This is a genomic window from Pseudomonas quasicaspiana, assembly GCF_021147825.1.
GTDB classification, from domain to species: Bacteria; Pseudomonadota; Gammaproteobacteria; order Pseudomonadales; family Pseudomonadaceae; genus Aquipseudomonas; species Aquipseudomonas quasicaspiana.
In genome coordinates, this window is sequence record NZ_JAGTPI010000013.1 from 1 (window position 1) to 110,328 (window position 110,328).

Annotated in this window: 101 protein-coding genes and 3 tRNA genes; 67 read left to right on the forward strand and 37 right to left on the reverse strand. The window is 57.8% G+C overall.

Annotation, left to right across the window (positions count from 1 at the left end; all coding sequences use genetic code 11):
• Positions 1-490 precede the first annotated feature (490 nt).
• The 3 genes from KDX30_RS10535 to KDX30_RS10545 all read right to left on the reverse strand — a co-directional run bounded on the left by KDX30_RS10535 (position 491) and on the right by KDX30_RS10545 (position 3,718).
• Positions 491-1,345 carry a pirin family protein gene (locus KDX30_RS10535; RefSeq protein ID WP_231675702.1) on the reverse strand — a complete coding sequence of 285 codons (855 nt, stop codon included), beginning with the start codon at positions 1,343-1,345 and terminating at the stop codon, positions 491-493.
• A gap of 269 nt (positions 1,346-1,614) precedes the next feature.
• Positions 1,615-2,427, reverse strand: coding sequence for an MlaA family lipoprotein (locus KDX30_RS10540; protein ID WP_027898474.1), 813 nt, complete (start codon positions 2,425-2,427; stop codon positions 1,615-1,617).
• Positions 2,420-3,718: a serine/threonine protein kinase gene (locus tag KDX30_RS10545; RefSeq protein WP_027898475.1), complete on the reverse strand. Its 1,299-nt coding sequence runs from the start codon at positions 3,716-3,718 to the stop codon at positions 2,420-2,422. The genes KDX30_RS10540 and KDX30_RS10545 overlap by 8 nt, the downstream gene beginning before the upstream one ends.
• A 1,182-nt stretch (positions 3,719-4,900) precedes the next feature.
• Between KDX30_RS10545 and KDX30_RS10550 the strand changes: the two genes are divergently transcribed.
• From KDX30_RS10550 to KDX30_RS10560, 3 genes are all read left to right on the forward strand, one after another.
• Entirely contained in the window at positions 4,901-5,749 is an 849-nt protein-coding gene (locus tag KDX30_RS10550) for a glycine betaine ABC transporter substrate-binding protein (RefSeq protein WP_231675703.1), read from the forward strand.
• Between the two features lie 466 nt (positions 5,750-6,215).
• Entirely contained in the window at positions 6,216-6,527 is a 312-nt protein-coding gene (locus KDX30_RS10555; protein WP_002552552.1) for a DUF485 domain-containing protein, read from the forward strand.
• The gene (locus KDX30_RS10560) at positions 6,524-8,182 is read left to right on the forward strand and encodes a cation acetate symporter (protein WP_027899412.1); all 1,659 of its coding nucleotides are present in this window, start codon (positions 6,524-6,526) and stop codon (positions 8,180-8,182) included. The genes KDX30_RS10555 and KDX30_RS10560 overlap by 4 nt, the downstream gene beginning before the upstream one ends.
• Positions 8,183-8,578: 396 nt before the next feature.
• On the opposite strand, the gene KDX30_RS10565 is transcribed toward KDX30_RS10560, so the two are convergent.
• Entirely contained in the window at positions 8,579-8,737 is a 159-nt protein-coding gene (locus KDX30_RS10565) for a DUF3309 family protein (protein WP_080238018.1), read from the reverse strand.
• Positions 8,738-8,969: 232 nt separating this feature from the next.
• On the opposite strand from KDX30_RS10565, the gene KDX30_RS10570 reads away from it, so the two are divergent.
• The 4 genes from KDX30_RS10570 to csrA all read left to right on the forward strand — a co-directional run bounded on the left by KDX30_RS10570 (position 8,970) and on the right by csrA (position 11,210).
• Positions 8,970-9,341: a DUF2784 domain-containing protein gene (locus KDX30_RS10570; RefSeq protein WP_231675704.1), complete on the forward strand. Its 372-nt coding sequence runs from the start codon at positions 8,970-8,972 to the stop codon at positions 9,339-9,341.
• Positions 9,342-9,458: 117 nt separating this feature from the next.
• The gene (locus tag KDX30_RS10575; protein WP_231675705.1) at positions 9,459-10,274 is read left to right on the forward strand and encodes an SDR family oxidoreductase; all 816 of its coding nucleotides are present in this window, start codon (positions 9,459-9,461) and stop codon (positions 10,272-10,274) included.
• A 238-nt stretch (positions 10,275-10,512) separates the two neighbouring features.
• Positions 10,513-10,845: a YnfA family protein gene (locus KDX30_RS10580; RefSeq protein WP_027899416.1), complete on the forward strand. Its 333-nt coding sequence runs from the start codon at positions 10,513-10,515 to the stop codon at positions 10,843-10,845.
• 149 nt (positions 10,846-10,994) lie between these two features.
• The gene (csrA, locus tag KDX30_RS10585; protein WP_231675706.1) at positions 10,995-11,210 is read left to right on the forward strand and encodes a carbon storage regulator CsrA; all 216 of its coding nucleotides are present in this window, start codon (positions 10,995-10,997) and stop codon (positions 11,208-11,210) included.
• Here csrA and KDX30_RS10590 read toward each other — a convergent pair whose 3' ends face one another.
• From KDX30_RS10590 to mnmC, 8 genes are all read right to left on the reverse strand, one after another.
• A complete protein-coding gene (locus KDX30_RS10590; protein WP_027899418.1) occupies positions 11,211-11,438 on the reverse strand; it encodes a YheU family protein in 228 nt (75 codons plus the stop codon).
• Positions 11,439-11,657: 219 nt separating this feature from the next.
• On the reverse strand, positions 11,658-12,860 hold the full coding sequence (locus KDX30_RS10595; protein ID WP_027899419.1) for an osmoprotectant NAGGN system M42 family peptidase: 1,203 nt from the start codon (positions 12,858-12,860) through the stop codon (positions 11,658-11,660).
• Positions 12,861-12,955: 95 nt separating this feature from the next.
• On the reverse strand, positions 12,956-14,704 hold the full coding sequence (ngg, locus tag KDX30_RS10600; RefSeq protein ID WP_099269588.1) for an N-acetylglutaminylglutamine synthetase: 1,749 nt from the start codon (positions 14,702-14,704) through the stop codon (positions 12,956-12,958).
• 4 nt (positions 14,705-14,708) lie between these two features.
• Positions 14,709-16,481 (reverse strand): N-acetylglutaminylglutamine amidotransferase, encoded by a 1,773-nt coding sequence (locus tag KDX30_RS10605; protein WP_231675707.1) that lies wholly within the window; start codon positions 16,479-16,481, stop codon positions 14,709-14,711.
• Positions 16,482-16,751: 270 nt separating this feature from the next.
• A complete protein-coding gene (locus KDX30_RS10610) occupies positions 16,752-17,825 on the reverse strand; it encodes a lipocalin-like domain-containing protein (RefSeq protein WP_231675708.1) in 1,074 nt (357 codons plus the stop codon).
• On the reverse strand, positions 17,815-20,295 hold the full coding sequence (locus tag KDX30_RS10615) for an ABC transporter permease (RefSeq protein WP_231675709.1): 2,481 nt from the start codon (positions 20,293-20,295) through the stop codon (positions 17,815-17,817). Before KDX30_RS10615 ends, KDX30_RS10610 begins: the two co-directional genes overlap by 11 nt.
• Position 20,296: 1 nt before the next feature.
• A complete protein-coding gene (locus tag KDX30_RS10620) occupies positions 20,297-20,965 on the reverse strand; it encodes an ABC transporter ATP-binding protein (protein WP_231675710.1) in 669 nt (222 codons plus the stop codon).
• Between the two features lie 822 nt (positions 20,966-21,787).
• Positions 21,788-23,764, reverse strand: coding sequence for a bifunctional tRNA (5-methylaminomethyl-2-thiouridine)(34)-methyltransferase MnmD/FAD-dependent 5-carboxymethylaminomethyl-2-thiouridine(34) oxidoreductase MnmC (gene mnmC / locus KDX30_RS10625; RefSeq protein WP_231675711.1), 1,977 nt, complete (start codon positions 23,762-23,764; stop codon positions 21,788-21,790).
• A 176-nt stretch (positions 23,765-23,940) separates the two neighbouring features.
• Here mnmC and KDX30_RS10630 point away from each other — a divergent pair, with 176 nt between their 5' ends.
• Both KDX30_RS10630 and pap read left to right on the forward strand, forming a co-directional pair.
• Positions 23,941-28,674 carry an NEL domain-containing protein gene (locus KDX30_RS10630; protein WP_231675712.1) on the forward strand — a complete coding sequence of 1,578 codons (4,734 nt, stop codon included), beginning with the start codon at positions 23,941-23,943 and terminating at the stop codon, positions 28,672-28,674.
• Positions 28,675-28,892: 218 nt separating this feature from the next.
• Entirely contained in the window at positions 28,893-30,389 is a 1,497-nt protein-coding gene (gene pap / locus KDX30_RS10635) for a polyphosphate:AMP phosphotransferase (RefSeq protein WP_231675713.1), read from the forward strand.
• A gap of 110 nt (positions 30,390-30,499) precedes the next feature.
• Here the strand turns inward: pap and KDX30_RS10640 are convergent, their stop codons facing one another.
• From KDX30_RS10640 to KDX30_RS10650, 3 genes are all read right to left on the reverse strand, one after another.
• On the reverse strand, positions 30,500-30,697 hold the full coding sequence (locus KDX30_RS10640; protein ID WP_231675714.1) for a hypothetical protein: 198 nt from the start codon (positions 30,695-30,697) through the stop codon (positions 30,500-30,502).
• A 194-nt stretch (positions 30,698-30,891) separates the two neighbouring features.
• Positions 30,892-31,293: a YbaN family protein gene (locus KDX30_RS10645; protein WP_027900057.1), complete on the reverse strand. Its 402-nt coding sequence runs from the start codon at positions 31,291-31,293 to the stop codon at positions 30,892-30,894.
• Positions 31,294-31,303: 10 nt separating this feature from the next.
• Positions 31,304-31,891 carry a UPF0149 family protein gene (locus KDX30_RS10650; protein ID WP_027900056.1) on the reverse strand — a complete coding sequence of 196 codons (588 nt, stop codon included), beginning with the start codon at positions 31,889-31,891 and terminating at the stop codon, positions 31,304-31,306.
• A gap of 187 nt (positions 31,892-32,078) precedes the next feature.
• On the opposite strand from KDX30_RS10650, the gene recQ reads away from it, so the two are divergent.
• The 4 genes from recQ (at position 32,079) to KDX30_RS10670 (ending at position 37,691) form a co-directional block, all read left to right on the forward strand.
• A complete protein-coding gene (gene recQ / locus KDX30_RS10655) occupies positions 32,079-34,208 on the forward strand; it encodes a DNA helicase RecQ (RefSeq protein WP_099269596.1) in 2,130 nt (709 codons plus the stop codon).
• A gap of 296 nt (positions 34,209-34,504) precedes the next feature.
• Complete coding sequence (locus tag KDX30_RS10660; RefSeq protein WP_027900054.1) at positions 34,505-34,939, forward strand: MarR family transcriptional regulator; 435 nt, start codon at positions 34,505-34,507, stop codon at positions 34,937-34,939.
• A 104-nt stretch (positions 34,940-35,043) separates the two neighbouring features.
• Positions 35,044-37,206: a FimV/HubP family polar landmark protein gene (locus KDX30_RS10665; protein WP_231675715.1), complete on the forward strand. Its 2,163-nt coding sequence runs from the start codon at positions 35,044-35,046 to the stop codon at positions 37,204-37,206.
• A gap of 188 nt (positions 37,207-37,394) precedes the next feature.
• A complete protein-coding gene (locus tag KDX30_RS10670) occupies positions 37,395-37,691 on the forward strand; it encodes a SelT/SelW/SelH family protein (RefSeq protein ID WP_027900052.1) in 297 nt (98 codons plus the stop codon).
• On the opposite strand, the gene KDX30_RS10675 is transcribed toward KDX30_RS10670, so the two are convergent.
• Complete coding sequence (locus KDX30_RS10675) at positions 37,685-38,566, reverse strand: DMT family transporter (RefSeq protein WP_231675716.1); 882 nt, start codon at positions 38,564-38,566, stop codon at positions 37,685-37,687. The two genes, KDX30_RS10670 and KDX30_RS10675, sit on opposite strands and share 7 nt — an antisense overlap.
• Positions 38,567-38,953: 387 nt before the next feature.
• Here KDX30_RS10675 and KDX30_RS10680 point away from each other — a divergent pair, with 387 nt between their 5' ends.
• Complete coding sequence (locus KDX30_RS10680) at positions 38,954-39,781, forward strand: UDP-2,3-diacylglucosamine diphosphatase (protein ID WP_027900050.1); 828 nt, start codon at positions 38,954-38,956, stop codon at positions 39,779-39,781.
• Here KDX30_RS10680 and KDX30_RS10685 read toward each other — a convergent pair.
• Positions 39,778-40,089: a DUF962 domain-containing protein gene (locus KDX30_RS10685; protein ID WP_027900049.1), complete on the reverse strand. Its 312-nt coding sequence runs from the start codon at positions 40,087-40,089 to the stop codon at positions 39,778-39,780. The two genes, KDX30_RS10680 and KDX30_RS10685, sit on opposite strands and share 4 nt — an antisense overlap.
• An 80-nt stretch (positions 40,090-40,169) precedes the next feature.
• Positions 40,170-41,624, reverse strand: a complete 1,455-nt coding sequence (locus tag KDX30_RS10690) for a TrkH family potassium uptake protein (RefSeq protein ID WP_027900048.1) — start codon at positions 41,622-41,624, stop codon at positions 40,170-40,172.
• A gap of 162 nt (positions 41,625-41,786) precedes the next feature.
• On the opposite strand from KDX30_RS10690, the gene KDX30_RS10695 reads away from it, so the two are divergent.
• Positions 41,787-42,347, forward strand: coding sequence for a nitroreductase family protein (locus KDX30_RS10695; protein ID WP_027900047.1), 561 nt, complete (start codon positions 41,787-41,789; stop codon positions 42,345-42,347).
• A gap of 167 nt (positions 42,348-42,514) precedes the next feature.
• Here the strand turns inward: KDX30_RS10695 and KDX30_RS10700 are convergent, their stop codons facing one another.
• From KDX30_RS10700 to KDX30_RS10725, 6 genes are all read right to left on the reverse strand, one after another.
• A complete protein-coding gene (locus KDX30_RS10700; RefSeq protein WP_231675717.1) occupies positions 42,515-43,852 on the reverse strand; it encodes a sensor histidine kinase in 1,338 nt (445 codons plus the stop codon).
• 65 nt (positions 43,853-43,917) lie between these two features.
• Positions 43,918-44,355 (reverse strand): LTXXQ domain protein, encoded by a 438-nt coding sequence (locus KDX30_RS10705; RefSeq protein ID WP_027900045.1) that lies wholly within the window; start codon positions 44,353-44,355, stop codon positions 43,918-43,920.
• A 206-nt stretch (positions 44,356-44,561) separates the two neighbouring features.
• Entirely contained in the window at positions 44,562-45,239 is a 678-nt protein-coding gene (locus KDX30_RS10710; protein ID WP_099269602.1) for a response regulator transcription factor, read from the reverse strand.
• 7 nt (positions 45,240-45,246) lie between these two features.
• Positions 45,247-45,654: a translation initiation factor 2 gene (locus KDX30_RS10715; protein ID WP_027898171.1), complete on the reverse strand. Its 408-nt coding sequence runs from the start codon at positions 45,652-45,654 to the stop codon at positions 45,247-45,249.
• Positions 45,655-45,832: 178 nt separating this feature from the next.
• Positions 45,833-46,132, reverse strand: coding sequence for a YciI family protein (locus tag KDX30_RS10720; RefSeq protein WP_099269603.1), 300 nt, complete (start codon positions 46,130-46,132; stop codon positions 45,833-45,835).
• Position 46,133: 1 nt separating this feature from the next.
• Entirely contained in the window at positions 46,134-46,736 is a 603-nt protein-coding gene (locus KDX30_RS10725) for a septation protein A (protein ID WP_027898169.1), read from the reverse strand.
• A 66-nt stretch (positions 46,737-46,802) separates the two neighbouring features.
• Here KDX30_RS10725 and KDX30_RS10730 point away from each other — a divergent pair, with 66 nt between their 5' ends.
• The 14 genes from KDX30_RS10730 (at position 46,803) to KDX30_RS10795 (ending at position 58,963) form a co-directional block, all read left to right on the forward strand.
• Complete coding sequence (locus tag KDX30_RS10730) at positions 46,803-47,666, forward strand: PHP domain-containing protein (RefSeq protein WP_027898168.1); 864 nt, start codon at positions 46,803-46,805, stop codon at positions 47,664-47,666.
• 13 nt (positions 47,667-47,679) lie between these two features.
• Positions 47,680-48,309: an L-threonylcarbamoyladenylate synthase gene (locus tag KDX30_RS10735; RefSeq protein ID WP_027898167.1), complete on the forward strand. Its 630-nt coding sequence runs from the start codon at positions 47,680-47,682 to the stop codon at positions 48,307-48,309.
• A 119-nt stretch (positions 48,310-48,428) separates the two neighbouring features.
• A complete protein-coding gene (locus tag KDX30_RS10740) occupies positions 48,429-49,127 on the forward strand; it encodes a segregation and condensation protein A (RefSeq protein ID WP_176560658.1) in 699 nt (232 codons plus the stop codon).
• Between the two features lie 10 nt (positions 49,128-49,137).
• Positions 49,138-49,905: an SMC-Scp complex subunit ScpB gene (scpB, locus tag KDX30_RS10745; RefSeq protein WP_231675718.1), complete on the forward strand. Its 768-nt coding sequence runs from the start codon at positions 49,138-49,140 to the stop codon at positions 49,903-49,905.
• A gap of 102 nt (positions 49,906-50,007) precedes the next feature.
• Positions 50,008-50,199 (forward strand): DUF1289 domain-containing protein, encoded by a 192-nt coding sequence (locus KDX30_RS10750; protein WP_027898767.1) that lies wholly within the window; start codon positions 50,008-50,010, stop codon positions 50,197-50,199.
• 197 nt (positions 50,200-50,396) lie between these two features.
• Complete coding sequence (rluB, locus tag KDX30_RS10755) at positions 50,397-51,653, forward strand: 23S rRNA pseudouridine(2605) synthase RluB (protein ID WP_099269606.1); 1,257 nt, start codon at positions 50,397-50,399, stop codon at positions 51,651-51,653.
• A 156-nt stretch (positions 51,654-51,809) separates the two neighbouring features.
• Positions 51,810-54,026, forward strand: coding sequence for a DNA internalization-related competence protein ComEC/Rec2 (locus tag KDX30_RS10760; RefSeq protein ID WP_231675719.1), 2,217 nt, complete (start codon positions 51,810-51,812; stop codon positions 54,024-54,026).
• An 81-nt stretch (positions 54,027-54,107) separates the two neighbouring features.
• Positions 54,108-54,782, forward strand: coding sequence for a MotA/TolQ/ExbB proton channel family protein (locus KDX30_RS10765; RefSeq protein ID WP_027898764.1), 675 nt, complete (start codon positions 54,108-54,110; stop codon positions 54,780-54,782).
• Entirely contained in the window at positions 54,779-55,210 is a 432-nt protein-coding gene (locus KDX30_RS10770; RefSeq protein ID WP_027898763.1) for an ExbD/TolR family protein, read from the forward strand. The genes KDX30_RS10765 and KDX30_RS10770 overlap by 4 nt, the downstream gene beginning before the upstream one ends.
• Entirely contained in the window at positions 55,210-56,205 is a 996-nt protein-coding gene (lpxK, locus tag KDX30_RS10775; protein ID WP_231665717.1) for a tetraacyldisaccharide 4'-kinase, read from the forward strand. Before KDX30_RS10770 ends, lpxK begins: the two co-directional genes overlap by 1 nt.
• 17 nt (positions 56,206-56,222) lie before the next feature.
• Entirely contained in the window at positions 56,223-56,408 is a 186-nt protein-coding gene (locus KDX30_RS10780) for a Trm112 family protein (protein WP_027898761.1), read from the forward strand.
• Entirely contained in the window at positions 56,405-57,169 is a 765-nt protein-coding gene (kdsB, locus tag KDX30_RS10785; protein WP_099269609.1) for a 3-deoxy-manno-octulosonate cytidylyltransferase, read from the forward strand. Before KDX30_RS10780 ends, kdsB begins: the two co-directional genes overlap by 4 nt.
• Positions 57,166-58,185, forward strand: a complete 1,020-nt coding sequence (gene murB / locus KDX30_RS10790; protein ID WP_231675720.1) for a UDP-N-acetylmuramate dehydrogenase — start codon at positions 57,166-57,168, stop codon at positions 58,183-58,185. The genes kdsB and murB overlap by 4 nt, the downstream gene beginning before the upstream one ends.
• Positions 58,186-58,369: 184 nt before the next feature.
• Entirely contained in the window at positions 58,370-58,963 is a 594-nt protein-coding gene (locus KDX30_RS10795) for a nucleotidyltransferase family protein (protein ID WP_231675721.1), read from the forward strand.
• A 185-nt stretch (positions 58,964-59,148) separates the two neighbouring features.
• Here KDX30_RS10795 and rne read toward each other — a convergent pair whose 3' ends face one another.
• Entirely contained in the window at positions 59,149-62,418 is a 3,270-nt protein-coding gene (gene rne, locus KDX30_RS10800) for a ribonuclease E (protein ID WP_406643822.1), read from the reverse strand.
• 714 nt (positions 62,419-63,132) lie between these two features.
• Between rne and rluC the strand changes: the two genes are divergently transcribed.
• Genes rluC through KDX30_RS10815 form a run of 3 tightly spaced genes read left to right on the forward strand, consistent with a single transcriptional unit; the run spans position 63,133 to position 65,789 of the window.
• Complete coding sequence (rluC, locus tag KDX30_RS10805; protein WP_231665720.1) at positions 63,133-64,089, forward strand: 23S rRNA pseudouridine(955/2504/2580) synthase RluC; 957 nt, start codon at positions 63,133-63,135, stop codon at positions 64,087-64,089.
• Complete coding sequence (locus KDX30_RS10810) at positions 64,079-64,780, forward strand: HAD-IA family hydrolase (RefSeq protein ID WP_231675723.1); 702 nt, start codon at positions 64,079-64,081, stop codon at positions 64,778-64,780. The genes rluC and KDX30_RS10810 overlap by 11 nt, the downstream gene beginning before the upstream one ends.
• A 4-nt stretch (positions 64,781-64,784) precedes the next feature.
• Positions 64,785-65,789 carry a S49 family peptidase gene (locus tag KDX30_RS10815; protein ID WP_231675724.1) on the forward strand — a complete coding sequence of 335 codons (1,005 nt, stop codon included), beginning with the start codon at positions 64,785-64,787 and terminating at the stop codon, positions 65,787-65,789.
• A gap of 426 nt (positions 65,790-66,215) precedes the next feature.
• Here the strand turns inward: KDX30_RS10815 and KDX30_RS10820 are convergent, their stop codons facing one another.
• The gene (locus KDX30_RS10820; protein ID WP_231675725.1) at positions 66,216-66,794 is read right to left on the reverse strand and encodes a Maf family protein; all 579 of its coding nucleotides are present in this window, start codon (positions 66,792-66,794) and stop codon (positions 66,216-66,218) included.
• Between the two features lie 105 nt (positions 66,795-66,899).
• Here KDX30_RS10820 and KDX30_RS10825 point away from each other — a divergent pair, with 105 nt between their 5' ends.
• From KDX30_RS10825 to KDX30_RS10970, 30 genes are all read left to right on the forward strand, one after another.
• Positions 66,900-67,427, forward strand: coding sequence for a YceD family protein (locus KDX30_RS10825; protein WP_027901079.1), 528 nt, complete (start codon positions 66,900-66,902; stop codon positions 67,425-67,427).
• Between the two features lie 13 nt (positions 67,428-67,440).
• Entirely contained in the window at positions 67,441-67,623 is a 183-nt protein-coding gene (rpmF, locus tag KDX30_RS10830; RefSeq protein ID WP_002552688.1) for a 50S ribosomal protein L32, read from the forward strand.
• Positions 67,624-67,627: 4 nt separating this feature from the next.
• A complete protein-coding gene (plsX, locus tag KDX30_RS10835) occupies positions 67,628-68,635 on the forward strand; it encodes a phosphate acyltransferase PlsX (RefSeq protein ID WP_231675726.1) in 1,008 nt (335 codons plus the stop codon).
• Positions 68,636-68,792: 157 nt separating this feature from the next.
• A complete protein-coding gene (fabD, locus tag KDX30_RS10840) occupies positions 68,793-69,731 on the forward strand; it encodes an ACP S-malonyltransferase (protein WP_231675727.1) in 939 nt (312 codons plus the stop codon).
• 14 nt (positions 69,732-69,745) lie between these two features.
• The gene (gene fabG, locus KDX30_RS10845; protein WP_027901082.1) at positions 69,746-70,486 is read left to right on the forward strand and encodes a 3-oxoacyl-ACP reductase FabG; all 741 of its coding nucleotides are present in this window, start codon (positions 69,746-69,748) and stop codon (positions 70,484-70,486) included.
• 186 nt (positions 70,487-70,672) lie between these two features.
• Complete coding sequence (gene acpP, locus KDX30_RS10850; protein ID WP_087265500.1) at positions 70,673-70,909, forward strand: acyl carrier protein; 237 nt, start codon at positions 70,673-70,675, stop codon at positions 70,907-70,909.
• Between the two features lie 109 nt (positions 70,910-71,018).
• On the forward strand, positions 71,019-72,263 hold the full coding sequence (fabF, locus tag KDX30_RS10855; RefSeq protein WP_231672651.1) for a beta-ketoacyl-ACP synthase II: 1,245 nt from the start codon (positions 71,019-71,021) through the stop codon (positions 72,261-72,263).
• Positions 72,263-73,081, forward strand: a complete 819-nt coding sequence (gene pabC, locus KDX30_RS10860) for an aminodeoxychorismate lyase (RefSeq protein WP_231675728.1) — start codon at positions 72,263-72,265, stop codon at positions 73,079-73,081. The genes fabF and pabC overlap by 1 nt, the downstream gene beginning before the upstream one ends.
• Positions 73,081-74,238, forward strand: coding sequence for an endolytic transglycosylase MltG (gene mltG, locus KDX30_RS10865; protein WP_231675729.1), 1,158 nt, complete (start codon positions 73,081-73,083; stop codon positions 74,236-74,238). The genes pabC and mltG overlap by 1 nt, the downstream gene beginning before the upstream one ends.
• A 19-nt stretch (positions 74,239-74,257) precedes the next feature.
• The gene (gene tmk / locus KDX30_RS10870; protein WP_231675730.1) at positions 74,258-74,890 is read left to right on the forward strand and encodes a dTMP kinase; all 633 of its coding nucleotides are present in this window, start codon (positions 74,258-74,260) and stop codon (positions 74,888-74,890) included.
• Positions 74,883-75,869 carry a DNA polymerase III subunit delta' gene (locus KDX30_RS10875; protein WP_231675731.1) on the forward strand — a complete coding sequence of 329 codons (987 nt, stop codon included), beginning with the start codon at positions 74,883-74,885 and terminating at the stop codon, positions 75,867-75,869. Before tmk ends, KDX30_RS10875 begins: the two co-directional genes overlap by 8 nt.
• A gap of 64 nt (positions 75,870-75,933) precedes the next feature.
• Complete coding sequence (locus KDX30_RS10880; RefSeq protein WP_027901089.1) at positions 75,934-76,290, forward strand: PilZ domain-containing protein; 357 nt, start codon at positions 75,934-75,936, stop codon at positions 76,288-76,290.
• A gap of 12 nt (positions 76,291-76,302) precedes the next feature.
• Positions 76,303-77,088, forward strand: coding sequence for a TatD family hydrolase (locus tag KDX30_RS10885; RefSeq protein ID WP_027901090.1), 786 nt, complete (start codon positions 76,303-76,305; stop codon positions 77,086-77,088).
• Between the two features lie 506 nt (positions 77,089-77,594).
• On the forward strand, positions 77,595-78,257 hold the full coding sequence (locus tag KDX30_RS10890) for a TetR/AcrR family transcriptional regulator (RefSeq protein WP_122398130.1): 663 nt from the start codon (positions 77,595-77,597) through the stop codon (positions 78,255-78,257).
• 140 nt (positions 78,258-78,397) lie between these two features.
• Positions 78,398-79,003: a DUF4823 domain-containing protein gene (locus KDX30_RS10895; protein WP_027901092.1), complete on the forward strand. Its 606-nt coding sequence runs from the start codon at positions 78,398-78,400 to the stop codon at positions 79,001-79,003.
• Between the two features lie 9 nt (positions 79,004-79,012).
• Positions 79,013-79,573: a DUF1285 domain-containing protein gene (locus KDX30_RS10900; protein ID WP_122398131.1), complete on the forward strand. Its 561-nt coding sequence runs from the start codon at positions 79,013-79,015 to the stop codon at positions 79,571-79,573.
• 79 nt (positions 79,574-79,652) lie between these two features.
• A complete protein-coding gene (locus KDX30_RS10905; protein ID WP_099269628.1) occupies positions 79,653-80,663 on the forward strand; it encodes an aspartate-semialdehyde dehydrogenase in 1,011 nt (336 codons plus the stop codon).
• A gap of 115 nt (positions 80,664-80,778) precedes the next feature.
• Entirely contained in the window at positions 80,779-83,640 is a 2,862-nt protein-coding gene (locus KDX30_RS10910) for a FimV/HubP family polar landmark protein (protein WP_231675732.1), read from the forward strand.
• 156 nt (positions 83,641-83,796) lie between these two features.
• Positions 83,797-84,621 (forward strand): tRNA pseudouridine(38-40) synthase TruA, encoded by an 825-nt coding sequence (truA, locus tag KDX30_RS10915; RefSeq protein WP_122398133.1) that lies wholly within the window; start codon positions 83,797-83,799, stop codon positions 84,619-84,621.
• Between the two features lie 61 nt (positions 84,622-84,682).
• Positions 84,683-85,303 carry a phosphoribosylanthranilate isomerase gene (locus KDX30_RS10920; RefSeq protein ID WP_027901097.1) on the forward strand — a complete coding sequence of 207 codons (621 nt, stop codon included), beginning with the start codon at positions 84,683-84,685 and terminating at the stop codon, positions 85,301-85,303.
• Between the two features lie 278 nt (positions 85,304-85,581).
• A complete protein-coding gene (gene accD, locus KDX30_RS10925) occupies positions 85,582-86,502 on the forward strand; it encodes an acetyl-CoA carboxylase, carboxyltransferase subunit beta (protein ID WP_231675733.1) in 921 nt (306 codons plus the stop codon).
• Positions 86,499-87,806 (forward strand): bifunctional tetrahydrofolate synthase/dihydrofolate synthase, encoded by a 1,308-nt coding sequence (gene folC / locus KDX30_RS10930; RefSeq protein ID WP_231675734.1) that lies wholly within the window; start codon positions 86,499-86,501, stop codon positions 87,804-87,806. Before accD ends, folC begins: the two co-directional genes overlap by 4 nt.
• On the forward strand, positions 87,790-88,467 hold the full coding sequence (locus KDX30_RS10935) for an SPOR domain-containing protein (RefSeq protein WP_231675735.1): 678 nt from the start codon (positions 87,790-87,792) through the stop codon (positions 88,465-88,467). The genes folC and KDX30_RS10935 overlap by 17 nt, the downstream gene beginning before the upstream one ends.
• Positions 88,468-88,564: 97 nt before the next feature.
• Entirely contained in the window at positions 88,565-89,152 is a 588-nt protein-coding gene (locus tag KDX30_RS10940) for a CvpA family protein (RefSeq protein ID WP_099269634.1), read from the forward strand.
• A gap of 12 nt (positions 89,153-89,164) precedes the next feature.
• Positions 89,165-90,673, forward strand: a complete 1,509-nt coding sequence (gene purF, locus KDX30_RS10945; RefSeq protein WP_027901102.1) for an amidophosphoribosyltransferase — start codon at positions 89,165-89,167, stop codon at positions 90,671-90,673.
• An 18-nt stretch (positions 90,674-90,691) separates the two neighbouring features.
• Positions 90,692-91,903, forward strand: a complete 1,212-nt coding sequence (locus KDX30_RS10950; RefSeq protein ID WP_231675736.1) for an O-succinylhomoserine sulfhydrylase — start codon at positions 90,692-90,694, stop codon at positions 91,901-91,903.
• Positions 91,904-91,914: 11 nt separating this feature from the next.
• Complete coding sequence (locus KDX30_RS10955; protein ID WP_122398137.1) at positions 91,915-92,676, forward strand: SDR family oxidoreductase; 762 nt, start codon at positions 91,915-91,917, stop codon at positions 92,674-92,676.
• A gap of 176 nt (positions 92,677-92,852) precedes the next feature.
• Positions 92,853-92,928 (forward strand) — tRNA-Val (locus KDX30_RS10960).
• 68 nt (positions 92,929-92,996) lie between these two features.
• Positions 92,997-93,073: transfer RNA gene (locus KDX30_RS10965), tRNA-Asp, on the forward strand.
• A 128-nt stretch (positions 93,074-93,201) separates the two neighbouring features.
• Positions 93,202-93,278: transfer RNA gene (locus tag KDX30_RS10970), tRNA-Asp, on the forward strand.
• A 372-nt stretch (positions 93,279-93,650) separates the two neighbouring features.
• Here KDX30_RS10970 and KDX30_RS10975 read toward each other — a convergent pair.
• Together KDX30_RS10975 and KDX30_RS10980 are read right to left on the reverse strand one after the other, a co-directional pair.
• On the reverse strand, positions 93,651-94,301 hold the full coding sequence (locus KDX30_RS10975) for a DsbA family protein (RefSeq protein WP_306475055.1): 651 nt from the start codon (positions 94,299-94,301) through the stop codon (positions 93,651-93,653).
• A complete protein-coding gene (locus KDX30_RS10980; protein WP_231675738.1) occupies positions 94,295-95,173 on the reverse strand; it encodes an MBL fold metallo-hydrolase in 879 nt (292 codons plus the stop codon). Before KDX30_RS10980 ends, KDX30_RS10975 begins: the two co-directional genes overlap by 7 nt.
• 105 nt (positions 95,174-95,278) lie before the next feature.
• Here KDX30_RS10980 and KDX30_RS10985 point away from each other — a divergent pair, with 105 nt between their 5' ends.
• From KDX30_RS10985 to KDX30_RS11000, 4 genes are all read left to right on the forward strand, one after another.
• On the forward strand, positions 95,279-96,181 hold the full coding sequence (locus tag KDX30_RS10985; protein WP_122708363.1) for a LysR family transcriptional regulator: 903 nt from the start codon (positions 95,279-95,281) through the stop codon (positions 96,179-96,181).
• 123 nt (positions 96,182-96,304) lie between these two features.
• A complete protein-coding gene (locus KDX30_RS10990; protein ID WP_231675739.1) occupies positions 96,305-97,276 on the forward strand; it encodes a T6SS immunity protein Tli4 family protein in 972 nt (323 codons plus the stop codon).
• 99 nt (positions 97,277-97,375) lie between these two features.
• Complete coding sequence (locus tag KDX30_RS10995) at positions 97,376-97,648, forward strand: colicin immunity domain-containing protein (RefSeq protein WP_099269638.1); 273 nt, start codon at positions 97,376-97,378, stop codon at positions 97,646-97,648.
• 111 nt (positions 97,649-97,759) lie between these two features.
• Positions 97,760-98,137: a hypothetical protein gene (locus KDX30_RS11000; protein ID WP_231675740.1), complete on the forward strand. Its 378-nt coding sequence runs from the start codon at positions 97,760-97,762 to the stop codon at positions 98,135-98,137.
• A gap of 140 nt (positions 98,138-98,277) precedes the next feature.
• Here the strand turns inward: KDX30_RS11000 and KDX30_RS11005 are convergent, their stop codons facing one another.
• The 9 genes from KDX30_RS11005 to dapA all read right to left on the reverse strand — a co-directional run bounded on the left by KDX30_RS11005 (position 98,278) and on the right by dapA (position 108,985).
• Positions 98,278-99,900: a methyl-accepting chemotaxis protein gene (locus tag KDX30_RS11005; RefSeq protein ID WP_231675741.1), complete on the reverse strand. Its 1,623-nt coding sequence runs from the start codon at positions 99,898-99,900 to the stop codon at positions 98,278-98,280.
• Between the two features lie 429 nt (positions 99,901-100,329).
• On the reverse strand, positions 100,330-101,097 hold the full coding sequence (locus tag KDX30_RS11010) for a DeoR/GlpR family DNA-binding transcription regulator (protein WP_027899515.1): 768 nt from the start codon (positions 101,095-101,097) through the stop codon (positions 100,330-100,332).
• A gap of 79 nt (positions 101,098-101,176) precedes the next feature.
• Positions 101,177-101,860, reverse strand: a complete 684-nt coding sequence (locus KDX30_RS11015; RefSeq protein WP_231675742.1) for an SDR family NAD(P)-dependent oxidoreductase — start codon at positions 101,858-101,860, stop codon at positions 101,177-101,179.
• A 175-nt stretch (positions 101,861-102,035) separates the two neighbouring features.
• Positions 102,036-103,160 carry a sialidase family protein gene (locus tag KDX30_RS11020; protein WP_231675743.1) on the reverse strand — a complete coding sequence of 375 codons (1,125 nt, stop codon included), beginning with the start codon at positions 103,158-103,160 and terminating at the stop codon, positions 102,036-102,038.
• Positions 103,147-104,577: a sodium:solute symporter family protein gene (locus tag KDX30_RS11025; RefSeq protein ID WP_027899518.1), complete on the reverse strand. Its 1,431-nt coding sequence runs from the start codon at positions 104,575-104,577 to the stop codon at positions 103,147-103,149. The genes KDX30_RS11020 and KDX30_RS11025 overlap by 14 nt, the downstream gene beginning before the upstream one ends.
• Before the next feature lie 75 nt (positions 104,578-104,652).
• The gene (gene pdxA, locus KDX30_RS11030) at positions 104,653-105,675 is read right to left on the reverse strand and encodes a 4-hydroxythreonine-4-phosphate dehydrogenase PdxA (protein WP_231675744.1); all 1,023 of its coding nucleotides are present in this window, start codon (positions 105,673-105,675) and stop codon (positions 104,653-104,655) included.
• A complete protein-coding gene (locus tag KDX30_RS11035; RefSeq protein WP_231675745.1) occupies positions 105,668-106,930 on the reverse strand; it encodes a four-carbon acid sugar kinase family protein in 1,263 nt (420 codons plus the stop codon). Before KDX30_RS11035 ends, pdxA begins: the two co-directional genes overlap by 8 nt.
• On the reverse strand, positions 106,927-108,096 hold the full coding sequence (locus KDX30_RS11040) for an iron-containing alcohol dehydrogenase (protein ID WP_319946083.1): 1,170 nt from the start codon (positions 108,094-108,096) through the stop codon (positions 106,927-106,929). The genes KDX30_RS11035 and KDX30_RS11040 overlap by 4 nt, the downstream gene beginning before the upstream one ends.
• 16 nt (positions 108,097-108,112) lie before the next feature.
• On the reverse strand, positions 108,113-108,985 hold the full coding sequence (gene dapA, locus KDX30_RS11045; protein ID WP_231675747.1) for a 4-hydroxy-tetrahydrodipicolinate synthase: 873 nt from the start codon (positions 108,983-108,985) through the stop codon (positions 108,113-108,115).
• Between the two features lie 261 nt (positions 108,986-109,246).
• Between dapA and KDX30_RS11050 the strand changes: the two genes are divergently transcribed.
• Complete coding sequence (locus tag KDX30_RS11050; RefSeq protein WP_231675748.1) at positions 109,247-110,047, forward strand: DUF2242 domain-containing protein; 801 nt, start codon at positions 109,247-109,249, stop codon at positions 110,045-110,047.
• The last annotated feature ends 281 nt before the right edge of the window (positions 110,048-110,328 follow it).

Here is a 110,328-nt window from a genome sequence, read left to right on the forward strand (position 1 = left end):
TTTGGGATGGCATAAATCCTGTGGGAGCGAGGCTTGCCCGCGATAAGAGCACCGCGGATATCAGGTCTATCGCGTACAGCCTTATCGCGGGCAAGCCTCGCTCCCACAGTTGATCCCATACCTCCCGAAGGAGTGGGGTTGCCCCCGATGGTTTCAGAGTTTGGCCGCCATGACGCTATCGTTCAGGGCGAACAGTTAAAGCGCTTTTTGCGGATTGAGTGAGTCGTGGGACCGGCTTTAGCCGGTAGGGCTGACTATCTGGCGACACAGATGCGGCGGCTGCGCTGGCCTCTTTTAGAAATGGTGCAGTGTTTGGGATGGCATAAATCCTGTGGGAGCGAGGCTTGCCCGCGATAAGAGCACCGCGGATATCAGGTCTATCGCGTACAGCCTTATCGCGGGCAAGCCTCGCTCCGACAATTGATCGCATACCCGTTGCACAAGTGGGTTTGCCACGGAGAGTGTCGTTTTTCGACAGCCCAAAACAGCATCAAGCCGTCAAGCGATCATCCCGAAAATCGCGCAATGCCTGCTCTATCTCTTCCCGGGTGTTCATCACAAACGGTCCGTATTGCACGATCGGCTCACGCAGCGGTTTGCCTGCGATCAACAACACTCGGGCACCGTTTGCGGTGTTCAGTTGCAATTCGCCTTCCTCGGACAAACGCACCATTCGGCTGGTACTGACTGTCTGCGGCTGGCCTGCAACTTCCAGGCTGCCTTCGTAGACGTACAGCAGCACCCGGTGCCCATCAGGAACACGCGGACTGATGCTGCTGCCCGCGGGCATGTGGAAGTCGAAATACTGCGGCTCGGTGTCTGGACGCTGCACAGCACCGGCCTGCTGGATCTCGCCGTCATCGAACTGCCCGGCGATCACCACCACCTCAACACCATTGCTGGTGGTCAGGCGCGGAATGTTCTCCGGCTGAATATCCTGATAACTCGCGTCGCTCAGCTTTGTCTTGCCCGGCAGGTTCAGCCACAGCTGGAAGCCACGCATGGCGCCTTCTTCCTGCTCCGGCATTTCGCTGTGGATAACGCCTCGTGCTGCGGTCATCCACTGCACACCGCCGCCCTGTAGCAAGCCGACGTTGCCCATGTGATCTTCATGGCGCATACGGCCTTCAAGCATGTAGGTGACTGTCTCGAAACCCCGATGCGGGTGCGGTGGGAAGCCTGCGATGTAGTCGTCAGGCTTGTCGGAACCGAACTCGTCCAGCATCAGAAACGGATCGAACTGCTCAACACCCTGTCCTCCGAAGACGCGGGTCAGCTTTACACCGGCACCGTCTGACGCGGGTTGACCGGCTTGAATGGACAATACTTTACGGAATTGGCTCATGGGGTTCTCCTCATCAATAGCGACCATGCTATGCCTGTTTGATCGATTGATGGGTGAGGATTTTGCGGGTGATTGATCGGGTTTGTAGATGGAAGTGATGACCGTGGGAGCGAATTTATTCGCGAAGACTATTTTTCAGCCGCTATAACAGTGGTGGATGTACCTGCCTATTCGCGAATAAATTCGCTCCCACAGGTTTACCTCCAATCGCTCATAAAAAAACGGCCAGCCCGATTACTCTGGCTGGCCGTTTCTTTATCGCCGTTGTATTACTCGGCGATCTGCAGCTTGCGGGCTTCGGTGTAGACGTAACGCACTTTCTCGTATTCGAACGGTGAGTTCATCTGGCCGTAGCGGAAGCTGGTGCTGTAGCGGCGATCAATGGCGCGAAGCAGGAGGAGCTCCGGGTGATCGCTGCTGACCTGAGCCACGTTGAGGAAGTTGATCTGCGATTCGGCCGTGAAGTCGAACAGCAGGCCGCCGGTGTCACGCAGGTTGGAGGGGCCAAGGAGCGGCAGCACCAGGTAGGGGCCGGCTGGTACGCCGTAGAAGCCCAGTGTCTGACCGAAGTCCTCGCTCTGGCGTGGCAGCCCCATCATGGTGGCCGGGTCCCAGAGGCCGACAACTCCGATGGTGGTGTTAACCAGCAGGCGGCCGGTTGTTTCCAGCGAGCGCTGGCCTTTGAACTGGAACAGGCTGTTCAGCAGATTAGGGATTTCACCCAGGTTGGAGAAAAAGTTACTGACGCCGGTACGCACGAAACCTGGGGTTACGTAGCGGTAGCCATTGACCACCGGCAGGAACACCCACTCGTCGAAGCGGTAGTTAAAGTGGTAGACGCGACGGTTCCACGACTCCAACGGGTCATAGACTTCCAGCGCCGTCAAAGTGGCGCGTTCGAATTCCCGTTGGTCCAGGCCCGGGTTGAACTGCAATGACTTGAGTGGCTGGGTAAAGCCGTCGGCATCGTCCTGACGAAGCACAGTGGCCGGATGTTCAGCAATGTTGCTGTTGACGGCGTCGGCAGCCTGGACGGTTCCTGCGCAGAGCAGGGCAGCGAGGAGTAAAAGACGTTTAGCCACGGAAGAACTCCAGCATGGCGTCGCTGTTGACGCGGTAATTGATGTTGCCGCAATGGCCGCCGTAAGGGTAAACGGTCAGGCGATCGCCGAAGGTCTTGCGCAGAAAGCCCAGGTCGCCAGAGCCTAGGATCACGTCGTCAGCGTTGTGCATGACGGCGATCTTCGAGCTGCTGTGCAGGTAATCCTTCAGCGCATACAGGCTGACCTGATCCACCAGTTGCAGCAGGCTGCCACCGTCGGTGCGGGCGCGCCACATCGGGATGACTTGCTCAGTCAGGTAGCAATCGAAGTCGCATTGCAGCGCGCGACGCAGGAACGGCGACAGGCTGGTGCCTTCGGTGATCGGAAACTTCGGCGGCGTGATCAGACCGCGACGGTTGATCAGGTCGGACGTAAAGGCGATATCAGCCGACGAGAAGCGGAACGAGGTGCCGATCAGCATCGCCATCTGTTCATTGGTCAGGTGTTGCTTGGACTGTTGGAAGTCGTACAGCAAAGCATCGTTGAGATCGATGTAGCCTTTCTGACGGAAGTAACGGGTCAGTTTGGCCAGTACCAACTCATAGAAAGTGGTGCTGTTATCGATGCCCTTTACGTTGGTCTGCACCAGTTTGTCGAGGTTGGAGATCGAGGTGTAGAGGTTGACCGGCGGATTGAGCAGCAGGACTTTCTTGAAGTTGAAGCTGCGGCGGGTCTCATCCAGACGGCTGACGAACGCGGCATTCAGCGCGCCGAGGCTGTAGCCCGTCAGATAGAAGTCGGTGATTTTCAGCTCGGTTTGTTGTGCTCGCACCGCCTGCATTACGCGGTACAAGTCTTCGGCGTCTTCGGTAGAAATGCCCGGTGTCGCGAAACGTGAGGCAGCGCTCATGAAGTCGTAGCTGGTTGGCGACGACAGCTGTACGACGTGATAACCCGCGCCGTAGTAAAGCTTCTTCAGGAATTCGTTGATGGTGCTGTTATACGGTGCGCCAGTACCTGCGATCAGGAAGATCAGCGGCGCAGCATGATCCTGCTTCGCCAGGCGGTAACGTAGTTTTTTCACTGCCCAGAAATTGTCTGGCAGCGTGAACTCGCGCTCCGGACGCAGATTCAGGGTGTAGTCGTCCTGGTCGATGTCATCGTCGGCGGGCAACTCTGGACGCATGTCAGGAGGCGTGGTGGCAATGGTCGCTTCAAAAGGGTTCTTTAAAGGAAAGCCATACGTGGCGGGGTCGACATCGACCGCCATAGCGGACGCACTCAAACAGAGGCCGCCAACAATGGCAGCGAAGCGCAGGAAACGGAGCATGACTAGATCCCTTGGGAAAGAAGTGCTGATGAGATACGCGGGCTATGACCATCGGTGTAGTGCCAAAGTGCCCTACTCGCAAGCGAACCTTTGTAAATAGATCGAGACAATACACGTTCTCTGGCGTCAAGAGAGCAGTGGTGTGGTTTTTTATAGCGGGAAGGGATGGAATCAAACCCTGTAGGAGCTCACCGAGGTTACAAATAGGGTTATTCAAACAGGGACAGGCCGCGCGCGACAAACCCCAGACAGCATAAAGGGGAGCCGAGGCTCCCCTTTAAATGGTTTTACGTGCTCTTTTTTTATTGTTTTAGGGTGGCCTGTTGTTGTTTTTGGTGACCGATCCCTTTAATGCGTTCTTGTTCGATCCCCATCCGGGATCAAGAGCAAACGTATTTTTTTGAGCGCTGACTCACTCCGACCTTGCGATCCAACCAGTTCGGGAGCTACCTGAGGGTAGTTTTATTGTTCTCTGCCCGGTTGCGAGAGCCCTAAGGCGCCTCAGTGAAGCTGATCCACTCCAAAAAAATCTGTTAGCTGCGTCTCTGTGCCTTTGTTCTTATTATGTCAGAGCCGATACGTCTTGTTCTTATTAGGTATGCCGCATTTTTATTCTTGTTATGCCAGAGATATAGCAGAAGCTGTGCCAACTTTTTTAACTCTTTTAAAATCAATGAGTTATGTTTTTGGTGGGTAAAGAGAGGTGCTAGGGAGGGGGCGATATGTTCCCGTGTTACACGCTGTTACAGCGGTTGCCGGACTGGCGGTAACACTCCTGTCATCAACGTGCGTTACCCGGTAGCGCTCGTTGTCACGTGGGGTGGGGTAAGCCGATGCGGTATACCGGCCCTGACCAATTGCTGGTTCTTCGAAAGCGGCAGTACAGGTGAATGCTATTCGACATGCAATTTCCGGACGGAGGCGACCGCTTTTTACGACAAGGTTGTCGCTGATGGCACGCCGATGTCGTTTCTCCGTGTCTTGATGTCGCTGACAGAGCATGTCGGATTGCCTTGGGGGTTGATGATCAACGGGCGATACGATGCTGGCCATCATTCGCCGAGTCATTGAGGCGTGAAAAAGTGCGCGGTGCTCCAAGGCTGGGCGCGGACTGCGGTCTTTATAAAAACGTTAACGATGCCTGACCCTCTTGTCGGGCGCGAGACTACCGGGGAAGTAACGATGAAGATGCGAAAAATCCTGGGCGTGAGTGCCGCTCTGGCGCTTGCTGTCAGTTCCACGCTGGCACATGCCAAAGAAGTGAGTATCGGTTACGTAGACGGTTGGTCCGACAGCGTTGCGACCACCAACGTCGCTGCTGTAGTGATCAAACAGAAGCTGGGTTATGACGTGAAGCTGCAAGCGGTCGCGGCCGGGATCATGTGGCAGGGCGTTGCGACTGGCAAGCTGGACATGATGCTGTCAGCCTGGCTGCCGGTCACTCATGGCGAGTATCTGGCGAAGAACAAAGACAACGTCGTGAACTATGGCGCCAACTTCAAGGACGCCAAGATCGGCCTGATCGTGCCTGAGTACGTGAAAGCCAACAGCATTGAAGATCTCAAGACCGATGCTTCCTTCAAGAAGAAGATTGTCGGTATTGATGCAGGCTCGGGCGTTATGATCAAAACCGATCAGGCAATCAAGGATTACGGGCTGGACGGCTACAAGCTACAGGCCAGTTCCGGCGCCGGGATGATTGCCGAGCTGACGCGTGCTGAGAACAAGAAGGAGTCCATCGCAGTGACCGGCTGGGTGCCGCACTGGATGTTTGCCAAGTGGAAGCTCAAATTCCTCGAAGACCCGAAGGGCGTCTACGGTGCTGCTGAAACCGTTGATAGCGTCGGCAGCAAAGAGCTGGCGACCAAGGCACCGGAAGTCGTCGAGTTTCTGAAGAAGTTCCAGTGGAAGTCCAAGGATGAAATCGGTGAGGTCATGCTGGCCATCCAGGACGGCGCGAAGCCTGAAGCAGCGGCTGAAGCCTGGGTTGCCAAGAACCCTGAGCGCGTGAAGGAGTGGACGGGTAAATAAACGGCCACGTCTGACGCAGCACCCCGAGCCGCCCGGTTAACGACCGGGCGGTTTTTTATTGGCAGGTTTTTGTGTCTGGTGAAGATGCTGGGGTGCATGATCTGGGCTGTATCCGGGCTATAAACAACACATTGTGTATGCCTTATAACTGCGTCTCACGTATCGCGGGCAAGCCTCGCTCCCACCTGGACCGCGCTAATCCTCAGGACCGACTTTAGCCGGGAAGGCGATACTTCAGGCGACCCATTTTCGGTGATTGTCCTGGCCTCTTTACGGCTAACAGCCGGCCCCACGATATTGCGCCAATATTCGAGATTGCATCACACCCGCTCGCTTCGACAGATTTAATGCACAACCCCCAATCTACGACTAATGTCGCTCTAATACTAAGGTCGTCTGGAGAGCTTGCCAGACCGGACTAAAGTGCAATACGTGACATCTCATCTGTGCTGCGAGGACAAAAACAATGAACGACAGCATTTACCTCTCGATTCAAAACAGCCCCCGTTTCAAGGAGCTGGTATCCAAAAGGGAGCGGTTCGCCTGGATTCTTTCAGCGATCATGCTCGGGCTTTATGCCGCTTTCATCCTTTTGATTGCTTACGGACCACATATTCTGGGCGCGAAACTTAGCCCGACATCGACCATTACCTGGGGAATGCCGATCGGGGTCGGCCTGATCTTGTCTGCTTTTGTGCTGACAGCCATCTATGTTCGCCGTGCCAACGGTGAATTCGATGACCTGAACAACGCCATCCTGAAGGAGGCACAGCAATGATCGGGCGTCTATCAGCAGCATTCGGCCTGGCCGCTTTTGCACCGTCCCTCTGGGCGGCAGATGCGTTGACCGGCGCTGTGCAGAAACAGCCACTGAACATCTCCGCGATCGTCATGTTCGTGGTGTTCGTCGCCTTCACCCTGTACATCACTTATTGGGCCTCGAAAAAGAACAAGACAGCATCGGACTACTATTCAGCGGGCGGCAAAATCACCGGCTTTCAGAACGGCCTGGCGATTGCGGGTGACTACATGTCGGCGGCGTCCTTTTTGGGGATTTCCGCGCTGGTGTACACCTCGGGTTATGACGGTCTGATCTACTCGATCGGCTTTCTCGTGGGCTGGCCGATCATTCTGTTCCTGATCGCCGAGCGCCTGCGTAACCTGGGTAAATACACCTTTGCTGACGTGGCGTCCTATCGCCTCAAGCAGAAAGAGATTCGCACCCTGTCTGCCTGCGGTTCGCTGGTGGTGGTTGCGTTCTACCTGATCGCGCAGATGGTCGGTGCCGGTAAGTTGATCCAGTTGCTGTTCGGCCTGGACTACACCGTTGCGGTCATTCTGGTCGGTATCCTGATGTGCCTGTATGTGCTGTTCGGCGGCATGCTGGCAACCACCTGGGTACAAATCATCAAAGCGGTAATGCTGCTCTCCGGTGCGTCGTTCATGGCGCTGATGGTGATGAAGCACGTCAACTTCGACTTCAACATGCTGTTCTCCGAGGCGGTCAAGGTTCACCCTAAAGGTGAAGCGATCATGAGCCCGGGCGGTCTGGTGAAAGATCCGATCTCGGCGTTCTCTCTGGGCCTGGCGCTGATGTTCGGTACCGCAGGTCTGCCGCACATCCTGATGCGCTTCTTCACCGTGAGTGATGCCAAGGAAGCCCGTAAGTCCGTGCTCTACGCCACTGGCTTCATCGGTTACTTCTACATCCTGACCTTCATCATCGGCTTCGGCGCGATCCTGCTGGTCAGCACCAACCCGGCGTTCAAAGATGCAGCAGGCGCTTTGTTGGGTGGTAACAACATGGCAGCGGTGCACCTTGCGGATGCGGTCGGTGGCAGTCTGTTCCTGGGCTTCATTTCGGCAGTAGCGTTTGCGACCATTCTGGCAGTGGTTGCCGGTCTGACCCTGGCGGGTGCTTCGGCGGTGTCTCACGACCTTTATGCCAGCGTGATCAAGGCTGGCAAGGCCAACGAGAAGGACGAAATCCGTGTCTCGAAGATGACTACTATTGCTCTGGCAGTCGTGGCAATCCTCTTGGGCATCGCGTTCGAAAGCCAGAACATCGCGTTCATGGTGGGCCTGGCGTTCTCCATCGCAGCCAGCTGTAACTTCCCGGTTCTGCTGCTTTCCATGTACTGGAAAAACCTGACCACCCGTGGCGCCATGATTGGTGGCTGGATGGGCTTGATCAGCGCCGTGGTGCTGATGGTTCTGGGTCCAACCATCTGGGTGCAGATCCTGCATCACGAGAAAGCCATCTTCCCTTACGAATACCCGGCGCTGTTCTCCATCGCCATCGCATTCGTGGGTATCTGGTTCTTCTCGATTACCGACAAGTCGAAAGCGGCAGAGGGCGAGCGCGCCTTGTTCTATCCGCAGTTCGTACGCTCGCAGACTGGCCTGGGTGCCAGCGGTGCGGTCTCGCACTAAACAGTAGTAAGTGCTCTACAAGAAGCAGCCTTCGGGCTGCTTTTTTATTGCCGCGAGAATTTTCACCTGAACACGAATTCTGTGCTCACAGGATAGCGGTGCAGCAAATACTGAACCTGTAGGAGCTGCCGAAGGCTGCGATGGCGGCATGTCAGGGTAAATGCTTCGCAGCCTTCGGCAGCTCCTACAGAAAACGCATTCCAGATCAGGTAGTTGAATTTTTTATAGAAGTCATCGGAGTTTACGGCGGTCGCGATGTTGGATTGTCAGACACTTTGCCATCAAGTGGTTAGATGAAAAGGGGATTTGATAGTTAAGCGCTGGAAGCTATTAGTTGTCAGGCCAATAAAAAGCCCCGCTATTTAGCGGGGCTGTTTTACTGCTGGCGTGGGAACGTTATATCCGTCCCAGCAACACCAGAATCAGCAGAATCACCAGAACGGTACCGATGATGCCCGATGGACCATAGCCCCAGCTGCGGGAGTGCGGGAATACTGGCAGACCGCCGATCAACAGCAGGATCAGGACGATGATAAGAATAGTGCCGATGCCCATGATGAATTCCTTCCTTAGTTCTTGGTAGATGGCTAGAACAGTTCAAGCTTCCGCCCAATGGCATAAAGTTTGTGCTGCTTGAATGATCCGACTGTAGGCGTCCAGAAAAAGTCCATCGGAAAGGTGAGAAAGTTTACATTTTGAAAAATGTTTATAGTTGCCTCAATTACGTTGAACTTTAAACCCCTACAACTGTTTTCATTTTCGTCTGCTGGCGCTGAGGATATTTTTCATGCTCTATCGTCTGGGAGCTGATGCTGTACTGGTCGTCCATCTGTTGTTCATCGTCTTCGTGCTGTTTGGCGGGGTGCTGGTTTTACGCTGGCGATGGGTGATGGTGTTGCATATACCCGCGATGCTCTGGGGAGCCGTGGTGGAGTTTTTTCACCTTTACTGCCCACTGACACCCCTGGAAAACGCGCTTCGGGTTCGCGCTGGTGGTGTGGGTTACGAGGCAGGCTTCATCGAACACTATCTGGTCGCGTTGATTTACCCCGCAGGCCTGACTCCGCAGATCCAGCTGTGGCTGGGTGCGATAGTGGTGGTGAGTAACCTTGCGGTGTATGGCTGGCTCGTCATTCGCTTATGGCGCAAGCCCGCGTAGGTCGTGGGTTTGCCCGTGTCATTCAGCGCCTTGATGGTGGGTCGAAGCGACGATTTCCGTGGTTACACTGAGTTCACGTTGAAAAAAACATGAGCCCCTAACCACAAGGCGTTTGCTATGCACAATCGCATCATGATCACCGGGGCAGGTTCCGGCCTGGGTCGCGAAATCGCTTTACGCTGGGCCCGGGAAAGCTGGCGTCTGGCACTGTCTGACGTCAACGATGCCGGTTTGCAGGAAACCCTCAGGCAGGTGCGCGAGGCCGGTGGCGATGGCTTCGTGCAGCGCTGCGATGTGCGTGACTACAGTCAACTGACCGCATTGGCCCAAACGTGCGAAGAGAAGTTTGGCGGTGTCGACATCATCGTCAACAACGCGGGTGTGGCGTCGGGTGGTTTTTTCAAAGAGCTGTCCCTTGAAGACTGGGACTGGCAGATCGCGATCAACCTTATGGGCGTCGTCAAAGGCTGTAAGGCTTTCCTGCCGATGCTGGAAGCGAGCAAGGGCAAGATCATCAATATCGCGTCCATGGCTGCCCTCATGCAGGGTCCCGCGATGAGCAATTACAACGTCGCCAAAGCCGGAGTGGTGGCCTTATCGGAAAGTCTGCTGGTGGAATTGCGTCAGCAGGAAGTCGGTGTCCACGTGGTGTGTCCGTCGTTTTTCCAGACCAATCTGCTGGATTCTTTCCGTGGACCGACGCCAGCCATGAAAGCTCAAGTTGGCAAGTTGCTGGAAAGCTCGCCGATCACGGCAGCGGAGATCGCTGACTATATCTACGAGCACGTCGCGCAAGGCGAATTCATGATCCTGCCCCACGAGCAGGGGCGTATGGCCTGGCAGCTGAAACAGAAGAGCCCACAGGCGCTGTACGACGAGATGGCGAGCATGTGCGAGAAAATGCGGGCGAAGGCGCGGCAGGCCAGGGAGTAAACTACCAGCTATGAATTTGATCTATGTGGGAGCCGGGCTTGCCCGCGATAAGGCTGGACGCAATTCAGGATAGATCGAGGTGCTTTTATCGCGGGCAAGGCCAGCTCCCACATGACCGCGTCCCGGTTCAACCGGCGTGGTGTTCATAAGTGCTCTCTTTGGACTGCATGCCTTTCGTTACAGCCCCGGTTTTCTGATACGGTTGCCGCCATCATTTCAACTGTTGATGAGATTCTCCGTGCTCAATTACCTGTGGTTTTTTCTGGCGGCTTTGTTTGAGATCGCGGGTTGCTATGCGTTCTGGATGTGGCTGCGGCAGGGCAAGAGTGCGCTTTGGGTGATTCCCGCGCTGATCAGTCTGACGTTATTTGCCGTGTTGCTGACCCGTGTCGAGGCGGCGTATGCCGGTCGGGCGTATGCGGCTTATGGCGGGATCTACGTTGTCGCTTCCATTGCCTGGCTGGGGCTTATCGAGCGGGTCAGACCATTGTCATCGGACTGGCTGGGCGCGGCACTTTGTGTGATTGGCGCGAGCATCATTCTGTTCGGTCCGCGCTGGTCAGCGCAGTAAATTTCCTACGTCGGTCGCAGTTATGTAAGACATTTCCTTCGACCAATTCCGGCGGAGACGAAGGACATTACTGAATTTTACCTGGCCAATTGATGACCGTAGACAGGCCATGCACTCTGCCCTCTGGTAAACAATAAGAGAGCAGGGACATGCTGGTAATAATGCGCGACGCAGGAGAAGTGTTTTCTATCGGTGATGACATCACCATCCATATTCTGGCCATTCACGGCAATCAGATACGACTTGGGGTCGAAGCGCCCAGGCACGTCAAAGTGCACCGGGCAGAGGTTTACAAACGTATCGCTCAAAGGCTTTCACAGCAGGCGGCAAAAGCCACCCGGGCGGTTCCAGGCGCTAAGTCCTGATCAGTCAAAAAACTCCTTGGGCACGTCATGCTTGAGCATGAGCTGGCACTGTTGGCTTTCCAGATCGAAAAAAATCACCGCCTGGCCTTTGCTCAATGCATGCCGGACGCGCAGTACGCGAGTTTCCAGCGGCGTTTCGTCACCATTGTCGGTGCCGTCACGCGTGACGAAGTCCTCTATCAGGCGGGTGAGGGTATCGGCTTCGAGTTGGTCGTAAGGAATCAGCATGGGCGTTCTCGCATCAATTCCCGGCGATGATAGTGCCGATGTGTGGAAAAAGCAGGTGGAATAATCGCGGCTTATCCCCGCCAGTAAATTTGAAACGCGATTCCCTTGTGGGAGCGTGGCTTGCCCGCGATAAGGCTAGCGCGATAGGGAGGTATACCGCGTTATCGTTTATCGCGAGCAAGCTCGGCTCCTACAGGACATATTTCAAGCCGAAGATTGCTACTCCACCTCTTCCTTATGCTGCCCAAGCAGGCTGTCGACACTCGGCACGCGGGTATCGGTTTCCATCTGTGTGTCGTGTTCGATCTGATGGCTGAAGCGCTCCAGCGAAGATTGCGCGGGCTGTGCGTCGCTGGCGAAAACCGGCGGGCTGAGCATGTAAGCGCCCAGCAGACGGCTCAGTGCCGCGAGGCTGTCGATGTGAGTGCGCTCGTAACCATGAGTGGCATCACAACCAAACGCGAGCAATGCGGTACGAATGTCGTGGCCTGCGGTGACCGCCGAATGGGCATCGCTGAAGTAATAGCGGAACATGTCGCGACGTACCGGGAGTTCATTCTCACTGCCCAGACGCAGCAGATGGCGGGACAGGTGATAGTCGTAAGGGCCACCGGAATCCTGCATTGCGACACTCACGGCGTGTTCGCTGGAATGTTGACCGGGAGCAACCGGAGCGATATCGATGCCGACGAACTCACTGACATCCCAAGGCAGTACACCTGCAGCACCGGTGCCGGTTTCCTCGGTGATGGTGAACAGTGGGTGGCAATCGATCTGAGGCTCGGCGCCGCTGTCGACGATGGCCTTGAGTGCCGCCAGTAGCGCGGCGACCCCGGCTTTATCATCCAGATGTCGAGCGCTGATATGGCCGCTTTCAGTGAACTCGGGCAGCGGGTCAAAGGCGACGAAGTCACCGATGCCAACGCCCAGGGATTCGCAATCGGCCTTGGTGGTGCTGTAAGCATCGAGGCGCAGCTCGACGTGATCCCAACTGATGGGCATTTCATCAACTGCAGTGTTGAACGCATGACCGGACGCCATCAACGGCAGCACGCTGCCGCGAATCACGCCGTGATCAGTGAATACGCTGACGCGGCTGCCTTCGGCGAAGCGGCTCGACCAACAGCCAATCGGCGCCAGTGACAGGCGACCGTTTTCTTTCACCTCTCGCACGGCGGCGCCAATGGTGTCCAGATGCGCAGAGACTGCACGGTCAGGGCTGTTCTGTTTGCCCTTCAGCGTGGCGCGAATCGTGCCGCGACGGGTCAGTTCGAACGGTATGCCCAACTCTTCAAGACGCTCGGCGACATAGCGCACGATGGTGTCGGTGAAGCCTGTCGGGCTTGGGATCGCGAGCATTTCCAACAGGACTTTCTGCAGGTAGTTCAGATCCGGTTCGGGGATATTTTTTGCAGTGGTCATTTGAGCTCCTTCGGAGCAGCTGCAAGTTATTAGCCGCAAGCTACAAGCTGGACCGGGTCCGCTTTTGGCTTGCAGCTTGAGGCTTGAGGCTGCTCTCAGCTATGTGCAGGCAAACTGTGCGGAAACAGCAGATCAACAAACTTTTCTGCCGTGGGTTGCGGTTCATGGTTGGCCAGGCCAACCCGTTCATTGGCCTCGATAAATACATACTCGGGCTGATCAGCGGCAGGGACCATCAGGTCGAGGCCTACTACCGGAATGTCCAAAGCGCGGGCTGCGCGGATAGCCGCGTCGCTCAGCACCGGGTGCAGAATCGACGTGACATCTTCAAGGCAGCCACCGGTGTGCAGGTTGGCAGTGCGGCGAACGGCCAGGCGCTCGTCCATCGGCAATATGCTGTCAAACTCATAACCTGCGTCACGTACCGTGCGCTCGGTTTCTTCATCCACGGGAATCTTGCTTTCACCACTGGTTGCGGCGGCACGGCGACGGCTCTGGGCTTCAATCAATTGCCCGATGGTATGGCGGCCATCGCCGACCACTTCTGCCGGGCGGCGAATAGCGGCAGCCACCACCTCGAATCCGATCACGACAATGCGCAGATCAAGGCCTTCGTGAAAGCTTTCCAGAATTACCCGCGTATCGAACTGTCTGGCGCGCTCGATGGCTCCGCGCATTTCTTCGGGGGTGCGCAAGTTGACCGCGACGCCCTGGCCTTGTTCGCCATCCAGTGGTTTGACGACGATCTGTTTATGTTCTTCAAGAAACGCCAGATCCGCGTCTTCGTCACCAGCCCGTTGCTGAGCTGGCAGCTTCAAACCTGCCGCTTTCAGGGCTTTGTGGGTTAGGCTTTTGTCCTGGCACAGGGTCATGCTTACAGCACTGGTCAGATCGCTCAGCGATTCCCGGCAGCGAATCCGGCGGCCGCCATAAGCCAGCGTGAACAACCCAGCTTCAGCATCATCAACCTGCACTTCAATACCGCGCCGATGAGCTTCTTCGACGATGATCCGTGCATAAGGATTAAAGTCCGCCTGCGGACCCGGGCCGAGGAACAGCACTTCATTGATACCGTTTTTGCGCTTGATGGCGAAAGTCGGCAAGTTACGGAAGCCGAGCTTGGCATACAAAGCCTTGGCTTGATGATTGTCATGCAGCACCGACAGGTCCAGATAACTCAGGCCACGGCTCATGAAGTGCTCAACCAGATGTCGAACCAACACTTCGCCAACCCCGGGTCGGGTGCATTGCGGGTCTACCGCCAGGCACCAGAGGCTGCTGCCGTTTTCCGGATCGTGGAACGCCTTGTGGTGATTGAGGCCCATGACGCTGCCGATCACCGCGTTAGTCGTTTCGTCTTCCGCTAGCCAGTACACCGGACCGCCCTGATGACGCGGGGTCAGCAGTTCGGGGTCAATGGGCAACATGCCGCGAGCGATGTACAGGTTGTTGATCGCCTGCCAGTCAGTACTGTTCTGGGCGCGACGAATCCGGAAGCCACGAAATACGCGCTGCGCCGGGCGGTAATCGCTGAACCACAGGCGCAGTGTGTCCGACGGATCGAGAAACAGCTGCTGTGGTGATTGAGCCAGTACTTGCTGCGGCGCAGCGACGTACAACGCGATGTCGCGTTCTCCGGGTTTTTCATTGAGCAGTTCATTGGCAAGCGTCGCCGGATCGGGGTAGGTGTGACCGATCAGCAGTCGCCCCCAGCCGCAGTGCAGCGCAAGCGGCTTGGCTTCAGTGTCGCTGCCGTCTTCAGCGAATCGCGCCTGAAGACGTTCATAGGAGGGCGACTGACCGCGCAGCAGGCGCTGGCTGTACGTCGTCGAATGCTGTTTCATTTAATCAGAGTCCTTGTTCGCTGAGCCACAGGTTCAGCGCCGCCAACTGCCACAACTTCGAGCCGCGCAGAGGAGTCAGTTGACCTTCCGGGTTGGTCAACAGTTTGTCGATCATGGCTGGGTTGAAAAGGCCGCGATCCTGGCTGGGGTCGACCAGCAGGTCGCGTACCCAACCCAATGTGGCCCCTTCCAGATGCTTGAGGCCCGGAACCGGGAAGTAGCCTTTTTTACGGTCGATCACTTCCGAAGGAATGACCAGACGCGCAGCTTCTTTCAGTACCTGCTTGCCACCATCGGGCAGCTTGAATTTGCCGGGAATACGCGCCGACAGTTCAACAAGGCGGTAGTCGAGGAACGGTGTACGCGCTTCCAGACCCCAGGCCATGGTCATGTTGTCAACGCGCTTGACCGGGTCATCAACCAGCATGATCGTGCTGTCCAGACGTAACGCCTTATCTACCGCCGCATCAGCACCTGGCTGAGCGAAATGCTCACGGACGAAATCGCCCGCTGCGTCATTGGCAGTCAGCCATTTAGGCTGGACGGTGGCGGCGTACTCGTCGTAGCTGCGGTCAACAAAGGCATCACGATAGGCAGCGACCGGGTCGGCGGCGCCATCGACTTGCGGATACCAGTGATAACCGGCGAACAATTCGTCTGCACCCTGGCCGCTTTGCACCACTTTGCAATGCTTGGCGACTTCCCGGGACAGCAGGTAAAACGCGATGCAGTCGTGGCTGACCATCGGTTCGCTCATGGCGCGGAACGCCGCAGGCAATTGCTCGATGATCTCGTGTTCCTGAATACGCAGTTGATGGTGATTGGTGCCGTAATGCTTGGCGATCAGGTCGGAGTACTGGAATTCGTCACCACGTTCACCGCCTGCATCTTCAAAACCGATGGAGAAGGTCGACAGGTTTTCGACGCCGACTTCCCGCAGCAATCCAACCAGCATGCTCGAATCCACACCGCCCGAAAGCAGTACGCCCACATCTACTGCGGCACGTTGACGAATCGCCACGGCTTCGCGGGTGCTGTCGAGCACACGATCACGCCAGTCTTCCAGAGTGAGGTTAGCCTCGTCAGCGTGCGGCCCGTAAGGCAGACGCCACCAGACTTTCTGCTCGGTCTTGCCGTGGGCGTCAATGCGCATCCAGCTGGCCGGTGCGAGCTTTTCGACACCGGCAAGCAGCGTGCGCGGGGCAGGGACTACGGCGTGGAAGTTCAGGTATTGATTGAGCGCTACCGGGTCGAGCATGCCGCTGATGTCTCCGCCTTTCAGCAGTGCAGGCAGCGTTGATGCGAAGCGCAGGCGCTTGTCGGTACGCGAAAAGTACAGCGGCTTGACGCCGAGACGGTCACGAGCGATGAACAATTCCTGCTTGTCGCGATTCCAGATTGCGAAGGCGAACATGCCGTTCAGCTTGGGCAGCAGATCAACGCCCCAGGCGTGATAGCCCTTGAGCAACACTTCGGTGTCGCCGTCGGAATGGAACTGATAACCCAGGCCTTGCAGCTCGGTACGCAGTTCCGGGTAGTTGTACACCGCACCGTTGAAGGCCATGGACAAACCAAGGTGGCTGTCGATCATCGGCTGCGCCGAGCCGTCCGACAGGTCCATGATTTTCAGGCGGCGATGACCAAGGGCAATCGGCCCCTGGCTATGAAACCCCCACGCATCCGGGCCGCGAGGCGCCAGCTCATGGGTAATGCGTTCAACAGCGGCCAGATCCGCTGGTTGATGGTCGAAACGTAGTTCACCTGCTAATCCGCACATAAGTCCTTACCGGTTTTCCGTTGGGGAAGGTGGCTGAGAAAATGCAGCCACCCATGAACTGACCCATGGGAAACGGGGGAGTTTTAGATCAATCGGTTATAAGCAGGTGTTGGCTACCTGAATATCCGAAGGTGCCGAGCTCATGTGAGGCTCATACAAACTGGTAGGAGCGAACTTGTTCTCGAGGGGGCGATGTGCCTGAATCACCGCGTGAAGCCTCTCGCGAACAAGTTCGCTCCTACCGGTTCTGGCCCGCTTGAGAGCGAGGGTTCAATACCCCGTCATCTCCAGATACCCCACGCCCTTATGGCTGCCACTCAAGGTAATCGGGCCTTCCCAGTAGGGAATCTGCAGGTCCATCCAGGCCTTGGGGTTCAGTGCTTCGGTGGTGATTTCCAGACCCTTGCCGGGAATTTTTACCGACCAGCGGGTCGGCATGTCGTGGCCTGCAACACGTGTATTGGCCAATGGAGAAAGGCTGATGTCCTTGGCCGTCAGCAACTGGGTGCTGCCGTCAGCGTCGATCCATGTGCCGGTCAGATAGGGCTCACCCTGTTTTTGCCGCATGCGATACAGCATCAACTCTTCGCCGCTGTCCAGATGCACTGAGAACCAGTCCCAGCCGGTCTGGTTAGCAGTCAGCGGCTGGCTGCTCCATTCACGGTCCAGCCAGGCCGGGCCGCTGACTTGATAGCGTTTGCCTTCAATGGTCAGTTCACCCTCGGCCTTGAAGTAGGGCTGGCTGTAATAGTAAGAGGCCTGGCCCTGTTCGGATTTCTGGCTGAAACCCTGTGTACCTTGCAGCACTAGCGGTTTGCTGGAGGTCAGGTGAAGTTGATAAGCGAACTGCGGACCTTTCGCCTGCAATTGCATGTCGGTCAATGGGTCTGTTTCAGTCGAATCACTGTGCAGCTTCCAGTCGTCTATCCACGCGGAAAATGGCGCAAGGTTTACACCCGCTTGCTGAATGCCACCTCGGGCATAACGCTCCGCTGCATAGTGTTGCGTGGCCGATGTCACGGCGGCATGGCCCATCCAGATCGTGCCGTCGTTCCACCCGGAACCCTGACTGCCAGCCCGTAGCGCATTGCGGAACAGCGTCCATTGCACGCCGAAACTCTGCCCTTGCTCGTCTTTCAGATTGGCAGTGATATACCACCACTCGATGCGGAATCCCGGATGCGGGCCGTGATCCTCCGGAAAAGTGAACTCACGGCCCGGTGTGACTGGAGTGAACTGTTCGGCCTGATTACCCATCCCGGCGAAACCCTGCTCGGGTTCTTCTGATTGTTCGCAGCCAGCAAGGGTCAGCAGAACCATCAGGAGCAGGCAGTTAATTTTCATTGGCAAACGTCCTCAGCAGGTCGGCAGGGCGAGTGCGGGATAACTTCAACAACGGCCATGCGGAGGCAAGCAGGGTGGCAAGCAGTGCCAACGCGGCCAATTGCAGGAGCTGCATCGGGAAGATATGCAGCGGCAAGCGCCAGCCGAAGGCCTGCACATTGATCACTGCATCCAGACACCACGCCAGCAGCAAGCCCAGCGGCAACGCCAGAATCAGCGTCAGCACCGCCAGCAACCAGGTCTGGCCAAGGTTGAGTAGCATCAAATTTCGTCGCGAGACGCCCAGCGCCCACAACGGCGCCAGTTGGCCCAGGCGGCTTTGACTCTGGGTCAGCAGGCTGATGAACAGCGCGATGCCCGCCACCGCCAGCGTCAGGCTGTTGAGGGCGGCCGTGGCGGCGAAGGTGCGCTCGAAAACCTGCGTAGACCAGCCTTTGAGCTGGCTCTGATCGATGATGTGATTATCGTCGAGTGCGAAGCGCTGTTGCAGTTCACTCACCAGCGCGGGCACTGCGGCCGGATTGATGCGCAGATTGAAGCGGTTGGCAGCCAGTTGCGGCCAGTGGCGCAGCAAGTGTTCGGCGTTGACCAGCAAGTGGCCTTTGGGATTGCCGTAGTCGGCGTAGATACCCACAATACGCAGCGTCCATTGGCCGTCAGGGGCAGGGATTGCCAGGCTTTCGCCGACGCTCAGTTTGAGGCGGCGGGCCAGTTGTTCGCTGATCATGACGCTATCACTCTGCACCAGTTGATCCCACGGATCACCACTGGCGGCCTCCAGTAGCGGCCAGTGTTCACGATAGGTTGAATGATCCACCACCCCGAACAGGTCCGCAGGCCAGCCTTGCAGTTGGATCGACACTTGTCGGTTCGGCAGCACAGCGCTGACCTTGGGCTGTTGCACAAGCCAGGCCTGTATTTCAGGGGCTTGGGCAGCATTTTGCGGCGTGACGTACAACTCGGCGGTCAGCCGTTGTTCCAGCCAGTTGCCGAAGGTTTGCCGAAACCCGGACGTCATGCTCCCCGCGCCTATATTGGCCGCCAGTGCCAGTAATAGAGCCATCAATGCCAGGCTCAGCGCGGGTAATTGCTGACGGCAATCAGCCAGAAACCATTGGCCCAGCACCGAACGGCTGCGTCCCAGCAAAGCGTTGAGCAGACCATTGAGGAGCACCGGTAAACCCAGCGCCGCAGCCAGCAGCAGACCGCCCGTCAATACGAAACCTGCGGCGAGGCTGTCGCCGAGCAGCAGCGCGGCCAGTGCAGTAATTGCCGCGCCGCCCGCAACCCAGGCCTGTCGGCGCAACCAGCGACTGTGAGCCTGATGCCAGGCTTGTGGATTGGCCAGCGCCAGCAAGGGCAGGCGCGCCGCGCGAAGCAGACTGTTCGCCCCGGCCAGCAAGGCACCCAGTACACTCAAGCCAAGGCCGCCCAGCCACCAGATCGGGCTCAGGCTCAGTTGTCCCGCGACTTCAGCCCCATACAAACCGCGCAGACTGGCAGCCACATCGGGCAGCAGCAGGCTCGCCAACAGATAACCACTGGCAATCCCTAGCAGCCCGCCGAGCAGGGCCAAAACCCCCAACTCCATACCCAGCGCTGCAATCAGCATTCTGGCGCTGACCCCGCAGGCGCGCAGGTTACGTAACAGTCCACGGCGCTGCTCCAGCGCCAGGCCGATGGCCGCATGCACAATGAACAGACCGACGATGAAGGCCAGCACGCCCAGAGCATTCAGGTTCAGATGGAAACTTTCGGTGAGGCGCGTCAGATTGTTCTCTTCGCCGCTTTTCTTCAGTTGAAGCAGGCCGTTCAATTCAGCTGGCAAAGGCGGATTGCTCGCGGCGAAGCCTTTGGGCAGCAGTAGACGTGACACTTGATTGGGCATCTGCAGCAGTGGCTGAGCGAAGCCGATATCCGTGAGCAGCACGCCGGGCGCCATGTCGACTCGACTGTGCAACGGAGGCAGGAGCAGGCCGTTACTGGTCAGCGGTTGTTGCCCTTCATGGAGGCCCAGCGCTTGCAGTGTCTGGGTAGCGATCCAGGTCTGACCGGGTGGCGTGAGGAAATCGACGATCCCGCTAAGATCAAGCGTCTGTCCAGCCACCGCTGTCCCGCTGGGTAATGACACCGGTTCAATGCCCATCAGTTGCACACGGCGATCTTCAAGCCCTTGAAGAGAGATCCTGCCCTGTACCACGGGCGATACTGGCCAGCCCTCACGGCGCAGGCTGATAAACACGTCTTGCGAGAACGGCCCGTTGTTGGCGGTGGTCAGACTGTTTTGCGGTTCGCCGCCGATCAATTGGCTGGCCTGGGCATAGCTTTGCCGGGCCTGACTGTTGAGTGCCTGAACGCCGGTCAGTAGCGCCGTTGCCAGCCAAAGTCCTGTCAGTACACTGAAAAACTGCACCGGGTGACGTCGCCAGTGGCTGAGCAGCGCGCGCAGTGTCCAGTAGAAAACCCGCACTTCAGCGATCGCTCTCTGTTGCCAGACGGCCGTGATGCAAGATCACTTTCTGAGCCAGTCGCTCGGCCACCCGAGGGCTGTGGGTGACCATCAACAGGCTGGTGGAGCTGTCGGTCAGCAGGTCCAGCAGCAATTGCAGGACTTCATCGCTGGTGGCTTCATCGAGGTTGCCGGTGGGCTCATCGGCCAGCAGCAGGCCGGGCCGCGATGCCAGCGCCCGGCCAATGGCAACCCGCTGTTGCTGGCCGCCGGACAGTTGTTCCGGATAACACTTGAGCAAGTCCCCAAGACCCAGTCGTTCCACCAGTTGCGCCTGCCATTGCGGCTCATAACGCCCGGCCAGTCGCGCCTGAAATGCCAGGTTGTCCTCAACCTTGAGGCTGCCGATCAGGTTGAATTGCTGGAACACCAGGCCGATTTCGGTACGGCGCCAGTTGGCGAGTTGTGATTCGCTCATAAGATCCAGCCGCTGCCCGGCAATCTCGATCTGCCCCTCGTCGGCCTGATCAAGGCCAGCCACCAGATGCAGCAGCGTGCTTTTGCCGCTTCCGGATTCGCCCATCAAGGCGAGACTGCTGCCTTTCTGCAGAGATAAATCCACTCCACGCAAAACTGCCAGTGGACCTTGGGCGGTGGCGTAGCTCTTGAAGACGTTTTTTACTTCAAGCATCGGGGGCTCGATTGGCGGGTTTGTAGGGGGAGGATAGCAATATTGTGTACATATCCGTTGATGAGGTAATGGCATCTATTGGTTGCGCTTTTACAGCGCGTCACTTTTGAACAGCGCAAAAGTAACCAAAACGCTCTTGCCCCACCACTGGGTGCCTCGCTGGTGCTCGGCATGCCCGTAATTCGACATTGCTGCGTGGGGCCGCCGCCACCGGCCATCCATGGCCTGAGGCGGCTAAACCGGCATCCCTGCCGGTTGCCCCACACAGCAATGTCGAATTCCGGCCGGCGTGGTTTAACGGGGCGCTTAAGATCAAAATCAAAAGCGCGGCGGCCTGAGAGCCGACCTGTTTTCTTGGGTTTGCCGACATTCTGTAGGAGCTGCCGAAGGCTGCGAAGCGATGTGTCAGACGACGTCTGTGTTGGCTGTGCTGACGTCTCGCGAACAAGTTCGCTCCTACCGGCCCCCCCGTGTATTCGCTTTGCTTTTGATCTGCTTTTGATTTTAGGCGCCCCGTTAAACCACGCTGGCCGAACGCAGATCCTGAACCGTGGGCAACCCGGCAGGACGCCGGGTTAGCCGCATTGGGCCATGGATGGCCCGTTGCGGCGGCCCACGGTTCAGGATCTGCGGGCGGGTACACCGAGCGACAGCGAGGTGCCGAGTGGTGGGGCAAGAGCGTTTTGCTTACTTTTGTCTGGGCCGGCTTCCGGATGTTCAAAAGTGAGGCGCTGTAAAAGCGCAACCAATATCAGCCGTCACCCGAACAATGGATATGCACGCAAAAATCACTGCATATCTCCGAAGACCCGAAGACCCACATCACTTCCCCCGAATCAACTCCCGCAACATAAACCGATTCGGATGACACGCCTCAGCCACACTGCGGGGCAGTGGCAGCGGCTCATTATCAAGCCAGGCAGCAAGCAACTCGGCGCACAGTGGCGCGGTAATCAGACCGCGTGAGCCATGACCGCTATTGATGTACAAACCATCCAGCCAAGGGCAGGGCGTTTCGGGAATCTGCCGAGCGTCCTTGCCAAGGGCAGCATAGGCCTGGACGAACGCGTCCTTGTCCGCCAACGGCCCGATGATCGGCAGATAATCCGGGCTGGTGCAGCGAAACGCCGCCCGACCCTGCAACTGTTGCGTCGGCAAATGAGCGACATCGAGACGCTCACTCAGGTCCGCCGAGATTTCCTGCAACAGCTGCAGGTTGCCCAGATGATCGGCGGTGCTGGGACTCAAATCCTCATTAGTGAAATCAAAACTGGCCCCCAGCGTATGTTCACCCAGCCGTGCCGGAGCAACGTAGCCCTCGGCGCACACCACCGTGTTCAGCGCTTTACTGGCCTCGGTCTGCGCCAGGCGCGTGATCTGTCCGCGAATACGCTTGAGCGGTAGTGCCGCACTCAAAGGGAATTGCTTGATATCGGCGGCACCCGCAAGAACCACGACCTCGGCCTGATCCAGCAACACGTCGCCATCCCAGGCTTGCCACTGGCCGGATTCACGACGCAGCTCGACGGCGTTGTGATGCAGTTGCACGCGAACATTTGGATGACCGACATGCGCATGACACAACGCAGGGGGATGCACCCAGCCCCCTTCAGGAAAGAACAGGCCGCCGTTCTCTAGCTGCACACCGCTGCGGGCTTCGGCGGCCGGCTTGTCCAGAAGATGCAGCAGCTCTTCAGGAAATGCGGCCGCCAGTTGTGCCTGACGTTGTGCTTCCTTGTCGTTGAAGGCCAGTTGCAGAACGCCGCAAGCATCCCAGTCGACGCCCCTTTGCAGGCGTTCGAGAATACGGCGGGTATAACCAAAACCACTGAGTATCAGTTGCGATAACGCTGTGCCGTGGGCGGACAGTTTCAGATAAAGAACACCCTGCGGGTTACCCGACGCTTCCTGCGCGAGGTCGTTGTGACGCTCTATCAACGTCACTTGCCAGCCTCTTGCCGCAAGGCTTGCAGCGGTGGTGCAACCTGCCATTCCGCCGCCAATGACCATGGCCTTGCGTTCGCCATTGAGTGGCGCGGGGCGAGCGAACCAGGGTTTTATCGCTGGCGCTGGCGTGGCATCTTCCGGCCAGCCAAGGAAGGTGCCGCGCAACACTTCCCACTTGTGTCCAATGCCCGGCACGCGCTTCATTTTGAAGCCCGCAGCGTTCAGGGCGCGACGGACCCAGCCGGTACTGGTGAAGGTGCTGATGGTCGAATCCGGTGCGGCCAGTCTGGCCAGCTGGGCGAACAGCTCGGGCGTCCACATCTCCGGATTTTTTGCCGGGGCGAAGCCATCCAGAAACCATGCATCAATCTGCCCATCCAGTTGCGGCAGCATGTCCAGTACATCGCCGATCAGCAGGGTTAGCGTGACCCGCCCGCCGTCGAACACCAGACGCTGAAAACCTTCATGCACCGCCACATATTGCTCCAGCAGCGGGCCTGAAAAAGGCGACAGTTCCGGCCAGAGGTTCAACGCGCGATGGAGGTCTGACTGGCTGAGGGGGAATTTCTCGACGCTGACAAAATGCAGTCTCGCAGAAGCTGGTGCGCACTCGGCGAACAACTGCCAGGCGCAGAGAAAATTCAGTCCGGTACCAAAACCCGTCTCGCCAATCACCAACCGATCGTCTTGCGGCAATGCGCTAAAACGATCGCGCAGGTCGTTTTGCACCAGAAATACGTGTCGGGTTTCTTCCAGGCCTGCTCCCGTCGCAAAGTAGACGTCGGAAAACTCCCGGGAATGGGGGTTGCCCTGTTCGTCCCAGTCGATCTGGGCATGGCGGGTGATGGTCACAGTCTGGCTCGGTTTGTGTGCGGGGGCGTGCATCTTAGCGTAGCAAGCACCGGACCTGTAGGCGCTGGGCTATATCGCGCTGAATGAAGCAAAAAACTCATGCCGGTATTAACTATCTACCGCCTGAGGCACGACCAAACCTGATCACGTGCAGACTCTTTTATAGGAGTCATGCAATGAGCAAACCTGTAATCCAGCCTCACCATCACCACATCAAAAACACCCTGCCATCCTGGTACGTCTATGCAACCGCGCAATCGCGTCAGCGATTGCATCGCGACATGCTGCGCAGCCATCACCTGCGCAGCCAGGTGCAGAAGGCTCTGGGCAGCATGCAAGACCTTATGGCGTTCGCCAGGCCGTTGTTATCGAGGGCGCTGACACAGGCATTCGGGCCTGGGCTGGATGTCGACCGTGACCATTTTCGCCATGTCCGCTTCGCCGATACCTGGGTGCCACTGCCCAGTGAGTTGGTGGAGCGCAGCTTTACCGTGCAGTCTTTATTGGAGGCTGCGCTGCAGAATTTTCACAAGGAGGAAGTTGATGAGGTCACCGCCGACTCGGTGATTTATCACGGCAAGCCTGATCTTGCGAACTTCGCGTCGGGCAGCAGTTACCCTCACGCTTTGAGGGTGTCGCCCGCGAAGTTCATGGCGTTATGTCGCACCCTCGATATTGGTGGCCAATATCAGAATCATCTCAAGACTGTATTGGCGCCGGCTTCAAACACGCTGGCGACGGGGGCGTTGAGCACCACACAGATCAAGGATGTGCTGTGTCATCAGGCGCGCAATGCTTTTTACGTCCAGGCACACCTTGCCTATATGCAAGGGAGCGAGGTGCTGTCCGGCGACGCTTACCGCTCGGTCCTGGCGGCCAGCGGGCACTGGGCGGATCAGGGACAGACGCAGGCCGTGGATATCCAGCATCTGACACTGCTCGGTTTTGCTGTGCGCGACGTTCTGGTTTTCCAGGCTCGCAGCCTCAGCGGCTGTGTGGTGTATGTGCCGGGCGATCCTACTGCACCCCTCAAGGAATACGAGTCACTGGATCAGTTCGCGAAAGAGCTGCGTGCAAAGCTGAGAAAAGCTGGATACCAACGCTATTTCGCCGGTTTTATCGCGCAACGCCGCAGGGCCGAGTTTCTCACCACGCTTGGCGCGTGTCTGACACCGATGCGCGACCGTCGTGTGCCCGGGGATACGGGGCTTATACCCAGAATGTGGAGGGTGCCTGAGCTCGATGAGCATGCCGACCTGAAGCTGATCGCCGAGCCCCTTCCTTATCCACTGCTGGAGTATTTGTATTTTCAGCGAATGTTGCGCATCAAGGACGATGCCAGGGCATTGGCTGTGCCCACCGGCGATGAGGATGAAGCCTCACGCCGCGCACGGCTGGCTCACTGCCTGGCAATCGGCATGAACGTGGCCAATCTGGCGGCTTTATTTGTGCCGGTTCTGGGCGAGGTCATGATGGTGGTGGCGGGTGCGCAATTGCTGGTCGACACCTTTGAGGGCGTGGAAGCATGGATGGTTGGCAATATGGACCAGGCGCTTGAACATCTGGCCAGTGTTGCGGAAAACCTGGCGATGCTCGCGGTCTTTGCCGCCGCAGGTAAAGCAGCGTCTTCAGGTGAACTGCCAGCGATCAAGGACTCCTCGTTTGTAGGCAAAATGATACCTGTCAGGCTGGAAAATGGTCAGGCGCGACTGTGGTCAGCCGACCTCGAGCCCTTCGCTGTCGATGTCATCCTGCCGCAAGGTATCAAGCCCAGTGCCGAGGGTGTCTTCGAGCATCAGGGGGTTAAATACATAGGGCTGCAAGGGCGGTTCTACCGGGTAGAGCTGGACACTGCGCTGAATAAATGGCGAATCAGAGCGCCTCGCGGTAAGCGTTTTTCTCCAAAACTGGAGCACAACGGCGCAGGCGCCTGGCGGCATGAAGGTGAAAACCCGTTGCTGTGGGATTTGAAAACCTCGTTCCGGCGTCTGGGCTATTCGGTGGCGGATTTGTCCGCGCAAGCCACTGAAGATGTTTTGAGCGTAACGGGCACTGATCAGGCGTTGCTCACCACGTTGCATCTTGAGGGACAGCCACCGCCCGGAGCGTTGACGGACGTCATTGAACGTTTCGCGCTGAACGAGCGTGTGATGCAGATGAATGTCGAGCACCCGGAGTTGCTGTTCGAGCGCCTCAATCAGATGCGCGAAGCCAGCAATGACCCCATGGTGCAGCTCATCAAAAGGGATTTTCCGGGCATGACCAGCGCAGCCGCTGGCGAGTTGCTGCTTGAAGCCAGCGCCGAGCAGTTGGCGGCCCTGCGTACGACGCAATCTATCCCTGTCGAGATGACGGGGAGGGCACGCGGTTACCTGCAGCAAACCCGGATCAACCAGGCCCTTGAAGGCTTCTTTCTGCAATCGCGCTCGGGCAGCCCTGACACGCTGAAACTGTCCTTGCAGGGTTTGCAACAACTGCCGGGATGGCCCGAAGACCTGCGGATTGAAATCAGGGACGGTGCGTTCGGCGGGCCTTTGCTGGACGGCATAGGCGAGCGTTCGACTACCCGGCGAAGGATTTTGATCAAGCAAGGCAATCGCTACCTGCCTTGTGATGTCGCAGGTAAAGAACTCGCACCTCAAGCTGAATTCTTCGCGTCTGTCATCAAGGCTTTGCCCGCCGAAGTACCGCGTGCCATCGGCATCACTGATGCCGTTACGCTGCGTAGACGCATTGTCAGCGACGCCGTCGGACAACGCAGGCGGGTTGCGAAGACGCTTGGCCTTAAGGAAATTACCCCCGGTTTTCGTGGCCCGACACGTCTGGCGGATCGGCGTCTGGGTTATGAGTTGAGCGGGCGGGGCGCGGCGCTGCCCGATTTGCCAGTTGAGTTTGTTGAGTTGATAACGGCGATGAGCATCCTGTATCCGGAAGCGCCCGATCTGGCAACTCATGTGCAAAATCTGATGTTGCGGGGCTGGGACATCCCGCAATTGGTGGAAATGACCCGGGCCAGATTGCAGTCTTGGGAAATGTTGCGCAGTGCGCTGGAAGGTTGGGTAAACCCAAGTGGTCCCGGCCCTTCAATCAGCAACGAGCGATTGGCTGTTCGCCGGGTCGTCGCTGATGCGTTAGGTCGTACCTGGCGATTCAGTGACCTGATATCGCCTATGCACTCCAGGAACCTCTTGCTGGAGAACCTCGACCTTGCCGGGTTTTCCGATCTGCCCGACCTGCCTGCCCACTATGCACAGGTTCACCATCTGACGCTGAATAACATCACGGGTGCAGCCGAGGATATCAACCGCTTCCTGGGACGTTTTCCTGCGGTGAACCGGCTTGAAATACTCGGCCGTGGCTTGACTGAAATACCCGAAGGCGTGGCCGGAATGGGGGATCTGGTTCATCTGTCCCTCGAAGGCATGGGGCTGACGATCGATCAGCAATCCATGAATCTGTTCATGAGGATGCGAGCCCTGGACGACCTGGATCTGACCGGTAACGTAATTGGGGAAATCATAGACGTCGGTCGCCTGCATGTGTCGACACTCTGGCTCAACGAAACGGGATTGACCCAGTGGCCTTCATGGATCGACAGCCTTCCCCTGCATACGCTGGATATCAGTGACAACCAGATCGTGCACCTGCCTGACTACATCCTCGATAACAGCATGGGGCAGCCGTCGCAGATGACGATCCATGCTTATGGCAACCCTATCGATCATGAGGAACTGCGCAGGTTCTGGGTCAATGATCACGGCTTCGACATGACTTATCGCCTTGAATACGACTTCCCGGAGGAGATTCGTGATCTGGTGGTGGATACCACCTCCAGTGATGACGAAGCCTCGTCGGATGACGATGTCGATTGGCATACACACAATGCCGGTCATACGCCCCTGGCGCCGCCGGTACCAGTGGCGGATATCTGGCTGGTCGAAGGACGCACTGAACTTAATTCAAGACTCAACATTGCCTGGCAAACGGTGGAAGAGGCGGCGGATGCGCCCAACCTGCTGTTATTGCTGCAGCGCCTTCAAGAGGCTCCGGATTTTCAGCGCTTTCACGAAGAACTGGCTAATGACGTGATGAGGGTGCTCGAGGCCGCAGGGGAGGACCCTGCGCTGCGCGCTGAGCTGGAAGTCATGGCCAATGATCGGCTGTTCGGCGCTGATCAGACCTGTGAGGACGGCGCGAGGCTTATTTTCAGCGATATTCAGGTTGCAGTTTATGCCCGGAGGGAGTTGCAAGGCGTGTCCGGGGCGCGGCATACCGAAGTGCTGTTTCGGGTTATGCGTGGCCTGTTTCGCCTTAACGAGGTGCAGGCCATTGCTGATCTGGAAATCGCCAGCAGGGAAAGTCGCGGCATTCATGTTGATCATGCCGAAGTCCGTATGGCGTATCGAATCGGTCTGGCTGGCGATTTGAACTTGCCAGGGCAGCCATTGAGCATGGCCTGGGCCCGACTGGCTTCGGTGGATCGTCAGGCGATTCTCGCGGCACGGCGCCTGGTGCTGGAGCGCGAAATGGGTGACGGGTTTGTGAACTACGCGCTGGCTGATCGTCGCTGGACCGAGCGCTTGCGCGCCGAGCATCAAACCGATCTGGTGCGGGTGACTGCGTCCATCAGAGAGCAAATGGATGCCCTTGAGGAGCACCCTCCCATTGATATTGCCGAAGATCTACGTCGGCGCAGTGAGGTCAACGCACGTCTGGTCGCTGCCCACGTGACGAACGATCTGGAAGCCTTGGCACGGGAAAATCTTGAGCTTGAACAACTGATAGCCAATCCGCCGATTGATAACGATGAATACGACCGACAGGGCCGAGCCCTGATTGCGAGTCTGGAGGCTGCCGAAAGAGCCTTGCTGGAACAGCTGACCCATAACATGCGCCAGCAATGGTTCTGATTCATTGATCCACCTCCGGCAACTTTGCCGGGGATGGATTAGTCTCAGGCTTGTCAGCTATTACAGATATCGTTGCTGTGTGAGCCGGGCTTGCCCGCGATACAGGCGGTGCGGTCTATCTAGACAACCGCGTCATCGTTCATCGCGAGCAAGCTCGGCTCCCACAGAGTATCGCCGTATCAGATGTTTACAGGGTCCAGGCCAGAGAGGAGTCATGCATGTTCGAATCCGCTGAAATCGGTCACGCCATCGCCAAGGAAACTTATGACGCTGAAGTGCCCGCCTTGCGTGAAGCGTTACTGGAGGCGCAATACGATCTCCATGAGCAGGGCAAACGTCAGATCATCGTCCTGATCAATGGCATTGAAGGCGCGGGCAAGGGCGAGACGGTCAAGCTGTTGAATGAATGGATGGACCCGCGTTTCATCGAAGTGCGCACCTTCGATCAGCAAACCGATGAAGAGCTGGCGCATCCCACCGCCTGGCGCTATTGGCGGCAATTGCCAGCCAAAGGCCGTATGGGCGTTTTCTTCGGCAACTGGTACAGCCAGATGCTCCAGGGGCGGGTTCATGGGTTGTTCAAGGATGCGGTGCTGGATCAGGCAATCAATGGCTCCGAACGTCTTGAAAAAATGCTCACCGACGAAGGCGCGTTGATTTTCAAATTCTGGTTTCATCTGTCGAAGAAACAGATGAAATCGCGCCTCAAGCAGCTCAAGGATGACCCGCTGCATAGCTGGCGCATCAGCCCGCTGGACTGGCAACAATCGAAAACCTACGACAAGTTTGTTCGATACGGCGAGCGCGTTTTGCGGCGTACCAGCCGCGAGTACGCGCCGTGGCATGTCATTGAAGGCGTTGATCCGTATTACCGTAGCCTGACCGTGGGCAGATTGTTGCTTGAGGGTATGCAGGCAGCGCTGAACGCTCCCGAGCCCAACGCTCAACCGTTGAGCGTTGGACCTCTGGCGCATAACCACGACGACGTGACCCTGCTGGGTAGCCTCGACATGAGTTTGAGCCTGGATAAGGACGATTACGAAGAGCAGTTGATTACTGAACAGGCGCGTCTTTCGGGCAATATTCGTGACAAGCGCATGCGTAAGCATGCCTTGGTTGCTGTGTTCGAAGGCAATGACGCGGCGGGAAAGGGCGGTGCTATCCGGCGTGTCGCTGCGGCACTCGATCCACGTCAATACAGTATCGTGCCGATTGCGGCACCCAGTGAAGACGAGCGCGCCCAGCCCTATCTCTGGCGCTTCTGGCGGCAGATTCCGGCGCGGGGCAAATTTACCGTTTTCGACCGCTCCTGGTACGGTCGGGTGCTGGTGGAACGGGTTGAGGGTTTCTGCAGCGAGGCCGACTGGTTACGGGCCTATGGCGAGATCAATGACTTCGAAGAGCAATTGACCGATGCCGGGATTGTGGTGGTCAAGTTCTGGCTCGCTATCGACGACAAAACCCAGCTGGAGCGATTCAAGGCCCGGGAAAAGATCCCGTTCAAACGACACAAAATCACCGACGAAGACTGGCGCAACCGCGAAAAGTGGCCGCAGTACCGTGAGGCGGTGGGGGACATGGTGGACCGCACCAGCACTGAAATCGCGCCGTGGACACTGGTTGAAGCCAATGACAAACGCTGGGCGCGAGTGAAGGTGTTGCGCACACTGAATGAGGCGCTGGAAGCGGCGTTCGCCCGGGACAAGAAGAAGTAGGGCGCGCCGGGCTATCTGTTGGAGCCGAGCTTGCTCAGCTCCAACAAGTAGTGCGTCATCTAAAACCTGTCAGCCCTTGCAGGCTCCGAAACAGGCGTCCCTAGCCACGGTTATCCTTGAAGGGTCTGTGATTCATCGCTCCGGTAACGGGCCACTTCAACTGCGGGCAGGTAACCGCTTTCGACGACATCCATGTGCTGCCTGTCGGGGAAGCTGCTTTGAATCAAATCGGCCAACGGCATGGTCTGCCCTTGAGCACTGGCTACCGCCAACACGACAGCACCATAGAGCGGGGTCAAATCGCGCATGAATACTTCTCCCTAAGTAAGTCTGTTCTTGTTTGCCAAAAAACTGACGATCTATGCGTTTAAAACCGTATCAGGTTTGTAACATCACAGCTAAGAACAACTTTAGGAGTCGCCAAGACGTTTTTCTCATAACGCTTATACCGAAAAAAAACGCATGAGATCTGTCGGGTATCAAAGGGTTGGCTGGGCGTGAATCAAGGCTTGTGCAGTGTCTTCTGCCGCAGGATATAAATCGTGACTAATACCGCACAGGTCACCATAAATACCCTTGCCCAAATGTTGGGCACGAGATAACAGGAAAACCCGATGCTGATCCACATCGTGACAATCGCGTAGACCTTGCCCTTGAGTGGAATACCGTTGCCTTCCAGATAGCCACGAATCCACGGGCCCAGTCGTTTGTGATTGACCAGCCAGTTATAAAAGCGTGGAGAGCTGCGAGCAAAGCAGGCGGCGGCAAGCAGTAGAAAAGGCGTGGTGGGCATGATCGGCAGGAAAATACCGATCACCCCCAACGTCACGCTTATCCAGCCAACGCCAAGAAAGGCATACCGCACGAACCGATTAGGGCTCGTGCGTGGTGAGGCTTGCGCCATAGGCGCAGACTCAGTGGTGGCGGGGCTTGAGAATTGCCGGTTTCTCGTCCGGTGCCTGGCACAGCAAGTACAGCGCTGTCAGCGCTTCCGGGATCTGCACGATCATGTCGTCCATCAGATTGGCATCTGCGGCGATATCGGAGAACTCAGGCTGCTCATCGAACAGACCCGAACCGACCATGATGGGCAACAGCATTTCGCTGACTTCTTCCTCGGCAGTTTCGAACCAGGCGCTTTCGCGCAGGAACACGCCTTCCATGAAACCGATGCACCAGCCGCGCAGATCTGAATCGTCCGGCTCGTCGCCCAGATCCAGATCGCATGGCAGTTCGAATTCTTCGTCTGAAGCCAGTTGGCGAGCAATGTGCGCCTGCAACTGGATCAGCGTACCTTCGATCTCTTCACGCTGCGCGTCATCGGCGTAATGGGGTGGCTCGGAGAACAGCGCATCGATCCACTCGCGCTCAGGCACGCTCTCAGCACAGATCGAAAGGGCGGTCAGGTAGCCATGAGCGGCCACGTAGTCCAGTGCCTCGTCATGCAGTTCATCTGCATCGAGGAAGACTTGGAGGCGGTTTAGTTGCTCAGCGAAGGACATTGACAGGCTACCTTGAAAATAAACGATGCTGAATTCTAGGCCCTGAGCGTCCCGGGCGCCAGCGCGGAGGCAGACGCATTACGCTATAGCTTAATTTCGACCGCTTATATCCATGCCACCCCTTGCCTGTGACACGTCGGGTATACTGCCGCGCTTTAGCAGTGCAGCAGGACATTCTGGGGTTTTTATGCTCGAACAGGCGCAACGCGTACTTAAAGACATCTTCGGTTATGACAGCTTCCGTGGTCGCCAGGGTGCCATTATTGAACGCGTGGCCAGCGGCGGTGATGCGCTGGTATTGATGCCCACTGGCGGTGGCAAGTCGCTGTGCTTTCAGGTGCCCGGCCTGCTGCGTGACGGCCTGGCGGTAGTGGTATCACCCTTGATCGCCCTGATGGACGATCAGGTCGCGACCCTAGAAGAGCTGGGCGTTTCGGCGGCGGCGCTGAACTCGACCTTGAGCGCGGACCAGCAGCGCGAACTGGCCAACCGGATTCGTCTGGGCGAAATCAAGATGCTGTATCTGGCCCCGGAGCGTCTCGTCCAGCCGCGCATGTTGGCTTTTCTGCAGAATCTGCAGATTGCCCTGTTCGCCATCGATGAAGCTCACTGTGTATCCCAGTGGGGTCATGACTTCCGCCCTGAATACCTGCAGCTGGGTCAGTTGGCTGAACTGTTCCCCGATGTGCCGCGTATTGCCCTGACCGCTACGGCAGACAAGCGTACCCGTGAGGAAATCGTTACCCGGCTGCATTTGCAGAACGCCGAACGTTTCCTGTCCAGCTTTGACCGGCCGAATATTTTTTATCGCATCGTGCCCAAGGAGTCGCCGCGCAAGCAGCTGTTGGCGTTTTTGTCCGAGCGGCGCAGCGATGCCGGTATCGTCTATTGCCTGTCGCGCAAAAAAGTCGACGAAGTCGCCGCGTTCCTGTGTGAAAACGGTTATCCGGCGCTGCCTTATCATGCCGGTTTGCCTTCAGAAACCCGAGCCGCGAACCAGAAGCGCTTCCTTAATGAGGAAGGCCTGATCATGGTTGCGACCATCGCGTTCGGCATGGGCATCGACAAACCCAACGTGCGGTTTGTTGCGCACATGGACTTGCCCAAGTCGCTTGAGGCGTATTACCAGGAAACCGGTCGGGCGGGGCGTGATGGTCTGCCTGCCGATGCGTGGATGGCCTACGGCCTGCAAGACGTGCTGATGCTCAAGCAGATGTTGCAGAACTCCGAGGGCGACGAACGGCACAAACGTCTGGAGCATCACAAGCTGGATGCCATGCTGGCGCTGTGCGAAGAGACCCGTTGCCGCCGTCAGACGCTGTTGGCCTATTTCGACGAAGACATGCCTCAGCCCTGCGGTCATTGCGACAACTGTGTTGATGGCGTTCAGACCTGGGATGCCACCGAGCCTGCGCGTCAGGCGTTATCGGCGATCTATCGCACCGGCCAGCGTTATGGCGTGGGTCATCTGGTCGATGTATTGCTGGGTAAATCCACTGAGAAGGTACAGAGCTTCGGCCATCAACACCTTTCGGTGTTTGGCGTCGGCAAGGCGCGCGCCGAGGGCGAGTGGCGTTCGTTGTTCCGCCAGCTGGTTGCCCGTGGGCTGGCTGATATTGATCTGGAAGGCTACGGCGGCCTGCGCTTGAGCGACACCTGTCGTCCTTTGTTGCGGGGCGAAGTGACGCTGGAGCTGCGTCGCGATCTGAAACCGCAGACCACCGCGAAAAGCAGCTCCGGCAGCCCGGCCAGTCAACTGGTGCGCGGCGAAGAGCGCGAACAGTGGGAAGCGTTGCGTGCCCTGCGTCGCAAGCTGGCCGAAGAGCATGGCGTGCCGCCTTACGTTATTTTCCCGGATTCGACGTTGCTGGAAATGCTGCGCAGCAAACCGGAAACCATGTCTGACATGGCCCAGGTCAGCGGCGTCGGTGCACGCAAACTGGAGCGTTACGGCGAGGCCTTCCTTGAAGTGCTGGGCGGTGCTGCCGAAGCGCCGAAAGTTGTGGCTGATGTGCGCCACGAACTCATCAGTCTGGCCCGTGCCGGTATGACCCCGGCGCAGATTGCCGGCCAGTTGCAGTGCACCGAGAAGAACGTCTACAGCATGTTGGCTGAAGCCATCGGCAAGCAGCAGCTTTCGCTGGAGCAGGCACTGGATTTGCCGGAAGACCTGCTTGGCGAAATTCAGGATGCATTTCTCGACGGCGAGGGCGAGTTACCTCCCGTGGCCGCCATCGCCGAACAGTTCACCGGGCGCGTGCCTGAGGGTGTTCTGTATTGTGTACGCGCTGCGCTGCAGGCTGAGTTCGAGGTTTGATGCAACCCGGCTTTATCGCTTGAGCTGGAACACTATTCCGGTGGGGGCGAATTGATTCGCGAAGGGGCCGGTACATTCGCAGCGTATGTATCGCCTGAAACACCGACTTCCCGAATAAATTCGGTCTCACAAGTTTCGCGTCGTATATCAGATTGGCAGGCTGAGCTGGGTATCTCCCACATAGCACTACCCTGCAGGTCGCACATCTCCAATTCATCTACTTACAACCCCTCACTTGCCTCAATCCTGACGCCATGGTTAGCTGACTAATAATTAGTATCGACCACGAGTTTTCTATGCCAATGACAGATGAACATCGCTTCGGTATGCAACTGGCTCATATGTCCCGAGGCTGGCGTGCTGAGCTGGATCGACGCCTTGCCGATCTTGGGCTGTCTCAGGCGCGCTGGTTGGTGCTGCTGCATCTCGCCCGTTTTCAGGAGCCGCCAACGCAGCGCGAACTGGCGCAGAGTGTGGGTGTTGAAGGTCCGACACTCGCACGTTTGCTCGACAGCCTTGAAGCGCAGAGTCTGGTTCAGCGCCATGCAGTAGCTGAAGATCGCCGGGCGAAGAAAATCGTCCTGTGCGACACCGCCTGGCCTTTGATCCAGAAGATCGAAGCCATCGCCACGGCATTGCGGGTCGAGCTGTTTGCGGGTATCGATGAAGAGGAGCTGCGGGTTTGCATGCGCGTTCATACGCGTATCCTCGCGAACCTCGAAAGATCCTGAGGCACACACGCTGCTTCTCGCTCATACTTGCAGCCAAGACATTGAAGTCCACGCCATATATTGAATATGCAAAGAAGCCTTTTCAGGTTTCGATAAGGGTTCGTATGCGCAACAGCTCTCAGGCGGCTACACGATCAGGTTTTGCCAGGACCGCTTTACGTCGCGGCTTCATAGTCGCGGCTTTATCTTCGGCATCGATGTTGTACTCGACGTTGGCATCCGCATTGGGCATGGGCGATATCACCCTGCACTCGGCCCTCAATCAGCCGCTGAATGCTGAAATCGAATTGGTGGAAACCGCAGGCCTGAGTGCCGATGACATCGTCGCAAGACTGGCCTCGCCGGAAGAATTTGCCCGCGCGGGAGTCGACCGGGTGTTCTTCTTCAATGATTTTCGTTTCACGCCGGTCATCCGCGGTAATCGCGGCGTGATTCGCGTGGTATCAAGCAAACCGGTCACCGAGCCTTACTTGCAATTCCTGGTACAAGTCATACGGCCAGGCGGCGATATGCTGCATGAATACACGTTGCTGCTGGACCCGGCGACGTCTGAGCAGGGGCGTGCTGCGGTGGCGGGAAGGCCCCGGGCGTCCGCGACACCAGGCGCCGAGCAGTCACGAATGCCGGTTGCACCACCCGTGGCACTGGAAGGGAAGCGCTACTCGGTGGTGGGCGGAGATACGCTCAACTCCATCGCACGACGCATGCAGGGATCGGGCGGCAGTGCTTCGGCAGGACGACTTGCTGACGGTATCAAGGCGCTCAATCCTCAGGCCTTTCCTAACGGCGACAGCACGGCGCTGAAGGTCGGACAGAGTTTGTTGCTGCCTGATGCAGCAGTTTTGCCCAACAGTAATCCTGCGCCCGCATCAACAGCAGCAGCTCCGCAACCAACAGCCCAGGCCCAGCGTGGCGCTGAACAGCTCGCCGTTTCAGCCATCGAAAATCAGCTGCTGACCAAGACCGTGGATGACCTGCGCGTTCAATTGGAGGGCATGCAGGCGTCCATTGATGGCAAGGACAAGCAGATAGTCAGCTTGCAGACCGAGTTGGCGGAGAGTCGTGGCGCCACGGCACAGCCTGCTCCGGCAGTACCCGCACCGGTCGATACGCCTGCCGCAGCGCCGACTGCCAGTCCACAGTCGCAGGAGGGTTCCTTGTTGACCTCGCCGCTGTTGGTGGGTGCTCTGGCGATTCTGCTCTTGCTGCTCGTGCTTGCCTGGTCAGTGCAACGTAACCGGCGCAAGCAATCCATGCCCAAGCCAGCCGTCGTCGATCCAACCTTGAGTAACCCGGCCCGTGAGCCGGTTGTCCCGACTTACGACACGCCAGCCGCAGCCGCCAGAGTGCCAACGCCTGTTGTCACGGCTCCGGCGCCTTCACGCCCGGCCCCGGCCCGTGCGGCCGCAGGCAGTACCGATGCGCTGGATGGCGTCAGTATCTACATTGCTTATGGGCGGTTTGCCGAGGCCATGGGGATTTTGCGCGATGCCTTGGTCAAGCAGCCCGAGCGTACGGATATTCGTGTACGCATTCTCGAGTTGCTGGCAGAGCAGGGGGACTCAGCAGGTTTTGCTCAGGAAGAACTGCTTGCTCTGGAGAATGGTGTGGACGCTGAACAGGTTCAGCAAATTCGATCACGTTATCCACAGCTCAAGCCCGCCGAGGAAGCTTCCAGTGTCACTCCGGTGGTACGTGCCGCAGCGCCCGTAGCGGCAGCAGTTGTTGCGGCCGAAGTTGCTAAAGAAGTCGCGAACGAAGAGCCCGCTCAGCTTGATGAGAATGCCGCCTCAGCGGTCCATCCTGAACCTGGGTTCGATGATTTTCAGTTGAACCTGGATGACTTGTCGATGGATGCCGACTGGGATTTGGTGGACCCATTCGACAAGCCGGTGGCTGTGCGAGCTGAAGCACCGACAGAGGAGGTTACGGTTCACGAGCCCGAATTCTCGTCGAATCTCACCGAGCTGCCCGGCGTGGAGGAAATTCCGGATGATCGTTTCCTCAGTGATTTCCCTGAAGAAGAGGGGATCATCGAGTCAAACAGTGACGCTCTCGACGACTCATTCCTGGATGGCTTCATGGATGAGTCCGGCGAGTTCGACCTGCTTGATCTTGAAGAGGTCCCTCTGAGCAAGGTCAATCAGGCTCAAGTGCTGATCGATGAAGGCGATATCGAGGGCGCTCGCGAGCTGCTGCAGCAAGTGATTGATGAGTCTGATGACGAACACCAACAGACGGCTCGTGATCTCCTGGCCGGTTTGTAGGAGCCATCCCAGTGTTAATGGCTCCAAGCTGTCGAGAAGCAGACAGTGATGCTGCTGGAGCGAGGCTTGCCCGCGAACCGGGCGACTCGGTACGTCAGACACACCGCATTATCGTTCTTCGCGGGCAAGCCTCGCTCCAACAGAACCGCTGTTAATTCAATTTGTAGTTAGTCCCTGAGATTCTTTCCATGTCTACCGTGAAGCCTGAAATCGTCATCACCTACTGCACGCAATGCCAGTGGCTATTGCGCGCAGCATGGCTGGCTCAGGAGTTGCTCAGTACCTTTTCCGATGACCTGGGCAAGGTCTCACTGCAACCCGGGACTGGCGGTGTATTCATCATCACCTGTGACGGCGTGCAGTTATGGGAGCGAAAGGCCGATGGTGGATTCCCCGAGGCAAAGGTACTCAAGCAGCGGGTTCGTGATCAGATTGATCCTCAGCGTGATCTGGGGCACAACGACAAGACCACGCAGGGTCAGTGAGTCGTGGCTGCCTGAGGTTTTGTTTTACTGCTCATCAAGCCTGAAACCACAATGGCGATGATGATCAGTGCACCTCCCAGCAGCATGCTCAGGGTGGGAATTTCGGCAAATAGCAGCCAGGCGAAGGTGATGCCGTAAACCGGCTCCATCGCAAAAACCACCGCTGCAGTCCGCGCCTTGATCACTCCCAGACTGGCCACGAACAGGCTGTGAGCCAGGCCGGTGCAGAACACCCCCAGTAGACCTATCCACAGCCAGTCCAGCGCAGGAACACTGCCCAATACAGGCGCGGCCATCGGCAGCAGGCAAGCTGCAACGATCAGGTTCTGATACAGCGCAGCCTGCACCGGCGGGACGTTTTTCGAACTGACGCGATTGACCAGCGAAAGCAACGAAAAAGTCAGTCCGGAAAAAACTGCCCATAACAGACCGCTGGTGGCCTCACTGGCCAGATTGAATTCGGGTGTGACCAGCACCAGTCCGATACTGACCAGCACCACCAGAATGATTTCATTGCTGCGGATGCGTTCACGGAACAGTAGCCCTTCGAGTATCACCGTGAAGGCCGGGAAGCTGGCAAAGCCCAAAGTGGCGACGGCGACGCCGGCAACTTTCACCGCGATGAAAAAACTCACCCAGTGCGCGGCCAGCAACACGCCTGCAAGTAATAGCCGCGCCCAATCGGCGCGCTGCAAGGTTTTCCATGCAGTATTGCTGGCAAAGCGGGCAAAGAACGCCAGGGCTATAACGGCGAAGATTCCGCGACCGAAGACAATGACGGAAGGTGAAGCGCTGGCCAGTTTGCCGAAGACGCCAGTCAGGCCAAACATCAATGCGCCGATATGCAAGGCGCCCAGGGCGGAGCGGGGAGTCATGCTGATCCTTAGTCACTGCAATGCAGGTGGTCTGGAAAACGCACTGTCCAGCACCGAACGGGGTGTTGTCAGTAGTCGTTATGTCTGGTTGTTAACCAAATCCTGTGGGAGCGAATTCATTCGCGAAAGCGGTATTTCAGGCGATAAATTTTTGTCAGGAGTGCCTGCCTGTTCGCGAATGAATTCGCTCCCACTGGGCACCAGAGCATCCTGAAGATAGCCGTAATCCCGAACGGGTGTATGGTCGCCTCGCAGCAGTCTACCAGCGCCCGCCCTGAAGCATTCAGTCCAACTATTCCTGTGCATTGTCATGACATTGCCACAACCCGGTCACATTCGATTAACCGGCACCGGGCACTCTCATGCAAACCCAGCAGGAGATGGTTCATGACCAGTGCTCAGCTTGCCAAACCCAGCCGTAAGCAACGCGTTCGCACTTTGTGGATTTCCGATGTGCATTTGGGCACGCGGGATTGCCAGGCGGAACACCTGACTCACTTCCTCAAAGGCTATCAGGCTGACAAGGTCTATCTGGTCGGCGATATCATCGACGGCTGGAAGCTGCGGGGCGGCATGTATTGGCCACAGGCTCACACAAATGTGATCCGCCGCTTGCTGACCATGAGCAAACGCGGCACCGAGGTGATCTATGTCACCGGCAACCACGATGAGTTTTTGCGCCGCTATTCGAAACTGATTCTTGGCAATATCCATCTGGTGGATGAAGCCGAGCATGTCACTGCTGACGGGCGTCGTTTTCTGGTTATCCACGGCGACCAGTTTGACGTAATCACCCGCTATCACCGCTGGCTGGCGTTTCTGGGCGACTCGGCCTATGAATTCACCCTGACACTCAACCGCTGGCTGAACCACTGGCGGGCGAAGTATGGCTACGGTTACTGGTCTTTATCGGCTTATCTAAAGCACAAGGTGAAGACTGCCGTCAGTTTCATCAGTGACTTTGAAGAAGCCATCGCCCATGAGTGCGTCAAGCGCGGCCTGGATGGCGTGGTATGTGGGCATATCCACCATGCCGAGATGCGCAGGGTCGGTGGAGTGGAATACCTGAACTGCGGTGACTGGGTCGAATCCTGTACGGCGTTGATCGAGCATCTGGACGGCACTATTGAGCTGTTTCGGCTCGCGGATGCTCATCTCAAGCACAAGGAACCGCTTGCTGAGGAAGCGCTTGAGGCCAGCGAGCCGGTGGTCTAGAACGGTACCTTGCCCGTCAGCATGTCTCGGTACATCACAAAATCGCCCAGCAGACTGTAAAGCGGATGCTTGAACGTGGCAGGGCGGTTTTTCTCGAAGAAGAAATGGCCAACCCAGGCGAAGCCATATCCCGCCAGCGGCACGAGCCAGATCAGGCTCCAACTGCCGCTGCCAATCACAAACGCCAGCAGGAAAATAACCAGACTGGTGCCCACGAAGTGCAGACGACGGCAGGCGCTGTCGCGGTGTTCCTGCAGATAGTAAGGGTAGAAATCGGCGAAGCGGGTAAACGACTTGGTGGTTTCCATGGCTGGAGTTCCTGATCGTTGGCGCTATTGGGTTTAATGTCAGCTGGCTTTGCGTCAGTTGACATTAAACGCCATTACGATCAGTGACGCCAGAATGCCGGAATGCACAGCACCAGCACGGTAATGATCTCAAGACGTCCCAGCAGCATGCCTCCTGACAGAATCCACTTCGCCGCGTCTGGCAGGGTGGCGAAGTTACCTGCCGGGCCGATGGTCTCACCCAGGCCAGGACCTACGCCGGACACGGTACTTGCAGCGCCGGTCAGTGCCGTCATCCAGTCGAGCCCCAGCAGCGACAGCAACAGGGCGATGCCGCAGATCGTGATGGTGAAGAAGAACGAGAACGTCAGGATCGAACGGACGATTTCGTCGTCCAGGCGGTGGCCGTTATACGTCTGCTTGAGCACTGCACGCGGGTGGATCAACTGATTGAGGTTGGCCTTGAGCAGAATGTAGGCTACCTGAAAGCGGAATATTTTCACGCCGCCAGCGGTGGAGCCGGAGCAGCCACCGATAAAGCCCAGGTAGAAAAAAAACATCAGCGCGAAGTTGCCCCACAGGCTGTAATCGCCGAGGGCGAAACCGGTGGTGGTTACGACGGATGTCACGTTCAGGGCCACGTGACGGAGTGCGTCGTACCATGGCAGATCAGTGGTCGCCCAGTACCACGCGCCCAGTACAAGCCAGGTAACCAGCAACAAACCCAACAGCCCGCGAACCTGTTCATCACGAAACAGGGCGCCGCGGTTACCCCGCAGGGTTGCCACATACAAGGTGAACGGCAGGCTACCGAGGATCATCACCACAATGGCGACCCAATGCACGGCAGGTTCCGGCCATTTGGCCAGGGACAGGTCAGAGGTGGAAAATCCGCCCGTCGAGATGGCAGACATGGCGTGGTTGATCGCATCGAACAGGCTCATGCCCGCCGCCCAGAAGGCCAGGCTGCCCAGCGCGGTAATGCTGACGTAGGCCAGTACGATAAACTTGGCCACCATGTGCGAGCGGGGCATGACCTTTTCCGAGCGGTCGGAAGATTCGGTCTGGAACAGGCGCATGCCACCGATACGCAGCAGGGGCAGAATGGCTACCGCCATACCGATAAAGCCGATCCCGCCGAGCCAGTGAAGCATCGAGCGCCAGATGAGGATGCCCGGTGACATGGTGTCCAGGCCGCTGAGCACGGTAGAACCGGTCGCGGTAATGCCGGACATGCTTTCAAAGAACGAGTCTGTGTAACTGATGTGCTGGGTGAGCAGAAACGGCAGGGCGGCGAACACGCAGACGACGATCCAGCTGGATACCGTCAGCAAGTACATGTCTCGCGGACGCAGATGCACGTGTTCCGGTCGTCCCGGAGTGATCAACGCAAGACCGGCCATGAACGTCAGCAGACTGGCCCACAGGAAGGATCGCAGGTCTTCAAAGCGATCGTAGATCACCAGGGTCACCATGGGCACGACCATGGCGATGGCCAGGGTGATCAGGAATATGCCGATAATGAAACCGATGATGCGAAGGGTCGGCAACGCCATGCAGTCACTCTGACTAGTTCGGGGAAAGGCGCCATTCTACCTGCGGCCCACGGCAAGTAAACCGTGGCCTGTACGCCGCAGTGTGTAAGTAATTGCCTCGGCAGTTCGTTATCCGGGTGCACAGGCTCTAGAATGGCCCATCATTTTTCAAGGAGGTAGCCCATGGAGGCGCTCGACGTATTGCTCAATCGTGTCTCGGTCCCGCGATTGATCGACCCGGCCCCGGATGCAGCCCAGCGCGAAATACTGTTCAGTGCCGCCATGCGCGCGCCGGATCACGGCCAGCTGCGGCCATTCCGTTTTATCACCGTGGAAGGCGCAGCCCGTGAGCGTATGGGGGACTTGCTTGCCCAGGCGCTGCAGGCCAGCGGATCGGAAGTGACCCCGCAAGCATTGGACAAGGCACGTCTTGGCCCATTACGCGCGCCGCTGGTGGTGGTTGTCGTTGCCCGTCTGCAGGATCACTACAAGGTGCCGAAGGCTGAGCAACTGATTACTGCGGGCTGTGCGGCCCATAGCGTGTTGCTGGCGTCCTACGCGCTGGGCGTCGGGGCGGTGTGGCGTACCGGCGAGTTGTCGTATTCGCCACTCGTCGCCAAAGGTTTCGGCCTGGCGGATGACGAAGAAGTGATCGCCTTCCTGTATCTGGGCACGCCACAGAACCCGCCACGGGTTGCTGCGAAAGTGGATGTGGTAGATTTTGTGAGTGAGTGGCAGGGTTAGGGCTGAGTTTGTAATGGACTGAAAACGTTATCCCTGTGGGAGCGAATTCATTCGCGAAGAGGCCAGTACATTCGATGCAATTTCGTCGGCTGTAACATTGCCTTCGCGAATGAATTCGCTCCCACACAGTCTGCACAGATCCGGGTTTTCCACACGCCCCCGTTCTATTACTGCCCCGAACCCACCGGCTCCGCTGGCAAATCAATAGTCGCCAGAAACCCGCCCTCGGGATGATTACCCAGAATCAATTCCCCGCCATGACGTTGCGCGGCACGACGAGCAATTGCCAGTCCCAGGCCGTGCCCCGGTGCGGCCTGGCCGGGGGCGCGGTAAAACGGCTCGCCCAGTTGCGTCAGGTGCTCAGCCGCTACGCCAGGTCCATGATCGCGCACACTCAGCTGTAGCCGGTCGCCGACCCGTTTTGCCTGAATGTCTATCGGCTTGCCAGCCGGGTTGAAGCGCAAAGCGTTACGCAACAGATTGTCAGTGGCCCGCTCAATCATGTCAGGCCAGCCCTGCAGATGCAGATTGGGCTCAACGCTCACGGCGATTTGTTGATCGTTACCGTCCAGATTTGCATCGTTCTTGAGGCGCAGAAGCAATGCGTTGAGATCAATAGGCTCAGCGCTGCTCAGTTGCGCATCAAGGCGTGCCAGAGCGAGGATTTCGCTGATCAGCGCTTCCAGACGATCACATTCGCGGCTGAGGCGCGGCCAGAGCTTTTCCCGTTCGGCCGGTTCCGCCCGTTCTGCCAGCGCCAGTGCGATACGCAAACGGGCCAGTGGCGAGCGCAATTCATGGGACACATCGCGCAGCAACTGGCGCTGACTGCCGATCAGACTCTGCAGCCGCGCGCCCATGCGATTGAAGTCAGTGGCCAACACGCCGAATTCATCCCGGCGATTCGCCAGTTGCGCGAGGCTGTTTTGTTGATAAGTGGTTTGCCCAAGATCATGCACCGCGCCGCGCAAACGGCTGAGGGGGCGAGTGATGGACAAGGTCACCAGCAGGCTGAACAAGGTCAGCACCACCAGGGCAATACCCAGCGCGCTGAGCGGCCACATCAGGCTGTCGCGGTGCCACGCATCCAGCTCCGGGTGAGGGATGCGATAGATGAACAGGTAGGTTTCGCCGGTTTTTTCGCTGGTGTATTCCGTCGTCAGGCGACGCCACGGAAGCGGTCCTGGATTATCGCCCTGACGGGCTTCAAGTGCCGCAGCACGAGGTGAGAGAGTACCCCGTACCACCGGATCGCCAACATCGTTGAGGACCTGAACATCTATGTGCTTTTTGCGTTTGAGGCTTTGCAGGTAGTCCTGTGCGGCGTCCGCACCCTGGTTTTCATACTGCTCGGTCCACTTTTGCGGCAGATGACTCAGCAGCGGGTGACGGCTGAGGATCCACGCGTCTTGATTAAGCATGTGGCCGAGCAGGATCGACAGCCCTGCAACCAGGGCAATGGCCAGCCAGAAGCTAGCCAGAATTCGCCAGAACAATGAACGCACGGGACAACCTCAAATAGGAAAACCCGGCACGCTTGGGGAGTGCCGGGTTCAGGTGTATCAGTAGCTTACTGGGCTTTTTGCGCTTTTTGCGCCTTCCACGCTTCGAATTCAGCGCGTTCGGCCATTTTTGCTGCGCGCTCTTTCTGCATCTCGTCGAATTCCTTCTGCTGGTCAGGCTTGAGCAGCGCACGGATATCGCTATCGGTTTTGGTGCGCTTGGCGTCCAGTTCGTCTTTCATGGCTTTCTGGTCAGCGGGCGACAGCTTGGCCAGATACTTTTCAGTGATGTCCTTGCGGTCGTGCATTCGCTCGCCCATCAGTTTGCCGATCTGTTGGCGCTGTTCGGGGGTCAGGTCCAGCTTGCCGAAGGGGCCGCGGTCATGGTGCATGCCAGCACGTGGACCGTCAGGGCCTGGACCGAAACCAGGGCCATCGCCAGGTGCAGCCATTGCAACGGTAGGCAGGGCAGCAGCGAACATCAAAGCGATCAGAGTCTTGCGCATGGTGTATCTCCTTGTCTCGAATCCGGCTCGTTGCCGGTTGAGGCCAGTTTAGGGAGATCAAGGTCAAGAGCGGTCAGGCTACTGTAAAGCCTTGGTAAAGAGGGAGGGGAGCAGTTATCAGTTTCAAGCTACAAGCTTCAAGAGGTACAGCTCATGTGCTCCATGCTCTTCTTGCAGCTTGCAGCTTGCAGCTTGCAGCTTGGTCGTCAGACCGCGTAGTAATAACCCCGGCTACGCAACGCCACTATTCGCGGACGGCCGTCAGGATGCGGGCCGATTTTCTTGCGCAGGTTACTCACGTGCATGTCCAGGCTACGGTCATAAAGGGTCAGTTTGCGCCCCAGCGCCAGTTGCGCCAGTTCCTGCTTGTCCAGTGGTTCACCCGGTTGGCGCAGCAAAGCTTCGAGCAAACGGCTTTCCGACATGGTCAGGACCAGTTCCTGATCGTTGATGATCGCCACGCCGCGCACCGGGCTGAAGCTCAGGTCGCCGAGTTCAAGCTGGGTCGACACGGCCGTCGGATGGCTGCGACGCAGCACGGCGCGCAGGCGAGCGGTCAGTTCGCGAGGGTCGCAGGGTTTGGCCAGGTAGTCATCGGCGCCCAGTTCCAGTCCCAGAATCCGGTCCAGCGGCTCACCACGGGCCGAGAGCATCAATACCGGCAGATCAGGGTGATCGTTGCGCAATTGCTTGAGTAATTCCAGGCCGCTGCCGTCCGGAAGCATGACGTCCAGAACCACCGCCGCTGGCGCGGATTCGGCGAGGGCGCGACGGGCACTTTGGCCGTCATGGCAGGCACGAACCAGAAAACCTTCCTGGCTCAACCAGCTACTCAGAAGCTCACACAGCTCCTGATCATCATCAATAAGTAACAGCTCGCTCATGTCTCACTCAATTTAGCCACTGTCGACGCTGCTTACGTCCACCGCGGGCAAAGATACCGCACAGGAGGGCTATCAGCGCAACACCCCCTCCGGTGACGAACCATTGTTGCTGTTCACTCAGGATACGTTGCGGTTCAGCCGATTGTGCTTCTTTGAGCTGCAACTTGAGCCTTTGGTTCTCTTGACGCAGACGAGTGAGCTGGGCGCTCTCGCGGGCGGCGTCGGCGTTCTGTACCTGTTTGAGAAGATCTTCGCGCTGGCGCTCACTTTCCTTGAGGCGCTGCTGGAGATCACTGATCTGAGCAGCAGTGGTCGGCAGCGGCAACGCATAGGAGTTACCTGAACCACTTGTTTCCTCGGCCTGGGCCGCCGTGGCACCCATTACCAATACAGCAATCAGCAGACATGCCCGCATCTGAACTCCTGTTTCCGCGTCCGTGTTTTCGACGACCGCATTTCTGGGCGGCAGTATTTTTATAGAACATTCAGCAGGTTGTCGGCAGGGCGTTGAGAATGATTAGCGTCAGAGGGGGAGAATCTGTAATCGCTGCCCTGGGCTGGCAGCGATTACGACACGATGCAGGCGGGAATGCTTAAGGCAGCACTTTCTTGAAAGGCTTCACGACGACATTGGCGTACACGCCAGCTATTACGAAAGGATCCGCCTCGGCCCAGCTTTTTGCCGCGCTCAGGGATTCGAACTCGGCAACGATCAGGCTACCGGAGAAGCCTGCTGCGCCAGGGTCGTTGCTGTCCACCGCCGGGTTGGGGCCTGCCAGAATCAGACGGCCTTCATCTTTGAGCGCATTGAGGCGATCCAGATGGGCAGGACGTACGCTCAGGCGTTTTTCCAGGGAGTTTTCGACGTCTGTGGCAATGATTGCGTAGAGCATGTCAGTCCTCGGTTTTTGTCGTTGGCGGCGGGGAAGCCGGGTCTTGCATGTGTTTGGCAAGGTACAGGCCCTGAGCGATCAGGAACACCAGGGTCATGCCCAGGCTGCCGAATACTTTGAAGTCCACCCAGAATTCCTGATAAGTGAACGCCACATAAAGGTTGGCCGCACCGCAGAACAGGAAGAAGATGATCCAGGCGATGTTCAGTCTGGTCCAGATTGGCTTCGGCAGACTCAGCGCGTGACCCATGATGCGCTGGATCAACGGGCGGTCGCCGATGAAGTGGCTACCGGCAAATGCCAGCGCGAACAGCCAGTTCACCACCGGGGCTTTCCATTTGAGAAAAGTCTCGCTGTGGAAGGCCAGGGTCAGGCTACCGAACACCAGACAGGCAACCAGTGTCAGCCACTGGCTTTTTTCCAGCTTGCCCTGTTTGAAAAACAGAATGCCGTAGACCACCACCGAACTGATGATCAACATGGCGGTCGCACTGAAAATACCGCCCAGCGTGTAAGTGTTGCCGAGGATTTCGACAGCACGAGGCTCTATTTTGTAGACGATGAAAAACAGCAGCAGCGGGATGAAGTCGATGAATTGTTTCACAATGGCAGCCAGAAGCAGGATGTGACGGCATAATAACAAACATCAATGACAGCGAAAGCGCTACCTATGAATGTTGACTTGCACTGCCACAGCACCGCCTCCGATGGCGCACTTGCGCCTACGGCTCTGGTTGCCCGTGCTTACGAGAATGGCGTGCGCGTCCTTTCCCTGACGGATCACGACACCCTCGAAGGCCTGGAAGAAGCCCGTACTGCGGCGCTTTCACTGGGTATGCAACTGGTAAACGGGGTTGAGCTTTCCTGCACCTGGGGCGGTGCGACCATCCATATTCTGGGCTACGGCTTTGCGATGGATGCACCGGCTCTGGTGGCGGCTATTGCTCGTTTGCATGACGGCCGCTGGTTGCGGGCCGAAGAAATCAGTCGCAAATTGGCGATCAAAGGTATGCCCGGGGCGCTGGAAGGTGCTCGGGCCATCCAGCAGGAGCTCGGCGACAGCGGCAATGCACCGGCTCGTCCGCACTTCGCGGACTTCATGGTGCGCGCCGGTTTCGTCAAGGACCGCGCCGAGGCTTTTCGTAAATGGCTGGGGGCGGGCAAACTGGGCGATGTGAAACAACATTGGCCTACGCTGGAAGAAACCGTCGGCACCTTGCGGGAATCCGGGGCCTGGGTCAGTCTTGCGCACCCCGTGCATTATGATTTCACCCGTAGTAAGCGTCGTAAGCTGGTCGCCGCGTTTATTGAAGCGGGCGGTCATGCGATTGAAGTAGTCAATGGCCTGCAACCTGCCGAACAGGTTGGAACCCTGGCCATTCTGGCGCGTGAATTTGGCCTGCTGGTGTCTGCCGGCAGTGACTTCCATGCTCCTGGTGGCTGGTCCGAGATAGGCACCTATCGTCCTGTGCCCGAAGACCTGCCGCCCCTTTGGTCCCGGTTCAAACATGATCAGTCTACTGCTGCCTTCTGAACAGGAAGATACCGTGAGTCAATTTTTCCAGGTCCACCCGGAGAACCCGCAAGCGCGCCTGATCAAACAGGCCGTGGAAATTATCAAAGCGGGCGGTTTGGTGATCTATCCCACTGATTCGTCATACGCATTGGGCTGCCAGCTCGGCGATAAAAGCGCCATCGAGCGCATTCGCCGTCTTCGGCAACTGGACGACAAGCACAACTTCACGTTGATGTGCTGTGATCTGTCCCAGCTGGGGCTGTTCGCGAAAGTCGATACCGGTGCCTTTCGGGCGCTCAAGGCCCATACGCCGGGCCCGTACACGTTCATCCTCAACGCCACCCGCGAAGTGCCGAGGCTGATTCTGCACCCGAAGCGCCGGACCATCGGCCTGCGGGTACCGAAGCACCCCATCGCTCAGGCGTTGCTGGAAGAGCTGGGCGAGCCGCTGATGAGTGTCAGCCTCATCCTGCCGGGGGAAAGCGTGCCGATGAGCGATCCCTATGAAATGCGCCAGACCCTTGAGCGTCAGGTCGATCTGATCATCGATGGCGGCATGGGCGGTATTTCTGCCTCGACAGTGATCAATCTGACCGGTGACGAGCCTGAAGTGGTCCGTGTCGGTTGCGGCGACCCTTCACCTTTCGGTGTCGAGGTTTAATGACCAGCGTAGAAGCCGTCGACAGTCAGGCCGACGCTCAGCAGGAACTGCCGTTCGCCATGGTCTACGGCCAGGCGGTCATGCAGATGCCGATGGATCTGTACATTCCGCCGGATGCGCTGGAAGTCTTTCTGGAGGCGTTCGAAGGGCCGCTGGACTTGCTGCTGTACCTGATCCGCAAGCAAAACATCGACATCCTTGATATCCCGGTGGCCGAAATCACCAAGCAGTACATGGGCTACGTCGAGCTGATGAAGACGGTGCGCCTGGAACTGGCTGCCGAATACCTGGTGATGGCCGCCATGCTGGCCGAGATCAAGTCGCGCATGCTGCTGCCGCGTTCTGCCGAGGCAGAGCAGGAGGAAGATGACCCGCGCGCCGAGCTGATCCGTCGTCTGCAGGAATACGAGCGTTTCAAGGTGGCCGCCGAAGGTATCGACCAGTTGAACCGTGTCGGTCGTGACGTCGTCGTGCCCAAACTTGATGCGCCTGAAGCGCGGGCCCGCAAGCTGTTGCCGGAAGTCAGCCTCGAAGAGTTATTGATGTCCATGGCGGAAGTGCTGCGCCGTGGCGACATGTTTGAAAGCCACCAGGTCAGCCGCGAAGCGCTTTCCACCCGTGAGCGCATGAGTGATGTGCTGGAACGACTCAAAGGTGGCGGCTTTGTGCCGTTTGCCGAGCTGTTTACTGCCGAAGAGGGGCGCCTGGGTGTCGTCGTGACTTTTATGGCCGTTCTGGAACTGGTCAAGGAGTCACTGGTGGAGTTGGTACAGAACGAACCGTTTGCAGTCATCCATGTGCGGGCGCGAGCCGAATAAGAGCTGATCAATGAATCTCAACGAACCCCGCGAGCTGGCTCCGCTGCTCGAAGCTTTTCTGTTGGCCTCGGGTAAGCCGCAATCGCTGGAGCGTCTCTACGAGTTGTTCGAAGAGGGCGAGCGCCCTGAGCCGCCGGTGTTCAAGAAAGCCCTGCACTTGCTGGGTAAATCCTGCGAGGGCAGGGCTTTCGAGCTCAAGGAAGTGGCCTCCGGTTATCGCCTGCAGATTCGCGAAAAGTTTTCCCCTTGGGTCGGTCGTCTCTGGGAAGAGCGTCCGCAGCGCTATTCCCGAGCCATGCTGGAAACCATGGCGTTGATTGCCTACCGTCAACCGATCACTCGGGGTGAAATCGAGGATGTGCGCGGCGTGGCAGTCAACAGCCATATTGTGAAGACCCTGCTGGAGCGCGAGTGGATCAGGGTGGTCGGTTATCGCGAAGTCCCGGGCAAGCCTGCGATGTTTGCCACCACCAAGGCGTTTCTTGATCACTTCAACCTGAAAAATCTCGACGACCTGCCGCCGCTGGCTGATCTGCGTGAGCTGGAGCCGGACCCGGTTCTGGATTTCGAAGACGCTCCGGTGCCTGCGCATCTGCAAGCTCTTGCGGACGCCAGCGCCGATCCTGACGCCGAGCCTGAGCCGCCGAGGGACGAAACCAGCTTCCGCAGCTTATTGGTCGAACTCGACTCGATGGAGCAGGGTCTGAAGATCGACTTTGATGATTTGCTGCCGGATGAGGCGGATAAAAAGCCAGAGGACGATACCGATCCCCTGTAGGAGCTGCCGAAGGCTGCGAAGCAGTGAGTCAGACAAACCGCTTTCGCAGCCTTCGGCAGCTCCTGCAGGTCAAACAGCGTTCATTCATGCAGGGCACGACTCATGAGCGACACCAAGAACCCCTGCATCAGCCTTTGTAAATTCGACGCCGATATCTGCATCGGCTGTGGCCGCAGCAAGAAAGAAATCAAGGCCTGGAAGAAGATGGACAAGGACGAGCGCCGTGACGTGCTGAAAGAAGCTGCCGTTCGCATGAAGGCTTTTAAAGGTGCCGGTCGGCGGAAAAAGAAGTAAGGCGCAAATTTTCGTCTAGCGTCTAATGCGCAAAGCGTTATGTGAGCGTATCATTCGCGACCTTTTGGCGATTCTGCCCGTGATGAGTTTAGCGCCAGAAGTTTTTCAGTATTACGCCTCGTGGCTATCCACAGCCCAGGCAACAGGTTGCGCCGGTCCTCGGCGTCCCCTGAATCGACACACCGGGAGGTGCCCAGATGAGTGAACAAGACAAGCAGGACAGCCAGGAAATCGGACCCGCAGGCGAAAAGCTGCAGAAGGTTCTGGCACGTATTGGCGTAGGCTCGCGTCGCGACGTTGAAGCCTGGATCAGCCAGGGCCGTATCAAGGTCAATGGCAAGGACGCGACCCTCGGTCAACGCGTCGATCTGCACGATGCGATTACCGTTGACGGCCGCGTCATCAAACGCGAAGAGGCCGCCGAAACGGTGCGCCGCGTCATCATGTACAACAAACCGGACGGTGAAATCTGTACCCGTGACGACCCTGAAGGTCGCCCGACGGTGTTCGATCGCCTGCCGCGTCCAAAAGAAGGCCGCTGGGTCAACATCGGTCGTCTGGACATCAACACCACCGGTCTGCTGATGTTCACCACCGATGGTGAACTGGCCAACCGCCTGATGCACCCGTCCTTCGAAATGGACCGTGAATACGCTGTGCGTGTACGTGGCGAAGTGGACGATGACATGATCGCGCGGCTCAAGGCTGGCGTTGTTCTTGAAGACGGTCCGGCTCGTTTCACCGACATCCAGCAAGCGCCGGGCGGTGAAGGCTTCAACCACTGGTATCACTGCGTGGTGATGGAAGGCCGTAACCGTGAAGTACGTCGTCTCTGGGAATCCCAGGGCCTGGTGGTCAGCCGTCTGAAGCGTGTGCGCTACGGACCTGTGTTCCTCAATTCCGACCTGCCGATGGGTCGCTGGCGCGAAATGAGTCAGTACGAGGTGGACATCCTCAGCGCTGAAGTGGGCCTCACGCCCGTGGCTCAGCCGCAGATGAACGCCAAGACCAAGGACAAGATGGAGCGCTTGCAGCGTCAGTCGTCTCGTCCGTTGGGCAAAGGCGAGCGCGTGCGCACCCTGCGTCCGGCCAAGGACGGTGCTCCGACTGGCGAGCGTGCTCCACGTCAGCCGCAAGTGACCGGCAGTGACCGTGATCGCGCCCAGCGTCCAGCCGCACCGCGTACGGATTCCGGCCGTGGTCAGCGCAACGACCCTAACAAGTCGGCGCCACGCACGCCACGTCCAGCCAATGGTCGCAGTGATACTCGCAACGACAATAGCCGTGGCACGCCAGTGGCTGAGCGTCCAAGTGACATGAACAAGCGTCCGGCCAAGCCGTCGCCGAAACGCCCGGGCATCACCCTGGTCGATGACGCGCCGTCCGGCAAGCGCCGTGGCCCGGCATCGGGTTCGGGTCAGCGCCCGGGTTTCGGTCGTCGCAAGCCGCAGTAAACCTCAGCAGTCAGAAGAAACGCCCCTCGCAAGACGGGCGTTTTTTTTCGCCCCCGACATATGCCGCCTAAGACCTTGTGACACTTGATCCCGACGTATTCACCTGGCTGAGCTAAGCCGTAAAGGGACCTTCGACGTTATCGGGATGAGCTTCTTATGCGCACAGGGATGTTCGCGCTGGCCTTGGGTTTGTTGGCTTTACGCTTCTTGCCGGCATTGCCCCCGGTCTGGGTGTTGCTGTGCATGCCAGTGCTGGCCTTGATGCTGTTGCCCTTTCGCACGTACCCGGTGGCTTTCTTTTTATTCGGATTCACCTGGGCATGCGTTTCGGCTCAATGGGCACTGGATGATCGTCTTTCACCACGGCTGGACGGCCAGACCGTGTGGTTACAAGGCAAGGTCGTCGGTTTACCTGCCGTTGCCGAAGGCGTAGTGCGCTTTGAGCTGGAAGACCTGCAATCTCGACGCTTTAAATTGCCGGAGCGCGTGCGTGTGGCCTGGTATGTCGGCCCGGAAATTCGCAGTGGCGAGCGCTGGCGTCTGGCGGTCAAGCTCAAGCGCCCCGGAGGATTGGCCAATCCACATGCTTTTGATTACGAGGCCTGGCTGCTGGCCCAGCGTATCGGCGCTACAGGCACAGTCGCCGATGGGCAGCAGCTGGCATCTGCCCGTTCAGGCTGGCGGGATGTGATACGCCAGCGTTTGCTGGCGGTTGATGCGCAGGGTCGTGAAGGCGGTCTGGCCGCGCTGGTTCTGGGTGATGGCTCGGGACTCAGCGCGGTCGACTGGCAGATCCTGCAAGACACCGGCACCGTGCATCTTCTGGTCATATCCGGGCAGCACGTGGGCTTGCTGGCAGGTGTGATGTACGCGCTGATCGCAGGCCTGGCACGTTGGGGATTATGGCCGCGCGCGCTGCCTTGGTTGCCATGGGCGTGCGGACTGGCGTTCATTGCCGCGCTGGGGTACGGCTTGCTCGCGGGCTTTGAAGTGCCGGTACGCCGGGCGTGCGTGATGGTCGGCATGGTCTTGCTTTGGCGGTTGCGTTTTCGGCATCTCGGGGCTGTCTTGCCGCTGCTGCTGTCGCTGAATGCCGTGCTGGTGTTCGAGCCGTTGGCCAGTTTGCAGCCGGGTTTCTGGCTGTCCTTTATCGCTGTCGCAATCCTGATTCTGATATTTGGCGGGCGGCTGGGTGCCTGGAGTTGGCTGCAAAGCTGGACCCGCGCCCAGTGGTTGATCGCCATTGGTTTGTTGCCGGTGTTGCTGGCGCTGAATCTGCCCATCAGTTTGAGTGGTCCGTTTGCCAATCTTGTCGCGGTGCCTTGGGTGAGTTTTCTGATCCTCCCGCCTGCGCTGCTCGGGACCTTGCTGCTGCCGGTTCCTTATCTGGGTGAAGGGCTGTTGTGGCTGGCGGGTGGTGCGCTGGAATGGTTGTTCAGATTTCTCGGGTGGGTCGCCGAGTGGTTGCCCGCCTGGGTGCCGACTGCCATGCCGCTATGGGCCTGGGTATTGAGTCTGCTGGGCGGTGTGTTGTTGCTGTTGCCCAGCGGCGTGCCGTTACGAGGGCTTGGTTGGCCGATGTTGCTGCTTTGCGTGTCCCCGCCCTTGAAAAACGTGCCTCATGGTCAAGTCGACGTCCTGCATCTAGACGTGGGGCAGGGATTGGCGATTCTCTTGCGCACCCGACATCACGCGCTCCTGTACGACGCCGGGCCGCGCTTTGGTGAGTTTGATATAGGTCAACGGGTGGTGTTGCCCGCCATCCGCAAGAGCGGCGTGCGCCAGCTTGATGTGATGCTGATCAGCCATGCCGACGCCGACCATGCCGGTGGTGCGCAGGCGGTTCATCAAGGCTTGCCGGTCAAGCGGGTGCTGGGGGGCGAGCTGGAAAGACTGCCGCCGTCGCTGAAAGCGCAACTCTGCGTCAATGACGAACGCTGGGAGTGGGACGGTGTGGTGTTTTCAACCTGGCGCTGGAGTGATGCCCGAGAGGGGAATCAGGCTTCGTGTGTGTTAATGGTCGATGCCCGGGGCGAACGTTTGTTGCTGACAGGGGATATTGATGCCGAAGCCGAACAGGCCCTGATCGACACTGGTCTTGATGTACGTGCCAACTGGTTGCAAGCGCCGCACCACGGCAGCCGAACCTCCTCCTCGAAAAGCTTTCTGCGTGCGGTCGCTCCTGATGGTGTGTTGATCTCCCGAGGGCGCAATAATGCCTTCGGGCACCCGCATCCGCTGGTCATGGCGCGCTATCAATGGTTCGGTATTCCCACCTGGGACAGCGCCGACCTGGGTGCCATCAGCCTGCAACTCGGTACGTTCGACAAACCCCGTTCACAGCGGGCCGAGAGGCGATTCTGGCGTGACTGACGCAAGGATATCGATCGCAGGCTTCGGTGAGTCGCCGACCCTATGTTAGAGTGGCGCCAATTTTTCGAGGGAGTCGTCACTGTGTGGGAACTGGTCAAATCTGGCGGCTGGATGATGCTGCCGATCATTCTGAGTTCCATTGCTGCGGTCGGCATTATCATCGAGCGCCTCTGGACCCTTCGTGCTAGCCGCATTACCCCGCCGCATCTGGTAGGGCAAGTCTGGCAATGGATTCAGGACAAGAAACTCGACAAGGAAAAACTCAAGCAACTGCGTGCAGATTCCCCTCTGGGTGAAATCCTTGCTGCAGGCCTGGCCAATTCACGGCATGGCCGCGAAATCATGAAAGAGTGCATTGAAGAGGCCGCCGCACGGGTCATTCATGATCTGGAGCGCTACCTCAGTGCGCTTGGCTCCATCGCTGCCATGGCCCCTTTGCTGGGCCTGCTGGGTACGGTGTTGGGCATGATCGACATCTTTGGTTCGTTCAACGCCACCGGCAATACAGCCAATGCCTCGGTACTGGCTGGCGGTATTTCCAAAGCGCTGATCTGTACGGCGTCGGGCCTGATCGTCGCGATACCTGCGATCTTCTTCCACCGTTACCTGCAAAGCCGGGTCGACGAGCTGGTGGTCGGCATGGAACAGGAAGCTATCAAGCTGGTGGAAGTGGTGCAGGGCGATCGCGAAGTCGACCTGAACGATCCGAAAATTGACCTCAAGTCGCAGGCCCGGGGCGAGGGTCGTAAAAAGTGAAGTTTCGTCGTCGCAAGGCCAGAGAGAACATCGACATCAACCTCGTATCGTTGATCGATGTGGTGTTCATTCTGCTGCTGTTCTTCATCGTGACCACTACCTTCACTCGCGAAACCCAGTTGCGCGTCGACCTGCCGCAAGCGGTGACCGGCGCTCCGGAAACCGATGCCGATCTCAAGCATCTGGACATCACCATCAACGCTGACGGCGTCTTTTCGGTGAACAACCAGTTGCTACCAAAAAACGACCTGCAGACCCTGATCGATGCGCTTCAGCGTGAATCTGCCGGTGATACCAGTCTGCCGCTGTCGATCAGTGCCGATGGTAAAACCCCGCATCAGTCGGTGATCACCGCCATGGACGCTGCAGGCAAGCTGGGTTTCAGCCACCTGCGCATGACCACGGTCGAAGCTGCACCCGCTAACTGATGGCCTTTTCTGATCGTTTGCTCGACGCCTGGTACAAAGGCCATCCGGCGCTGACGCTGTTGCGTCCGCTGGAGAGCCTTTATCGGCGAGTCGTGCAGGGCAAGCGTGAGCGTTTTCTGGCGGGGCAGGGTGAGGTATACAAGGCCCCTGTGCCTGTCGTGGTCGTCGGTAATATCACTATTGGCGGCACCGGCAAGACCCCGTTGATCCTGTGGATGATCGAGCATTGTCACCGCCGCGGCTTGCGGGTCGGCGTGGTCAGCCGTGGCTATGGTGCCAAACCGCCGAGCCTGCCGTGGCGCGTGACCGCAGAGCAAAGCGCTGCAGAGGCGGGGGATGAGCCCCTGCTGATCGTGCAGCGCAGCGGCGTACCGTTGATGATTGATCCGGATCGCAGTCGTGCGGTGCAAGCACTGCTCGACAGTGAGCCGCTGGACCTGATTCTTTCCGATGACGGCTTGCAGCATTATCGGCTGGCGCGGGATCTTGAGCTGGTGCTGATCGATGCTGCCCGTGGGCTGGGTAACCGACGATGTCTGCCCGCTGGTCCGCTGCGCGAACCTGTGGAACGTCTCCAGAGCGTCGATGCCTTGCTCTACAACGGAGCCAGTGCTGATCGTGACGACGGCTATGCCTTTCAGCTGCAACCGTCGGCGCTGGTCAATCTGCGCAGCGGCGAGCGCCAAGAGCTGGATTTCTTCCCGGCCGGGCAGGCGATTCACGCCGTGGCCGGTATCGGTAATCCCCAGCGTTTCTTCAATACCCTTGAAGGGCTACACTGGCGACCGGTCACCCACGCGTTTGCCGACCATGCTGTTTTCAGTGCTCAGGCGCTGACCTTTTCCCCGGCGCTGCCTGTTGTCATGACCGAGAAGGATGCCGTGAAATGCCGGTCCTTCGCGGCGGACGACTGGTGGTACCTGGCTGTGGATGCCGTGCCATCGGATGCTTTTGTCAGCTGGTTCGATTCGCAGTTGTTACGTCTTTTGCCATGATTCGCTCAGGATTTCTTATGGACACCAAATTACTCGACATCCTCGCTTGCCCTGTCTGCAAGGGGCCGCTGAAACTCAGTGCCGATAAAACCGAGCTGATCAGCAAAGGCGCAGGCCTGGCTTTTCCGATTCGCGACGGCATTCCGGTGATGCTGGAAAGTGAAGCGCGCACGCTGTCCACCGACGAGCGTCTGGACAAATGACCGCAGTGTTCACCGTTGTCATCCCGGCGCGTTTCGGGTCCAGCCGTTTTCCTGGCAAACCGCTCAAAGAGATTGCTGGCAAGCCGATGATCCAGCATGTCTGGGAACAGGCACGTAAAAGCAGCGCGGCGCGGGTTGTGGTCGCCACTGACGATGCGCGTATCGTTGAGGCCTGCAAGGCTTTTGGTGCGGAAGTACTGTTGACCCGTGAGGATCACAACTCCGGCACTGACCGCCTGGCGGAAGTCGCCACGCAATTGGGCCTGGAAGCGGACGCCATCGTGGTCAACGTCCAGGGTGATGAACCGATGATCCCGCCTGCGGTGATTGATCAGGTCGCTGCCAATCTTGCGGCTCACCCTGAAGCGCGCATGTCCACCCTGGCAGAGCCTATTGATGACGTGGCGGCGCTGTTCAACCCGAACGTCGTAAAAGTGGTGTCCGATATCAATGGTCTGGCGCTGACCTTCAGTCGCGCGCCGTTGCCTTGGGCGCGGGATGCCTTGGCCAGAGATCGAGAGCAATTGCCTGCGGGCGTACCGTATCGTCGGCATATCGGTATCTACGCTTATCGTGCAGGTTTCCTGCATGATTTCGTCAGTTGGGGCCCTTGCTGGCTCGAAGACACGGAAAATCTCGAGCAGCTGCGTGCGCTTTGGCACGGCATACGAATTCACGTTGCCGACGCCCTGGAAGCCCCGCCAGCCGGTGTTGATACCCCTGAAGACCTTGAGCGCGTGCGCCGCCTGCTGGAGGTTTGACGTTGCAATTGCAGTCCGCTGTTTCACTCAAGCCGTTCAACACCTTTGGCGTTGATGTCACGGCGCAGCTGTTTGCCGAAGCCCATAACGACGACGATGTGCGCCAGGCTCTGGCCTACAGCGTGGAGCATGACCTGCCATTGATGGTCATCGGCGGTGGCAGCAACTTGCTGCTGACCGGTGACGTTCAGGCACTGGTACTGCGCATGGCCAGCCGTGGAATCCGGATCGTCCGGGAAGATTGCAAGCACGCGGTCATTGAGGCCGAAGCAGGCGAACCTTGGCATCCGTTCGTGCAGTCGTGCCTGGATTTGGGGCTCGCGGGGCTGGAAAATCTCAGTCTCATTCCCGGTACGGTCGGTGCTGCGCCCATGCAGAACATCGGTGCTTATGGGGTCGAGATCAAGGACGTGTTTCACAGCCTGACTGCGCTTGACCGACAGACTGGCGAGCTGCGCGAATTCTCTCTTGAGGAATGTGCGTTCGGTTATCGCGACAGCCTGTTCAAGCATGAAACCGGCCGCTGGCTGATTCTGCGTGTTCGCTTCACTCTAAATCTCAGTGCGGAGTTGCATCTAGGCTACGGTCCTGTGCGCCAACGCCTGGAAGAGCAGGGCATTCAGCAACCGACGCCTCGCGACGTTAGCAACGCTATTTGTGCCATTCGCAGTGAAAAGCTGCCGGATCCAGCGGTACTGGGTAACGCGGGCAGTTTCTTCAAGAATCCGCTGGTGCCTGCCGCATTGGCTGAACAGATCCGCATCAAGCACCCCGCGCTGGTGGGTTATCCACAACCTGACGGTCAGGTGAAGCTCGCAGCAGGCTGGCTTATAGAGCAGGCTGGCTGGAAGGGCTACCGCGAAGGCGATGCTGGCGTGCATCGTTTGCAATCGCTGGTGCTGGTCAATTACGGTCAGGCCACGGGCTTGCAGTTGCATGCTTTGGCCGAGCGTATTCAGGCGGACATTGCCAAGCGCTTCGGTGTGGAGCTTGAAATGGAACCTAATCTTTATTGAGCTGAATTAAAAAAGATGGTTGTAGGAGCGCACGAGCAACGCGAGGCCGCGATGGCGGTGTGTCAGACAGGACGCCATCGCGGCCTCGCGTTGCTCGTGCGCTCCTACAGAATCTAGGTCTGCGCACGCAAAAACTACTGTAAGTGTTGTGTAGTCATCACCTATACCCTGGAAGGGAGTAACCATGACCAACACTGTGTGCGCCATCGTGCTCGCTGCCGGAGAGGGTCGTCGGTTTCAAGCCATTGCCGGAAAAGGTCAGAGCAAGCTGCTGGCTCGCTGCATTGGTCGTGACGGAGTCGTGCGTCCGGTGCTGGAACAGACCCTCGTCAACCTGCAAGGGGTTGTCGACAAGACCCTGGTGATTACCCGACCTGATTGCCTAAAGGTCATCGCACTTGCCCATCAATACAACTGCGAGCTGTCCATGCTGGCTTCAGCGGGTATGGGCGACAGCATCGCTGCAGCGGTGGCTGCGCAGCCTGATCATCGTGCCTGGTTGATCGTTCTGGGTGACATGCCGTTCATCCTGCCTCAGACCCTGCATAGCATCGTTGTCTCAATGGAGGACGGTCAGATTTCTGTGCCTGTGGTAAACGGCGAGCGGGGTCATCCGGTGGGTTTTGGTCGTCGATATGGTCCGGCGCTGATGGAGTTGAGTGGCGATCAGGGCGCACGACGGCTGTTCAAGGATGGCTGCGTTCAGCAGGTAGAGGTCGATGATCCGGGTGTGCTCTGGGATGTAGATGTGCCGGAGCGGTTGGTGTTTGTTCGTTGATGGATCATCTACAGGTTGATCTCAACCCTGTAGGAGCGCGCTTGCCCGCGATGCGGTGTCTCAGCGAAAAATGTTACCTGACCTGACGCCATCGCAGCCTTCGGCAGCTCCTACTCCTACAGATCACGCTTCCACAAAAAAGCCCCACCTGCTTTCACAGGTGGGGCTTTTTACTCAGTCAAGGATCAAACGAGAGGTTTAGGCTCGTTGCTTTCTTCCTTGGCTTCGTGGTGCTGCGTGAATGTCTGATCCGCCGAGTGCGAGTTCTCGTCAGCGACTGGAGCAGGCTCTACTGCTTCAGTTGCGGGTTGAACTGCTTCGACTTCGTCAGCTACAGGAGCTGCAGCGGTGTTGGCTGCGGCTTCTTCAGCTTCCTTCTTCAGGCGCTCTTCTTCACGCTTGCGACGACGCACCTCACGTGGGTCGTTTGGCGCACGGCCGTTGCTGCTCACCGGCAGTGCAGGGGCCTCTGGGGCAACAGCCACAGCGGCTTCTGCGGTAGGTGCAGTTGCGACGACTTCCGGAGCAGCGTAAGCCGCAGGCTCTTCAGCCACGACTGGCGCAGGAGTTGGCAGCTCAGCCGATTCAGTGGCCGGAGCCTCTTCACGGGCTGGCGCGAGCTCTTCAACCTGCGGTGCAGGTGTGGTCGGCTCTGGCGTTGGTGTGAACGGTACAACACGTTCAGCGTGTGGCGCTTCGAACATTTCTGTCTGTGCTGCCAGGGCTGGTGCTTCTGCGATCACTTGCGGAGCTGCTTCAACGACCTGCTGCACTTCTACGTCCGGAGCGGTTTCAGCTTTCGGCGCATTGTCAGCCACCGGTGCTTCTACAGCAGGCGTTTCAACGGCCGGCGCTTCGAACGCTGGAGTCTGGATCGAAGGGGTTTCGATCACAGCTTCCGGTACGAACGAGGAGTCAGCTGAGTCAACGGTCGCAGTCGCGCGCTCGGCCTGACGGTTAGCTTCGGCTTCGGCGGGGGCGCTGATGACGCTGCTGCCAACGGCTGCGGTCGCTGCGGTGATAGCCAGACCTGCTGCCACTTCAGTGTTGCCCGATTCGCTGCCTTCTTCCTCAGAGCCTTCCGAACCTTCGATCACATTGCCGTTTGCATCACGCTGACGCTCACGACGGTTGCTGCGACGACGCTGACCACGGGAGCGGCGGCGAGGGCGATCGCCTTCTGCACCGTCCTGATGATCTTCGGTTGCCAATTCTTCGTTGGTCAGCACTTCGTCTTCGCTGACCTCGGTAACGGCCTGCTCGGCACGAGGCTGGCGTTCTTCACGAGGAGCGCGTGGTTGACGCTCTTCACGTGGAGCGCGCTCAGGACGCTCTTCGCGAGGCGCTGCATCGGCTGCCGGAGCGGCATCCAGCGGCTCGCGCAGTTCACGAACACGCTCTTCACGAGGCTTGCGGTCTTCACGAGGTGTACGTGCTGCACGAGGCGCACGCTCTTCACGTGGGGCACGGGCCGGACGCTCTTCGCGTGGTGCTGCGCTGGTTTCTTCAACAACGGCTTCGCGTGGAGCGCGCGGTGCGCGTTCTTCACGAGGCGCGCGTTCCTCACGCGGTGCACGCTCTTCGCGTGGAGCGCGTTCGGCACGTTCTTCACGTGGCTTGCGTTCTTCATCGCGACGGTTGTTGCGGCCACGGCTCTGTTGACGACCGTTGCGGCGCTCTTCGTTGCGGGCAGGGCGCTCGGCAGCCGGTTTTTCAACCACAATCGGGGCAACTGGCTCTTCCTTGGTGGCGAACAGGCTCACCAGGGATTTGACCAGGCCTTTGAACAGGCTTGGCTCGTGAGCGACCGGAGCCGGTGCGGCGGGAACGGCTTCAACCGGAACCGGAGCGTTGGCACGCGGCGGAGCGGTTTTAACGGCGGCTTCCTGGCGAACCAGAGTGCGTGTTGCAGCAGCTGGCTGAACTTCTTCAACTTCAGCAGCAGCGGCAGCGATTTCGTAGCTGGACTGCAGGGTGTGAGCTTCCGGGCTGTCATCACGCAGGCGCTGAACTTCGAAGTGCGGCGTTTCGAGGTGATCGTTCGGCAGGATGATGATGCGGGCACGGGTGCGCAGTTCGATCTTGGTGATCGAGTTGCGTTTTTCGTTGAGCAGGAAAGCCGCAACCGGAATCGGCACTTGAGCGCGGACTTCGGCAGTGCGGTCTTTCAGGGCTTCTTCTTCGATCAGACGCAGGATGGCCAGCGACAGCGATTCAACGTCACGGATGATGCCGGTGCCGTTGCAGCGCGGGCAGACGATACCGCTGCTTTCGCCCAGAGACGGACGCAGGCGCTGACGAGACATTTCCAGCAGGCCGAAGCGCGAGATACGACCGACCTGAACGCGGGCTCGGTCGGCTTCCAGGCTTTCGCGGACTTTTTCTTCCACTGCGCGCTGGTTCTTTGCCGGTGTCATGTCGATGAAGTCGATGACGATCAGGCCGCCGATGTCACGCAGACGCAATTGACGGGCGATTTCTTCAGCCGCTTCAAGGTTGGTCTGCAGGGCGGTTTCTTCGATGTCGCTGCCTTTGGTGGCGCGCGCCGAGTTGATGTCGATGGACACCAGGGCTTCGGTCGGATCGATAACGATGGAGCCGCCGGAAGGCAATTCAACGACGCGCTGGAAGGCGGTCTCGATCTGGCTTTCGATCTGGAAACGGTTGAACAGCGGAACGCTGTCTTCGTACAACTTGATCTTGCTGGCGTACTGCGGCATCACCTGACGGATAAAGGTCAGTGCTTCTTCCTGGGCTTCGATGCTGTCGATCAGCACTTCGCCGATGTCCTGGCGCAGGTAGTCGCGGATGGCGCGGATGATGACGTTGCTTTCCTGGTAGATCAGGAATGGAGCAGCGCGATCCAGCGAAGCCTCTTTGATAGCGGTCCAGAGTTGCAGCAGGTAGTCGAGGTCCCACTGCATTTCTTCGCTGCTGCGGCCCAGGCCGGCAGTGCGAACGATCAGACCCATGTCGGCTGGAGCGATAAGGCCGTTCAGCGCTTCGCGCAGTTCGTTGCGCTCTTCGCCTTCGATGCGACGGGAAATACCGCCTGCACGCGGGTTGTTCGGCATCAGGACCAGATAACGACCGGCCAGGCTGATGAAGGTGGTCAGGGCTGCGCCTTTGTTGCCGCGCTCTTCCTTCTCGACCTGAACGATGACTTCCTGGCCTTCGCTCAGGACGTCCTTGATGTTGACGCGGCCTTCAGGGGCTTTCTTGAAGTACTCGCGGGAGATTTCTTTCAGAGGCAGGAAGCCGTGGCGCTCAGAGCCGAAATCGACAAAGGCAGCCTCAAGGCTGGGTTCGATGCGAGTGATCCGGCCTTTATAGATATTGGCCTTTTTCTGCTCGCGGGCACCGGACTCGATGTCCAGGTCATATAAGCGCTGGCCGTCTACCAGTGCAACGCGCAACTCTTCGGGTTGAGTTGCGTTAATCAGCATTCTTTTCATGTAGTACCGTCGGTTTCCGGGCTGCCGGAAACGGCGTTCGGCACACACGACTTCTCACGGTCGGTGTCAGGGCACGTCAGGAGTGGTTGGACACTCCAGTGTCTAGCGAGATTACCGGCCAACGGGGCCGGAGTCGCGACGACGTTTCCTGCTTGCTGTGGTGACAAAAGACACCCTTTCAGCAAAAGCTTTGTCAGGAGGAGGAATCGACCATCGGTAGCGGACGAGATGAAGCGTCTAAAACAAGCCTTGTGCTACACAGTCCGATGGTTGTGCGTCTCCACCCTACACGTATCCCTGATAATTCGGGTGCTGCCGCGCGCAGAATCCGCAACGGGTTGGCATTTACCGCAGCCTTCCAGAGGGAAGGTTGCGCATCATGGCTTAAGGCGTTTGTTTCCGAAGCATTCGCCCGGACCGTCTGTAAACGACTGCACTTTGTGAACTGGCCGTGATTTATTAGCTCTGAAGGCGAGTGATAACTCTGCGATCTGGCGTGTATCAGGCCTCATGTCACCTGCGCTTGTAACGTTTGCAGCCCATCCGTTGTCACCGAAAGCCCCGTAGGACGGCCTCGCGTCCTCGTGAATTGCGTAGGGCAGGGTCGGTCATAAACCGTTTGTCCGCTGTCCAGGCCGCTTTTGGCGGCGTTCGCGACTATAGCAGCAATCATTAAGTGCTTCAAATCCATAAAAAATTGTTATGATTTGCGCCATGACGAATATCACCCCTCCAACCCCCGGCGTCCAGCTGGTAGAGGTTGCGCCGGAATATGCCGGTCAACGTATCGATAACTTTCTTGTCACTTTCCTCAAAGGCGTGCCCAAGACCTTGATCTATCGCATTTTGCGCAAAGGCGAAGTGCGGGTGAACAAGGGGCGGATCAAGCCCGAGTACAAGTTGCAGGCAGGCGACATCATCCGGGTTCCGCCAGTGCGCGTGCCTGAGCGCGACGCGCCTGTGCCTGTAGCTCAGGGTTTGTTGCAGCGTCTCGAAGCGGCGATTGTCTATGAAGACAAGGCGCTGATCGTGCTCAACAAGCCAGCGGGTATCGCTGTGCATGGCGGCAGTGGACTGAACTTCGGCGTCATCGAAGCTTTCCGTCAGATGCGCCCGGATGCCAAGGAACTCGAACTGGTACACCGTCTGGATCGCGACACTTCCGGGCTGTTGATGATTGCCAAGAAGCGCAGCATGTTGCGCCACCTGCATGAGGCCTTGCGCGGCGACGGTGTCGACAAGCGCTACATGGCACTGGTACGCGGTCGCTGGGATACCGCTCAAAAGCGTGTCAGCGCGCCATTGCTCAAGAGCAATCTGCGTTCCGGTGAGCGCATGGTCGAAGTCAACGACGAAGGCAAGGAGGCGCTGACAATTTTCAAAGTGCTGCGCCGCTTCGGTGATTTCGCCACCATGGTCGAAGCCAAGCCGGTGACCGGTCGTACGCACCAGATCCGGGTGCACACGCTGCACGCCGGGCACGCCATTGCTGGTGATACCAAATACGGCGACGAAGACTTCAGTCGCGAGATTCGCGATCTGGGCGGCAAGCGCCTGTTCTTGCACGCTTATATGCTGACCGTGCCGCTGCAGGATGGTGGCGAGCTTAAATTGCAGGCCCCCGTTGATGAAATGTGGGCCAAGACAGTGGAGCGTTTGAGTGCGACCTGATTCTGAATCTTCGAAGTATGATTTATTGATTTTCGATTGGGATGGCACGCTGGCCGACTCTATCGGCCGCATCGTTGCCGCTATGCGCGCTGCGGCTGTCGAGACTGGCAGGCCGGAGCGTGACGAGCATTCCATCAAGGGCATTATCGGTCTGGGTTTGCCCGAAGCGATTCGCACGCTTTATCCGGATATCACAGCCAATGACCTGATCGATTTCCGTCAGCATTACGCCGACAGTTACATGGCCATGGACAACGACGTAGCTTCGCCTTTGTTCGAAGCTGTGCGCGAATCCATTGAAGGCTGGCGCGCCGAGGGTTACAAACTGGCCGTGGCCACCGGCAAGGCGCGTCGAGGTCTTGATCGCGTGCTGAAGGCTCATGACTGGCTCGACTATTTCGACATCACCCGAGCGGCGGATGAAACCGCCAGCAAGCCTGATCCGCTGATGCTGAATGAAATTCTTCAGCATTGCGGCGTTAAGCCGGGACGGGCGTTGATGGTGGGTGATTCCTCTTTCGATCTGCTGATGGCGCGTAATGCGGGTATGGATTCTGTGGCAGTGGGCTATGGCGCGCAGTCGCTGGATTCATTGCGTACTTATGAGCCGCAGTTGGCTATCGAGCATTTTTCCGAGCTGCGCACCTGGTTGGGTGATCGCAGCCATCAGTCTTCATTGTTGGGGTCGTAAATAAATGTCGGACGAATGGAAAGCACCGGTTTCCCGTGACGAGGACGAAGTCGCAGACAGCAAGGCTGATGCGAAGAGCTGGAAATTGCTGGAAAAAACCCTGTTGGCGGGGATTCAGGAACAGCGTCGTTCGCGCCGCTGGGGGATTTTCTTCAAATGCCTGACCTTCCTTTATCTGATCGGGGCACTGTTTCTGTTTACGCCTTTGGGTGATTTCGAGAAAAGCGCTTCTGGCAGCGGTCATCACACCGCGCTGATCCAGATCGAAGGCATGATCGCTGACAAGGAGCCTGCCAGCGCCGACAACATCGTCGGCAGCCTGCGCGCAGCGTTCGAAGACCCGAAAACCAAGGGCGTGATTCTGCGCATCAACAGCCCTGGCGGCAGCCCTGTGCAATCGGGCTATGTCGCTGATGAAATCCGTCGCCTGCGCGCCGAGAAGCCGGAGATCAAGGTCTATGCCGTGATCACTGACCTGGGTGCCTCGGGTGCTTACTACATCGCCAGCGCGGCTGACCAGATCTACGCCGACAAGGCCAGTCTGGTGGGTTCTATCGGCGTAACCGCAGCAGGCTTCGGCTTTGTCGGCGCCATGGAAAAACTGGGTGTTGATCGCCGGACCTACACGTCAGGCGAGCACAAGTCGTTCCTGGACCCGTTCCAGCCGCAAAAAGCAGACGAAACCGCATTCTGGCAAAGCGTGCTGGACACCACCCACCGCCAGTTCATCGCCAGCGTAAAACAGGGCCGAGGCGACCGCCTCAAGGACAAAGATCATCCTGAACTGTTCTCCGGGCTGGTCTGGACGGGCGAGCAGGCCCTGCCGCTGGGCCTGATCGACGGCCTGGGCAGCTCCAGCTACGTCGCACGTGAAGTAATCGGCGAAAAAGAAATGGTCGACTTCACCGTTCAGGAATCCCCGTTCGATCGCTTCTCGAAAAAACTGGGCGCCAGTGTCGCTGACCAAATCGCAATGTGGGCCGGCTTCAAAGGGCCGACGCTTCGCTGATTGCGAATCGCAGCCAACAAACACCCGACCATTGGTCGGGTTTTTTTATTCGCGAAGGTCGAACACCGCTGAATACAAGTAGATCGGTAAGCTCGCGCATTCAGGTCGGCTGTCAGGCCGCTATGCTTTTGATTTTGATCTGAGGCGCCCCGTTAAACCACGCCGGCCGAACGCAGATTCTGAATCGTGGGTAACCCGGCAGGACGCCGGGTTAGCCGCATTGGGCCATGGATGGCCCGTTGCGGCGGCCCACGGTTCAGGATCTGTGTTCGGGTATGCCGAGCGAGAGCGAGGCACCAAGTGGTGGGGCAAGAGCGTTTTGCTTACTTTTGCGCTCCTTTCAAAAGTGAGGCGCTGTAAAAGCGCAACCAATATCAGCCATGCCTGCGGTAACGGATATGTACACAACATTCACTACACAAATAATCAGAGCACCTGCACACCTTCCTTTATAAGCATATCCACCAACCGAATCAGCGGCAGACCAACCAGACTCGTGGCATCACTGCCCTCAGTACTCCGAAACAGACTGACACCCAACCCCTCAGCCTTGAAACTGCCCGCACAGTCATACGGCTGCTCCGCACGCAAATAACGCTCAATACTGACTTGATCCAGCGTACGCATATGCACCGTAAACGGCACATGATCAACCTTGCAGCCACCTGTCGAACTATTAAACAACGCAAGGCCAGTCAGAAACGTCACACTGGAACCACTGGCCGCACCCAACTGCTCCCTAGCGCGCTCAAAAGTGTGAGGCTTGCCAAGAATCCTGCCGTCCAGCACAGCCACCTGATCCGAACCAATAATCAAATGGCCAGGAAATGCGGCCGCAAGGGCCCGGGCCTTCTCCTCGGCAAGGCGACGAACCAACTCAATCGGCCCCTCATTGGGTAGGTGGCTTTCATCGATATCAGGCGAGGCACAGACGAACGGCAGCCGCAGTCTGGCGAGCAATTCCCGGCGATAAGGTGAGCTGGAAGCAAGAAGCAAAGGCAACATGCGGTTCTCCAAAAAGTGAAAACTGATTCTAATCAGTCTCGTGCAGGATTATTGGCCTGAATTTCCTTTGACATGCCTTGGGGTCGTCCCTAGAATGCTGCGCCTATGTTGAATGACCCGATTCCACCTCACGTTGACCCGCGCAAATTGGCTGATCGTGGCACTACCCTTCAAGGTGAAGTGCTGCTGGCTGATTTGGAGAGACTCTGCGACCCGCTTTCCGACACTGTCGGTTCGGTGCAGGCCAAATTCATTTTTGAGCGTGACGAACGTCGCTCCGTGGTTATCCACAGTGCAATTGACGTCGAAGTCAAAATGGTTTGCCAGCGTTGTCTTGAGCTGGTCACCCTGCCGATTCACAGCGAGTGCAGTTACGCTGTGGTGAAGGAGGGTGCGAATACCCAGTCGTTACCGAAAGGTTATGACGTGCTGGAACTGGGCGAAGATCCATTGGATCTGCTGGCATTGATCGAGGAGGAGCTTTTGCTCGCCTTGCCCATTGTGCCTGCTCATCATCCGGAAGAATGCCAGCAGCCGGCGGGTCTCGATGAGCCCGAACCGAGCGTGGACGAGGTAACGCGGTCCAACCCGTTCAGTGTATTGGCGCAGTTAAAGCGTGACCCAAACGTTTAGGAGTTAATCAATTATGGCTGTTCAGCAGAACAAAAAATCCCGCTCTGCCCGTGACATGCGTCGTTCCCACGACGCTCTTGAGGCAAGCACTCTGTCGGTAGAAAAGACCACTGGTGAAATTCACCTGCGTCACCACGTTTCGCCGGAAGGTGTTTACCGTGGTCGTAAAGTGATCGACAAGGGCGCTGACGAGTAATTTCTTGTCCGCTCCGATCATCGCGATCGACGCAATGGGCGGGGACTTCGGTCCCCGCAACATTGTTCAGGCCAGCCTTGCGTGCCTGTCTGCTACGCCCTCGCTCCATCTGATCCTTGTGGGTCAAGCCCCCCTTATTGAAGAACTCATGGCCCGCCATTCTGGTGTGGATCGCTCACGTCTGCGCGTTGTGAACGCCAGCGAAGTGATCACCATGGATGAACGGCCGTCTCAGGCGTTGCGTGGCAAGCCTGACTCTTCGATGCGCGTGGCTCTGGATCTGGTGGCGAGCGGGCAGGCTCAGGCGTGCGTCAGTGCCGGGAATACCGGTGCATTGATGGCGCTTTCGCGCTTTGTCCTGAAAACCCTGCCAGGTATTGATCGCCCGGCCATGGTTGCGGCGATTCCTACCCAGCGTGGCTATTGTCAGTTGCTGGATCTTGGGGCGAATGTCGATTGCAGTGCAGAAAACCTTTATCAGTTTGCCGTGATGGGGTCCGTGGCGGCAGAAGCGCTAGGTGTGGTGCGGCCAAAAGTCGCGCTGCTCAATGTCGGTACCGAAGACATCAAGGGTAATCAGCAGGTCAAGCTGGCTGCGAGTCTGCTGCAGGCTGCGCCTGGCTTGAACTACACAGGTTTTGTCGAAGGTGACGGGTTGTATCGCGGCGAGGTCGATGTGGTGGTCTGTGACGGTTTTGTCGGCAATATCGTGCTCAAGTCCAGCGAAGGGCTGGCGAGCATGATTGCTGCACGAATTGAAACCTTGTTCAGGCAGAATCTGCTGTCGAGGACGGTCGGCGCGCTGGCAATGCCTCTGCTCAAGCGTCTCCAGGCTGATCTTGCGCCTGCGCGGCATAATGGGGCTAGCTTTCTCGGGTTGCAGGGCATTGTGGTTAAAAGCCATGGTTCTGCCAGTGTGCAGGGCTTTCAGAGTGCGATTCAGCGTGCGCTGATCGAGATTCAGGAAAACCTGCCGCAACGCTTGCACGGACGCCTTGGCGAGCTGTTATAGGCTTTCCATAGCGACGTTTGCAGTGCGCGTCCGCTAGAATGTGACGCTGCTGACTGGCCGGTCATCAAAACCGGCAAGTGACTGTAATTAGAATTTCTCGCGCTCGGTCCAGAAGGCCGGGCGTTTATTTCGACGACCATAATCAGGGGCTTGTTTAATGTCTGCATCCCTCGCATTCGTCTTTCCGGGTCAAGGATCGCAATCGCTCGGCATGCTCGCCGATCAAGGCGCGCACCATCCGTTGATCCTCGATACTTTCGCGCAGGCCTCCGATGCCTTGGGTTATGACCTCTGGGCGCTGACTCAGGAAGGTCCGGTCGAGTCGCTCAATCAGACCGACAAGACCCAGCCGGCAATTCTCACTGCGTCGATTGCCCTGTGGCATGTATGGCTGGCTGAGGGCGGTGCTGTTCCTGCGTTTGTCGCCGGTCACAGCCTGGGTGAATACAGCGCGCTGGTCGCGGCACAAAGCCTGAGCCTGGCTGATGCGGTCAAACTGGTCGAGCGTCGTGGTCAGTTGATGCAGGAAGCGGTTCCCGCCGGTCAGGGCGGCATGGCTGCCATTCTCGGTCTGGACGATGCCGATGTCATCGCTGCCTGCGCCGAAGCGGCCCAGGGCGAAGTGGTCAGCGCGGTCAATTTCAACTCGCCGGGTCAGGTCGTCATCGCCGGTTCAGCCGAGGCTGTGAAGCGCGCCATGGAGCTGTGCAAGGCCCGTGGTGCCAAGCGCGCGCTGCCATTGCCAGTCAGCGTTCCGTCGCACTGCGAGCTGATGCGTCCAGCGGCCGAGCGTTTTGCCGAGTCGATTGAAGCGATCGAGTGGCAGGCGCCACAGATTCCACTGGTGCAGAACGTCAGCGCCAGTGTCGTGACCGATCTCGCCACGCTGAAAACCGATTTGCTGCAACAGTTGTACAAGCCGGTCCGTTGGGTCGAGTCGATCCAGGTGCTGGCTGCAAATGGCGCTACCCAGCTGGTTGAGTGTGGTCCCGGCAAAGTGCTTGCCGGCCTGAACAAGCGTTGCGCCGAAGGCGTGACGACCTACAACCTGGATACCCCAGACGCCTACGCCGCCGCCCGCGCGGCACTGGCCTGATTAGGAGAGCTTGCATGAGCCTGCAAGGTAAAGTTGCACTGGTGACTGGTGCCAGTCGTGGTATTGGTCAAGCCATTGCCCTGGAATTGGGTCGTAATGGTGCTGTAGTGGTCGGGACAGCGACTTCCGAGTCGGGTGCCGAGCGCATCAGCGCGACGTTCAAGGAAAACGGCATCGAAGGTTTTGGCCTGATGCTGGACGTCTGCAGCGCCGAGTCCGTGGACTCCGTGCTGTCGCAGATTCAGGAGCGCGTTGGCGCACCGTTGATTCTGGTCAATAATGCCGGCATCACCCGTGACAACCTGATGATGCGCATGAAAGACGACGAGTGGAATGATGTCGTCAACACCAACCTGAACAGCCTTTTCCGGTTGTCCAAGGGCGTTTTGCGTGGCATGACCAAGGCGCGGTGGGGTCGAATTATCAGTATTGGTTCTGTTGTGGGTGCCATGGGCAACGCAGGCCAAGTAAACTATGCCGCCGCGAAAGCGGGTCTGGAAGGTTTCAGTCGCGCTCTGGCGCGTGAAGTGGGTTCGCGTGCGGTAACCGTGAACTCGGTAACTCCTGGTTTTATCGACACCGATATGACCCGCGAGCTGCCTCAGACGCAACGAGATTCCCTGACGGCGCAGATTCCTCTGGGTCGCCTGGGGCAGGCAGAAGAGATTGCGCATGTTGTCGCTTTTCTTGCCTCGGAAGGTGCAGGCTACGTTACCGGGGCTACAATCCCCGTTAACGGCGGCATGTATATGTGATCGCCCGTTTTAAAAAAATGTAATACGGGCTGTCTAAAATCCGTTATAAAGCTGAAATCTTTTAATGGGCAGAGGGGTGATGGGCGTATCGGGAATTGCGTTAAGCTTGAAATTCGCAAATCCTCTTCTATACACTTACCCATCGGCCAGCTGCCTGAATTTGTCTACTAGGAGTTAAAACACGGTATGAGCACCATCGAAGAGCGCGTCAAGAAAATCGTTGCTGAGCAACTTGGCGTCAAATCTGAGGAAGTGGTTAACACTGCTTCTTTCGTTGAAGACCTGGGTGCCGACTCCCTTGACACCGTTGAGCTGGTAATGGCTCTGGAAGAGGAATTCGAGACCGAAATCCCTGACGAAGAAGCCGAGAAGATCACCACTGTTCAAGCTGCTATCGATTACGTTACTGCCCACCAGGCGTAACATTTAGTAATCGTTGCTGGGTCATGGGAAAACCGCACTGCCTTACCGGCGTGCGGTTTTTTCTTTAAAACGATGTCCTGTGTAGTCAATGAAAGAAAAGGAGAGTCCTGTGTCGCGTAGACGCGTCGTGGTCACCGGTATGGGTATGCTGTCGCCATTGGGTACGGATGTGCCGAGCAGTTGGCAGGGCATTCTGGCTGGTCGCAGTGGCATTAACCTTATCGAACACACAGACCTTTCGGCTTACACGACCCGCTTTGGCGGTTCGATCAAGGGCTTCAACGTCGAAGAGTATCTGGCGCCCAAAGAGGCTCGCAGGCTCGATCTATTCATCCAGTACGGTCTCGCTGCCAGCTTTCAGGCTGTGCGTAATTCCGGCCTGGAAGTCACCGATGCAAACCGTGAACGCATTGGCGTTGCCATGGGTTCTGGAATCGGTGGTCTGACCAATATCGAAAACAACAGCCGTTCTCTGCACGAGCAGGGGCCAGGGCGTATTTCGCCGTTTTTCGTGCCGGGTTCCATCATCAACATGATTTCCGGTTTCCTGTCGATCCATCTGGGCGCACAGGGACCTAACTATGCCATTGCGACTGCCTGCACCACGGGCACTCATTGCATTGGCATGGCTGCACGCAACATTGCCTACGGCGAAGCCGATGTGATGATTGCGGGTGGCGCTGAAATGGCGGCCTGTGGGCTGGGCATGGGCGGCTTTGGTGCTTCCCGCGCGCTGTCGACCCGCAATGACGATCCAACCCGCGCCAGCCGTCCCTGGGACAAAGGCCGTGACGGTTTTGTCCTGTCCGACGGCTCCGGTGCGCTGGTGCTTGAAGAGCTTGAGCATGCCAAGGCGCGTGGTGCGACTATTTATGCCGAGCTGATCGGCTTTGGCATGAGCGGCGATGCATACCACATGACTTCGCCGCCAGACGACGGCGCCGGTGCTGCCCGTTGCATCCGCAATGCGCTGAACGACGCCAAGGTCAACCCTGAGCAGGTTCAGTACATCAATGCCCACGGCACCTCGACCATGGCGGGCGACCTTGCCGAAGCCAATGCAATCAAGAGTGTGTTTGGCAATCACGCCTATAAGCTGGCGGTCAGCTCCACCAAATCCATGACCGGTCACTTGCTGGGCGCGGCCGGTGCTGTTGAAGCCATCTTCAGTGTGCTGGCGATCAACGGTCAGGTGGCACCGCCGACCATCAACCTGGACGAGCCGGGTGAAGGTTGTGATCTGGACTTCGTGCCGCACGAGGCACGTAGCATGCCCATCGACGTGGTGGTCTCCAACTCCTTTGGTTTTGGTGGAACCAACGGCTCACTGGTGTTCCGCCGGTTCGCCGAGTGATGCCAGGCTGGGTCGATGGACGTCCAGCCGACACGCTTTCTGTCAAAAATAGAGGGCTGGCTTATGGCGATGGGCTATTTGAAACCATCGCGGTAAGGGCAGGGCAGCCATCGCTGCTGGATCAGCATATGCAGCGCTTGCAACGAGGCTGTGATCGTCTGGGCATTGCTGCTGATCTGGTTTTGATTCGTGACGAGCTGCTGGCCTTTGCCCGGCAACTCGACGAAGGGGTCATGAAGCTGATCCTTGCCCGAGGCGACAGCCAGCGCGGCTATGCCCCTGATCCCCATTCTCACCCTGTAAGAATTCTTCAAGGTAGTCCGCTGCCTGCCTATCCCGCTGCTCATGCGGAGCAGGGCATTTACTTGTTCCCCTGCGTCACACGTCTGGCCGAGCAGCCCTTGCTGGCAGGTTTGAAGCATTTGAATCGTCTCGAACAAGTGCTTGCCCGTTCGGAATGGCAGGGCTCCGAGTTTGCCGAAGGGCTGATGCGTGATCTCTCCGGTCGTGTTATTGAAGGGGTTTACAGCAATCTGTTTATGGTCCGCGATGACGTGTTGCTCACGGCTGACCTGAGTCGCAGCGGCGTCGCGGGTGTCATGCGCGGTGCGTTGCTGGAGCAGGCCCCGGAGCTTGGCATTCACGTCGAAGTTCGTGATCTGCATATGGCTGATCTGGAACATGCTGACGAAGTATTTGTCTGCAACAGTGTCTATGGCGTCTGGCCGGTGCGAGGCTTCGAACAGCTGAGCTGGTCGGTTGGACCGCTCACCCGTAAACTGCAGCGCAAAGCTCTTGCCCTTCTGGATATCGCTTAGTGATTCGAAAATTTTTGCTGTTGCTGGAAACGGGCCTGGTCCTGGCAGGTTTGGCGCTGGGTTATGCCTACTGGCAGCAGAAAGAGGCCCTGCATCAACCCTTGAACGTCACCCAGGAACAGATGCTCGACGTTCCTGCCGGTTCGACGCCGGGTGGTCTGCTCAATCGTCTGCAAACCGACGGTGTGATCAAAGACGCATTCTGGCTAAGGCTGTACTGGCGCTTCAACCTCTCGAGTGAAGCCCTGCACAGCGGCGAATACCGCATGACGCCGGGTATGAACGCTCAGTCCTTGCTGGGGCTGTGGCAGCGCGGTGAAGTCGTCCAATACAGCCTGACGCTGGTCGAGGGCTGGAATTTCCGTCAGGTGCGTGCAGCACTCGGCAAGCAGCCCAAGCTTGAGCAAACACTGGTTAATCTCAGCGACGCTGAGCTGATGACTAAAATCGGTCATCCGGATGTTTTTCCCGAGGGCCGGTTCTTCCCTGACACTTACCGCTACGTCCGCGGCATGACCGACGCTGAAATTCTCAAACAGGCCTACAAGCGTCTCGACGACGTGTTGGAAGAGGAGTGGGCCAAGCGTGCAGCAGATGTGCCGTATACCGATGCTTATCAAGCGCTGATCATGGCGTCCCTGGTTGAAAAAGAGACTGGCGTCCCGCAGGAGCGTGGCCAGATCGCCGGCGTTTTTGTTCGCAGACTGGCCCTGGGCATGTTGCTGCAGACGGACCCGACAGTCATCTATGGTCTGGGCGAGCGCTACAACGGCAAGTTGACCCGCGCTCACCTGAAAGAGCCTACGCCTTACAACACCTACGTCATCTCCGGTTTGCCACCTACGCCCATTTCTTTGGTCGGCCGTGAAGCGATTCATGCTGCTCTCAACCCGGTGCCGGGGCGCAGTCTGTATTTCGTCGCCCGGGGCGATGGCAGTCACGTATTTTCCGATGACCTGGACGCGCATAACGCCGCGGTCCGCGAGTTTCAGCTCAAGCGTCGTGCTGACTACCGATCGAGTCCGGCCCCGGCCGCAGTTCCAGTAGTCCCGGCGACTCCTGCTGAGCCCGTCCCGGCGGTCGAGCCCAATCCGGCGGCGACTGATGAAGCGAAAGCAGAACAAGACACCGCGCCGAGCGAGCAAAAATCACAATGAATTTTATTGAGTACACCCTGTGACCGGCCTGTTTATCACCCTCGAGGGCCCGGAAGGTGCCGGTAAAAGCACCAACCGTGAATACCTTGCAGCGCAACTGCGCGCTGAAGGCATCGACGTATTGCTGACTCGTGAGCCGGGCGGTACGCCGCTGGCTGAACGCATTCGTGAACTGTTGCTGGCACCCAGCGACGAAGCCATGCATGCCGATACCGAGTTGCTGCTGGTGTTTGCTGCCCGTGCGCAACACCTGGCTGAAGTCATTCGTCCAGCACTGGCGCGTGGCGCAGTGGTCCTGTGTGATCGCTTCACGGATGCAACTTACGCTTATCAAGGTGGTGGTCGTGGCTTGTCCCATGAGCGGATCACTGCGCTGGAGAATTTCGTACAAGGCGATTTGCGCCCGGACCTGACTGTGGTGTTTGATTTGCCGGTAGAGGTGGGTCTGGCGCGGGCCACTGCGCGGGGGCGGCTGGATCGTTTCGAGCAGGAAGGCCGGACCTTTTTCGACGCGGTGCGCAGTACGTATCTGAATCGCGCCAAAGCCGAGCCAGGACGTTATCGTCTTGTGGATGCGGCGCAATCCCTGCCTGACGTGCAGCGCTCTCTCGACGCATTGTTGCCTGAGCTGTTGAGTCTGCACCGTGGCTGAAGCTTATCCCTGGCAGGAGCAGCTCTGGCAGCAATTGGCGGGTCGTGCTCAACACGCCCACGCTTATTTGCTGCATGGGCCGATTGGTATTGGCAAGCGAGCACTGGCTGAGCGGTTGATGGGCAGCCTGCTGTGCCAGCGACCGGAAGGCCTTGAAGCGTGCGGCCAGTGCAAGTCCTGTCTGTTGCTGGCGGCGGGAAGTCACCCGGACAATTACGTGCTGGAGCCGGAAGAGGCGGATAAGGCGATCAAGGTCGATCAGGTCCGCGATCTGGTGAGTTTTGTGGTGCAGACGGCACAAATGGGTGGCCGCAAAGTGGTATTGATCGAGCCCGTCGAGTCGATGAATATCAACGCCGCCAACGCTTTGTTGAAAAGCCTTGAAGAGCCGTCGGGCAACACCGTTTTGCTGCTGGTCAGTCATCAGCCCAGCCGATTGTTGCCAACGGTCAAAAGCCGTTGCGTGCAACAAGCCTGCCCGCTGCCCAGTGAAGAGATGAGTCTCACATGGCTTGCCAAGGCATTGCCGGAGAGCAGCGAGGAGGAGCGGCGCGAGTTGCTGACCCTCGCCGCTGGTTCTCCCCTTGCTGCTGTCAGCCTTCAGACTCAGGGCGTGCGCGAGCAGCGTGCTCAGGTGGTGGATGGCGTAAAGAAGCTACTCAAGCAGCAACAATCGCCGACCCAACTGGCTGAAGGCTGGAAAGATATCCCGCTGTTGCTGTTGTTTGACTGGTTTTGCGATTGGTCGCACCTGGTTTTGCGATACCAACTGACCGGGGATGAACAAGGCCTGGGTTTGGAGGATATGCGCAAAGTAGTGCAGTATCTGGCGCAGAAGTCCGCGCAGGGCAAGGTGCTCGAGATTCAGGACTGGATTCTGGCCCAGCGTCAGAAAGTCATGTCCAAGGCCAACCTGAACAGGGTATTACTGCTTGAGGCCTTGCTGGTTCAATGGTCGGGGCTGATCAGCCAGCGCTAGCGTTTAGTCGTTGGACGGAAATGCATTTAAATTCAGTTGGTTATGTTTTTTGATAGGAGTTGGCATGAGCCTGCCGCCGAGTTCCGGTCCACGAAATGGCATTTTGTCTCTGACTATCAAGGACAAGTCCGTTCTGTACGCGGCCTACATGCCCTTTATCAGAAATGGCGGGCTGTTCATCCCCACCAGTAAAAGCTACAAGCTCGGGGATGAGGTGTTCATGCTGTTGAACCTGATGGATGAACCGGAAAAAATTCCGGTGGCGGGCAAAGTCGCCTGGATCACCCCCAAGGGCGCGCAAGGTAATCGCGCGGCTGGCGTCGGCGTGCAATTCAATGATGGTGACACGACCGCCCGTACCATGATCGAAACCTATCTGGCCGGTGCTTTGAAGTCCGACCGTCCCACTCACACGATGTAGTTGCCTATTTCCATGCTTGTAGATTCCCATTGCCACCTTGACCGCCTGGACCTTGCCGAGCATTCCGGATCCCTGGATGCTGCCCTTGAGGCTGCACGTGGCCGGGGTGTCGGACACTTTCTGTGCATCGGCGTCAGCGCCGAAAACGCCGGAGCAGTGAAGGCGCTTGCCGAGCAATACGATGATGTTGATTGCTCAGTGGGTATCCATCCACTTGACCTGACACCAGGCGAAACGCCAGCGCTGGACTGGCTGCTCAAAGAGCTGGATCACCCACGGGTGGTGGCGATTGGCGAAACGGGTCTGGACTACCATTACGAGCCCGAAGCGGCGGAGTTGCAGCAGGCGTCGTTTCGACTGCATCTGCAAGCCGCGAACATCACCGGCAAGCCGGTCATCGTTCACACTCGCGGTGCGCGGGCCGACACCTTGAGCCTGCTGCGCGAGGCTGCATTGCCCCAGGGCGGGGTGCTGCACTGTTTCACCGAAGACTGGGACATGGCCAAGGCGGCGCTGGATCTTGGTTTTTACATATCCCTGTCTGGCATCGTCACCTTCCGCAACGCCGATGCGTTGCGTGACGTGGCGCGTCAGGTACCAGCGGACCGGTTGTTGGTAGAAACGGACTCGCCTTACCTCGCGCCAATCCCATACCGGGGCAAACCCAACCTGCCTCAGTACGTGCGTGAAGTGGCCGAATTTCTGGCCATGTTGCGCGGTGAGTCTTACGAGCAGTTTGCGGAAATGACGACTGCCAACTTTGCCCGACTGTTCCCCTTGGCGCATCTGAAGGCTTGACGAATCGCAGGCAAAAAAAACCCGGGTTCTGGGGGGTGAATCCGGGTTAAGACCATTAGGAGTAAAACAAAGGTGCGCTATCCATCTGCACCTTTATTGGCGCGTCACTTGGGGGAGATGTCGCGCCAACGTACTAAGTATTGGTCATGCTCGCCCGGCGTCCAGTCGCTTCTGTACGTTTTTTAAACAGATTTGGAATAGCGGGGCGGTTGTTGAGTCCGTTTTATCTATGATTTACGGCCACACCTCTGGAATGCTGCCTGGGACCGAGATCGCATTGCCTCGCTCCAACAGGGGGAGTGTGGTTTTCATGTGGGAGCCGAGCTTGCTCGCGATGAGACCAACACCATTCTTTCCCAGAAGTGAGTTCCCGGATTGTCCGACACTCTCCCGTCAAAACCTGCACTTCACGCATTTAACGCACCATGGTCGGATGATCCGTGCAATTTCGCGCGGGTTAGGCATAATGCAGAGCTTCGATTTTGAGCCGTGCAGACCTTCTTAATATGCAAAAAGAACCTCGTAAGGTCCGTGAGTTTCGCCGCCGTGAGCAGGAAATCCTCGACACGGCGCTTAAGTTATTTCTCGATGAAGGCGAAGACAGCGTTACTGTCGAGATGATTGCGGACGCCGTCGGTATTGGCAAAGGCACCATCTACAAGCACTTCAAATCCAAGGCGGAAATCTATTTGCGCCTGATGCTCGACTACGAGCGTGATCTGAACGAGTTACTGCATTCAGCGGATCTGGAAAAGGACAAGGAGTCACTTTCCCGCGCCTACTTCGAATTCCGCATGCGTGATCCACAGCGTTATCGCCTGTTTGATCGTCTGGAAGAGAAGGTCGTCAAAGGCAATCAGGTGCCAGAACTGGTCGATGAGCTGCACAAGATCCGCGCCTCGAACTTCGAACACCTGACGCTGCTGATCAAAGGGCGGATCAACGAAGGCAAGCTCGAAGACGTCCCGCCGTATTTCCACTACTGCGCTGCCTGGGCTTTGGTGCATGGCGCCGTTGCGCTCTACCACTCGCCGTTCTGGAGCAATGTGCTTGAAGATCAGGAAGGCTTTTTTCAATTTCTGATGGATATCGGCGTGCGCATGGGCAACAAGCGCAAGCGCGATACAGATGTCATGGCCGATCCCAAGGTAGATTCCCCAGATCAGTAACCGGGCTGCTCCAAGGCTCTGTTTCAGGCACGCTACACATTAAAACCCGCATTATTCAGCTTCCAGGCGCGCTCTGGCTCGGAAGCTGCATCCGACGACCATTCGCCGGTTTTCCGTCACCGGCATTTGGGAGGGGAATAATGCGTAGCCTGGTTCTGTTACTGGCGCTGTTGGCGTTGAGTGGTTGCATGAGTGTCAGCGATCTGGCCCAGGGCACCAAGGATCAACTGAGTGATGCCGGGATTCTCGACCACGGCGAAACCCGTCGTATCGGCAATTGGCGCATACAGGCTGACTCGTTCATCTATATCGCTCAAGGCGCGTTCGTACCGCCTAATTCCAGTCCCCATCCCAAGCAGAACGTAGTGGCTGAAGAAGCCTTCAACGGCTTCGTTGAATATTTCCCGATGGTTCGTCGCGCACGTACCCCATTGGGGCTGGATGAGGCAATGACCGAAGCCCGTGGTTTCGGCGCGCATTACTTGCTCTACACTCGATTTGCCAAGGCTGACGACCGGATCGGCAATACGGATGAATGGTCCGACCAGGAAGCGCTGGATCGGCTCGGTATTGATAACGGTGTGATCCAGTTGATGTTGATCGAAACCAGCACCCGCTACCTGATCGACACCGCCCGTATTCGTATTCGTGGCGGATTGCTGACGTTCTACGACAATAAACCAGAAGACCTGCTCGGCCCGCCGCTTGAGGAATATGCTCGCAGCCTGTTGGGTCTGAGTCGCTAAGGAGAAAAAATGACCGGTCCGGGCAAGGCCAATGATCTGTTCGCGCAGATCCCCAAGAGCAAAGGATTACCACCCGTTCACCTGTGGAATCCGGATTTCTGCGGCGATATCGACATGCGTATCGCGCGGGATGGCACCTGGTTCTACCTGGGTACGCCAATTGGTCGCAAACCCATGGTTCGGTTGTTTTCCACGATCATGCGTCGCGATGGCGACGATTACTTCCTGATTACTCCCGTGGAGAAGGTCCGGATTCGCGTCGATGACGCACCGTTCGTGGCGGTCAGTCTGGTGGTGGAGGGCGAAGGCGAGCAGCAGACTTTGCGCTTCTCGACCAATGTCGAGGATGATACCGAAGCAGGCCCGGATCACCCGTTACGCGTGATAGTCGATCCCCAGACTGAAGAGCCGGCCCCCTACATTCATGTGCGGGCCAACCTTGAAGCACTGATTCATCGCAACGTGTTCTACCAGTTGGTGGAGCTGGCCGTTTCCCGCGACATTGATGGTCAGCGCTGGCTGGGCGTCTGGAGTCACGGAGAGTTCTTTCCCATAGGCCTTGAGCCTTGAATCAATAAGTTGCCGCTCAATTGCTTGCTTTGTACTCGGCGGTTAAAGTGCCGCTCCCCGTTTTACCTGAGGTTTTTGCATGAATCAGTCCTTTGATATTGCCGTTATCGGCGCCACCGGTACTGTCGGCGAAACCATCGTCCAGATTCTCGAAGAGCGTAACTTCCCGGTTGCGCAGTTGCATCTGCTGGCCAGTATCGAGTCGGCAGGTCATTCCGTGCCGTTCAGGGGCAAAAATGTGCGCGTGCGCGAAGTCGACGAGTTCGATTTCAGCAAGGCGCAGGTTGCGTTCTTTGCAGCGGGTCCGGCGATTACCCGCAGCTATGCTGCCCGTGCGACCGCTGCCGGGTGTTCGGTCATTGATCTGTCCGGTGGGTTGTCCCCGGAGGAAGCACCGAACGTCGTTCCCGAAATCAATGGCGCTTTGATCGAGTCGTACGGCAAACCGTTTCAGGTGGGCAGCCCAAGTTCTTCCGGTGCAGCGTTGGCGCTGACACTGGCACCTTTGCTGGCGGTGCTGGACATTCAGCGAATCAGCGTCACGGCTTGTCTGGCGGTATCGAGCCAAGGGCGTGAAGGCGTCGCTGAACTGGCGCGTCAGACGACAGAGTTACTCAATGTTCGTCCGCTGGAGCCGCGCTTTTTTGATCGGCAAATGGCCTTTAACCTGCTGGCCCAAGTGGGTACGCCAGATGCAGAAGGGCATGTACCGCTGGAAAAACGTCTGGTCGCGGAGTTGCGAGAGTTGCTGGCTCTGCCTTTACTGAAGGTTTCTGCGGCAACCGTGCAGGCACCGTTGTTTTTTGGCGACAGCTTCACGGTTTCGTTAGTGACGGCGGCACCAGTGAATCTCGGAGCGGTCAACAAGGCACTGGAGTCTGCGGCTGGAATCGAGTTGGTCGAAGCTGGTGATTACCCGACTGCGGTCGGCGATGCTGTAGGGCAGGACGTTGTTTATGTAGGACGCGTCCGGAGTGGGATCGATGATCCTTGTGAGTTAAATCTGTGGGTCACGTCGGACAATGTACGCAAAGGTGCAGCTCTCAACGCTGTGCAGCTCGCTGAATTGTTGATAAAAGACTATGTGTAAAAGATACTTGGCGGCAATTTGAAGAATCATTCTAGCCAGGCGTGTCCTCCAAGCTCCTGAGATGAGTACTTTTTGCCTCTCGGATGCCGAGGAATTTTTTAACAAGGGATGGGCTATGGTTCAGGTTCGCAAACTGGTTTTAGCAATTGCTGCGGCTTCCGCGCTGTCATCTGGAATGGCGCATGCGCTGGGGCTTGGGGAATTGTCGGTCAAGTCGACCCTGAACCAGCCGTTGGTAGCCGAAATCGAACTGACGGAAGCGCAGGGGCTGAACGCCTCGCAAGTGGTGCCAAGTCTGGCAACCACCGCCGATTTCGCTCAGGCCGGTGTCACTCGGCAGGCGTTTCTCAACGACCTTACGTTTACCCCGGTGATCAACGCCAGTGGCAAGAGTGTCTTGCGTATTACCTCTAGCAGGCCGGTACGCGAACCCTTTGTGAAATTCCTCGTTCAAGTGTTGTGGCCAAACGGCCGCTTGCTGCGCGAGTACAGCCTGCTGCTTGATCCGCCTAAATATTCCCCGGAAGCGGCAGCCGCTGCTGCAGCGGCCGCGCCAGCTCCAGCTGCTGCGACCCAGTTGCCTTCTACGGCACCGGCTGCCGAGCAACCGGCTGCCCCGGCGCCAACGCCAGCCGCCGAGACGCCGCCCGCACCAGCACCAGTCGCGGACAGCAGTGCCAGGCAGGCCTCGTACACCACCAGCAATAACGACACGTTGTGGGAAATTGCCGAGAAAAATCGCAATGGCGGCACCGTGCAACAGACGATGCTGGCGATTCAGGCGCTGAACCCGGACGCATTCATTGGCGGCAATATCAACCGACTTAAAAAAGGTCAGGTATTGCGTTTGCCGACGCCTTCGCAGTCAACGACCTTGCCTCAGCCTCAAGCAATCACCGAAGTGGCTGCGCAGAATCAGGCGTGGCGTCAGGGGCGTAGAACGCCTTCCGGCACGCGTCAGGTTGATGCAACCCGTCGCGATCGTGCCGGTGAGGCACCTTCCCGGGTAGAAGCGGGCGATAACCTGAGTCTGGTATCTGCAGGTTCAAATACTGCGGGCAAAGGCTCTGCAGGCGAAAAAGAATTAAGCAACAAGTTGGCCGTGGCTCAGGAAAATCTGGACACCGCACGTCGTGATAACGCGGAGCTCAAGAGCCGCATGAACGACCTGCAAAGCCAACTGGACAAGATGCAGCGTCTGATTCAGCTGAAAAGCGATCAATTGGCCAAGATGCAGGCTGCCGGAGGCGTAGTTCCGCCTGCGACGCCGGGTGCGACGCCTGATGCCGCAGCGGCCGCAAAACCTGCTGACTCGGCCATGCCCGCCACAGTGGTTGGCGCGCCGGGTACGCCTGAGGCTGCTGCCAAACCGCCAGGTGAGATTGCCCCGGAAGATGCGCTACCGGCTGGTGCCGCTCAGGTCATCGCGCCTGGTGCAGATCAGCCGTTGGCCGTTGAGCCGGTAGTCGCGCCGGAGTCCGACGCGGATAACGCCTTCAAACAGTTGCTCAATAATCCGATTGTGCTTGGCATCATCGGCGGCGCTGTAGTGCTGTTCCTGCTTCTGTTGATGCTGTTCCTGGCCCGTCGTCGCAATGCCAAGGCCGAGGCCGAGAAGCATAAGCGCATGGCGCGTGCTCTGGCTGAAGAGTCTGACTTTGTGTCCGACATGGATATGGACGTGCCGCAAGCCAGTTTCGAAGGGTTGGGCGTTGCTTCGCCTAACGTGGCAATGACGCCACCGCCTGCTGCTGGCGGTCCGAAAGAGCGTCCGGCTGATCCGCTGGTTCAGGCTGAAATCCATATCGCTTACGGCCGTATGAATCAGGCGGTCGAACTTCTGGAAGAGGCTGTTAAAGAAGATCCTGCTCGTGATGATATCCGTCTCAAGCTGATGGAAATCTACGCCGAGCAGGGCAACACCAAGGCCTTCGCCGCGCACGAGCGCAAAGTGGTGGCACGGGGAAAGCATGAAGCTGAGGTCGAGCAGCTAAAGAGTCGTTACCCGACCATGGTTACCGCAGCTGTTGTGGCTGCGGCGGCAACAGCGACGGCTGCAGCAGTGGCCGCCGAACTGGATGCGAAATACGTTGAGGAGCTGCTGCTCGACGAAGAAGAACCGCAGCCGCCTGTCGCTGAAGTACAGCCAGAGCCAGAGCTGGCTTCAGAGCCGGAACTGGAACCTGAGCCAGTCGTCGCAGCGTCAGTCCCTGAAGCTGAAGTTCCGGCTGCTGAGGTTGATGACTTCGAGCAGGATTTCGATCTGAGCCTGGACGATCTGGAACAGGCTTCGCCGGAGCACGTGGTCGATCTGACCGCGCCGGCAGAGGTGAGCGATTTCGAGCTGGATGCACCAACACCTGCGCCTGAGCCTGAGCCGCAGGAGCCGAGCTTTGAGTCGCTCCTGAAGCAGCAGACTGAAGCGCCCGTGGTCAGCACGCCTGACGACCTGGACGATTTCGATCTGGATCTGGCGGAAGACGAACCCGGGCTGACCACGGAAGATGATTTCTTGCTCAGCCTCGACGAAGAGCCGTTGGACCTGGGTGAGCCTGCTCCTGTAGTGGCAGTCGAACCTGAGCCTGAACTGGAGCACGATCTGGACTTGCCGGATGACTTCGACCTGTCGCTGTCTGACGAAATCGAGTCTGATCCTGCCGCCCAGGCATTCGCTTCCGAGATTGAGGACGTCAACGCCGAACTGGAGCGTTTGTCGCAGAATCTTGAGCACCCGCCGATGGCAGAGCCTTTCGAGACGCCTAGCTTCACCGCTGATGACATGGCGTCGATGGATGACGAGCCAGAGTTCGATTTCCTGTCCGGCACCGACGAAGCCGCCACCAAGCTCGATCTGGCACGCGCCTACATCGAAATGGGTGACAGCGACGGCGCTCGCGATATCCTCGATGAAGTGGTGTCCGAGGGTAATGACGGTCAGAAAACCGAAGCGCGGGACATGCTCTCTCGTCTGGTCTGATTCGTTACCGCTGTGTTGCAACGGCCGCTTATGCGGCCGTTTGCATTTATAGCGTCGGGCACATGGCGTCTTTTTTCGACGGCCCTATAATGGCCGCCATTTTGCAATCCGACAGGCTTTTACCTCTTGGCGAACATAGATAACCCGGCAGCCGAAATGGCTGCTGAAGGCTTTTCCCGAATTGCGCTCGGGGTCGAATACAAAGGCTCGCGTTATTCCGGTTGGCAGCGTCAGGCATCCGGTGTGCTGACGGTTCAGGAAACCCTCGAAAACGCATTGTCGAAAGTCGCCGATTCGCCAGTCTCGTTGATGTGCGCCGGACGAACCGATGCCGGTGTGCATGCCTGCGGGCAGGTCGTGCATTTCGATACGCAGGCCCAGCGCTCGATGAAGGCCTGGGTGATGGGCGCCAACATCAATTTGCCCCATGACATCAGTGTCAGTTGGGCCAGGGTCATGCCTGCAGATTTCCACGCTCGCTTCAAAGCCATCGCACGCCGTTATCGCTACGTGATCTACAACGACCAGATCCGTCCGGCGCACCTGAATCAGGAAATTACCTGGAACCATCGCCCGCTGGATGTCGAGCGCATGGCGCAGGCAGCGCAGTACCTGGTCGGGACTCATGATTTCAGTGCTTTCCGTGCAGGGCAGTGTCAGGCCAAGTCGCCCGTCAAACAGCTGCATCATCTGCGGGTGACGCAGCACGGCAAGATGATTGTCATCGATATACGTGCCAATGCGTTTCTGCACCACATGGTGCGCAATATCGCTGGTGTGCTGATGACCATTGGCGCAGGAGAGCGGCCGGTTGAGTGGGCGAGCGAGGTGCTGGAAAGCAAGGTGCGTCGAACGGGCGGGGTGACCGCGCACCCGTTCGGGCTTTATCTGGTACAGGTGGAGTATCGCGACGAGTTTCCACTGCCTGAGCGTTATATCGGGCCGCACTTTCTTACGGGCTTCTCGGAACTTGACGGCTGACGCCTGTAACAGCATTTGTTAACATCCGGGCCTTTCCCGAAAGGCTTGAGGTTTTCTTTACATGTCAGCCGTTCGCAGCAAGATCTGCGGGATTACCCGCATAGAAGATGCATTGGCTGCCGTCGAGGCGGGTGCCGATGCCATCGGCTTCGTGTTTTACGCCAAAAGCCCAAGGGCAGTGAGCGTTCAACAAGCGCGGGCAATCATTGCCGCCTTGCCGCCGTTTATCAGTACGGTGGGTTTGTTCGTCAATGCCAGTCGTTGTGAGCTCAACGAAACCCTGGATGCTGTGCCGCTGGATATGTTGCAGTTCCACGGAGATGAGACGCCTGAGCAGTGCGACGGCTATCATCGTCCGTTCATCAAGGCATTGCGGGTGCAGGCGGGTGACGATATCGCTGCCAGTTGCCGTTTGTACTCCAGGGCGAGCGGTATCCTGCTCGACACATTTGTCGCAGGCGTTCCAGGCGGTACGGGTGAAACCTTTGACTGGGCGCTGATCCCGAACAGTCTTGAAAAGCCGATTATCCTGGCAGGCGGTTTGACCTCTGCCAACGTGGCTCAGGCCATTACCCAGGTTCGGCCTTACGCGGTAGACGTCAGCGGCGGTGTTGAGAAGAGCAAGGGCATCAAGGATCATGACAAGATTCGTGCGTTCATGAGCGCAGTGCACGGCTGCTGATGGCGGTTCGATGTGACGGGTTTTCGTCAGCCACCGTCCATAATCCTGTCTGTGCGACAGGCAGGCAGTCCCGGATATGCGGGTGGATTTTTTACGGGTGAGGTTCGAATGGCCTCGCCACGGTTGTTGAATCGCGATTGAAGCTGTGCGGCTGGCACGCCACGATATTTGGCAGCCACCGACAAGCTGCTTCAATTCATTTACGAATTAGTTAAAAGGGCATGCGCAGGGTGCTGAGTCACCCGGCGTTCGAGCCACCGGTACTGGAGATATAAAGCATGAGCAACTGGTTGGTAGACAAACTGATCCCTTCGATCATGCGTTCCGAGGTCAAGAAGAGCTCGGTTCCTGAAGGCCTCTGGCATAAATGCCCATCCTGCGAAGCGGTGCTTTATCGTCCAGAGCTGGAAAAGACCCTGGACGTTTGCCCCAAGTGCAACCACCACATGCGCATCGGCGCGCGTGCTCGTCTGGATATCTTCCTCGATGAAGAAGGTCGTTCCGAAATCGGTGCCGATCTGGAGCCGGTTGACCGTCTCAAGTTCCGCGACAGCAAAAAGTACAAGGATCGCCTCGTCGGTGCCCAGAAACAGACCGGTGAAAAAGATGCACTGATTTCCATGAGCGGATCCCTGTTGGGCATGCCGGTTGTGGTCTCGGCGTTCGAGTTCTCCTTCATGGGCGGTTCGATGGGCGCGATCGTAGGCGAGCGCTTCGTTCAGGCTGCCAACTATGCGCTGGAAAATCGCTGCCCGATGATCTGCTTCGCCGCTTCCGGTGGCGCGCGTATGCAGGAAGCGTTGATCTCGCTGATGCAAATGGCCAAGACTTCGGCCGTGCTGGCGCGTCTTCGCGAAGAAGGCCTGCCGTTCATTTCCGTACTGACCGACCCGGTTTACGGCGGTGTTTCCGCGAGTCTGGCCATGCTGGGTGACGTGATCGTCGCTGAGCCAAAGGCTCTGATCGGCTTTGCCGGTCCTCGTGTCATTGAGCAGACCGTTCGTGAAAAACTGCCGGAAGGCTTCCAGCGCAGTGAGTTCCTGCTGGACCACGGCGCTATCGACATGATCATTCCTCGTCAGGAACTGCGTCAGCGTCTGGGTAACCTCCTGGCGCAAATGATGAACCTGCCGACACCCAAGTTCGTCGCGCCGGTTATCGAGCCAATCATCGTTCCTCCGGCGCCCGCCAACGTATGACGCCAGGATCCCTGGGTGATTGGCTCGCCTATCTGGAGCAGTTGCATCCCTCTGCCATTGATATGGGGCTGGACAGGTCGCGACAGGTAGCGCAGCAATTGGGTTTGACCCGGCCTGCGCCCAGGGTGATTACGGTAACCGGTACCAACGGCAAAGGTTCGACCTGCGCCTTTCTGGCTTCGTTGCTCCGTGCTCAGGGTCTTAAGGTCGGTGTTTACAGTTCTCCGCATTTGTTGCGCTACAACGAGCGTGTGCAAGTGCAGGGCGTTGAGGCCACTGATTTAGAACTCTGCGATGCGTTCGCCGCTGTCGAGGCTGCGCGTGGCGATGTCACGCTGACCTATTTCGAAATGGGGACTCTGGCGGCTTTCTGGCTTTTCGAGCAGGCGGCGCTTGATGTCGCCGTGCTTGAGGTGGGCCTGGGTGGTCGTCTCGATGCCGTCAACCTGATCGATTCCGATCTGGCGGTAGTGACCAGCATCGGTATCGATCACGCGGACTGGCTGGGCGATACCCGCGAGTCCGTAGCGTTCGAAAAGGCGGGGATTTTCCGCGAAGGTTGCCCAGTGCTGTGCGGTGATCCTGATCCTCCTGCGCCACTTCTCGACAAGGCCAATCAACTCAATTGCCCGCTGATGCTGCGCGGCCGTGAGTTCGATCTGACGATCAATGAGCGGAACTGGAGCTGGACGGGGCGAGACGGGCAGGGGCAGCGGGTTGAATTGCTTGATTTGCCATTGCTTGACCTTCCTATGGAAAACGCAGCCTTGGCGTTGCAGGCTTATCTATTGCTGGATATTGCCTGGCAGCCGGAGCTGATTCTTGCTGCATTGCTCGATACACGGATCATCGGTCGTCTGGATCGTCGCGCCTTCAACTGGCATGGCAAGCGGCTGAATCTGCTGATGGACGTGGGGCACAACCCCCACGCTGCGCAGTTTCTGGCGCAACGCATGGCTCAGCGTCCGGTGGCAGGAAAGCGCTTGGCGGTCTTTGGTCTGTTGGCTGACAAGGAGCTGGAAGGTGTCGTTGCCGAGCTGGCTTCCAGTATCGATGACTGGGCTGTTGCACCGCTTCCGACCTCGCGCAGCCGACCAGCAAATGATTTGCACGTGGCACTTGAGAACCTTGGTGCGCACGTGACGTCCTATCAGAGTGTTGCGCTGGCACTTGAAGCCCAATGCGCGCACGCTACAGCCGATGACGAGATTTTGCTGTTCGGGTCTTTTTACTGTGTTGCCGAGGCCCTGGAATGGTTGACCCGGCACGCCATAGAGGAAGCTGCAAATGGCTTTGCTGGATAACGTATTCAAACAGCGAATGGTCGGTGCCCTGGTGCTTATCGCCGTGGCGGTGATCTTCCTGCCTATGCTGTTCACACGTCAGGATGAGACGCGCCACGTTCAGGTCGATGCGCCCGCTGCTCCGCAAGCGCCTGCAGCGCCTCAAGTGCAGGTTCAGCCAGTGCCGGTGCCTGAGCCTCAGGTTCCCACTCAGGAGCCTATCCCTGGCGACGATGAAATAGCTGCGCAAAGCCAGGCACCGTCCATGCCGATCGCTCCGGCTCCGCCTGAAGTGAAGACTACGACCCCGCCTGCCGTCAAGCCGGCCGCCAAGCCAGCTCCGACGCCAGTTCCGACGCCAACACCGGCGCCAGCCCCGGCGGCGCCTGCAGCACAAGCGACTGCCAAACCAGCCACGCCGTCAGGTGTCGACGCTAACGGTCTGTCGGTAAGCTGGTCGGTACAATTGGCGAGCATGTCCAACCGTGCCAACGCCGACAACCTGCAGAAGACCCTGCGCACTCAGGGCTATAACGCCTACATCCGTACCGCAGGCGGCGTGAACCGGGTGTTTGTGGGTCCATTGATCGAGCGTGCAGAAGCTGATCGCTTGCGTGATCAGCTCGACAAGCAGCAGAAGCTCAAGGGCATTGTGGTGCGCTTTCAGCCTGAGCAGGGTTGATGCTTTTCAGATGATTGCACAGCTGCCGGAAATGCTGCTTACCGGCAGGCTGGCGCTCTGCTAAAATGCGCCGCCTTATCTGTTTGCAGGCTCAAACGTGCCCTTTACCCCGGTCGACTGGGCGATCTTCGCGATCGTCGCTATCTCCGCTCTGATCAGTCTCAAGCGCGGCTTCGTCAAGGAAGCCCTGTCTCTGGTGACCTGGATCATTGCAGGCGTCGTCGCCTGGATGTTTGGCGCGGGATTATCAGGTTATTTGGTCAACTACATCGAAACACCATCGTTTCGGGTTATTGCGGCCTGTACTATTCTATTCGTCGCCACCTTGCTGGTTGGCGCAATGATCAACTTTCTTATTGGGGAACTGATTCGTGTCACCGGGCTTTCCGGGACCGATCGCTTTCTCGGCATGGTCTTTGGCGCAGCGCGCGGAGGCTTGCTTGTAGTAGTGGCCGTCGGGCTGTTGAGCCTGGGGCCGGTACAACAGGATCAATGGTGGCAGCAATCGAGGTTGGTGCCGCAATTTCTCATGGTCGCTGACTGGTCGAAAAACCTGATTCTCGGGATGTCCAGCAAGTGGCTCGCCAGCGGAGTCAGCGTACCTGCTGAACTGCCGTTCAAGGAACACCTTCTGCCGCCTACAATGCCGCAGGAAGTGCTCGGTAAATCCAGTTCCACTAAGTAGGGGTTGTGTCGCATGTGTGGCATCGTCGGTATCGTCGGTAAGTCGAACGTCAATCAGGCGCTGTATGACGCGCTCACCGTCCTCCAGCACCGCGGCCAGGACGCTGCCGGTATCGTAACCAGCCACGACGGCCGGTTATTCCTGCGCAAGGACAACGGCCTGGTACGTGATGTGTTCCATCAGCGCCATATGCAGCGTCTGGTCGGGCACATGGGTATTGGTCATGTGCGCTATCCAACGGCAGGCAGCTCGACTTCAGCTGAAGCCCAGCCGTTTTACGTCAACTCGCCGTATGGCATTACGTTGGCGCACAACGGCAACCTGACCAACGTTGAGCAACTGGCCAAGGAGATTTACGAATCTGACCTGCGCCACGTCAACACCAATTCTGATTCGGAAGTGCTGCTGAACGTTTTCGCTCATGAACTGGCCGTGCGCGGCAAGTTGCAGCCAACCGAAGAAGACATCTTCGCTGCTGTCACTGACGTGCATAAACGCTGCCGTGGCGGTTACGCCGTGGTTGCGATGATCACCGGTTACGGTATCGTCGGTTTCCGCGATCCGGACGCCATCCGTCCGATCGTTTTCGGTCAGCGTCACACCGATGAAGGCGTCGAGTACATGATTGCCTCCGAGAGCGTCTCACTGGACGTGCTCGGCTTCACCCTGATTCGCGATCTGGCGCCGGGCGAAGCGGTTTACATCACTGAAGATGGCAAGCTGCACACTCGTCAGTGCGCAACCAATCCCAAGTACGCACCGTGCATTTTCGAGCACGTCTATCTGGCGCGTCCGGACTCGATCATCGACGGTATCTCGGTCTACAAGGCGCGTCTGCGCATGGGCGAGAAGCTGGCTGACAAGATCATGCGCGAGCGTCCGGATCACGACATCGACGTGGTTATCCCTATTCCGGACACCAGCCGCACGGCGGCACTGGAACTGGCCAACCATCTGGGCGTCAAGTTCCGCGAAGGTTTCGTCAAGAACCGCTATATCGGCCGTACGTTCATCATGCCCGGTCAGGCCGCGCGCAAGAAATCCGTACGCCAGAAGCTCAACGCCATCGAGCTGGAGTTCCGCGGCAAGAACGTCATGCTGGTGGATGACTCCATCGTGCGTGGCACCACTTGCAAGCAGATCATCCAGATGGCCCGTGAAGCCGGTGCCAAGAACGTTTACTTCTGCTCCGCGGCACCTGCCGTTCGTTACCCGAACGTCTACGGCATCGACATGCCAAGCGCTCATGAGCTGATCGCTCATAACCGCAGCACTCAGGACGTTGCCGATCTGATCGGTGCCGACTGGTTGATCTATCAGGACCTGAATGACCTGATCGAAGCGGTGAGTGGCAGCAAGAAGATCAAAATCGACAACTTCGACTGCTCGGTCTTCGACGGCAAGTACGTGACCGGTGATATCGACGAGCATTACCTGAACAAGATCGAGTCGGCGCGTAATGACGCCTCCAAGGTCAAGACCCAGGCGGTCAGCGCGATCATTGATCTGTACAACAACTAATCATCACGGAGAGGGCGCATGACTCAGGAATGGGATGCCGGTCGGCTGGACAGCGACCTTGAGGGCGTTGGCTTCGACACGCTCGCTGTGCGTGCCGGTCAACACCGCACGCCGGAAGGCGAGCATAGCGATCCGCTGTTCTTCACCTCAAGTTATGTGTTCCGTTCAGCCGCCGATGCGGCTGCGCGTTTCGCAGGCGAAGTGCCGGGCAACGTTTACTCGCGCTACACCAACCCGACGGTGCGCTCGTTCGAAGAGCGTATCGCAGCGCTGGAAGGCGCCGAGCAGGCCGTTGCCGCTTCAAGCGGCATGGCCGCGATCATGGCGGTGGTCATGAGCTTTTGCAGCGCTGGCGATCACGTGCTGGTTTCCCGGAGCGTATTCGGCTCGACCATCAGTCTGTTCGAGAAGTACTTCAAGCGTTTTGGCGTTGAAGTGGATTACGTGCCGCTGGCCGAACTGGCTGGCTGGGATGCCGCTATCAAACCCAACACCAAAATGCTGTTTGTTGAATCACCGTCCAATCCTCTGGCCGAACTGGTCGATATCGCCGCTCTGGCAGAAATCGCTCACGCCAAAGGCACCCTGCTGGTAGTCGATAACTGCTTCTGCACACCAGCGCTCCAGCAGCCGCTGGCGATGGGTGCTGACATGGTCGTGCATTCCGCCACCAAGTTCATTGACGGCCAGGGCCGCTCCATGGGCGGTGTGGTTGCCGGTCGCAGCGAACACATGAAAGAAGTGGTCGGCTTCCTGCGTACTGCCGGGCCGACGCTAAGCCCGTTCAACGCATGGATCTTCCTCAAGGGCCTCGAAACCCTGAACCTGCGCATGCGCGCTCACTGTGCCAGTGCTCTTGAGCTGGCACAGTGGCTGGAGCAGCAGGACGGCATCGAGAAGGTGCATTACGCCGGTCTCGAAAGCCATCCGCAACATGCTCTGGCAAAGCGTCAGCAGAAGGCTTTCGGCGGGGTTTTGAGCTTCGAGGTCAAGGGTGGTAAAGAGGGCGCGTGGCGTTTCATCGATGCGACACGCCTGATTTCGATCACCGCCAACCTGGGTGACAGCAAAACCACCATCACGCACCCGAGCACTACGTCCCATGGACGTCTGGCGCCTCAGGAGCGTGAAGCTGCGGGCATCCGCGACAGCCTGATCCGGGTTGCTGTAGGCCTGGAAGATGTCGCTGACCTGAAGGCGGATCTGGCGCGTGGTCTTGCGGCACTGTGAATGATTGGGTGATGGAGGCCGCCAGCACCAGTAATGGGCGGGTGGCCCTGGTAACGGGTGCTGCACGAGGGATCGGTCTGGGCATTGCTGCCTGGCTGATTACCGAGGGCTGGCAGGTTGTTCTGGTTGATGTGGATCGCAAGCGAGGCGCTCTGGTCGCTCAGGCACTGGGCGATAACGCGATCTTCATTGCCATGGACGTTTCCAGCGAAGAGCAGGTTGCGGCAGGCGTGGCCGAGGTCATTGGCCAGTTCGGTCGTCTCGACGCGCTGGTATGCAATGCCGCGATTGCCGATCCGCATAACACAACGCTTGAGAGCCTGAGCCTGGCGCACTGGAATCGGGTGCTGGGGATCAACCTCAGTGGTCCGATGCTGCTGGCCAAGCACTGCGCCCCCTACTTGCGCGCTCACGCGGGCAGTATCATCAACCTGACCTCAACCCGCGCGCGACAGTCAGAAGCCGATACTGAAGCTTATGCAGCGAGTAAGGGCGGTCTGTTGGCGTTGACTCATTCGCTTGCCATCAGCCTGGGGCCCGAGATCCGCGTCAACGCGGTCAGCCCTGGCTGGATTGACGCCCGGGATCCTTCTGTACGGCGTGCTGAGCCGCTATCAGACGCCGATCACGCGCAACATCCGGCGGGCAGAGTAGGCACGGTGGATGATGTGGCAGCGATGATCTCCTGGCTGCTGTCGCGCAATGCCGGGTTCGTCACGGGGCAAGAGTTCGTGGTGGACGGTGGTATGAGCAAGAAGATGATTTATCTGTAGCAGCGGCGAGTTTCAAGCTGCAAGCTGCAAGAGAAAGCGAGCCTTCGGGTTCGCTTTTTTGTTTTTGGCTTGGAGCTTGAAACTTGCGGCTGGAAGCTGCTCTTAAAAAAAACTTCAAGCAGGGTATTGACTTAGGTTCGTTAGGTGCGTAAATTTCGCGGCCTCAACGAAGCAAAGGGTGATTAGCTCAGCTGGGAGAGCAGCTGCCTTACAAGCAGCGGGTCGGCGGTTCGATCCCGTCATCACCCACCACTTCGTGAGTTTCAATGTTGCAACATTGAAAGGTTACATAGCGATACCGGACGTAAGTCCACCGACAAGCAGCGGTAGTTCAGTCGGTTAGAATACCGGCCTGTCACGCCGGGGGTCGCGGGTTCGAGTCCCGTCCGCTGCGCCATATTTGACGGATCAGATCAGTCTGGTCTGCGATTGAAAAGCCTCAAGGCTTCTCGGTCAGGGTTACAACGAAGCAGGTTCTCGAAAGCCTGCTTCAACGATTCAAACGGACGCAAGTCCGAGCGATACGCAGCGGTAGTTCAGTCGGTTAGAATACCGGCCTGTCACGCCGGGGGTCGCGGGTTCGAGTCCCGTCCGCTGCGCCATACATAGCTTCGAGGCCCTTGAACTCCTTGAAGCGAAAGAAAGCGACCTTAACGGGTCGCTTTTTTTTTGCCTGATTTTTATGTTCAGGTGTGACGCCCTCGCGGCTGAAGTCCTCCGGGAAATGCCGTCCGTTGATTGAAATGCATATCATGTGGGCGTAGGGGTATCCATGGCGTCACTATCTTTGGCCGCAACCATCGGACCTGTAGGAGCTCACCGAGGTTACGAGGCCAGCGATAGCGGTTTGTCTGACACTCTGCCATCGCTGGCCTCGTAACCTCGGTGAGCTCCTACAGGAATGGGTTCAGCCTGCAAAATGCATTGTGTTTGATAGGTCTTTGTTTACTGCGAGACAGTGCCGCTCCTACGGCCTATTTATCGGCACGCAAACCCTCGAGCAACGCCTCCCAGCTGCCAAACAGCGCATTTGAGCTGATCAGGCGTCTTTGCTTGCCAGCCCCGAGCACAAGCGCAGGAACGCCGCTCGTGCCCATCTGACCCATCAACGCCTGCGCTACCTTGACCCGCTCACGGGAATGACTCGGTAACCCATCATCCTGCGCAAGCAACAGGCTGGCAGCCTCGCTCAGTCCCATGCCCGTGAGAATGCGAGCAAGAACCTCAAGGTCGGTGATATCCAGCCCCTCAACATAGCGGCCGCGTTGTATGCCTGCCAATGCCTCCAGTTCGCGCGACGGCACCGTCATCGCCACCGCGCTGAGCGCCCGGGTTGCAGGCCCGGAGTCGAAACGACGGGTGTGATCCCCAAGTATGTGGCGTTGGTAAGCCTCGCTGAAAGGCTGTCCGGTCAGCGTGCCGATTCGCAGGTCATTGGACCAGGCATAATCTGCAAAGCCTAGGTCCATCACCCGCGAGTTTTTATCCGCGAACAAGCCGGTAGGGGAAAGCGTGATGCTGAACTCGTCCAGCGCATCAAGGCGCTGTATCACTGACGAGGCTCCATAGCACCAACCGCATAGTGGATCGAAGAGGTAAGTGACGCTGACGGCTTCACTCACCACTTCATTTCACCTTTGGCCACTTTCGCGCTCAGCACCAGTGACGAGTCATCCGCCAGTTTCGGGTAATGCGCTTTCATCGCTGCAATCAGTGCGGCAGAGTCTTTGGCCTTGGCCGTTTCGGCATCAAAGGTTTTGATATAGCCCGCTGTGAATGTCGGTGATTGAAGAGCCGTTTGATCGCCCGGCAGGAAGTGGCCCGGCACAATGGTGGCTGGTTTGAGTTTCTCTATTGTCGCCAGGGTCGCCAGCCAGTCCTGGTGGGATTTGGCGCTCTGGGTGTCAGCCATCCACACGTGAATGTTGCTGGACAGCACCACGCCGCCTACCACGGCCTTGATCGACGGGATCCAGACGAAGCTACGGTCGGGTTGCGGACCGTCCAGGCCAATGACCTGCAGTTTCTGATCTTCCAGCTTCAGTTCAGTACCCTGCATTACTTCAGGCACGATGACCTTGCCCGGTGCGGCCGCGCCCAGCTTGGGTCCCCAGTAGGCCAGCTTGGCATCCTTGGTTTCGTTGATGTGTGCGACGGTCTGGGCGCTGGCTACAACCTTGGCTTTTGGGTAGGCGGAGGTAATGGTTTGCAGGCCGAAGTAGTAGTCCGGGTCGCCATGGCTGATATAAATCGTGGTCAGATTTTTCCCGCTCTTGCGGATTTTCTCGACGATCTGCTCGGCTTGAGTTTTCGAAAACTGCGCATCCACCAGAACCGCGTCTTTCTCACCTGTCACCAGGACTGAAGAGACCGGGAAGATGGCTTCTTCGCCCGGGTTATAGACATCCAGCTTCAGGGGTTGCGCGGCCTGGCTGGCACCCGCAAAGCCGAGCAGGGCGAAAGTGGCTAACAAGCGGCGTGCGGACAGCAAAATCATGTCGAGCTCCATCGTGGCAATGATAAGAGTCCGCAGGTTAGTTGGGATTTATAGATCGAAAAACGCTAGATTAGACGCAAGTTTGTTTCTGAAACCGGTCGAATCATGGATAAGTTGGCGGCAATGCAGGCTTTCGTCACCGTCGTGGATTGCGGGAGCCAGACCGCTGCGGCGGACAAACTCGGGATATCAAGGCCTGTGATATCCAGATTCCTTGCCGAACTGGAGGACTGGACCGGCGCCCGATTGATGCACCGCACCACGCGACGTCTGAACCTCACCGCGGCAGGGGCTGAGGTGTTGCCTTTATGTCGGCGAATGCTCGATCTGGCCGATGACATGCGTGCAGTAGTCGCCGCGCCAGAGGATGAGCCGAAAGGACTGCTGCGCGTGACGGCCAGCACCTCGTTCGGTCAAGCGCAACTGATGCTCGCGGTGACCGAGTTTGTCGAGCGCTACTCGCAAGTCAGCGTCGACATGGTGCTGCTCGACCGCACCGTCAATCTGGTGGATGAGCGCATGGACCTGGCAATTCGCATCACCAATGAACTGGACCCCAATCTTATCGCTCGCCGGCTGACCACCTGTCGTTCGGTGGTGTGTGCCTCGCCGAATTACCTGAAGCGGCATTCGACGCCAAAGGCTATCGAAGACCTGACACTGCATAACTGCCTGACGCATACCTATCACAGCAGCAGTCTCTGGCATTTCACCCATAAAGGTCTGCCGAAAAGCGTCGCAGTGAAGGGTAATCTCACCAGCAATGATTCGATCACCACGATGCAGGCAGCCCTGTGTGGTGCCGGAGTGGCGCTGTTGCCCACCTACCTGGCGTCGCCGCTGATTCAACAAGGTCAACTGGTTGCGCTGCTGCCGTCGTACCAGCCCATGGAGTTGGGGATATATGCGGTGTATGCCTCACGCAAGCACATGTCATCAGCCTTGCGCGCCATGCTCGATTTTCTTGCGCAGCGCTTCGGTACTGAGCCTGTCTGGGATCGTATTTAAGCGTGCTGTTCGCGAACGGGCTTCTCTTTATTTTCGATGCGTTTCAGATCTCATTCGAGCCCGGTACACTGGCGGAAGAATACAAAATGCAACGCTGTCTGGCCGGGTAGGGATACTTACAACATGTTCCAATACAAAAAACATATAAGCTTGCTCAATACCGCAGGTGTTTTAATATTTGCGCTCTTAGCCAGTGTCGATAGCGAAGCCAATGATATGCCTACCACAAAAAAACCATTTTATTTCGGCAGGTATACATTTGAGGTGCCTACCGATGGCGCGAATATTTGGTCGGCCTATAAGGTCATTGACACGAAAATACAACTCGTTAGCCATGATGGAAGGCGCGACCTCATTGCGGAGGTTTCCGACAAGATTAAAAAAATAAATATACTCCATGAGTCGGGTGCTGCAGATTATGAGCGAACCGTCGAGCTGGACGGAGGGGGTGCCATTGTTGTGTCCAAATTAACCAATTACGCTATGGATATATTTTATTTGACCAAGGGTAATACGTTATATAAGCAATCTGTAGGGTCTATTTCTTCAGCGGGAATAAACAAAGCCATTGCACTTGCAAGAGAGATCAATACGCTCATTCATGATCGCAACCCGGCTGAGCGCCCGCCAACCGGGACATTCGCCATTGAGGCGGGGTATCTCAATTTACCCCTTGATGAGTTTGAAGAGCAAGTCTCGATCGGATTACCTGTATCATCCATGCCCGGTATTCATTTGACGTTTGATACTCAGCGTATCGGTGAGCCAGAACCGAGCCTTCTGACGCGTTACGAAGAAAGGACGTCGGGTGTCCTGACATCGTTATTGACGAGCGTTCTGTCCAAAACTTCCGTGCTAAGAAAGTCAAAGAAAATAGTAGCCGGATTAAAGTTCGAAGAGTTATTGCTCAAGGCGAAGGTCGAGGGTAGGACACTCTATTCCTTCCGGCTTGAATACCCGGGCACACCGGAGTCCAGCATGGAGCCTTACACGGTCATTGAAATGAGCACACTTGATCGTGGTTTAAGCTTCCAGAACGATAAAGAGGCATTGCGCTTCTGGGATGATCTGGTTGCGAGCTTGAAGCGGATATGAAGAGAACGTGGCCGACGCTGCTGGCGGACCGCCAGAGAAAAGCGGTGTGCGCCCGGTAACTCAGCCGCTTGATAATGTTATTGAAAACGGAGTGCTGAGATGAGTCTCACGCTTTTGGAGTTTGCAAAGTCGTATGTCGCGGGAAGGCTGACATCAGAAATTTTCTCTGAGGCGTATAGCGAGCTTTGGAAGATTGAGCGAGACAGGAACGTTCTTCAGCTGGATGAGCCTTCGTTGAGCGAGTGCTTGTCCAGTATCTTCTGTGTTACGGATATGTACGAACCGGACAAGTCAAGAGACGCGTATGAATTTGACGATGAGATGCTTAAGGCTGAAGTCGCGAATTTGATAAGAAAAGTAGTCGCTGATTAGCGGGGGGGAGGGGAGTCAGACCTGCGGTCTCAGGGCCAGTATTTCGATGTGAAGGCAGGGCTTCACGTGAATAACTTTGTATTACGATCCAGGGATCAGAGGTTAATCCAAATGAGCTCGAAAAAAATCAATCAGAATTCCATTGAAAACACATTAAAAATTGACGACTTGGCTCTACATACCGTCGAAGTATTAGAACAGGCCAGGGCATGTCCTGAATTAATCTCTGGTGTAGATCTCGATATCTACAATGTGGAGGGAAGTTCAAGCATGAGGCAGTTTGTAGAATATAGAATGGGCACGCTTGGAAGAAGTGGCAGGGCACTTCATGGGGTAGAAGAATGTACGCTGAAATTAGAAAGGCTCGAGCCGGATCATCCCGTTAGCTGGGTCGCTAAAAAGGTGGGCAATAATATCCTGATTTTAATAGTCGATCGCGAACTTGATAGTGTTATACATGCAATGTCGACCGCCTCCAACAGTGGATGATACTAAGTAATAGAGCGCTATCATGATGTGAGTGCGGTGCTTTGAGCCGCGCAAGAAAATCAAGTTATCCGGAGCGTTCGCGGTAGCAGCTAACAACGGGGGCTGCTACCGCGATATCTCCTGAATCAAACGATCCTGGTTTACAGCTGGAATTTACTCACTTCACGTTGCAGGCTGCTGGCGAGGGTCTGCAGGCCTCCGCTGGTCTTGAGCAGTTCCTGAACAGACATATTGTTCTGTTCGGCCATTTGCGCCGAGCGTTCAACGTTGCGTGCTACGTCCTGGCTGGCGGCGGTCTGTTCGCGCAATGCGAAGGAAATCTGATCGACCACCTGCAGCACTTTGTTCGAGCTGTCGCGGATCTCGACGATTGCTTGTCCGGCAGTCCCGGCCATTGCTACGCCATCGTTCACTTCCTGCACGCCACCGCGCATGCTTTCAACCGTCTCCCGCACACCCGCCTGAATCTTCTCGATCATGCCAGCGATTTCCTTGGTCGATTTGCCGGTATTTTGTGCCAGCAGGCGCACTTCATCGGCTACCACCGCGAAGCCGCGACCTTGTTCACCTGCACGAGCGGCTTCAATGGCTGCGTTGAGCGCGAGCAGGTTGGTCTGATCGGCAATGCCCTGAATAACGCTGATGATCGATGAAATATGTTCGGAGTGCTGGCCGAGGTCGGCTACTTGTGCCGAAGAGTGCTGCACGGTCCGGGCAATACCGTTCATGCTCGTAAGGGTACCTTCAATGACCTGAGCGCCATCTTTCGACTGCTGACCCGACCGACTGGCGATTTCATGCGCTTCGTTGGCGTTCTCGGACACGTGATGAATGCTGACCGTCAGCTCTTCGATGGTGGCTGCCATTACCGAAGCAGATGTAGATTGTTCCTGCATAGCGCCGGACAGCTGTTGAGATGCACCGGAGATTTGCTGGACTGCGACAACCAATTGGTTAGCGGCCTGGCTGATCTGCTGAATCATCTCGCGCAGGCGGTTCTGCATGCGGTCAAAGGCTTTTGGCAGTTCATCGTGACTGCTGGTATCGATCACAGTGTCCAGCTTGCCGTTGGCGATAGCCGTGGCAGCATCAATTGCCAATTGCAGGCGTTTGGTCGTGCTGCGGCCGAGTATTGAGGCCAGAATCAGTGCGAGTATCGCTGCGCCAATGCCACCGCAGACGAGGACCATGAGCGCAAAATGCTTGGCATCGACCATGTTCTGAGTTCTGGTCACCAACAGCTTGTTTTCCGCGGCGCTGATTTCGGCCAACGTAGCGCGCATGCTGTCCATTTTGGCTTTGTCAGCCCCGGTTGTGATGCGCTTGTCCAGTTCGTCATCGGGCTCATTGCGCGCCGTCAGGTCACGGCGCAGGGCAATGATCGGTTTGACATCTTCTTCAAGCCAGCGCTTCTGAGTATCCCCCAGAGAGGCCAGGCGTCGTTGTTGTTCCGGATTATCGGCGGTCAGGCGTTTAAGCGACTCAAGCTCTTCGCTGAATTTCTTTTCGCCAGCCTGCAAGGGCTCAAGAAAGGCATCCTTCGACGCGATAACGAAGCCGCGCATCCCTGTCTCGATATTGATCAACTGCTCAAGTGCCAGCTGCGCTTCGCTCAGGACCTGATAGGTGTGAACGTTGCTGTTAGTGGCGTCCTCAACCTCTTCAAACCCTCGGTATGCGCTTGTTACCAGAATGGCAATCAGGGCGATGATGGCGAAAAAACTGAAGTAGAGCTTTTGCGAAATGCTGAGTTTATCGAACATGCTGTCGATCCTTGGGTAAAGCCGCTCCATGGCTTTTTAGATGTTGTAATTACCGAGAGCGGATGCTCAACTCGATCACGCCGCAATGAGTGATGGCACAACGATATTCACTAATTGCCTTATCGCCTCTACCTAATGGAACTTTAAAAGGTTCCGTGCCGTTCGTCGGAAGCTCTGGGCCGTGCATTTTGGCTGGCTCGTCAAATATTTTGACGTCGAAAAAACGACGATTTAGAGCAGCGAGCATTGAAAGATTAATCGACGGGTTCAGGCGAAGGCGCGCGACTATTTAGTGCCGCTAATATGCTCATTCCTGAAGCAGGAGAGTGTTTTAAGGCGCAGTAACTGGATGCAGGAAAAACGTAGATTCTCTGCAGGAAAGCGGTGTACCGCCACGGCGAGTATTTTGCCTATTAATCTGTTTCGCGATCAGAGTTGCACAACTTCAACCGTCACAGACCGCCGCGACTGAAAGGGTGCCAGTAACGAAGGATCATCCAGTTCGTGAGTAATCAGCGTCCAGGGCTGACGCAGCGGGGTCCAGTGTTGCTGGCGCGCGCGTCCGAGCTTGGTGGCGTCGGCCAGTACATAAATGTGGGCGGCGCGGGCGATCATGGTTTCCTTGAGGTAAGCCTGCTCGGCGCTGGCTTCGCACAAGCCCAGTTCGGCCACTACCCCATCAGCACTCAGGAATACCTTGTCGGCGCTCAGGTGTTCAAGGGCAGCCTGCGCGGCCACGCCGTAGGTCGACATGCTCGCGCTACGCAAATCACCGCCGAGCACCGTGATGCGTCCCTCGGGGATCAGTGCCAGATCAGCGAGGGCCATGAGGTTGTTGGTGATGACATGCAGACCGCGACGCTGATTGAGTAGCTGAGCCAGTGCGCTGGTAGTGGTGCCACCTTCAAGGAACAGCGTGTCGTGATCCTGAATATGCGCCAAGGCGGCGCGGGCGATAACGGTCTTTTCCTGGCTGTGTTGCTGGCGGCGTTCTTCCACCGAGGTTTCCGGCTCGCGCATGCCGACATGTGCTGCGCCGCCATAGGTGCGAATCACCAGACCTTCTTCAGCCAGCGCGGTGAGATCCCGGCGGACTGTCGCTTCCGACACGCCCAACCGGGCGCACAGTTCATCGACGTTCGACTTTCCTGAAAGGACCAGTTCCAGTATCGATTGACGGCGATTTGCGACTTTCATGAACAGCCTTGGTAGTGAGCGAGGAAAGAGGGGTTATCACATTAAACAGCGGTGCAATGCAACCGCAGAACCGGCGAGTCTATAGCGAGGCGCCGCCGCAGATCACCAGACTTTGCCCGGTGATGGCGCCTGCGTCCGGTCCGAGCAAGAACGCCGCCATGCCAGCGACTTCAGACGGCTGCACGAAGCGGCCAATCGGCGGTTTGTCGGGCGGCGTGCCGCTGCGGGCCGGGTCCAGCAACATGGGGGTTTCAGTCGCGCCGGGGGCGATCAGGTTGACGGTGATTCCGTTGGTTGCTAGTTCCATGGCCCAGGAGCGCACCATTCCTTGCAACGCGGCCTTGGTTGCCGCGTACTGGCTGCGTCCATGGGCACCTTGCATGGTGCGGCTTCCGATCATCACGATCCTTGCGCCGGGGCGCAGTCTGCCATGCAGGGTGTTGACCAGATGGCTGGCCGCCGCGACGTGAACCTGCCACATCGCCTGTCCATCGTCCGGGTTCAACTGCCCCAACGGTGCGGTACGCATGAAGCCTGCTGCGTGAACAATGGCATCCAGCGTGTCGATGGGCTGCAAGGCCTGTTCAAGGGCGTGCAAATTGCTCAGGTCACATTCAGTCCAGTGAAAGTGAGGGTGATCGATATCGGCAGGGCGACGACTCAGGCCATGCACTCGCCAGCCATCAGCCAGCAGGCGCTGAGAGATGGCCATACCGATGCCGGAACTGACGCCGGTCAGTACGGCGGTTTTTGTCGGGGTCATAAAAGGTGCCGCTCCGTCATACACGCGGGTCCTGTAGGAGTGAGCTTGCTCGCGATTCGATTTTTCTATCGATAAATTATCGCCTGATCTGACGCTATCGCGAGCAAGCTCACTCCTACAGGAAATGCATTTCAACTCAGAATGTTGGGTTTGTTTTGTAGGCGGTTAATACCATTCAGCGCACTGCCGCCAACGGCAAATGCACATGCTTGATCTTTTGCCGAAAGTACGTAAACGCCACGTGCAGGCTGCCATCCCGGGCCTGGATAATGCTCGGGTAGGAAAACTCGCGGTTGAGCTTTTCCTGAGAGTTATTGGTCAGGCAGAAACCATCCCCCAACTCCAGGTCCAGGCGCACCGGCCAGCTTTGCCCGTCGTCATGGGACAGCGCCAGGCTCATGGGCGCGCGGGGGATGCCCCATACCGCGCTTTTGCCATCTGCGCTTTGACCCGGTGTCACGCGGTCATCGCCGTCATCTTCGATTTCGTCGTAAAGCGAAGCCCGACGCTGGCTGTGGCCCTCGGCGCTGACCGGGTTGTAGACCAGCGCGAGTTCGCCGCTGTTGAGCCGCACAAACTGGATGGACGAGTTGTTGTTCGGCAGTTCCGTGGCGATCGGCGCACTCCAGCTTCGACCGCGATCAGTTGAGCGGCTGCTGTAGATCGAGTCGGCCCAGCGGCTACGAAACAGGCCGAGCAAGCTGCCGTCGGCCACTTGATGAACGTTCATGTGCACGGCGCCGGTGCTGTCCGGGACGTCATGGCGCGACCAGCTTTGCCCTTGATCACTGGAAATCATCACCGCGCTGACGTCGTGATTACCCACCCATTTTTCGCCGGGGTGGGTGATGCAATACCAGACCGGCAACAGCCAGTCGCCGTTATCCAGCACCACCGGCGGTTGGCGCACAAAGGTGCCCGGTTCGTCGAACAGGGTTTCCACCGGGCCCCAGGTCTTGCCTTGATCCTCAGACAGGCGACGGCGAATGATCGCCGTTTCCTGATTGCCGGAAATCTGTGCGGTCCAGATCAGCCACAAAGGACCTTGCGGGGCCTGGAACAGGATCGGGTTCTGCTCGGAGCGAGTGTCATCCTGAGACAGTTTCTCCGGTTCGCTCCAGACGCCGGTCTGCGGGTCGCGGCGCGAGAGCAGTACGAAAATGTCGGCCATTCCTTCCTGTGTTCCGGCGAACCAGGTGCACAGCACCGTACCGTCGGCCAGTTCATGCAGGTTTGCGGCATGGTTCTGTGCGTATGGCGTCGGCAGGAAGGCGTCCTGACGTTGTTCACTGATTGGCATGGGAAATCCCTTGTTTGTCGTTGCCGGATTTATCCTGACTGCGGGCGATTGATTGCGGGAACAGACGCTCCACGGCAATCACGATGGCCGGGGTGATCAGGGCGATGTACATGTTATCGATGCCGTACGGGTTATCCAGCAGGTACCAGACGCTGGTGGTAATGGACGAGGCGATCAGACCCAGAGTCGCGCCACGGCCGGAGCCGAAGAACGGCAGGTAGATGGCGATCATGGCCACGACGGCGATGGACAGGCGCAGTGCACGGGTGAAGAACGACAGGTTGAGGATTTCAGGCACGAAGAACACAAAGAACAGCGGCACAAAGCCGATGATCAATGCAATGAAGCGAGTCGCCTTGAGTTCGCGATCCACCGATGGCTTGCGCATTGGCACGTAGAAGTCCCGCACCACCAGCGATGCAATGGCCAGGGCGACGGTGCTGACGCTGACGAAGATCGAAGCGACCAGAGAAATGGTCACTACACCCGCCAGAACCGGACTCATTGACTGCAGGAAAACAGGCAGGGCGTACAGGCTGCCCATGTCCGGATGCAGGTATTTGGACGCCACACCGATAAAGCCTAGCGCCAGCGCAATCGGAATGCACAGCAACGAGGCGTAGAAGGTGGAGCGTTGGGCGGCTTTCGAATCAGGCGTCGAAGAAATCGCCTGAATGATGAACTGGGTAGAGAAGATCGCACCCACGGTGCCGATGATCCACGCCATGATTTTCGAGCCGCCGATAGCACCATCCCAAGTGAAGTAGTGTTCAGGCATGTTCTGAATCACCGGGGTGAAACCGCCCGTCAAATTCAGGGCCACATACAGCACGATCATCACGCCGATGTACTTCACGCCGGTGTGCAGGATGCTCATGTAAGCCACACTTTTCAGGCCACCGAACACGTAGTACAGGGTGCTGATAACCGCAGTAATGAACGCTGCAGTAGGCAGGTTGATCTTCATCACGGTGGCAATCGCTGCTGCGCCGCTGACGTAGTTACCGACGTTCACCAACAGCAGGGCGTAGATCATGATGATCGAAACGGCCAGCTTGGTAGAGTTGCCGTACTTCTTGGCGATGAACCCGGAAATGGTGAACTCGCCGGAGTTGTAGAGCTTGCGGGCCATGAGCAGGCCGAACAGCGGGAAGCCGATGGCGGCTGCGATCACCGACCAGGAGGCGGCGAAGCCACTTTCGAACGCGGCCTGGGCCGTACCGACCGTGGATTTGGCACCGATGAATTCCGACATCATCAGAATGCCGACGACAAAGGCGGGCATGGTGCGTGCGGCGACCATGTATTGCTCACTGGTTTTGCTGCGCAGTCGCAGGCTCATCCAGGTGGTGATGACGATGTAAACGACGACCATGCCGATGATGATCGCAGTGTCCTGCGAGTTGAAGGTTTCCATCATTTCGCTCCATTGTTGTTTTTGTGGCGCGTTGTTTCAGAGGACTTCAGGGATTGGTGTGAAAGATTGCGTGGCTCAAACAGCCACTGACTGGCGTGTCTCCCGCTTGCGGGTCGCAAGCTCAACGGCCTGACGCAGGGCCTCGATCAGGCTGCGCTCGTCAGCGATGCCTTTACCGGCAATGTCGAACGCCGTGCCATGGTCGACCGAAGTGCGGATCACGGGCAGGCCGACGGTGACGTTGACTCCGGCTTCCAGACCCATGACTTTCACCGGGCCGTGGCCCTGGTCGTGATACATGGCCACGACCGCATCGAAGTCACCGCGGCCGGCGCGGAAGAACAGCGTGTCAGCAGGCAGCGGGCCCTCCACACGCCAGCCGCGGGCGCGCAGTTCATCGATGGCGGGTTGAATCTTGGTTTCTTCTTCGCCGTAGCCGAACAGGCCGTTTTCACCGGCATGCGGGTTGATGCCGCAGACCGCGATCAGCGGATTTTCGATACCGGCGCGGGTCAGGGTTTCCCGGCAGCGCTCGATGGTGCGCTTGACCAGCCCCGGCTCTATTTTGGCGATGGCGTCGATGATGCCCATGTGAGTGGTGACGTGAATGACGCGTAGAGTCGGGGTCATCAACATCATCGAGACTTCTTCGATGCCCAGCAGGTGCGCGAGCATTTCCGTGTGGCCGGGGAAAATATGCCCACCCGCATGCAACGCTTCCTTATTCAGGGGGGCGGTGCAGATCGCGTCCAGCTCGCCGCTTTCAGTCAGTTGGACGGTGCGCTCGATGTAGCGAAACGCTGCGTTGCCTGCCACGGCTGACAGCTTGCCGTAAGGCATGTCCGCCGGGATCAGGCCCAGATCGATACAGTCCACCGTGCCCAGTTCGAAGCGGGCGCTGGCGGGGGAGGCGATACTGTTAACCCGCAGGCTGCCACCGACAATCCGGTTGGCATCTTCAAGGCGTTGGGCATCCCCGATCACCAGCGGCCGACAGCTGTCGTACACCGATTGGTGGGCCAGAGTTTTCATGATGATTTCCGGACCCACACCGGCGGCATCGCCCATGGTGATCCCGATCACGGGACGTTCAGACATGATGGATTTCCTTTTTAATGTGGGGCGTGTCCGCAGTGGATGTGCTGCGGCCATGAAGCTGTTGCCAGGCGGTTAGCAGGGTGTCCGGCTGGCCGAAGGCACCAGCCTTGGTCACCACGTTCAAGCCTGTTTCGGTTCGGGAGAGCACGACGCCGGGGGCCAGTTCACCTTGAACCTCAAGACGACCAATGCCTGCTGCAGTGAGAATGGCCCGGGCAGTTTCGCCACCCGTAGCGATCAGCGATCCCGTCACGGCGATTGCAGGCTCTAACCATGCGGCGAGGGCGCTGCTGAGTTGCGCGGCGACGGATGGATCACGCTCTTCCTGACTCAGGGTCAGCAAGCAGTCTTCACCCTTGGCCAGACGCAGATAGAGGAGGGTGATCAGTTGTTCGCGCTGTTCATGGCGAGCCGGATCGAGCAGCGTGGCGGCATCTATTTCCAGACAGAAACAGCCACTGTGCTCGGCCAGTGTGCTGGCCTGTTGTTGTGAATGCCGGGACATGCTGCCGACCACTGTCAGTACCGGCGCACGGCCTTGCACGTTAATGTCGCCAGACGCGGGCAGACCCAACGCCTCTGGCAAATGCTGGGCCAGACCTGCCGAACCGACCCAGAACAGCTGGCGATACAGCGGCGCGGTTGCGCGGGCCAGACGTTGCAGGTCTGCGTCGGTCAGGGCATCACAAATCAACGCCTGCACATTGCGTTGTAGCGCTTGATCCAGCGCGTTGCTCAGCGCCGTTTCGTCGCGCAGGGTATCGAGATCTATGGCGACACAGTGCAAGCCTTCTGCGCTAAGGCTTTCCAGCAGGTTGCCGGTGCCGAGCAGGTTTTCATTGCGCCATACATCGCTCAAGGCTACCGAGATGCCGTTGATCAACTGCACCGAATCTTGTGTGGTGCGGCCCATGGCGGGAAAGGCCGGGGCGACGATGGCCAGGCCCCGAAGTGCCTGCAACGCAGCGATTTCGCGAGCGACATTGCCGCGCAAGGTGGAGTCGATTTTCTTGTACAACGCTCTGTTGGCGTACTGACGCTGCTGCAATATCGCGCTGTTGGCTTTCGCTGCCGCGCCCGGATTGAGTCGTCGAGAGTCCACGTCCACAGCAACCACTGCTGCGGTTGATGAAGCCGTCTCTGTATCGAGCACAATCTCGGTCGACAGTCGTTTGGCGAAACCCGCCGCGCAATCGGCTGCTCCGGACAAGTCGTCAGCAATGATCAACAAACCCGACAGCTTCAAGGCGCTCATGGCAGCAAGCACCGATAAAGCGTTTCGATGTCGGTCAGGCTCAGGGCCTTGGGATTGTTAGCCATCAAGCGGGTGACTTTTGATGCGGCTATCGCCATGTCTGCCAGGTGCTCCTCGCCGACGCCAAACTCGCGCAGGTCTTGAGGAATGTTCAGGGTGGCGGTCCATTGGCGGATCTGCTGAATCAGCTTATGCGCGGCGATTTCATCGCTGTCCTGTTGCTCTGCAACACCGCAGACACAGGCGGCGCGTTTCAAACGATCTGCGCAACTGTCCAGATTGAAGGCCATTACATGCGGTAGCAGCATGGCGTTGGCCACGCCATGAGTGACATGAAACTTGCCGCCCAACGGATAGGCCATGGCATGCACGGCCGCTGTGCCTGCTGCGGTCAGGGCCAGGCCGCCATACATCGAACCGAGCAACATATCGCCGCGTGCCCGAACCGAATCCGGTTGCTGATAGGCCTCAACGATGCTGCCCGCGATCAGACGCATGGATTCCAGCGCGAAGGCATCGCTGATCGGGTTGGCCTTGGTGGAGATAAACGATTCCAGCGAATGCACGAAAGCGTCCATGCCGGTCGCGGCGGTGATGCTGCGTGGCAAGCTCAGCGTCAGCAGTGGATCAAGGATCACCAGCGTGGGCAGCAAGTGACGGCTGACCACACCGATTTTCAGTTCTTCGTCGGGCAGGGTGACGATGGCGTTGGGTGTCACCTCCGAGCCTGTGCCCGAAGTGGTTGGTACCAGAACCATGGGCTTGCCGGGATGGCTGACTTTGTCGACACCTAACAAATCACGCAGTGGCGTGTCGTTGGTCAGCATCACCGAAAACAGCTTGGCCGCGTCCAGTACGCTACCGCCGCCAATGGCGATCAGGGCGTCAGGTGAATGAGGCGCAACGTCTTCACGGAAGACCCGCTCGATGTTTTCCAGGGTCGGTTCGATCTCGACGTTGTCGATCATGTGAACGGCAATGCCGGCGGCATTCAGCTGTGCGCTGACTTTCTCCGTCACGCCCAGGTTATGCATGGCGTTTTGCGTGACCAGCACGACATTGCGCAGTGGGGTATCGAGCAGCGGCAGTTTTTCACTCAGTTGCTCAAGGCTGCCAGGGCCGTGAATGAAGTGTTTGACAGTTTGGAAGTGGTAAGACGACATCAGCGCATCTCCTGGCGAGTCAGCGGTAAACCGCGAGCAGGGTTTCCAGTTTTTGCACGGCGGCAGCATCCAGCGGCTGCACGGGGGCGCGACAAGGCCCGACCGGGAGATTGAGCAGCTCGGTGGCTTTTTTCAGCACTACGGGCATGGTGCCCATGGCAAAGGCGTCGCGCAGTGGGCGCAAGGCCTCCTGAGCAACTCGCGCAGCATCGTGATTGCCAGCCTGAAAGTGGTTCCAGATCGACATGACCAGATCCGGCACTGCATTGGCGGTCGCGGCAATCGCGCCATCGCCACCGGCCAGCAGATTCCAGTAGATCAGTGAGTCAGTACCGGCAAAGACCGCAAAGTCGTCGCTGCGGTATTTCATCATCTGTACCAGAGCGTCGAAGTTACCGGCGCTGTCCTTGATGCCTTTGATCATCGGGTGTTGATGCAGGGCGGTGACGGCACCAATGCCAATGGACATGCCGGTTTTGGCCGGAATGTTGTACATCATCAGGGGCAGGGTGGACGCATCGGCGATGGTTTCGTAATGCTTGATCAGCTCGCTCTGGCTGATGGCATTGAAGTAGGGCGTGATGACGGAAAGGGCGTTTGCGCCGAGATCCGTCACTTTTTTGTTCATTTCAATCACTTCGCGGGTAGCGAAAGCGCCGGTGCCAATCACAACCGGCACTCGGCCTGCCGCTGCCTCGACGGTGACGCGGGCGATTTGCAGCTTTTCAGCTTCTGATAACGTGAAGAACTCGCCATTGGTGCCGAGCACAAAAAGCCCATGTACCCCAGCTTGAATGAGGTTTTCGACGAGAGCGCGGAGGGCGTGATGGTCAACCTGCTGATCAGCGGTGAAAGGCGTGACCAAGGCTGGAATAATGCCGCGAAATTGCATGGTGGGATTCTCGTTTTATTCTTAGTGAGATCAACAATGATTAAAACGATCATAAAACGCAAGTTATTTTGATCGTTTCGTTCATTGTTGATTGAAGCGATCATTTCTTTGGCTTCATGCCACTATCTCGAAAGACCGTGACGTGGCGGTTTGTAACAAGATCCTTTCCATCTGCGCGTTGATCCTGCGCGTGCCTTGTTGCAGACTTACCGACGTTTTCCAGTCCGCCGTCTTGCGGACCGTTTCTACCCAGGATCCTTGATGCCTAACTTAGTTAACTTTCGTACCGCATGCTGCGCCATTGCCTTGTTGGCAGTCGTGGGCTGTTCCTCGAAAAAAACCGCAGTCTACGAGCACGAGAATTTTGACGACGCGGGGACGTTTTCGAGGACTTACCCGGTCAGTGATTCAGCCTCCTGCGAAGCGGCGCGTCGCGCCTTGCTGAGCCAGGGCTACATCATCACCAGCAGTGACCCGAAGATGATCAGCGGCAACAAGAGCTTCCAGCAAACCGGCGAGACTCACATGCAGATCAGCTTCAATGTGGTTTGTGCTGCTGATGACGCGACGGACAAGAGCTCGACCGTATTTGCCAACGCCCTTCAGGATCGTTACGCGCTGAAGAAGACCAACAACTCTGCCAGCCTGGGTGTTGGCGTGCTGGGTTCGGTGTCGATGCCGATTGGCTCTACCGACGACTCGATGGTCAAGGTCGCGAGCGAGACGGTGGCTTCGGACAAGTTCTATGATCGCTTCTTTACGCTGGTGGACAACTTCATGCCGCCTGAGGTGAAGAAAGTCGCCAACATCAAAGAAACCCCGAAAGCTGCGCTGGGCGTGCCTGAGCAAACGGTGCCTGCGCCGAAACCGGCAGCATTGGTTGAGCCGGCACCTGCAGCCGCTCCCGCCCCGGTAGCAGAGCCGACACCTGCGCCTGCAGTTGAATCCAGTCAGCCAGTGCCTGCACCGGCAGCACCGGCAGAGTCGATTCAGGCTGAACCGGCGCCTGCTCCTGCGGAGGAAACCCCGCAAGCCGAGCCGGAAGTCGCTCCAGCACAATAACCCTGAGGTGCGTCACCGGTAGGAGCGAACTTGTTCGCGAGACGATGGACCTGTGTACGCAGGCTTGTCCTCTCGCGAACAAGTTCGCTCCTACCGGGATCATTGCCTTGGCGCAAAAACAGCTATGCGCCGGGCAGCCAATTCCCGACCATCCGCCTCACCCTATAACCCAGAGATGCGCCGCGTCACCGGTAGGAGCGAACTTGTTCGCGAGACGATGGACCTGTGTACGCAGGCTTGTCCTCTCGCGAACAAGTTCGCTCCTACCGGGATCATTGCCT

Excerpts from the sequence above, each read along its gene's own strand:
- pap (WP_231675713.1), top strand. The coding sequence starts at position 28,893 with ATGTTCGAATCCGCTGAAATCGGTCACGCCATCGCCAAGGAAACTTAT.
- KDX30_RS10560 (WP_027899412.1), top strand. The coding sequence starts at position 6,524 with ATGATCGGGCGTCTATCAGCAGCATTCGGCCTGGCCGCTTTTGCACCG.
- dapA (WP_231675747.1), bottom strand. The coding sequence starts at position 108,985 with ATGCAATTTCGCGGCATTATTCCAGCCTTGGTCACGCCTTTCACCGCT.
- KDX30_RS10950 (WP_231675736.1), top strand. The coding sequence starts at position 90,692 with ATGACTCAGGAATGGGATGCCGGTCGGCTGGACAGCGACCTTGAGGGC.
- KDX30_RS10760 (WP_231675719.1), top strand. The coding sequence starts at position 51,810 with ATGCGCACAGGGATGTTCGCGCTGGCCTTGGGTTTGTTGGCTTTACGC.
- KDX30_RS10550 (WP_231675703.1), top strand. The coding sequence starts at position 4,901 with ATGAAGATGCGAAAAATCCTGGGCGTGAGTGCCGCTCTGGCGCTTGCT.
- KDX30_RS10675 (WP_231675716.1), bottom strand. The coding sequence starts at position 38,566 with ATGACTCCCCGCTCCGCCCTGGGCGCCTTGCATATCGGCGCATTGATG.
- rne (WP_406643822.1), bottom strand. The coding sequence starts at position 62,418 with ATGAAAAGAATGCTGATTAACGCAACTCAACCCGAAGAGTTGCGCGTT.
- KDX30_RS10795 (WP_231675721.1), top strand. The coding sequence starts at position 58,370 with ATGACCAACACTGTGTGCGCCATCGTGCTCGCTGCCGGAGAGGGTCGT.
- KDX30_RS10680 (WP_027900050.1), top strand. The coding sequence starts at position 38,954 with ATGACCAGTGCTCAGCTTGCCAAACCCAGCCGTAAGCAACGCGTTCGC.
- KDX30_RS10595 (WP_027899419.1), bottom strand. The coding sequence starts at position 12,860 with ATGACCACTGCAAAAAATATCCCCGAACCGGATCTGAACTACCTGCAG.
- KDX30_RS10715 (WP_027898171.1), bottom strand. The coding sequence starts at position 45,654 with ATGCGGGCATGTCTGCTGATTGCTGTATTGGTAATGGGTGCCACGGCG.
- KDX30_RS11035 (WP_231675745.1), bottom strand. The coding sequence starts at position 106,930 with ATGAGCGCCTTGAAGCTGTCGGGTTTGTTGATCATTGCTGACGACTTG.
- acpP (WP_087265500.1), top strand. The coding sequence starts at position 70,673 with ATGAGCACCATCGAAGAGCGCGTCAAGAAAATCGTTGCTGAGCAACTT.
- folC (WP_231675734.1), top strand. The coding sequence starts at position 86,499 with ATGACGCCAGGATCCCTGGGTGATTGGCTCGCCTATCTGGAGCAGTTG.
- KDX30_RS10885 (WP_027901090.1), top strand. The coding sequence starts at position 76,303 with ATGCTTGTAGATTCCCATTGCCACCTTGACCGCCTGGACCTTGCCGAG.
- KDX30_RS10815 (WP_231675724.1), top strand. The coding sequence starts at position 64,785 with ATGTCGGACGAATGGAAAGCACCGGTTTCCCGTGACGAGGACGAAGTC.
- truA (WP_122398133.1), top strand. The coding sequence starts at position 83,797 with ATGGCTGCTGAAGGCTTTTCCCGAATTGCGCTCGGGGTCGAATACAAA.
- KDX30_RS10605 (WP_231675707.1), bottom strand. The coding sequence starts at position 16,481 with ATGTGCGGATTAGCAGGTGAACTACGTTTCGACCATCAACCAGCGGAT.
- KDX30_RS10820 (WP_231675725.1), bottom strand. The coding sequence starts at position 66,794 with ATGTTGCCTTTGCTTCTTGCTTCCAGCTCACCTTATCGCCGGGAATTG.
- KDX30_RS10985 (WP_122708363.1), top strand. The coding sequence starts at position 95,279 with ATGGATAAGTTGGCGGCAATGCAGGCTTTCGTCACCGTCGTGGATTGC.
- KDX30_RS10535 (WP_231675702.1), bottom strand. The coding sequence starts at position 1,345 with ATGAGCCAATTCCGTAAAGTATTGTCCATTCAAGCCGGTCAACCCGCG.
- KDX30_RS10690 (WP_027900048.1), bottom strand. The coding sequence starts at position 41,624 with ATGGCGTTGCCGACCCTTCGCATCATCGGTTTCATTATCGGCATATTC.
- KDX30_RS10720 (WP_099269603.1), bottom strand. The coding sequence starts at position 46,132 with ATGCTCTACGCAATCATTGCCACAGACGTCGAAAACTCCCTGGAAAAA.
- KDX30_RS10610 (WP_231675708.1), bottom strand. The coding sequence starts at position 17,825 with ATGAAAATTAACTGCCTGCTCCTGATGGTTCTGCTGACCCTTGCTGGC.
- KDX30_RS10575 (WP_231675705.1), top strand. The coding sequence starts at position 9,459 with ATGCACAATCGCATCATGATCACCGGGGCAGGTTCCGGCCTGGGTCGC.
- KDX30_RS10905 (WP_099269628.1), top strand. The coding sequence starts at position 79,653 with ATGAATCAGTCCTTTGATATTGCCGTTATCGGCGCCACCGGTACTGTC.
- rpmF (WP_002552688.1), top strand. The coding sequence starts at position 67,441 with ATGGCTGTTCAGCAGAACAAAAAATCCCGCTCTGCCCGTGACATGCGT.
- KDX30_RS10620 (WP_231675710.1), bottom strand. The coding sequence starts at position 20,965 with ATGCTTGAAGTAAAAAACGTCTTCAAGAGCTACGCCACCGCCCAAGGT.
- KDX30_RS10730 (WP_027898168.1), top strand. The coding sequence starts at position 46,803 with ATGAATGTTGACTTGCACTGCCACAGCACCGCCTCCGATGGCGCACTT.
- pdxA (WP_231675744.1), bottom strand. The coding sequence starts at position 105,675 with ATGTCTGAACGTCCCGTGATCGGGATCACCATGGGCGATGCCGCCGGT.
- kdsB (WP_099269609.1), top strand. The coding sequence starts at position 56,405 with ATGACCGCAGTGTTCACCGTTGTCATCCCGGCGCGTTTCGGGTCCAGC.
- KDX30_RS10650 (WP_027900056.1), bottom strand. The coding sequence starts at position 31,891 with ATGTCCTTCGCTGAGCAACTAAACCGCCTCCAAGTCTTCCTCGATGCA.
- KDX30_RS10660 (WP_027900054.1), top strand. The coding sequence starts at position 34,505 with ATGCCAATGACAGATGAACATCGCTTCGGTATGCAACTGGCTCATATG.
- KDX30_RS10935 (WP_231675735.1), top strand. The coding sequence starts at position 87,790 with ATGGCTTTGCTGGATAACGTATTCAAACAGCGAATGGTCGGTGCCCTG.
- KDX30_RS10890 (WP_122398130.1), top strand. The coding sequence starts at position 77,595 with ATGCAAAAAGAACCTCGTAAGGTCCGTGAGTTTCGCCGCCGTGAGCAG.
- scpB (WP_231675718.1), top strand. The coding sequence starts at position 49,138 with ATGAATCTCAACGAACCCCGCGAGCTGGCTCCGCTGCTCGAAGCTTTT.
- KDX30_RS10705 (WP_027900045.1), bottom strand. The coding sequence starts at position 44,355 with ATGCGCAAGACTCTGATCGCTTTGATGTTCGCTGCTGCCCTGCCTACC.
- ngg (WP_099269588.1), bottom strand. The coding sequence starts at position 14,704 with ATGAAACAGCATTCGACGACGTACAGCCAGCGCCTGCTGCGCGGTCAG.
- KDX30_RS10910 (WP_231675732.1), top strand. The coding sequence starts at position 80,779 with ATGGTTCAGGTTCGCAAACTGGTTTTAGCAATTGCTGCGGCTTCCGCG.
- pabC (WP_231675728.1), top strand. The coding sequence starts at position 72,263 with ATGCCAGGCTGGGTCGATGGACGTCCAGCCGACACGCTTTCTGTCAAA.
- recQ (WP_099269596.1), top strand. The coding sequence starts at position 32,079 with ATGCTCGAACAGGCGCAACGCGTACTTAAAGACATCTTCGGTTATGAC.
- KDX30_RS11015 (WP_231675742.1), bottom strand. The coding sequence starts at position 101,860 with ATGACCCCGACAAAAACCGCCGTACTGACCGGCGTCAGTTCCGGCATC.
- KDX30_RS10710 (WP_099269602.1), bottom strand. The coding sequence starts at position 45,239 with ATGAGCGAGCTGTTACTTATTGATGATGATCAGGAGCTGTGTGAGCTT.
- csrA (WP_231675706.1), top strand. The coding sequence starts at position 10,995 with ATGCTGGTAATAATGCGCGACGCAGGAGAAGTGTTTTCTATCGGTGAT.
- KDX30_RS10880 (WP_027901089.1), top strand. The coding sequence starts at position 75,934 with ATGAGCCTGCCGCCGAGTTCCGGTCCACGAAATGGCATTTTGTCTCTG.
- KDX30_RS10555 (WP_002552552.1), top strand. The coding sequence starts at position 6,216 with ATGAACGACAGCATTTACCTCTCGATTCAAAACAGCCCCCGTTTCAAG.
- KDX30_RS10665 (WP_231675715.1), top strand. The coding sequence starts at position 35,044 with ATGCGCAACAGCTCTCAGGCGGCTACACGATCAGGTTTTGCCAGGACC.
- KDX30_RS10780 (WP_027898761.1), top strand. The coding sequence starts at position 56,223 with ATGGACACCAAATTACTCGACATCCTCGCTTGCCCTGTCTGCAAGGGG.
- KDX30_RS10980 (WP_231675738.1), bottom strand. The coding sequence starts at position 95,173 with ATGATTTTGCTGTCCGCACGCCGCTTGTTAGCCACTTTCGCCCTGCTC.
- KDX30_RS11025 (WP_027899518.1), bottom strand. The coding sequence starts at position 104,577 with ATGGAAACCTTCAACTCGCAGGACACTGCGATCATCATCGGCATGGTC.
- KDX30_RS10590 (WP_027899418.1), bottom strand. The coding sequence starts at position 11,438 with ATGCTGATTCCTTACGACCAACTCGAAGCCGATACCCTCACCCGCCTG.
- KDX30_RS11000 (WP_231675740.1), top strand. The coding sequence starts at position 97,760 with ATGAGCTCGAAAAAAATCAATCAGAATTCCATTGAAAACACATTAAAA.
- KDX30_RS10685 (WP_027900049.1), bottom strand. The coding sequence starts at position 40,089 with ATGGAAACCACCAAGTCGTTTACCCGCTTCGCCGATTTCTACCCTTAC.
- KDX30_RS10900 (WP_122398131.1), top strand. The coding sequence starts at position 79,013 with ATGACCGGTCCGGGCAAGGCCAATGATCTGTTCGCGCAGATCCCCAAG.
- KDX30_RS10630 (WP_231675712.1), top strand. The coding sequence starts at position 23,941 with ATGAGCAAACCTGTAATCCAGCCTCACCATCACCACATCAAAAACACC.
- KDX30_RS10825 (WP_027901079.1), top strand. The coding sequence starts at position 66,900 with ATGTTGAATGACCCGATTCCACCTCACGTTGACCCGCGCAAATTGGCT.
- KDX30_RS10570 (WP_231675704.1), top strand. The coding sequence starts at position 8,970 with ATGCTCTATCGTCTGGGAGCTGATGCTGTACTGGTCGTCCATCTGTTG.
- KDX30_RS11050 (WP_231675748.1), top strand. The coding sequence starts at position 109,247 with ATGCCTAACTTAGTTAACTTTCGTACCGCATGCTGCGCCATTGCCTTG.
- KDX30_RS10955 (WP_122398137.1), top strand. The coding sequence starts at position 91,915 with ATGGAGGCCGCCAGCACCAGTAATGGGCGGGTGGCCCTGGTAACGGGT.
- rluC (WP_231665720.1), top strand. The coding sequence starts at position 63,133 with ATGACGAATATCACCCCTCCAACCCCCGGCGTCCAGCTGGTAGAGGTT.
- KDX30_RS10645 (WP_027900057.1), bottom strand. The coding sequence starts at position 31,293 with ATGGCGCAAGCCTCACCACGCACGAGCCCTAATCGGTTCGTGCGGTAT.
- KDX30_RS10545 (WP_027898475.1), bottom strand. The coding sequence starts at position 3,718 with ATGCTCCGTTTCCTGCGCTTCGCTGCCATTGTTGGCGGCCTCTGTTTG.
- KDX30_RS10995 (WP_099269638.1), top strand. The coding sequence starts at position 97,376 with ATGAGTCTCACGCTTTTGGAGTTTGCAAAGTCGTATGTCGCGGGAAGG.
- KDX30_RS10920 (WP_027901097.1), top strand. The coding sequence starts at position 84,683 with ATGTCAGCCGTTCGCAGCAAGATCTGCGGGATTACCCGCATAGAAGAT.
- purF (WP_027901102.1), top strand. The coding sequence starts at position 89,165 with ATGTGTGGCATCGTCGGTATCGTCGGTAAGTCGAACGTCAATCAGGCG.
- KDX30_RS10565 (WP_080238018.1), bottom strand. The coding sequence starts at position 8,737 with ATGGGCATCGGCACTATTCTTATCATCGTCCTGATCCTGCTGTTGATC.
- KDX30_RS11010 (WP_027899515.1), bottom strand. The coding sequence starts at position 101,097 with ATGAAAGTCGCAAATCGCCGTCAATCGATACTGGAACTGGTCCTTTCA.
- lpxK (WP_231665717.1), top strand. The coding sequence starts at position 55,210 with ATGGCCTTTTCTGATCGTTTGCTCGACGCCTGGTACAAAGGCCATCCG.
- KDX30_RS10695 (WP_027900047.1), top strand. The coding sequence starts at position 41,787 with ATGGAGGCGCTCGACGTATTGCTCAATCGTGTCTCGGTCCCGCGATTG.
- accD (WP_231675733.1), top strand. The coding sequence starts at position 85,582 with ATGAGCAACTGGTTGGTAGACAAACTGATCCCTTCGATCATGCGTTCC.
- KDX30_RS10990 (WP_231675739.1), top strand. The coding sequence starts at position 96,305 with ATGTTCCAATACAAAAAACATATAAGCTTGCTCAATACCGCAGGTGTT.
- KDX30_RS10750 (WP_027898767.1), top strand. The coding sequence starts at position 50,008 with ATGAGCGACACCAAGAACCCCTGCATCAGCCTTTGTAAATTCGACGCC.
- KDX30_RS10640 (WP_231675714.1), bottom strand. The coding sequence starts at position 30,697 with ATGCGCGATTTGACCCCGCTCTATGGTGCTGTCGTGTTGGCGGTAGCC.
- KDX30_RS10670 (WP_027900052.1), top strand. The coding sequence starts at position 37,395 with ATGTCTACCGTGAAGCCTGAAATCGTCATCACCTACTGCACGCAATGC.
- rluB (WP_099269606.1), top strand. The coding sequence starts at position 50,397 with ATGAGTGAACAAGACAAGCAGGACAGCCAGGAAATCGGACCCGCAGGC.
- KDX30_RS10895 (WP_027901092.1), top strand. The coding sequence starts at position 78,398 with ATGCGTAGCCTGGTTCTGTTACTGGCGCTGTTGGCGTTGAGTGGTTGC.
- KDX30_RS11005 (WP_231675741.1), bottom strand. The coding sequence starts at position 99,900 with ATGTTCGATAAACTCAGCATTTCGCAAAAGCTCTACTTCAGTTTTTTC.
- fabD (WP_231675727.1), top strand. The coding sequence starts at position 68,793 with ATGTCTGCATCCCTCGCATTCGTCTTTCCGGGTCAAGGATCGCAATCG.
- KDX30_RS11020 (WP_231675743.1), bottom strand. The coding sequence starts at position 103,160 with ATGCCAATCAGTGAACAACGTCAGGACGCCTTCCTGCCGACGCCATAC.
- fabG (WP_027901082.1), top strand. The coding sequence starts at position 69,746 with ATGAGCCTGCAAGGTAAAGTTGCACTGGTGACTGGTGCCAGTCGTGGT.